This is a genomic window from Microbacterium sp. EST19A (assembly GCF_019969685.1).
GTDB lineage: Bacteria > Actinomycetota > Actinomycetes > Actinomycetales > Microbacteriaceae > Microbacterium.
This window is the reverse complement of the sequence record NZ_JAHXYZ010000001.1, coordinates 54,031-167,582: the sequence shown is the minus strand read 5'-3', so window position 1 is coordinate 167,582 and position 113,552 is coordinate 54,031. Positions and strand designations below refer to the sequence as shown.

Here is a 113,552-nt window from a genome sequence, read left to right as displayed (position 1 = left end):
CCGCCGGTGTCGTCAACGTCGTGCAGACGTCGAAGTCGAGCGCCCTGTCGGCTCCGATCATCGCCGACCCGCGGCTGCGCAAGCTCTCGTTCACGGGTTCGACCGAGGTCGGCCGCAAGCTCATCGCCCAGGCGGCCGAGGGCGTGCTGCGCGTGTCGATGGAGCTCGGCGGCAACGCCCCGTTCGTCGTGTTCGAGGACGCCGATCTGGACAAGGCCGTGGAGGGCGCCCTGCTGGCGAAGTTCCGCAACATCGGCCAGGCGTGCACGGCGGCCAACCGCTTCATCGTGCAGGCATCCGTCGCCGAGGAGTTCGCACGCAAGGTCACCGAGCGCGTGAACGCCATGAAGATCGGCCGCGGCACCGAGGAGGACGTCGCGATCGGACCGCTCATCGATGAGGATGCCGTCGCCAAGGCGGGCGAGCTCGTCGGCGACGCGGTCGACCGCGGAGCGAAGCTGCTCGCCGGCGGCAAGGCCGTCGAGGGCACGGGCACCTTCTACGAGCCCACCGTGCTCACCGACGTCGTGCCGGGATCCGCGATCCTCCGTGAAGAGATCTTCGGACCGGTGCTGGCGATCGCGACCTTCGACACCGAGGACGAGGCCGTGCACCTCGCGAACGACACCGAGTACGGGCTCGTCTCGTACGTCTTCACCGAGAACCTGCAGCGCGGCCAGCGCATGATCGACAAGCTCGAGACCGGCATGATGGGCCTCAACGTGGGTGTCGTGTCGAACGCGGCCGCACCCTTCGGCGGCGTCAAGCAGTCCGGCGTCGGCCGCGAGGGCGGTTTCGAGGGCATCCACGAATACCTGTCCACCAAGTACACGCTGATCCCCGTCTCCTGACCGGCATCCGAACGAGAGGACGAATCATGACCGATTACGCCGTCATCAACCCCGCCACCGGAGAGACGCTGGCGTCCTTCGACACCTTCACGGACGCGCAGATCGACGAGGCGGTCGCGGCCGCCGACGAGGCGCACCGCGAGTGGTCGCGCTCGTCGACCGTCGCGGAGCGCTCCGCACTCCTGCGCCGCGCGGCCGAGCTGCACCGCGAGCGCCGCGAGGAGCTCGCCGACGTGTTCGTGCGCGAGATGGGCAAGCCGCGCGAGGCGGCCCTCGGCGAGGTGGACTTCGCCGCCGACATCGCGGAGTACTACGCCGACCAGGCCGACGCCATCATGGCCGACCAGCCGATCTCGATCCTCGGAGACGGCTCGGCGATCATCCGCCGGTCGTCTCTCGGGCCGCTGATCGGGATCATGCCGTGGAACTTCCCGGCGTACCAGATCGTGCGCTTCGCCGCCCCGAACCTCATCGTGGGCAACACGATCCTCCTCAAGCCGGCGCCGCAGTGCCCCGAGTCGTCGACCGCCCTCGAGGCGATCTACCACGACGCCGGATTCCCGAAGGGCGCATACCAGAGCGTGCTCGCCACCAACGAGCAGATCGCGACGATGATCGCCGACCCGCGCGTGCAGGGCGTCTCGCTCACGGGCTCCGAGCGGGCGGGTGCGGCTGTCGCCGAGGTCGCCGGACGCAACCTCAAGAAGGTCGCGCTCGAGCTCGGCGGCTCCGACCCGTTCATCGTGCTGTCCACGGACGACCTGGACGCGACCGTGCAGGCGGGCGTCGACGCGCGCCTCGACAACAACGGTCAGGCGTGCAACGGCGCCAAGCGCTTCATCATCGTCGACGCCCTGTACGACGACTTCGTGGAGAAGTTCACGGCGTCGATGGCCGCGGTCGAGGCGACGGATCCCATGCTCGACGACACCGTGCTCGGCCCCGTGTCGTCGGAGACCGCGGCGGAGAACCTGCAGAAGCAGATCGACCAGGCCGTCGAGCAGGGGGCGACGCTCCTCACCGGCGGCACCCGCGAAGGCGCGTTCTTCGCACCGACCGTGCTCGCCGACGTGACCCCGTCGATGAACGTCTACCGCGAAGAGCTCTTCGGCCCCGCGGCGGTCGTCTACCGCGTCGCCGACGAGGACGCGGCGGTCGCGCTGGCGAACGACACGACCTTCGGTCTCGGCTCGTACGTCTTCACGACGGATGCCGAGCAGGCCGAACGCGTCGCCGACAAGATCGAGGCCGGCATGGTCTACGTCAACCTGGTGCTCGCCGACAGCCCCGAGCTGCCGTTCGGCGGCATCAAGCGCAGTGGCACCGCGCGTGAGCTCGGCCACCTCGCCGCGGATGAGTTCGTCAACAAGAAGCTCATCCGCATCGGCTGATCCGGCCGGAAACGTGCGAGGCGGCATCCCTTCGGGGGTGCCGCCTCGCATGCTGTCGCCCCGGGGCGGTCAGTACGATGGCCTGGTGGATGATGCAGACGGAGCCCGTGGGCTCACGCGAGGCGGCCGGCTGCTTGAGCTGCGCAAGCGGAGTGCGGCGCTGACCGCGCAGTTCCTCCGGGACAACGGTCCGGTCGTGCTCACGGATGTCGCGGCGGCCACGGGGCTGTCGCGTCCCACGGTGATGGACCGTGTCGGAGAGCTCGTCGAGCTCGGCGCGGCCGACGTCGCCGGCAAGCGGGTGGCGACCTCCAAGGAGTCGGGGCGCCCTGCCATGCGGTATCGCTTCCGGGGCGAGATCGGTTACGTCGCCGCCGTCGAGATCGGCAAGCGGTCCACGCACCTGCTCGTGAGCGACCTCGCGGGCACGGTGGTGGCGGCGCGGCGATGGGTCGACGAGCGGATCGATCCGGATGCACCGGCTTCCGGCGAGGTCGTCGACGCGCGTCTCGAGGAGGTGTGGTCCGCGATCGCGGCACTCGTGCCGCGCCCCGAACGCAGCGCTGGCCTGCTGGGGGTGGGCGTCTGCCTTCAGGGGCTGCTCGGCGCGGACGGCGTCGTCACACGCTCCACGGACTTCCCGGGTCTCATCGGCGTCGATGTCGCCGGGCGCACGCGGGAGAAGCTCGGCGTCCCGGCGCGCGTGGACCACGATCTGGCGGCAGCCGGAGTCGCGGAGCACCGGCTCGGCGCGGCTCAGGGGCTCGCATCCTTCGTGCTGGCGACGGCATGGCCGACGGTCGCCGCGTCCCTGATGATCGACGGGGTGCCGTACGGCGGCGCCGAGAACCGCGCCGGGGTGATGTACCGGATGGACCTGTCGTCGCTGCTGCCGAACCCGTACGCCGGAGACGACGCCGGCCTCCTGCGGGACCTGACGGATCATCGGGCGGGTGCGCCGCTGTCGACCGGCCTGCGTGCGGTCGACGACCTGATCGCGGTCCAGCTGGCGGCGGCAGGTGCGACCCTCGACCCTCAGGCCGTCCTGCTCCTCGGGCCCGCGGTCGAGGCCGACCCCGGGGTGATCGATCGGCTCGCCGAGCGACTGCCCGCCTTCGTCTCGGCCGACTTCCCGATCGAGCTGCGGCGGGCGGTGCTCGGTCCGATCGCCCCGGTCGTCGGCACTCTCCTGCGCACTCTCGACGAGGCGAGCAGCCGGTTCTTCGAGGACAGGATGTCGCCGATTCCCCGGCTCACGCGTGCGGCGAAGGTGACGGATGCCTGGCTCGAGGGCATCCGTCCCGAGGAGTCGCAGCGGGCGTAGGGTCAAATCATGACCAATGTCGCCGAGAACATCGTCAGGACTCTGCGGGTCAACGGGATCGACCGTGTCTACGGCCTTCCCGGGGACTCCCTCAACGGCTTCACGGATGCGCTCCGCAAGGACGGCACGATCCGCTGGGTGCACGTGCGCCACGAGGAGGCCGCGGCCTTCGCCGCCGCTGCGGATGCCGCCACCACGGGTGAGCTCGCCGTCGTCGCGGGCTCCTGCGGTCCCGGCAACCTGCACCTGATCAACGGCCTCTACGACGCGAACCGGTCGCGTGTTCCCGTGCTCGCCATCGCCGCGCACATCCCGACGACGGAGATCGGCACGGGCTACTTCCAGGAGACGCATCCGCAGGAGCTCTTCCGCGAGTGCAGCGTCTACGTCGAGTACGTCGCCGACGCGGCGCAGATGCCCCGGCTGATGGAGATCGCGATGCGCGCCGCCATCGAGCAGCGCGGTGTCGCGGTGCTGGTGATCCCCGGCGACGTCGCCCTCGCCGACATCGCCGACGACCGGGCCGTGGTCATCGAGCGGGCACGCCCGGTGATCACCCCGAGCGGTGCCGAGCTCGACAGGGCCGCGACGCTGCTGAACGCGGCGAAGAAGGTCACGATCCTCGCCGGTGCCGGTGTGGAGGGCGCGCATGACGAGGTCGTCGCCCTCGCCGACCGGCTGGCCGCGCCGATCGTGCACGCGCTCCGCGGCAAGGAGTTCATCGAGTACGACAACCCCTTCGACGTCGGCATGACCGGGCTGCTCGGCTTCGCGTCCGGGTTCCGGGCCATGGAGGCCGCCGATGCCCTGCTGGTGCTGGGCAGCGATTTCCCCTACGAGCAGTTCTACCCCGAGCACGCCACGACCATCCAGGTCGACATCCGCGGATCGCAGCTCGGCAAGCGGCATCCGCTGGATCTGGGTCTCGTGGGCGACGTACGCGCCACGGCGGAGGCGCTCCTGCCGCGCCTTGCCACACGCGACGACCGCGGTCACCTCGACGATGCGACCGCCCACTACCGGAAGACGCGGACGAAGCTCGACGAGCTGGCCGTTCCCGCGAAGGGCAAGCGCCCGATCCACCCGCAGTATCTCGCGAGGCTCCTCGACGAGTATGCCGAGGACGACGCGATCTTCACGGCCGACGTGGGCTCGCCGACCGTGTGGGCGGCGCGGTATCTCACGATGACGAAGGAACGTCGCCTCATCGGCTCGTTCACGCACGGCTCCATGGCGAACGCGCTCATGCACGGCATCGGCGCGCAGGTCGCTCACCCGCACCGGCAGGTCGTCGCGCTCGCCGGAGACGGCGGGCTCTCGATGATGCTCGGCGAGCTCCTCACCCTCACCCAGAACAAGCTGCCGGTGAAGACGATCGTCGTGAACAACTCCTCGCTGAACTTCGTGGAGCTGGAGATGAAGGCCGCCGGATTCGTCACGTACGGGACGGGACTCGAGAACCCCAGTTTCGCCGCGATCGCCGAGGCGATGGGGATCTTCGCGCGTCGCGTGGAACGCAGCGAGGATCTTCCCGCTGCCGTCCGCGAGGTGCTCGACCACGACGGACCCGCCCTGCTCGACGTCGTCACCGAGCGGCAGGAGCTGTCGATGCCGCCGGCGATCGAGGCCGCACAGGTCAAGGGCTTCGCGCTCTACGCGATCCGCACGGTCATGTCGGGACGCGGCGACGAGCTCCTCGACCTCGCCAAGGCCAACTGGCGGCAGCTCTTCTGAGCCGCGCCTCAGCTCTCGGCCAGCGTGCGCACCTCGGCGGCCTCGCCGTGCCGTCCGAGCGCCTCGAGCACGTCGCCGAGCTCGAGAGCCGCGACCTGACGCAGCGGCGGGTGATCGGCGCCGTGCTCGAGGGCGCTGCGGTACACGGGCACGGCGTCGGCAGGGCGCTCGTTGCCGGCGAGCACCCGGGCCGCGAACAGCTCGGATCCTCCGGCCATTCCGGTGTCGCCGAGTGCCGCGAATCCATCGGCGGCGGTGAGAGCTGCGGCCACCGCCTCGTCGACCCGCCCGATCTCGGCGAGGGCACGCCCGCGGGAGTCGGTCACATCCGCCAGCAGCCAGCCGGCCTCGTGCTCCTGGGCGAGGGCGGCGACCTCGTCGAAGAGCCCGAACGCGCGCTCGTCGCCGCGCCCGCCATAGGCCTGGCCGAGGCTGTGCAGCACCTCCGCGACCGCTCCGACTGAGTCCTCCGCCTTCCGCACGATCTCGACGGCCGATTCCAGGAGGGCGATCGCGTCGTCGTTCTCGTCGAAGCGGGCGAGGATCTTGGCCTGCTCGGTCATCGCCATGGCCTGGTCGGCATGCTCCTCGGCCTCGCCGAACAGGTCGGACGCGTACCCGTGGGCCCCCACCGCCTGGCCGAACTCGCCGGAGGCGCTCAGCGCGCGGGCGAGCATCGACGCGGTCACCGCGCGGGAGCCGGGGGAGACCTCGGCCTGCTCCTCCTGCTGCAGCACCTCGCCGAACAGCTCGGCGGCCTCCACGGCGTCGCCGGCGCGGAGCATGGCGCGTGCCATGCGGAAGTTCGTCGCGGTGGCATCGCCTCCTGCTTCGCTGCCGATGCGGGCCGCGACCCGGTAACGCGACACGGCCTTCTCCGGCTCGTCGGCGTCCTCCCAGAGTGCGCCGGCCAGCAGATGCGCCTCCGCCAGCGCACGGGTCGCACCGAGTTCGGCGAGCAGACGGCAAGACTCATCGGCGTCGCCCGCTCCGTCGACGTAGTCGCCGTTGCCGCCGCGCACGCGGGCCCTGGTCTGATGCGCCTGAGCACGGTGCCCCGCGCTGACGTCGTCCTGATCGAGGAAGCGGTCGAGCACGGATGTGGCCGACTCGATGTCGCCCTTGTTCAGCAGGGCCGAGATCGCCACCAGCGTGGTCGTGTTCGACAGGCGGGTGTCGTCGGCCTCGGCGAACGCCCGGGCCGCCACCTCGGCGTGGTCGAGCGCGGCATCCGCCTCATCCGCCTGCAGATGCAGGGCCGCACGGCTGAGAGCGAGGTCGCCCCGTGACCAGGCCGGCAGCGTGGCGGACGCGGCGATCTCTTCTTCGAGTCCGGCTGCAGCCTCGTCCGTGCTCGCCCCGAACGTCGCGAGCCCGAGCCGCTCTTCGAGGTCGGCCTGCTCGTTCCTGCCCGCGGCGCGGAGAGCCGCGATCCGCTCCGGAAGCAGGTCGGCGGCCTCATCGGCGCGATCGAGAGCGATGAGGATGCCGAGACGCATCGACTGCAGCTGTGCCAGCTTCGCGGGGTCGTCGACCTCCAGTGCGCGCGGCAGGGCCTCGAGCATCTCGTGCTCCGCGCCGTACTGCGCGAGCTGCATCGCGCGCTCGTACCAGCCGTCGGCATCGACCGGGGTCACCGACGGGGTCGGCGCCGCGAAGGCGTCGGACCGGATCGGCACGTCGTACTGCTCGGTCTCGAGCGCCCGCATGCGTGCCAGCATCCTTGCATGGCCGTCGGTGCCGTCACGCCGGTCGAACTCCGCGCCGATCCGCTCGGCGGCGGCCCACGCGTTCGCGGCGAGGTCGGCGGCGCTCCAGGTGCCGTCGTGCGCGCCGAACAGCTCGATGAGGGAGGCGGCGTCGGCTCCGCGCACGGGGGTGTCGCCGTGCCCGGTCGCGACCACCCGGTCGAGGGCCACGGCGAACGCGGCGAGGGCGGCGAAGTGCGCGTCGACGTTCAGTCCGTCGTGCGCCAGCCAGCCGATGTGCCGTTCGACCATCGCGAGCGCACGTGCTTCGTTGCCGGTGAGGGCTGCGAACACGATGTTGTTGGCGACGATGCGGAGGTTGTCGGGGTTGTCCTTCGCCAGCCGGTAGCTGCGCAGATGCGCCGTCTTCGCCTCGTCGAGGCGTCCGGCGCGCAGGTAGGGGATCAGCACGCGCGACAGGGCGTGCTCGGGCTCCTCGCCGCACGAGAAGCCGCCCTCGATCATCTCCTCCACCAGGCGGATGGCGTCGGCGTCGCGATCGGTCTCCGCGAAGAAGCCCGCGAACTGGCTGCGACCGCACGCGTCGCAGTGGCTGTGGTCGTCGCGGGGTGTCGCCTCGAGCTGCACGCGCAGCCGCTCGGCGTCGTCGAAGCGCCCGGCGTCCCAGGCGTCCTCGAACCGCGCCGTGAGCACACCGCTGGCGCCCAGCCCCGCCGCGCGGTAGTGGGTCTCCATGTCGTCGAGCACGGCGGCGATCTGCTCCTGCGAGAAGGCAGGGGACGAGCGCAGCGACGAAGCCATCCACTTGAACTGCCACATGAGGTCGGCGCCGCCGTTGTCGAGATCGGCGGGGAAGCGCTGCGGGTCGGCGTCGTGATGCGCCAGGCACCACGCGAACGAGTTCAGCATGACGTCGGTCGCCCCGCCCATGTTCGCCGATGCCGTCTGCCGCATCCGGGCCTCGTACTCGAGACGCTCGTCGCCCATCTCGACGGCCAGGGCCACGGCCTCGTTGACCAGAGCCTGCTCGGCCGGACCCCACGGCGTGCGGTCGATCTCCTCGATGAGCTGCTGGAAGCGCTTCTTCGGACGTGCCATGGACGGAACCCTTCGGTGAGGTGTCAGTGGGCGTCGTCGAAGGGGATCGAGTCCCCTTCGAGGCCGGCCGAGAGCGAGACGAGGTCGGAGAGCGCGGTGGTCATGAGCGCGCGGTCGGAGTCGCTGAGCGGGTGGTGCCCGGCGAGCAGCGCCTGGATGTAGAGCAGCTGCACGGTGCGGGCGAACACCGCGTCGTCCTGCACCCGCACGAGAGCGCGCACCACGCGGTTCGACCAGTTCAGGCACAGACGCGCACGGAGGTCGTCCTCCCGCGCCGCGGACAGCGTGCGGTCGATGCGGTCGAGAACCCCGCCCCACAGCGCGCCGGTGACGCCCTTGGTGCGTCCGCGATCGATCGCGCGCAGCACCTCGGGGTCGGCGACGTAGAGGCCGGCGAGGTCGGGCCGGTCGATCGAGCGGACGACGACCGAGCAGTCGGATGCCGCGAGCACGGCGCCCGCGCGCGTCTCGAGCGCCACCGCCGCGTCGCGGTCGTCGAGAGGAGGCGGGTCGAGCCGGTCGAGCTCGCCGGTGACGTCGACCTGCTCGACCGAGACGTGCGGATGCAGCTCCGGCAGCATCCGGATCAGGTCGGCGTCGTAGAGGTAGCCGCCGTTCACGAGCACCTCGTCGGCGGGGGCGATGCCGGCCACCTGACGGAACTCGTCGACGCTCTGCGCGTAGCGGATATGGGGGTAGCGCTCGACGAGGTCGCCGACGCGCATCGTGCCGTGCGTCGTCTCGACCGTGAGCCAGCGCGTGATGAACCGCGCGAGCTCCTCGTCGTGCCGCACGAGCGACTTGAGCCCGACCTCGTGCACCGCGACGAACTGCGCGAGACGGTGCGGCTCGCGCAGCCCCAGCTCGAGCACCCAGCGGCGGATGCCGGCGCCGAGCTGTTCGCGCACCCGCTCCAGCGCGGCATCCTCCACCAGCGATTCCCGGCTGGCGGTGGGCGCGAGCCCGGTGGAGTCGATGACGGCCCGGACGAAGAACGCCCAGTCCGGCAGCACGTCGTCGACGCGCTCGGCGAGCAGCATCCGCCCGAGGTACATCCGCGTCGCCTGGCGCGCGCCGGGCGGGGGAGCGTAGGGGAGCACGTACGCGAGACCGCGGGTTCCGGTGGCGGGCTCCGAGAGCTCGATCACGTCGAGGGGAGCGGCGCCGAGGAGATCGCGGCCGTACTCGACGGCGGCCGCGAGGTCGCGCGCCGGGTCGAGGAACGGCGCATCCCGCGTGATGTCGATGCCGCCGGCGGCCGTGTCGACGGTCACCCGCACCGGGAGGAACTCGCCGAACGTCGTCGCCAGCTCGCGCACGGCGGTGGGGCGCAGCAGCTCGTCCGCGTCGAACCGGGGCACGAGGTGCACGCTGGTGCCGATCGGCAGCTCCTCGTCGATCTCGGCCACCTGGAAGGTGCCGTCGGCGCTGCCGGTCCACTCCACCGACGCGCCGCCCTTGGCGCTGCGGGAGCGGATCACGATCGTGTCGGCCACCATGAAGCAGCTGAGCAGTCCGATGCCGAACTGACCGAGGTAGTCGCTGCGGGGCAGGTCGAAGATGTCGCGCTTGGAGCTGCGCCCGACGGTCGCGAGCAGGTCGGCGACCTCGGCGGCGGTGAGGCCGATGCCGTCGTCGCGTAGGACGAACTCGCCGTTCTCGGCGGTCAGCGGGGAGATGCGGATGCTGCCGCCCCCGCCGTCCACCTCGCGGCGTGCCGTGATCGCGTCGCGGGCGTTCTGCAGGAGCTCCCGCAGATACACCCGAGGACTGGAGTAGATGTGCCTGCTGAGCAGGTCGACGACTCCGCGCAGGTCCACCTGGAACTGCTGTACCTCAGCGCTCACCGGCGCTCCCTCCCACTGCATCCGCTCGCCGAGCCTAACAACAACCGGGCCTCGGCCCGGTTCGGCTTCCCTCGGAGGATGCCGTATGCTGGTGGAGCAGTTGTTGTCTGCATTCTTTCGCCGTGCCTGGGATCTCCCGATCACAGTTCGGTGGCAGGGTGAAGAGAACACCCCGAGGCCTCGGAGCCTCTAGGGCGGTAGCTCAATTGGCAGAGCAGCGGTCTCCAAAACCGCAGGTTGCAGGTTCGATTCCTGTCCGCCCTGCGCGTCAGCGCAACGCTGACACACGAAAGGTACATTCAGGATGGATCAGGAAGAACCGCGCGGCGAGCTGGTCGCGGCTGGCGCCACCCGCGAGAAGAAGTCCGGCTTCTTCGGCAGGTTCTTCGGGGGAATCGCCCTGTTCATCCGTCAGGTCATCTCCGAACTGCGCAAGGTCGTCACCCCGACGCGCAAGGAGCTGTTCAAGTTCACCGGTGTGGTGCTCGTCTTCGTTCTGATCGTCATGGGCATCGTCTACGGCTTGGACACTCTGTTCGCGTACGTGACGCACTGGGTGTTCGGAATCCCCGGCTGATGACGCCCGCGGCTCACGCCGCAGCTATGGAGAAGAAACAACGTGTCTGAACGATATTCCGACGACGCCGACTGGGCGACCGCCGCAGAGCAGTCCAGCGAGGAGGACGAGGCCCAGGAGGGCAACGTCCTCGCCGCGGAGGAGCTCTCGGTGACCTCGGCCGAGCACGTCGCCGTGCACGTCGAAGACGAAGACGGCGAAGAAGACGACACCGACAACGATGGTGACATCGAGGTCGACGACCCGGAGGCGGATGCGATCGTGAACGACGCTCTCAACCTGGACGAAGCGGCTGAGTCTGAGGCTGCCGCTGAGGTCCTCAATGATTCTGTGGCCGAGGAGTCCGCCGAGCAGGAAGCTGCGGCGGCCGACGAGGTCACCCCCTACGACGGCCCCGACGTGAACGGCGAAGAGGACCGTCCGTCCATCGAGGACTCCGACGACCCCGTCGCATCGGTCGTCGAGGCCGAAGACGCCGACGAGGACGCATCCGACGAGGATGAGGACGCCGAGGAGGACCCGTACGAGGCCTTCCGCATGGACCTCCGCATGCTCCCGGGCAAGTGGTACGTCATCCACTCCTACGCCGGCTTCGAGCGCAAGGTCAAGGCGAACATCGAGCAGCGCAAGTCGACGCTCGAGGTCGAGGACGAGATCTACCAGATCGAGGTCCCGATGGAGGACGTCGTCGAGATCAAGAACGGCCAGCGCAAGATGGTCACCCGCGTGCGCATCCCGGGCTACGTGCTCGTGCGCATGGAGCTGACCGAAGACACCTGGTCGGTCGTCCGTCACACGCCGGGCGTCACCGGCTTCGTGGGCAACGCCCACAACCCGACGCCGCTGCGCTTCGAAGAGGCCTTCAACATGCTGAAGGCCCTCGTCGAGGTCAAGGACGTCCCGACCGCCAAGAACATCGCGTCGAAGGGCGGCGTCGCCGTCGCTCGTCCGCTGCCGGCCGAGGTCGACTTCGAGGTCGGCGAGACCATCACGATCAAGGAAGGCTCGTTCGCGGGTCTTCCCGGTTCGATCAGCGAGATCAAGCCGGAGAGCGGCAAGCTCACCGTCCTCGTCTCGCTCTTCGAGCGTGAGACCCCGGTCGAGCTGTCGTTCGACCAGGTCACGAAGATGGTCTGACACCCAGACGTACGAGAACGGCCGTCCCCTTCGGGGGGCGGCCGTTCTCGCGTCTGCCGTCGTTCAGCCGGCGTGCTGGGCCGCCCAGTGCGGGCTCTGGATGAGACCGACCAGGTTGCCGAACGGATCGCTGACGGATGCCGACCACCAGCCCTCTCCGCGCTGGGTCACCGGGTCGAAGGCCGTCGCGCCGAGTTCGATGAGCCGGTCGTACGTGGAGCGGACGTCGTCGACGTGGATGCTGATGAGCGCGCCGCCGGGCTGGGACAGGGCGGGCCGGAAGCGGGCGTCCATGAGGGCGAACTCGTCGTCGTCGTCGCCGAACCGCCACTCGGCGTACTGGACGGGGCCCTCTTCGGGACGGACGAAGTAGGGCGCGGAGTCGAAGACCTCGGCGTACCAGGCCACGGCTGCGGTCATGTCTTCGGCGACGAGGTTGAGATTGGCGAGACCACGGAACATGATTTTCTCCTTCTGAGTGGGTTGTTCCCTCTATGCTTTCGGGTGAAGTGATCACCGAATGATCACTTCTGAAAAGAGGTTCGAAGATTCGCGCCGACCGTCTCATCCAGGCTCTGCTGCTGCTGCAGGGGCGCCCGCAGATCACTGCGGCCGACCTGGCCCGTGAGCTCGAGGTCTCGGTGCCGACCGCGCGCCGCGACCTCGAGGCGCTCGCCATGTCCGGGGTGCCGATCTATCCATCGCGTGGACGAGGCGGCGGGTGGCGGCTGATCGGCGGGGCGCGCACCGATCTCACCGGTCTCACCCAGGGCGAGGTGAGCTCTCTGCTCGTCGCTCTCGCCCAGAGCGGAGCCGCGACGCCGGAGCGGATCGCGGCGATGCGAAAGCTCGTGCGCGCGGTGCCGGAGCCGTTCCGCGAAGGGGCGCAGCGGGTGGCCGAGTCGACCGTGCGCGATGCGCCCTGGGGGATCACCGAGCACGACACCCCACCGGCCGTGGTCGCGGAGCTGCAGCGGGCGATCGCCGGATCCCTGCGGGTCGCGCTGCAGTACGAGGGCTCGTCCGGTCGGAGCGCGGCGGAGGTCGTGCCGCTGATGGTCGGCAGCCGCGGGCCGCGCTGGTACCTCCTCGCGGCGCCGGTCGCCGAAGGGACGGATGCCGCCGACGAGACCCGGCTCCGCACCTACCGGGCGGATCGGATCGCGGACGCGCGGGTGCTCACCGCTCGGGGGACCGCGCCGGCCGGCTTCGATCGCGCACAGGCGTGGGCGGAGATGGTGGAGCGGGTCGAGAGCTTCCGTGGGACAGCCCGGGCGGTCGTACACGTCGAGCCCTGGGCGGTGAAGGCGCTGATCGACCGGTTCGGCGCGCAGGCACGAATGCTCGACGAGGCGCCCGACGGTGCCGGACGGGTGCGGATGGAGGTGAGCGCGCATCGCGTGGATGCCCTGGCCGAGCAGCTGGCCGGGTGGACCGGTGCCGCCGAAGTGGTGGAGCCGACCGAGGTGCGCGTCGCCCTCCGTGAGCTGGGCGAGCGGATGGTGTCGGTCTACCGCGACCCTGATGCCTCGCTGCCGCAGGCGTGACTCAGACGCGCCGCCGATCAGGTAGACTTGTGTGGTTTGTGTGCCGCTTCGGCGTGCGCAGAGACGACCGCAGCCCGGAGATGCCGGGTTCGCGGGAGAAACGGATGCGACTCGCATCCGATTCGATGAAAGGAAAGAGAATGGCACCGAAGAAGAAGGTGACCGGCCTGATCAAGCTTCAGATCAACGCCGGTGCAGCCAACCCGGCGCCGCCGATCGGCCCCGCGCTCGGTCAGCATGGCGTCAACATCATGGAGTTCTGCAAGGCGTACAACGCCGCGACCGAGTCGCAGCGCGGCAACGTCATCCCCGTCGAGATCACCGTCTACGAGGACCGCAGCTTCACGTTCATCCTGAAGACCCCGCCTGCTGCGGAGCTCATCAAGAAGGCCGCGGGCATCCCCAAGGGATCCGCGACCCCGCACACGGTCAAGGTCGCGAAGATCACCAAGGACCAGGTCCGTCAGATCGCTGAGACCAAGCAGGCCGACCTGAACGCGAACGACATCGAGGCCGCCTCGAAGATCATCGCCGGCACCGCCCGTTCCATGGGCATCACGGTCGAGGGCTGAGGAGAATAATCATGGCTAAGTCCAAGGCTTACAACGCTGCTGCCGAGAAGATCGAGGCAGACCGTTTCTACACCCCGTCCGAGGCCGTCGCCCTCGCGAAGGAGACCGGCTCCGCGAAGTTCGACTCGACCGTCGAGGTCGCGCTGAAGCTCGCCGTCGACCCTCGCAAGGCCGACCAGATGGTGCGTGGCACCGTCATCCTTCCGCACGGCACCGGCAAGACCGCCCGCGTCATCGTGTTCGCGACGGGACCGGCCGCTGAGGCCGCGATCGCCGCCGGCGCCGACGAGGTCGGTGGCGCCGAGCTGATCCAGAAGGTCGCCGACGGCTGGACCAACTTCGACGCCGCGGTCTCCACCCCGGAGCTCATGGGCCAGGTCGGTCGTCTCGGAAAGGTCCTGGGTCCGCGTGGCCTGATGCCGAACCCGAAGACCGGCACCGTGACCCCGAACACGGCCAAGGCCGTCGAGGAGATCAAGGGCGGAAAGATCGAGTTCCGCGTCGACAAGCACGCCAACGTGCACTTCGTCGTCGGCAAGGCCTCCTTCACCGCCGAGCAGCTGAACGAGAACATCGACGCAGCGCTCGAGGAGATCGTGCGCCTCAAGCCGTCGAGCTCGAAGGGCCGTTACATCCAGAAGGGTGCGGTGTCGACCACGTTCGGCCCCGGCATCCCGCTGGACGTCAACGCCATCTGACGCTGAGTCACCGAAACGCCCCCGGGTTCCGCCCGGGGGCGTTTCTGCGTCCGCCCCCGGTCGCCGACATCTGGAGTCATCGGATGCAGGCGGTCGCCGCATCGGCGCGTACTGTGGATGGGTTCCATCACTGCGCCACAGCACTGCGCACACCGCACCCCAGGAGGGTCTCATGTCTCGTCGTCTCATCGCCGTCACGGCACTCGTTCTCACCGCCGCAGCACTCACCGCCTGCAGCGGCTCGAGCGCACCGGAGCAGTCGGGCGCGGGCGACGACGCCGGCTCGGCATCCGACTTCGGTCTCGTGAACGACGGCGTGCTGACGGTCGCGACCGAGGGAACCTATCGTCCCTTCAGCTTCCACGGCGACAACGGCGCCGGCGACCTGACGGGCTTCGACGTCGAGATCATCCAGGCCGTCGCCGACAAGCTCGACCTCGAGGTGAAGTTCGAGGAGACCCAGTGGGATGCGATCTTCGCCGGTCTCGACGCCGACCGCTTCGACGTGATCGCCAACCAGGTCACGATCAACGACGAGCGCACGGCGAAGTACCTCTTCAGTGAGGCGTACACGGTCTCGCCGGGCGTGATCGTGGTGGCCGAGGACGACGACTCGATCTCTTCGTTCGACGACCTCGACGGCAAGACGACCGCGCAGTCGCTCACGAGCAACTGGTACGAGCTGGCGACCGAGTCCGGTGCCCAGGTCGAGGGCGTCGAAGGCTGGGCGCAGGCCGTCGAGCTGCTGCGTCAGGGCCGCGTCGACGCGACCATCAACGACAAGCTCACGTTCCTCGACTACGAGACGACGAACAGCCCCTCGGGTCTGAAGATCGCCGCCGAGACCGACGAGGCGGGCGAGCAGGCCTTCGTGTTCACGAAGGACAAGAAGTCCCTGGTCGAGGCCGTCGACGCCGCGCTCGACGAGCTGCGGGCCGACGGCACCCTCGCCGAGATCAGCGACAAGTACTTCGGCGAAGACGTCACCCAGTAGCCCATGGATTCGACGTCGCTCTGGCAGCTGTTCCTCGACTCGCTCGGGCCCATCGCCCTGGCGGGTCTGACGGCGACGGTGCCGCTGGCGCTGGCGTCGTTCGCCCTGGGGCTCGTGATCGCGATCGGCATCGCGCTGATGCGGATCTCGGTCAACCCGCTCGTCTCGGGCATCGCGCGGTTCTACATCTCGATCATCCGCGGAACGCCGATGATCGTGCAGCTGTTCGTGATCTTCTACGGCCTCGGGTCGATCGGACTCAAGATCGACCCGTGGCCGAGCGCGATCATCGCGCTGTCGCTGAACGTGGGCGGCTACGGTGCCGAGGTGGTGCGCGCCGCCATCCTCTCGGTGCCGAAGGGCCAGTGGGAGGCCGCGTACACGGTCGGCATGAACCGCACGCGCACGCTCACCCGGGTCATCCTGCCGCAGGCCGCGCGCGTCTCCGTGCCGCCGCTGTCGAACACGTTCATCTCGCTCGTGAAGGACACCTCGCTCGCGTCGCTGATCCTCGTGACGGAGCTGTTCAAGGTGGCGCAGCAGATCGCGTCGGCCACGCTGGAGTTCATGGTGCTGTATCTCGCGGCGGCGCTCGTCTACTGGGTGCTCTGCCTGGCGCTGTCGTTCGGGCAGAGCGCACTCGAGAGGAGACTGGACCGCCATGTCGCACACTGATCCCGCAGCCGCGACCGCTGCGGAGCCCCTCCTCACCGCACGAGGGATCCGCAAGAGCTTCGGCGACAACGAGGTGCTCCGCGGCATCGATCTGACGCTGCACCGCGGCGAGGTCGTCGTGCTCATCGGCCCGAGCGGTTCCGGCAAGACGACCGTGCTGCGTGCGCTCAACGGCCTCGAGACGCCGGATGCCGGCACGATCGAGGTCGCCGGCGGACCGGACATCGACTTCGGAGCGTCGGGTGTGAGCGCGCGGGACCGGAAGCAGCAGCGACTCGCGCTGCGCGACCGCTCGGCCATGGTGTTCCAGCACCACAACCTCTTCCCGCACTTCACCGTGCTGCAGAACGTGATCGAGGGGCCCTGGCGGGTGCAGGGGCGGCCGAAGGACGAGGTCGTCGCCGAAGGGCTGGCGCTGCTCGAGCGGGTCGGCCTGAGCGACAAGGCGGATGCTCGTCCGCACCAGCTCTCGGGTGGTCAGCAGCAGCGCGTCGGCATCGTCCGCGCCCTCGCGCTGAAGCCCGACCTGCTGCTGTTCGACGAGCCGACCAGCGCTCTCGACCCCGAGCTCGTCGGTGACGTGCTCGTCGTCATCAAGGAGCTCGCCGACGAGGGATGGACCATGGCCGTGGTCACCCACGAGCTGAGCTTCGCCCGGGAGGCGGCGGATCACGTGCTGTTCATGGACGGCGGCGTCGTCGTCGAGCAGGGGGCGCCGCAGCAGCTTTTCACGGCCCCGCAGCACGAGCGCACGCAGCGGTTCCTGACCCGCATCATGCGCCCGCTCGACGGCGCCTGACCGGCGGGACGAGTATCGAGGTGGCAGGATGCCGGGATGGGCACCATCGACGACTATGTGGCCGACCTCGATCAGGCCGATCGTGACAGCATCCAGCGCGTGTACGCCGTCGCGAAGACGCTCGCCCCGGAGGCGGAGCAGGGCAAGGGCTACGGAATGCCGGCGCTCGTCTATCGCGGGAAGTCATTGCTCTCCGTGATGCGCGCGAAGAAGCACATCGGCGTCTATCCGTTCAGTCCTGCGGCCGTGGCCGAGGTCGCTGACCTGCTCGCGGACCATCCAGGTGTCAGCGTGGACAAGGGCACGATCCGGTTCCAGCCGGAGCATCCGCTGCCCGTGAGCGCGATCACCGCACTCGTGCGCGCGCGCATGGCGCAGATCGACGGCTAGACGCGGCTCAGCCGGCGAGGACCGGGAGCACGAGGCTCACGGCGATCGTGATCATCACGACGGCGATCACGGCGTCGAGGATGCGCCACGACAGCGGCGTGCGCAGCCAGCGTCCCACGTAGCGAGCGCCGAACCCCAGGGCGGTGAACCACAGGATGCTGGCCGCGACCGCGCCGACGGCGAACAGCCAGCGCTCCTCGCCGTGCGTGGCCGCGATCGAGCCGAGCATCAGGACCGTGTCGAGGTAGACGTGCGGGTTCAGCCAGGTGAGCGCGAGGACGGTCAGGATCACCGGGGCGAGACGCGTGCGGGTCATCGTGGATGTGCTGCCCGTGCCGGTGGGGGAGGATGCCGCGTCTGCGGTATCGGCATCCAGGCCCGCCTCGCCGCCCCGCCAGGCGCGGCGGGCGGCGAGCAGGCCGTAGGTCAGCAGGAAGAGCGCTCCGGCCCAACGGGCGACGACGACCAGCCACGGGGCGGCCGCCACGACGAAGCCGAGCCCGGCGACGCCCGCGATGATCAGCACCGCGTCGGAGACCGCGCAGATCACGACGACGGCGAGCACGTGCTCGCGCCGGATCCCCTGCCGCAGCACGAAGACGTTCTGCGCGCCGATGGCGACGATGAGCGAGAGGCCGAGACCGAGGCCGGCGAGGACGGAGAGCATGATCTCAGACTAGGAAGTCCAGATCAACAGCACCAGCGAAGATTCCTACTGAACCATTAGCCTGGCTTACGTGAGGATCGACCCGGAACTTGCGGCCACCGTCGCCGCCGTCGCGGACGAGGGCACGCTGGACGCCGCGTCCCGGCGACTCAGCATCACCCCGTCCGCGGTGAGCCAGAGGCTCAAGACGCTCGAACAGCAGCTGGGCCGCGTCCTCGTGGTGCGCACGAAGCCCGCGACGCTCACGGAGGCGGGGGAGGCGGTCGTGCGGCTCGCGCGGCAGATCGCGCTGCTCGAGCACGACGCACTCGCCGGCGTGGGTGTGGATGACGGCGCGGGGGCTCGACGCGCCGGCATCCCGCTGGCAGTGAACGCCGACTCGATGGCGACCTGGTTCCTGGCGCCGCTCGCGCGGCTGTCCGCGATGCACGACATCGATTTCGACCTGCACCGCGACGATCAGAACTTCACGGCACGCCTTCTCGAGTCCGGCACGGTGATGGCCGCGGTGACGAGCGAGGAGAACCCCGTGGCCGGATGCTCGGTCGCGCCGCTGGGCATGATCGAGTACCAGGCCGTGGCCGCTCCCGCGTTCGCCGCACGCTGGTTCGCCGACGGCGTCGACGCCGCGGCGCTGGCCGTCGCACCGTTCGTCGACTTCGATCGGCGCGACACCCTGCAGCACGAGTGGCTGCGGGCGCAGGGGGTGTCGCAGCAGGGAGTCCCGCGGCACTATGTCCCGGCATCGCACGATTACGCGCTGGCGGTGGAACTCGGTCTCGGGTGGGGCATGCTTCCGAAGCTGCAGGAGTCGCCGGGGCTCATCCCGCTGGGCGGGCCGACCCTGCGCGTGAAGCTGTACTGGCAGCAGTGGAACCTGCGCTCCGACCTGCTCGACACCATCGCCGCCGAGATCGCCGGAGAGGCGCGGCGCGTCCTGCAGAGGTGACGCCCGCCGGTATGGTCAGGCGGCGGCGTCCGGGCTGACACCGGAGGCAAGGGCGTGCAGCAGTCGGGAGAGGTTCCCGATGTCGGCGATGCTCCAGTCCTGCAGCGTCTGCAGCAGCATCCCCTCCTGGGGGAGGCGTGCGGCCGTGAGACGCTCGGCGCCGACGTCCGTCAGACGCAGCAGGGAGGAGCGTCCGTCGTGGGGATCCGGGGACCGCTCGACGAGCCCGAGGTCCTCGAGCTCACGGACCGAACGGCTCACCTGACCCTTGTCCATCAGCATCCGCTCCGCCAGCGTCGACGACGTCACCTGCTCGCACCGGGCGATCGTCGTGAGCGTCTTGTACGCGCCGGGGAGCATGCCGGGGCTGACCCGGTTCGCGTTCTCCATGATGAGCCGCCGGAAGTGCGTGATCAGCTCGCTGAACTCCGCCTCGAGGGCGCGGACCGCGTCGGCCCGCGCCTCGGGGGATTCGGGGAGCTGCTCAGCGACGGTCATCGGATGCCGCATCATCACGTCGGTCGTTCGACCCCGTGACGACGGTGACCGTGCCGGTCGTCGCCCCGGAGAGGGCGGTCGCGTCGGCGATCGCGACGTCGGCCGCGTCGTCGACCGGCGAGCCGGTCTTCGCGGCATCCGCGTGGGCGCGTTCGCTGGTCGTCATCGTCGTGAGCGGACGGTTCGGCAGGAACAGGATCGCGATGAGGCTGATCACCGCGAGCGGGATGCCGATCAGGAAGGCGTGCGAGATCGCCTGGGCGTAGAAGTCCTCGATGATTCCGCGGACGGGCTCGGGCAGGAGGCGCACCTCGGGGAGCGTCCCGCTGGAGAGCTGCGCTGCGACCTCGGCACCCTTGTCGCCGAGCTTGGCGATCGCCTCGCCGATGCGCTCCTTGCCGTCGCTGAAGAGACCGGTGAGGCTGTTCGCGAGCACCGCACCCATGACCGAGACGCCGACGGTGCCGCCGAGGCTGCGGAAGAACGTGACTCCCGAGCTCGCGACGCCCATCTCGCTGGGCTTCGCGACGTTTTGCACGATGAGCACGAGGTTCTGCATCGTCATGCCGACACCGGCGCCCATGGCGAACATGTAGAGCGAGACGAGGAAGAAGTTCGTGTCGTAGTGCAGGGTCGACAGCGTCACGGAGCCGACGATCAGCAGCACGGAGCCGAGGATCAGGTAGCCCTTCCACTTGCCGAAGCGGGTGACCAGCTGTCCGACGACCATCGAGGCAATGAGGAGCCCCGCCATCATCGGCAGCGTCATCAGGCCCGCCTCCGTCGGCGTCGCGCCACGCGAGAGCTGCATGTACTGCGCGAGGTAGACCGAGGTGCCGAACATCGCGACGCCGATCGAGATCGACGCGAGCACCGAGAGGGTGAAGGTGCGGCCCTTGAACAGCGAGAGCGGGATCAGCGGCTCGCGCACCTTGAGCTCGACGATCACGAACGCGACCGCGGCGACGATCGCGCCGCCGACCATGAGCATCGTCTCGATGCCCCACCAGTCGAAGGTCGATCCGGCGTTGGTGATCCAGATGAGGATCAGCGAGACGGCGGCGGAGAGCAGCACGATGCCGGTGTAGTCGATCGACGCCTTACGGGTGCGCGCCGTGCTGATGTGCAGGGTCTTCTGCAGGATGATGAGCGCGGCGATCGCGAACGGCAGGGCGACGAAGAAGTTCCAGCGCCAGTTGGCCGCATCCGTGATCCAGCCGCCGAGGAGCGGACCGCCGACGGTGGCGACGGCCATGACCGCGCCGAAGAGCCCCATGTAGCGACCGCGCTCGCGCGGGCTGATGATGTCGGCCATGATGACCTGGCTGAGGGCGGCGAGCCCACCGCCGCCGATGCCCTGGAGGGCGCGGAAGGCGATGAGGGTGTTGGTGTCCTGCGCGAAGCCGGCAGCGGCCGTCGCACCGACGAAGATGACGATCGCGAGCTGGATGAGCAGCTTGCGGTTGAACAGGTCGGCGAGCTTGCCCCAGATCGGGGTGGAGATCGCCGTGGTCAGCAGGGTGGCCGTGATCACCCAGGTGTAGGCGGCCTGGTCGCCGCCGAGGTCGTGCACGATGACGGGCATCGAGGTGGAGACGACCGTCGTGGCGATCATCGAGACGAACATGCCGAGCAGGAGGCCGGTGAGGGCTTCCAGCACCTGGCGGTGCGTCATCTTGACGGGGGAATCCGTGGTCATTGCCGGGCACCTTTCGGGTGGTCGCGGGTGGATGCTGCGACAGCTCTGGCGCGCACGAGATAGTTGAACTTCGTCAACTATACGCACATCGTTGACAATCGTCAACCATTCCCGGCGAGAGGTGGCGATTCCGCGACGAGAGCAGGGGTCGCCTGCGCGCGATGTGCGTTCTTCGTGCGCGGAAACTGCTTGTCACCTGGGATTTGCCTGAAAGACTGAAACCGGCGGAATGAGAGGTCTCGGAGGAGGCCCGTGTTCCTGCCGGCGACCGATCCTGAGGGGGAACGAGACATGGCAAAGACAGACACCAGGCGGAAGGTGGCCGCGGTTCTCGCGGGCGGGCTCGTGCTCGGGGTCGGCGCAGCGGTGACGCTCGCCGCGTGGAACGACTCCGAATTCGCCACCGGCACCTTCACCGCGGGATCGTTCACGTTCACCGGATCGACCGACGGGACTACATTCGCGGAGCATCCGACGAGCCCGGGCGCGACCTTGAGCTTCGCGCTCAACCCCACCAACCTCAGCCCCGACGACGTGGTGTACGCGCCCTACGCGCTCCGACTCGGCGGCACCTACGACGCGACGCTCGACTCGGTCGCTCCTGTGGGAACGGGTGACTTCGTCACCGCGGGAAAGCTGGGCTACGCCGTCGTGTCGACGGGGGCGACGTTCGGCTGTGATGCGGCCGCGTTCGCCGCCGGCACCGCCGTGCCCACCACGATGACACCCGGTACCGATGTGAACCTGTGCATCCAGGTCACGGCGGAGGATGGCGCGGGAGGCATCGAGCAGGGCGACACGGGGACCGTCACATGGCAGTGGAACGCGACCTCGGTGCAGTGAGTCCCTCCCGTCGCGAGCGACGGACAGCCGGGCGGCGCCCCGCGCGCGCCTTCCGGCGGGTGCGAGCGCTGCTCGCCGGCGGACTCGTCCTCGGCGTGGGGGCGACCATGACGATCGCGGCGTGGACGGATCAGGAGATCGCGACGTCCGCGGTCAGCGCGGGAACCTTCTCGATCGTGTCCCGATCGGACACCGCGACGGCCTTCGCGTCGCACGGACCCACCGAGACGGTGCTGACGGTGCCGCTGAACGCCGGGGGACTCTGGCCGGGGCAGACGCGAGCCGCCTACGTGCAGGTCCAAGCGTCCGGAACCCTCCCGGGAACCGTGAACCTGACCGGAGTGGCGGTGACCAACAACGCGAACGGCACTCCGACCGGAGCCGATCTCGCTCTGCAGGACGCGCTGCGAGTGGGCATCTCGGTGGTCGCCGCACCGGCGAACTGCACGACGGCGCTGCCGGCGACCGGCGCGCTCACGGCGGTCCCCGCACTCACCGCTCAGGCGCTCACGGTCGGCCCGGTGAACACCATCACCTACTGCATCGTGCTCACCCTGCCCACGGACGCCGCGACCACCGCACAAGGGGGAGCCGTCAAACCCACGTGGACCTTCACCGGAACCACGAACTGAGTCGCCCCGTGGACACGATCGCTCGCGGGGCGCGGACCGTCGGTCGCGGTGTGCGCGAGGCGCTCCTCACTCTCGCCGCACTCGGCGGCGTGGTCTGCATCGTGCTCGTCATCATGGCGTACACCGGCGGCTACTCGTTGATCATGTTCAAGACCGGGTCGATGTCGCCGACCATTCCGGCCGGCTCCGTGGCGCTGGTGCAGAAGATCCCGGCATCCGAGGTCGTCGTGGGCGACGTCGTGACGGTCGATCGGGCAGATGCTCTGCCGATCACGCACCGCGTGATCGCCGTCGAGGCCGCAGGCGATGATGGGGCACGGACCATCCGGATGCGAGGCGACGCGAACGATGTCGAGGATCCCGATCCCTACCTCGTCGAGGAGGTCAGGATCGTGCGCGGCTCGGTGCCCGGCCTCGCCTACGTCGTGGTGTGGTTCGGCAGCCCGTGGGTGCTCGGCGGGGTGACTCTCGGGGCCACCGCGCTCGTCGTCTGGGCGTTCTGGCCCCGGAAGGAGCGCGCCTCACCTCCGGCATCCGAAGCTCCGGCGGAGGCGTCCCCCGTGTCCTCCGTCGGACCATCCGTCGTCGAGGTCCCCGACGACGGACTCGCGGCCGGCGGAGCACTCCGGAGGGACAGGCGCTCATGAACCGCCGGTCGATCACCCGTGCCGGTGCGAGTGCCGTCGTCGCGCTTGCGCTCGTCGCCTCCGCCTCACCCGCATGGGCGGCGCCCACGACCGAGGTGATCCAGGGGCAGGTCCTGAGGCTCGTGTCCGTCGCCGATTGGGACGCGGCCGGCACCCTGCTGCCCGACCAGCCCGTGCAGTGGGACGTGGCCGTGAGCGCCGATGCCCCCGACCCCGGCACGGTGACGATCGGTGTCAGCGCCACCGGCGATGCTCCACTGCTCCTGGACGCCTCGCTCTGCGGAGAGGAATGGGAGGCCGACGGATGCCCGGGAGGAGAGATCGTGCTGCGGTCGGGGTGGGACATCCCGCGCGACGGCAGCGAAGTGAGGCTCGCCGAGATGGCCGACACCGACATCGCGCACCTTCGGCTCAGCATCGCGATCCGCGGTGACGCGGAGTCCGGCTCCACGAATGTGCGGGTCCACGCCAGCGGCGAAGGCGAGACCGTCGTCGCCGGACCGGACGGCGGGCTGGCGACCACCGGTCCGTCGTCCCCCGTGCCCTGGATCCTCACGGGCGGCGCGGTGCTCGTCCTGGGCGCGGGGCTGTTCGTCCTGGCGCGCCGCCGAGCTGCCCCCGATGCGGACCCCCTGGGTCTGAGCCGAGGCTCCCGATGACCCGCGGGATGCGACGGCGGGTGACCGCTGCCGTTCTCGGACTGTCGGTTCTCGTCGGGGTCGCGGCTGCTCCCTCTGCCGGTCTCACGGAGGCGGCATGGACCGACGCCGAGTTGACGACGGCGCCGGCCTCCGCGCTGACGCTGTCGACGCCGACGATCACGGGCTGCACCATCCAGAACCTCTCCGTGATCGGTGTCGGTCTGGTCTTCCAGAGCGTGACGATCACGTGGACGTCGGCGTATCCGCTCGCCAATGTGCGGATGACGGCGACATCCGGCTCCAACACGGGCACGGTACCGGCGGCGAACATCGCTTCCAGCGGCCCGGTGGGCGGCCTCTACACGTACTCGACCACGCTCAACCAGGCGCTGCTGACGAGCCTGGTCGTGAACCTCCTCGGGAGCACGACCACTCTGACCGCGACGAACGTCATGGGGAGCAACTGGGTGTCCGCCGGAGCATCGAGGAGACTGGCCATCGGGTTGCTCGGGTTGGGCGCGACCTGCACGGTCTGAGACGTGCGGAGTCCGGCGGGTCAGTCCGCCAAGGCCAGGGCGCGGAACGCGTCGCGATCACGCAGCTGCTCGCGGCGACTGGCGGCCACGTCGGCGATGCGCGTGGGCGGCTGCTGCCCCGTGGTGCGGCGGTAGAGCTCGTCGATGAGGTCGGTCGCGAGGCTCACGAGCTTCGCGATCTCGCGGTCGTCGCGGTCGATCCACACGCACTTCGGCTCGTCGTGGATGGGGGAGAAGTCCTCGTGCTGCTCCCAGACGAACAGCGTGCGCTCGGCACCCAGCACGTGCTGCTGCCACCACATCTGGCGGAGGTACGTGCGGGGGATGCCGTTCCACGGCTTGTTCGTGGTCTTGATCTCGGCGAGCTTCACGCGCCCCGCCGCATCGACGGCGATGCCGTCGGGGGTCGCGAGGTGCCGGTGCTCCACCTCGGCGCGGAAGAGCGCCGAGGACGGGAGGATGCCGTGGGTCGCGGCGACCCAGGCGGCGATCTCCGGCTCGCGACGACGACCGTGGTCGGTGTACGCGTTGCCGCCGAACCGCGGTCCGCCGCCGAGCTTGGCATCGGCAGCGCGGGAGATCGACTTCTCACTGGTGAGCCCGGCGACGTCGGTCGCGGTGATGCCGCGGGATCTAGCCCGCATCCACGCCACGCGATCGCGGGAGTCCGCGACGATGCGAGCGGCGAGTTCGGGGTTCACTCCTCGACCCTAACCCCGCGCACCGACGTCTTCGTCCGTACACGCCGCGCTCCGGCATCCGCCCTCCCGGCATCGCGGAGCGGTCAGCGCACGTCGGGCCACCCCTCGGGGCCGGCGGTGCCGGCGGCGTACTCCTCGAGCGGCACGGCGCCTTCGCGCCACGCCTTCAGGATCGGATCGACGATCCGCCAGCACTGCTCGGCGGCATCGCCGCGGACGGCCAGCAGAGGGTCGCCGTCGAGCACACCTGAGAGCACCTCGGCATAGGCCTTCAGCGCCCCTTCTCCCAGCTCGGCCGAGAGCGTCGCGCGCTCCAGCTCGAACGGGTCCTCCGCGGCGTTGAGGTTCAGTTCGAGCGACATGCGGTCCGGGCCGAGCGAGAAGCGCAGGATCGCGCCGTCCGACGATCCGGTGAGACCGGCCGGGATGTGCCGGACGGGGCGGAAGCGCACCACGATCTCGGTCGCGGGCTCGCCGAGAGCCTTGCCCGAGCGGAGCCGGAAGGGCACCCCCGCCCAGCGGGCGTTGCGCACCTCGAACGTCGCCTCGGCGAGCGTCTCGGTCTCGCGGGACGGGTCCACTCCGGGCTCGTCGACGTACGAGGGCTTGTCCACGCCGTCGACGCTCCCCGCTGTGTACCGCGCGCGGCGCGTCGACGCCACCGGATCGTCGTCCCACACCGATGTCGCCCGCAGCACCGCCCCGGTCGCCGCACGGAAGTCGACCTCGTCGAGCGTCGCGGGCTCCTCCATGGCGAGCACGGCCAGCACCTGGAGCAGGTGGCTCTGGATCATGTCGACCAGTGCGCCGGCCGAGTCGTAGTACCCGGCGCGTCCCTCGAGCGCCAGCCGCTCGTCGTAGACGATGCCGACCGATTCGATGCTCTCCGCCGACCAGAGCGGTTCGAGGATGCGGTTGGCGAAGCGCGCGCCGAGCAGGTTCAGCGTCGTGGACCGGCCGAGGAAGTGATCGACGCGGAACACCTGGCTCTCCGGCACGAGCGCCGTGAGCGTCCGGTTCAGTTCCCTGGCGCTGGCCTCGTCGGTACCGAACGGCTTCTCCATGACCAGCATCGCGCCGGCGGGCAGCATCTCGGGCGTCATGGCGTCGACCGACGCCGCAGCGATCGAGGGCGGTACGGCGAAGTACAGGGCGACCTGCCCCGTGCACTCCTCCAGCAGCGCGCGCAGGTCGTCGGGCCGGGTGATGTCGGTCTTGCGATAGGTCACCTCGACGCGGGATGCCGCCTCTTCGGCCTTCATCGTCGCGAACGACTTCCGGACCACTGCTTCGAGGTCGGCATCCGTCCAGTCCTCGCGGTCGGCGCCGACGACGTGGACCACACGCGAAGGCTCGCGAAGGAGCAGCTGTCCCAGAGCCGGAAGCAGGAGGCGGGCGGCGAGATCGCCACCGGCCCCGAAGATCACCAGCGTCGTCGCATCGGTCATGGTCCCACCGTAACCGCTCCACAGCCGGGCATGTCAGACTCAGCGGATGCCCGCTCCGATCGAGGACTACGCCCTGCTCAGCGACTGCCGCACCGGCGCCCTCGTGTCCCGCGAGGGAAGCATCGACTGGCTCTGTCTTCCCCGGTTCGACGCGCCGTCGCTGTTCGGCGCCCTGCTCGGCGAACCGCGCAACGGATGCTGGAGCCTCCGTCCCACCGACGACACGGCGACCTCGCACCGGCACTACATCTCCGACACGTTCATCCTTGTGACCCGCTGGGAGACCGCCGGCGGCATCGCGGAGGTGCAGGAGTTCCTCCCGTACCAGCCGGTGCGCACCGACGTCGTGCGTCGGATCGTGGGCATCTCGGGCGAGGTCGAGTTCACCACCGAGCTGCGGCTGCACTTCGACTACTCCCGCCGGCTGCCGTGGGTGCGCCAGGTCGGCACGCCTCGGGAACCGGCACTGCGCGCGACGGCGGGCCCCGAGGCGGTGATCGTGCGCGGCGTGCAGCTCGTCGCCGACGATCACGTGCACCGCGGGACCCTGACGGTCGGCGCCGACGAGCACCGCGATCTGGTGCTCAGCTGGTTCCCCTCTCACGAGCATCAGCCGAAACCCCTCGACGTCGACGAGGCCCTCGCGGCGACCCGGTCCTGGTGGCAGGGCTGGGCCAGCGGGATCGCGCACGAAGGCCCGCACCGCGACGAGGTCGTGCGGTCGCTGCTGGTGCTGCGGGGACTCACGAACAAGGACACGGGTGGCATCGTCGCGGCGGCGACGACCTCTCTTCCCGAGCAGTTCGGCGGCGCGCGCAACTGGGACTACCGCTTCGTCTGGCTGCGGGATGCCGCGCTGACGCTCGAGGCCCTGATCGCGCACGGCTTCCTCGAAGAGGCGCATCAATGGCGGCGCTGGCTGCTGCGCGCCGTGGCCGGTGAACCGGGCGAGGTGCAGATCATGTACGGGATCGCGGGGGAGCGCGACCTGATGGAGCGGGAGATGCCGAGCCTGCCGGGGTACGACGGCGCGGCGCCGGTGCGCATCGGCAACGGCGCGGTCGATCAGTACCAGGGCGACGTCGTCGGCGAGGTGCTCGTCGCGCTGGAGGCGGCCAGGATCGCCGGACTCGAGGAGGGCGATTTCTCCTGGCCGTTGCAGCGTGCCCTCATCGAGCATGTGGTCGCCTCGCTCGATCGACCCGACAACGGCATCTGGGAGGTCCGCGGCGAACCCCGGTGGTTCACGCATTCGCGCGTCATGATGTGGGCCGCGATGGACCGAGGCGTCCGGGCGGTGCGTGAGCACGGGCTCCGCGGCGATGCCGAGCGCTGGGAGCGGACCCGAGACGCTCTGCGTCGCGAGATCGACGAGCGCGGAGTGCACGCCGAGGGCTTCTTCGTGCAGCACTACGAATCGGCGGATGTCGACGCGTCGCTGCTGATCCTTCCGCAGGTCGGGTACTGCGCCCCCGACGACCCTCGGATGCTGCGGACCGTGGATCAGCTGGAGAGCACGCTGCTCCACGACGGGCTGCTGCTGCGCTACCGCACGGAGTCCGGGGTCGACGGGCTCGCCGGGCGTGAGCATCCGTTCCTCGCCTGCAGCTTCTGGCTCGTCGAGCAGTACGCGGCGACCGGCCGGGTCGACGAGGCCGCCGCCTTGATGGAGCGACTCGTCGCGATGGCGAACGACCTCGGACTCCTGTCCGAGGAGTACGACGTCGAGGGCGATCGCCAGGCGGGCAACACCCCGCAGGCGCTGTCGCACCTGAGCCTCATCCGTGCAGCCGATGCGCTCGCCGGACACGTCGGCCGGGCCGCCGATCGGCGCTGATTTGGGGGACGGCTCCGGGTGAGGTAACCTGGACACAACCGAAGACCGCTGGTCATCGTCGTGCGTGCGAACGCGAGGCGATCGAAGCTCTGCACAGCAGGGGCCCGCGCAGGACACGAACTTCTCGAAGCTCCGTGCGCTTGCGCCGGAGCTTCTTTCTTTTGCAGGTGGTCCGAGGCCGGCGCCCCACCACCGTGCGGCGCCACGTACACACCAAGGAGTGACCATGGCGCAGAAGGATGCATCGGTCGCCGAGCTCACGAAGTCATTCGAGAACTCGAACGCCGTCCTGCTGACCGAGTACCGCGGTCTGACGGTTGCCCAGCTCAAGGAGCTGCGCAACAGCATCCGTCAGGACGCCGAGTACGCCGTGGTGAAGAACACGCTGACCAAGATCGCGGCCAACAAGGCCGGGATCACTGCGCTGGATGACGACCTCAAGGGTCCGTCGGCCGTCGCTTTCGTGCACGGTGACTTCGTCGCCACCGCCAAGGCTCTTCGTGACTTCGCCAAGGCCAACCCGCTTCTCGTGATCAAGTCCGGCGTCTTCGAGGGCAACGCCCTCACCGCCGACGAGGTCAACAAGTACGCCGCGCTGGAGAGCCGTGAGGTTCTGCTGGCGAAGGCTGCGGGCATGATGAAGGCGACGATGGGCAAGGCTGCCGCCACCATCGACGCGCTTCGCGAAAAGCTGGAGACCGCACAGGCCGCGTGAGCGACCGGCGATCTCTTCACACAAACCCCATTAATTAGGAGATACATCATGGCGAAGCTTTCCACCGAGGAGCTGCTGGAGCAGTTCGCTGGCCTGACCCTCGTTGAGCTCAACGACTTCGTGAAGGCGTTCGAGGAGAAGTTCGAGGTCACCGCTGCTGCACCCGTCGCCGTTGCCGGCGCTGCGGGCGCGGGTGGCGCTGCCGAGGCCGAGGAGGAGAAGGACTCGTTCGACGTCATCCTCGAGGCTGCCGGCGACAAGAAGATCCAGGTCATCAAGACCGTCCGCGAGCTCACCTCGCTGGGCCTCGGCGAGGCCAAGGCTGTCGTCGACGGCGCTCCGAAGGCCGTGCTCGAGGGCGCGAACAAGGAAGCCGCCGAGAAGGCCAAGGCCGCTCTCGAAGAGGCTGGCGCCACGGTTACCCTCAAGTAATCACCGCGTCTCAGCGTTTCATCGAAGGCCCCGGGTTCTCCCGGGGCCTTCGTGCGTCCCCGGTGCGTGCGCGATGCGTTCAGCGCGGCGGGGCCGTGGAGCTGCGGATCACGAGAGCGGATGTCGCGGCGACGTGCTCGAGCGGATCCTCGGGATGGGTCATCCGCTGGGTGAGCAGTCGTACCGCCTCATGCCCCTGCTCTCTGGGCGACTGCCCGATGGTCGTCAGGGAGAACATCTCCGCGTGCTCGTGGTCGTCGATGCCGACGACGCTCAGTTCGGTCGGCACGGCGATCCCGAGGCGGCGTGCCGCGATCACCGCACCGATCGCCGCCTCGTCGCAGACGCCGACGATCGCGGTCGGCCGGTCCCGCCGATCTCCGAGCAGCCCCGCCGCGGCGGCGTACCCGCCCGGCATGGTCGGGGTGGCCCCGACGATGCGGGCGTGCGCGGCGAGTCCGGCGGCCTGCAGGGCGACCTGATAGCCGTCGAGGCGGCGGGCGTCGCCGAAGCTCAGCTCCGCGGCATCCGTCGATCCGCCGACGAACGCGATGGCGGTGTGACCGAGCTGGATGAGGTGTTCGGTGGCGATGCGCGCGGCGGCGGTGTCGTCGATCGACACGGCGCTCGAACCCTGGTTGTAGGGACCCACGCTCACGAGCGGCCGGCCGGTGCGCTGCAGCCGCTCCAGCTCGCGCGCGCTCGGCTGGATGCCGATGGCGATGATGCCGTCGAACCGGCGGCGGGGGAGCACGTGCTCGAACAGCCTCTCCCGGGTCTGCGACCCTTCGGGCACGCCGTAGAGCGAGAGGTCGTAGTCGAGCGCGAACAGCGACTCCTGGATGCCGGCGAGCAGCTCGGCGAAGAACCAGCGGTCGACAGGCGGCATCACGACCCCGACGGTCTGCGTGCGGCCGGTGGCGAGGCTGGTGGCCGAAGAATGCGCGACGTACGACAGTTCGCGCGCGGCATCCGTCACCCGCTGACGCGTGTCGTCCGAGACGTAGCCGTGGCCGGTGAGGGCACGGCTCGCCGTGGCCTTCGACACGCCGGCACGAGCGGCGACGTCCGCGATCGTGCTCATCGGTCCTCCTCGACCAGGCCACGCGGATGCGTGAGAGGCGACACGCCGAGGCGCTCGCCGGTCGTTAGCGTAGTCGCTCGGCGCGGGAAAAGGAACCGGTTCCATATACCGGTTGAGGGAGCGCTCCCATCCGCGTGGACGAGCGGGCGCGAAAGGTTGTCAGCTTGTGACCCTTGCTTATTGTGCGGGGGAGCCGAAGCCCAGTAGGTTGGCCTGGAATCGGTTCCCGAACGACGCCGGGGGTGGCGTCTGTCGAAGCGGGACCCTGTACTCGAAGAGGAGAATTCACATGGCTCTGTCACAGCGTTCACGGCGGCTGGTGCCGCTCGCCCTGCTGGGGGTCGCGGGCGTCGCGCTCGCCGGATGCGGGGCTCCCGGCGGTGCCCCCTCAGGCGGCGGAGGCGGTGGAGGCGGAGACAACACCGTCACGATCTACGGCACGATCGTCGAAGGAGAGGCCGAACTCCTCGCGCAGTCCTGGGCGGACTTCGAGAAGGAGAACGACATCACCATCAAGTACGAGGGCAGCCAGGACTTCGAGACCCAGCTCGGCACCCGCGCACAGGGTGGCAACCCGCCCGACATCGCGATCTTCCCGCAGCCGGGTCTGTTCGCCGACTACGCGTCGCGCGACCTGCTGAAGCCCGCTCCGGATGCCGTCAAGAAGAACGCCGAAGAGGGCTGGACCCAGGGCTGGATCGACTTCGGCACCTACGACGGCACCTTCTACGGCGCGCCGCTGATGGCGAGCGTCAAGGGATGGATCTGGTACTCGCCGACCAAGTTCGCCGAGTGGGGCGTCGAAGAGCCCACGACGTGGGACGAGCTGCTGACGCTCACCCAGACGATCAAGGAGAAGAGCGGCGCGGCCCCGTGGTGCGCCGGCTTCGAGTCGGGCGTCGCGACCGGGTGGCCGGGCACGGACTGGATCGAGGACCTCGTGCTCCGCAACGCGGGCCCCGACGTCTACGACCAGTGGGTCAAGAACGAGATCCCGTTCACCGACCCGCAGATCAAGGAAGCGTTCGACGCGACCGGCGAGATCCTGCTCAACCCGGAGTACGTCAACGCCAGCTTCGGTGACGTGCGCTCGATCAACTCGACCGCGTTCGGCGATGTGGCAGGCAAGGTCGCCAGCGGCGAGTGCGCGCTGACGCACCAGGCCTCGTTCCTCTCGGGCTTCTTCCCCGAGGGCACGAACTTCGCCGAGGACGGCGACGTGTGGGCGTTCCTGACTCCGAGCTCGAGCCCGGACGAGACGCTCATCACCGGTGGTGGCGAGATCGTCGGCGCGTTCAGCGACGACGAGGCGACGCAGAAGGTGCTGGAGTACCTGTCCAGCCCCGAGTGGGCGAACAGCCGCCTCGCTCTCGGCGGCGTGACCTCGGCCAACAAGGGCGTGGACCTCGACGTGGTCGAGGACCCGATCCTGCAGGAGTCGATCAAGCTCCTCCAGGACGACGAGGTGACGTTCCGCTTCGACGGATCCGACCAGATGCCGGGTGCGGTCGGTTCGGGCACGTTCTGGAAGGGCATCGTGGCCTGGGTGAACGGCACCTCCACCGACGAGGTGCTGACGCAGATCCAGACCGGCTGGCCCTCCAGCTGATCGCATGAGGAGGGCCGCCCGGGTGGGCGGCCCTCCTTCTCACACCCGGTCCGCGCAACGTCGCTCGGGCCGCTGATCAGCTCCGTCTCATGAAGGGGAATCCGTGAACGCGACTGTGTTCTTCCAATGGATCGGGGCGCTGCCGCCGATCCTCCAGGCCGTCGCCGTGGTCATCGCATTCGCGGTGGTCGTGGTGGTGATCCTGCTTCTCGTCGACATCGCGCCGCGCAAGGGTGCGGTCTACACCGTCATCCGCCTCGCGATGTGCCTGCTCATCCCGCTCGCGGTGATGTGGTTCTTCAACTCCTACTACTGGGCGATGGGAGTGGCCGTCGCCGTCGGCGCACTGTTCTTCTTCCTCGACTACCGCTCCCGCGACGGCGCGGGATACCTGATCCAGCTGGTCGCCTTCATGGCGCCGGCGATGCTGCTGCTCCTGGCCGGCCTGATCCTGCCGTCGATCCAGACCGTGTACGCGTCGTTCTGGAACTCGACGGGGCAGAACTTCGTCGGCTTCTCGAACTACCTCTGGATCTTCACGCAGTCCGACGGTGTCAGCTCGGTCGTCAACACGATCGTGTGGGTGCTGCTCGTGCCGACGCTCTCGACGCTGATCGGCCTCGCCTACGCCGTGTTCATCGACAAGACCCGCGGCGAGAAGGTCTACAAGCTCCTGGTGTTCATGCCGATGGCGATCTCGTTCGTCGGCGCCAGCATCATCTGGCGGTTCGTGTACGCGTATCGCGGTGGTGAGTTCGAGCAGATCGGCCTGCTCAACCAGATCCTGGTCTGGTTCGGCGGGCAGCCGCAGCAGTTCCTGCTGAACGGCCCGTGGAACAACCTCGCCCTCATCGTGGTGCTGATCTGGGTGCAGACCGGTTTCGCCATGGTCGTGCTCTCGGCATCCATCAAGGGCGTGCCGGCCGAGCTCCTCGAAGCGGCCGAACTCGACGGCGCCAACGCCTGGGAGCGCTTCTGGTCGGTGACGATCCCGTCGATCCGACCGGCACTCATCGTCGTGCTGACCACGATCTCGATCGCCTCGCTGAAGGTCTTCGACATCGTGCGCACGATGACCGGCGGCAACTACGGCACATCGGTGCTCGCGAACGAGATGTACACGCAGTTCTCGAAGTTCGAGGCGGGACGCAGTGCTGCGCTCTCCGTCATCCTGTTCATCCTGGTGCTGCCGATCGTCATCTACAACGCGCGCCAGATCAAGAAGCAGCGGGAGATCCGATGACCGACACCGTGAAGTCAGAGACCCCGGCCAGCACGAGAGCGATCACGACCGGCAGCAGGTTCGAAGCCTCCGCCGGGCGTGCGCGCAAGCGTCTCAGCCGGCCGTGGGCGACCGTCGCGTCGATCGTCATCGCCGTGCTGTGGACGATCCCGACGGTCGGGCTGTTCGTCTCGTCGTTCCGCGAGCGGGACGCGATCGAGACGACCGGCTGGTGGACGTTCTTCACCAACCCGCAGCTGACGCTGGACAACTACGCGGCCGTGCTGCAGTCCGGCACGACCCAGCTGACGATCCTCGAGTCGTTCTTCAACTCGATCGTGATCACGATCCCGGCCACGATCATCCCCCTGATGATCGCGGCGATGGCCGCATACGCCTTCTCGTGGATCGAGTTCAAGGGACGCAACGCGCTGTTCATCTTCGTGTTCGCGCTGCAGATCGTGCCCATCCAGATGGCCCTGGTGCCGCTGCTGTCGTCGTTCTCCCGAGGGATCAACCTCTTCGGGGTGCAGGTGACCCTGGGGCTCGACGTCGCGGGTGGCTATGCGCAGGTCTGGTTCGCCCACACCATGTTCGCGCTGCCGCTGGCGATCTACCTGCTGCACAACTTCATGTCGGAGATCCCGGGAGAGATCATCGAGGCCGCGCGCGTCGACGGCGCCTCGCGCGGGCAGATCTTCTTCCGCGTGGTGCTGCCGTTGACGATGCCGGCGATCGCGTCGGTCGCGATCTTCCAGTTCCTGTGGGTGTGGAACGACCTGATCGTCGCGCTGGTGTTCGCCGACGGCGCCGCCTCGCCGATCACGAAGGTGCTCGCCGAGATCACGGGCCGCGGAGAAGGCTGGTACCTGCTCACGGCCGGTGCGTTCGTGTCGATCATCGTTCCGCTGATCGTGTTCTTCTCGCTGCAGAGGTTCTTCGTCCGAGGGCTCCTGGCGGGTTCCACGAAGGGCTGAGGGACGGATGCCGCGGGTGGTGCAACACAGCACCACCCGCGGCATCCGTCCCCGTACCCTGAAGTCATGAAGTACGCAGACTCGATCGTCGACCTCGTCGGCGACACGCCCCTCGTGAAGCTCCAGCACGTCACCGAGGGCGTCGCGTGCACGGTGCTGGTCAAGCTCGAGTACATGAACCCCGGCGGTTCGTCCAAAGACCGCATCGCTTCGCGCATCATCGACGCGGCCGAGGCCGCGGGCGACCTGAAGCCGGGTGGCACGATCGTCGAGCCGACCAGCGGGAACACCGGTGTCGGGCTCGCGCTCGTCGCGCAGCAGCGTGGGTACAAGTGCGTGTTCGTGCTGCCCGACAAGGTCGGCGACGACAAGATCGACGTGCTGCGGGCCTATGGAGCCGAGGTCGTGGTGACGCCGACCTCGGTGGCACCCGACAGCCCCGAGTCGTACTACAGCGTGAGCGACCGGCTCACCCGCGAGATCCCCGGCGCCTTCAAGCCGAACCAGTACGAGAACCCGAACGGTCCGCGCAGCCACTACGAGACCACCGGACCCGAGATCTGGCGCGACACCGACGGGAAGGTCACGCACTTCGTGGCCGGCGTCGGCACGGGCGGCACGATCACCGGGACCGGGCGATTCCTCCGCGAGGTGTCCGACGAGCGGGTGCGCATCGTCGGCGTCGACCCGGAGGGCAGCGTCTACAGCGGCGGCACCGGACGCCCGTACCTCGTCGAGGGCGTGGGCGAGGACATCTGGCCCGGCTCGTACGATCCGACCGTGCCGCACGAGATCGTGGCGGTGAGCGACGCCGAGTCGTTCTCGATGACGCGCCGTCTCGCACGCGAAGAGGGCATCCTCGTCGGCGGGTCCAGCGGCATGGCGGTCGTCGGCGCCCTGCGCATCGCGCGCGACCTGCCCGCGGACACCGTGATGGTGGTGCTCCTGCCGGACGGCGGCCGCGGCTACCTCGCCAAGATCTTCAACGACGGATGGATGCGCTCCTACGGCTTCAGCGAGGTGGAGGAGGGGGAGACCGTCGCCGACGTGCTCGCCGCCCGCACTCAGCGCCAGGCGCAGGGTCCGAGCGCCGGCATCCCCGACCTCGTGCACGCCCACCCGACCGACACCGTGCTCGAGGCGATCGGGATGATGACCGAGTACGACGTCTCGCAGCTCGTCGTGCTCAGCGCCGAGCCCCCCGTGATGATGGGCGAGGTCGTCGGCACCGTCGACGAGAAGGGACTGCTCGACCTGCTGTTCCGGGGCGAGGCGCAGCCGACCGATGCACTCGGCGCGCACGTGGGGGAGCGGCTGCCGCTCGTCGGCATCCACACGTCGGTGGCGCAGGCGCGCGCCGCGCTCGCGGATGCCGATGCGCTGCTCGTGACCGAAGACGGCAAGCCGCACACGGTGCTCACCCGTCAGGATCTGCTCTCGTACCTGTCGCGCTGACGCGCGGCGTAACAGGCCCGGCCGCCCCCGGGAGGCGGGACGTAGGCTGAGGTAATGCCCGAGCACTCCTTCGCCACCCGAGCCATCCACGCCGGTCAGGCGCCCGACCCGACCACGGGTGCGATCATCCCGCCGATCTACCAGGCCTCCACGCACGTGCAGGACGGCGTGGGAGGACTGCGCCAGGGGTTCGAGTACAACCGCTCCGGCAACCCCACGCGCTCGTCGCTCGAGACGCAGGTCGCCGCTCTCGAGGGCGGCACCGCCGCGCTGTCGTTCGCCTCGGGGCTCTCCGCGGAGGACGCGCTGCTGCGCGGCATCCTGAAGCCGGGTGACCATGTGGTGCTGGGCAACGACGTCTATGGCGGCACCTACCGCCTGCTCACCAAGGTGCTGGCGCCCTGGGGCATCGAGACGAGCACCATCGAGCTCGCCGACGTCGATGCTCTCCGCGCGGCCATCCGCCCCGAGACGAAGATCGTCTGGCTGGAGACGCCGAGCAACCCGCTGCTGAAGGTCGTGGACATCGCGCTGATCGCCGAGATCGCGCACGAGGCGGGCCTCCTCCTGGTCGTGGACAACACGTTCGCGTCCCCGGCTCTGCAGCTGCCCCTTTCTCTCGGTGCCGACTTCGTGGTGCACTCCACCACGAAGTACCTCGGCGGACACTCCGACGTGCTCGGCGGCGCGGTGGTGTTCGGCGACGACCGCTACTTCGACCAGATCAAGTTCCAGCAGTTCGCCGTCGGCGCGGTCTCGGCCCCGCTCGACGCCTGGCTGACGACCCGCGGCATCAAGACGCTCGCGGTGCGGATGCGCCAGCACTCCGAGAACGCGCAGGCGATCGCGGAGTGGGCGACCGATCGTCCGGAGTTCACCGAGGTGTTCTACCCCGGCCTCGCCTCGCACCCGGGGCACGACATCGCCGCGAAGCAGATGAGCGGGTTCGGCGGCATGCTGTCGCTCGGCCTCGCCGCCGGCGGCGACGCGGCCCGCGCCTTCGCCGAGAGCACCTCGCTGTTCGCGCTCGCCGAATCGCTCGGCGGCGTGGAATCGCTGATCGGCTACCCCTCCGACATGACCCATGCATCGGTGCGCGGCACGCCGCTCGCGGTGCCGGAGAACGTGGTGCGTCTCTCGGTCGGCATCGAGGATGCGAGCGACCTGATCGCGGACCTCGAGCAGGGGCTCGCGAGCATCGGTCGCTGACCCTTCGGGACGCCTCTTCGGCGATCTCGGCGGTGCGGACGGAGACGTCCTCCGATAGCATGGGTGCTTCCCCGGTCGAATCGTTTCGATCTCGCGCGCCCCACGCCTGACCTCCGGAAGGACCGTCGTGTCCGACGCTCCACGCACTGACTCCATCCCGACGACCCCGCAGCCCGAGCCCACTGAGACCGGCAGCATCCGCACCTCGACCGGCAGCATCCGCACCGTGACGGGCAGCATCCGCACGTCCACGGCCACCGGCGCGATCCGCACGCTCGGGAGCAACCCGGCGACCGCGCCGATCATGCTGCACCCGGGCGACGCCATCTCGCATGGTCGCCGCACCCTGTACATCATCCTTCTCGGTGCCCTCACGGCGCTCGGGCCGTTCACGATCGACCTGTACCTGCCGGCGTTCCCGGTGTTGGAGCAGGACTTCCAGACCACGTCCGCCGCGATCCAGCTGACGCTCACCGGCACGATGATCGGCTTCGCGGTCGGCCAGCTCGTGGTCGGTCCGCTCAGCGACAAGGTCGGGCGACGCGTGCCGCTGATCACCGTCACCGCGCTGCACGTGCTCGCCAGCCTCGCGGCCGCGTTCGCGCCGGACCTCGGTCTGCTCAGCGCCGCCCGCGTGCTGATGGGCATCGGCGCCGCGGCCGGCGGCGTCGTGGCCATGGCCATCGTGCGCGACCTGTTCGGCGGACGACGTCTGGTCGTGATGCTGTCGCGGCTCGCGCTGGTGTCGGGCGTGGCCCCGGTGATCGCGCCGCTGATCGGCTCGTGGCTGCTGACGCTCATGCCGTGGCGGGGCATCTTCGGTGTGCTCGCGGCCTACGGAGTGATCATGCTGCTGTCGGCGATCATCTTCGTGCCCGAGACTCTGCCCGTCGCGCGTCGTCAGGGCGGACGCGGTGGTGCGACGATGCTGCAGCGCTACAAGTCGGTGCTCACGGACCGCGTGTTCATCGGTGTGCTGATCATCGGCGGCATGAGCTTCTCCGGGCTGTTCTCCTACCTCTCGGCCTCGCCGTTCCTGTTCCAGGAGACGCACGGACTCGACGCGCAGCAGTACGGCCTGCTGTTCGCGGTCAACTCGCTCGGCGTGGTCACGGGTGTGCAGGTCGCGTCCCGCCTCGCCGCGCGCTTCGGGCCGCAGTGGGTGCTGGCCTTCTCGACGGCGGTGCTGCTGACGGCGGGTGTCGCGATCATCGTCACCGACCAGCTCGGTCTCGGCCTCTGGGGAACGGTCATCCCGCTCTTCGTGTTCATGACCGCGTGCGGGTTCACCTTCCCGAACGTGCAGGTGCTGGCACTCGACCGGCACGGCAAGGCGGCAGGAACCGCCGCATCGATCCTCGGGGCGACGAACTTCGGTGTCGCCGGACTCATCTCGCCGGTCGTCGGCTGGATCTCGCGGGATGCCGGGATCACGGCGACCACCATGGCCTCGGTCATGGTCGGCTGTGCCACGATCGGGATCCTTTCGCTGTGGCTGATCGTGCGGCCACGCACCGTCGGGATGCTCACTCCCTGAGTCCACAGGGTTCGTCGGCCATGATGGAACGATGAACAGACGGATGCTGCTGTGGTGGGGCGTCGCGTGCCTCGTGCTCGCTACGGCTCTCGGCGCCTTCGTGGTGTACGCGTACACCGAGACTCCCGGGTTCGACCGCTGGTGGAACGAGCTCATCGAGAGCATCCGCAGTGACGGGATGTACTCGTTCGCCCTGGTCCTGAACTGGATCGGCGGCGGATGGGTGGCCATCCTCGGGATACCGCTCCTCGCGATCGTCGCCCTGCTGCTCGCACGGCGCTGGCGAAGCGCCGTGTTCGCGGCCGTCTGTTTCGCGCTGAGCGCCGGCGCCGTGCAGCTGCTCAAAGAGATCTTCGGCAGGGCGCGACCCGAAGACATGCTGGTCGTGAGCGACTACGGATCGTTCCCGTCCGGGCACACCGCGAACGCCGCGACCATCGCACTCGTGCTGTGGGTGCTCTTCCCCCGGGTCTGGACGGCCATCGTCGGCGTTCTCTGGATCCTTGCGATGGCGCTCTCGCGCACCTTCCTGTCGGTGCACTGGGCGAGCGACACGCTCGGCGGCGCTCTCGTGGGCGCCGGCGTCGTGCTGGTGCTCGCCGCCTGGCTGCTGCCGTGGGTGCGGCAGCGTCGCGAGCAGGCCATCGAGGCGCCGATAGGCTGAGACTTCCGATTCATCGAGGAGTCTCCGTGTCGCACATCCGCCCGTATCGCCCTTCGGATCGCCCCGCGCTCTCCGAGATCTGCGTGAAGACGGCGGATGCCGGGGCCGATGCATCCGGCATCCTCTCGGACGACGATCTCTGGGGCGACCTCTTCGCGGTGCCCTATGTCGAACGGCATCCGGACCTCGCCTGGGTAGTGGAGACCGACGACGGACGCACGATCGGCTATATCGTGGCGACCGACGACACCGACGCCTTCTACACCTGGTTCCGCGACGAGTGGTGGCCGCCGCTCCGGGAGCGCTTCCCGCGCGTGGAAGAGCCCGCGACCCGCGAAGAGAAGATGATCGAGTACGGCTACGAGCGGATGCCGGGGATCGAGCCGAACGCGGCCGAGTATCCCGCGCACCTGCACATCGACCTGCTCCCTGAGACGCAGGGGCAGGGGCTCGGCCGCCGCCTCATGGAGACACTGTTCGCCGAGCTCACCCGTCGGGGAGTGCGTGGACTGCACCTCGGCATCGACCCGAACAACACCGGTGCGGCCGCCTTCTACGAGCGCCTCGGCATGGTGCGGCTTCCCGGCTCCGGGCACATGTACGGCGTGAAGTTCGACGAGGCCGGCTGAACCGGAACGAAACGCCCATCACGACATGCCCCGGGTGAGCAGCGACTACTTCTCGTCTCCGGCGGCTTCCAGCATCGCCCGCACCTCGCCCAGTTCTCGACGCAGTGCTTCGACTTGATCCGCGGTCGCCGTTGCCGCGGTGGAGGAGTCGAGCGAGACGCGTTCCACGATCCAGGAGGCGAGTGTCGCGGTGACGACTCCGATCAACGCGATCCCGCCGACCATGAGGCCCGCGGCGACCACCCGCCCGGTGAAGGTGACAGGGAAGTAGTCGCCGTAGCCGACCGTCGTCATGGTGACGAATGCCCACCAGAGGGCTTCGCCGAAGGTGTCGATGTTGCCTGCGCCCTGCTCGGCGTCGAGCACGGCGAGGGCGGCGATGACGATGATCAGAAGGGCAGCGCCGATCGTATAGATCGCGACTCGACCCCGCAGGACATTGCCGGCGGAACGCTGCACGAGGGCGACGACGGTGAGGAATCGCATCAGGCGCAACGGCCGGAGCATGGGAAGAGCCACGATGGCGAGGTCGAGGAGGTGCCGGTAGAACCACCGCCATCTGTGCTCCGTGATCGTGAGCCGCACCAGATAGTCGACGAGGAACATCCCCCAGGTGATCCAGATCGTCGCTTCCGCAACCGCTCCCCACGCGCCCTCGGGGCTTGTGATGATCTGACTCGCATACGCGACGAAGAATACGAGCGCGGAAATCGTCAGGGGCCATTCAACGGCTTTGGACCATCGCTCAAGTCGCTCCCCATACATCCGCCCAGATTAGCGTCGCGGCCGAACTCCTACGAGAATCGGTCGGAATGCGGCGAACGCCGGTCGAGGGAACGAAGAAGGCCCCGGTTCTCAAGAGAATCAGGGCCTTCGGTCGTGGCGGTGACGGCGGGATTCGAACCCGCGGTTGCTTGCACAACACACGCTTTCCAAGCGTGCTCCTTCGGCCGCTCGGACACGTCACCAGGAACAACCTGTTCATCTTATCCGATCGGCCGGGTGCCGCGTGACCGGGTCAGGCGGCGGGGATCTCCTGGACGCTCCGATACACGGGCAGACCGCGCTCGCGTGCGATCGCGACGTCCGTGTCGGCGCCGGCCGATTCGCCCGGCAGTCGCAGGACGGCATCGCAGTGCTGCAGGAGGCGGGCGGCCGTCTCGTACATCACGTCGTTGTCCGCGGTCTCGGTGTCGTCGAGCCCGCGGAGTGTCGGCAGCGCGACCCATTCGCCGATCATGGGCACGTGGCCGAGCCGGTGGATGGGCGCCGCGGCGGTCTCGAGGCGCTCGAGGTTGCGGCCGATCGCGGCGGGGTCGCCGCCCGTCCCGGAGCGGTAGGGGCCGGCGATCAGGATCAGGAGTGGTTTCTTCATGCGAGACACAGTAGCGTTAACCATGCAACAACGTGCAATAACAGGAAGAAGTGTGAATGCTGAGTGTGCAGCGCAAGGACCATCTCCGTGGGATCCTCTCGGCGGAGGGTCGCGTCGTCGCAAAGGCGGTCGCCGCCGAACTGGGCGTGTCGGAGGACTCGATCCGTCGCGATCTGCGCGAACTCGCTGAGGCCGGCCTGTGCATCCGCGTGTACGGCGGCGCGCTGCCCGTGCCGGCCGCCGACGCTCCTGTCGAGCAGCGACTGAGCGTGGCGACCGAAAGCAAGGAGAGGGTCGCCCGAGCGGCCGTCTCGATGATCCATCCCGGGTCGACGATCATCCTGGATGCCGGGACGACCACATTGGCGATGGCGCGGATGCTGCCGCACGGCGCCGACCTGACCGTCATCACCCCGAGTCCCGCCGTCGCGCTGACCACCCTGGAGCACTCCTCCGCCCGAGTCCTGATGATCGGCGGCGAGCTCAGCAGGCATTCCTCCGTGTCGGGAGGAGCGCTGGCGCAGGAGGCGATCGCCCGACTCGCCGCGGATGTGTTCTTCCTCGGTGCGACCGGGGTCGACCCCGTGCACGGACTGACGACCGGAGATCTCGATGATGCGGTGACGAAGCGCGCACTCGCGGCACGCAGCGCCGATGTCTTCGTCCTGGCCAGTGCGGAGAAGGTCGGCGCCGTCTCGCGATTCCCGGTGCTCGGCCTCGACGAGATCTCGGGCGTGATCTTCGATCCTCACGGCCCGCGATTCCGCGCGAGCTGAGATCTCCGCGGCGCCCGCTTCCTCCACCGCGGCGCTGCGGCTGAAATATTGCACTCGATGGATGAAATCTCTATCCTCAGGTGAGGACGTAAAGTCCTCGCATGGGGATGCGAAAGAGTCGACCGGATGATGTCTTCGCTGTCCCGGCGCGTCTTCTGGGGGACGAATCGACATGAGATCAGCGACGTCGGCGAGACGGGTTCACCACGCGGGGACCGCTGTCGCGCAGCACCGGGGCGGCCGGCCGCCGGCAGAGCGGCCTCAGGTCGCGAGGCCTGCCGACTTCGTCACCGCACCGTCAACGTCGAGAACTCCTCCGGTCGACTCCATCCCTCACGCGAGCGGGGCGCCGCCGATGACGGGCGACGGTGCCCGCCGGAAGTCCGACGACGCGAACCAGCGGGAAGTCGCGTGATGCGAGACGGCGGACGGTCAACTGAATCAGAGCAGGTCGGAGCGCGGGCGATACGCGAATGGATCACCGGACAGCGCGAAGAGTACTCCCGGGTATTCCTCGTGGAGAGCGGAGCCCCGACAGAGGGCATCCGCGAAGTGGCCGGCCGCGATGACGTGGTCCTTCTGCCGGAGACCAGCGGCCGGTACGAAGGGCCTGCTCGCGCGGTCCGCTACCGCGGCGCGTTGGATGAGATCGGCGACGAGCTGTTCCTCGGGGAGACGTCCGTCGAGGTGCAGGACTACGTCGCTGCGGTGTTCGTTCAGATCGTCGGCCCGACAGCGGTGTGCCTGCTCGACGCCGCCGGGTGGTACGCCTTCCTGACGGATGCCGAGATCGCTCGTGACACGGGCGTGTTCCCGTCGGCCCTGATCGACCCGCGGGTGCTCCTCGCAGATCGCGCCGCTCTGATGAACCCGCGTGAGCGCCTGACTCCGAGCGCCATCAGGGTTCGCTCCGACGGAAGGGTCAGCGTCGGCATGCGAGGCGAAGTCATCGGTACCTTCGAGGAATTGCCGACCGTGCTCGCCGCCCCTCTCCCCGGTGTCGCGGCGTGGGGAGACATGGCGACGCGAGAGGAGCTCGCCGCCGATCTCGAGACCCGCGAATCGATCGGGCGGTACCTCTTCGCGACGGACCTCATGAAGATGCTCCGGCTCTCGGCCGTCAAGATCTCGGGCTTCGGCTGGTCGCCTGTCGACGATCGCCTCGCAGACGCCGCACCGCTGACCACGGACCCTTTCCTGCTCGAGACGGCGGACGGATTCTTGCTCGCTGACACCGGGACTCCGCGCCGCCGGCTGCTGTCGCCGATCACTGCAACGGTGGTGGCCGTTGTCCAGACCTCGAGCACGCTCGAGGTGGCGGCCGCGCGGGTGGCTCGACAGCTCTCCGTTTCCCCGTCTGACGCACGCGGGTTGTGTCGTGAAGCTGCCGCCACGCTCAACATCCACTGCGGCACGCGACGCCGCCCTCACACGACAACCGCGACGTGAAGGAGCAGTTCCGCGGTGTTCGGGTCGGCGGAGGAAGACCGCGTAAAATCGCCGGGTGGCAACCCCGAAGATCGTCCTGTTCTACGCCTTCACCCCGCTCGCCGACCCGGAGGCCATCCGGCTCTGGCAACGCGACCTCGGCGAGGCGCTCGGTCTGCGCGGGCGCGTGCTCATCTCGAAGGACGGCATCAACGGCACGCTCGGCGGTGATGTGCGCGCGGTGAAGAAGTGGGCGCGATCCTTCCGCTCGTACGCGCCCTTCGCGGACGCCGACATCAAGTGGAGCGAGGGCACCGGGCTGGATGCCGACGAGCGCAGCCTCGACTTCCCCAAGCTCAGCGTCAAGGTGCGCGACGAGATCGTGTCGTTCGGCGCTCCCGGTGAACTGCAGGTCGACGAGAACGGCGTCGTCGGGGGTGGCACGAGACTCACGCCCGAGGCGTTGCACGAACTCATGGACGAGCGCGGCGACGACGTCGTGTTCTTCGACGGGCGCAACGCGCTCGAGGCGCAGATCGGGCGGTTCCGCGGCGCGGTGGTGCCCGACACCGAGACCACCAGGGACTTCGTGCAGCTCCTCGACTCCGGGGAGTACGACGACCTCAAGGGCAAGCCGGTCGTCACGTACTGCACCGGCGGCATCCGCTGCGAAGTGCTCTCGAGCCTGATGACCGCGCGCGGCTTCGGTGAGGTCTATCAACTCGAGGGCGGGATCGTCCGCTACGGCGAGAAGTACGGCGACGACGGCCTGTGGGAGGGGTCCCTCTACGTGTTCGACGGGCGCGGCTCGGTCGACTTCTCCGACCACGCGCAGGTCGTCGGAGAATGCGTCGGCTGCGGCGCGGCGACGAAGCGCACCGCCAACTGCCCCGACCCGTCCTGTCGCGCGCAGTTCGTCGTGTGCGACGACTGCGAGTCCGTGCCCTGCGCCGCGCACGCGGCCTGAACGTCGCTCAGGCCGTCGCGGCGGTGCCGGGGTTCCGGGTCGCGAACAGCGAGCGGGGCAGGAGCACGGCGCGCACCTGCATCGGGCGATCGACGCTGCGGCGCAGACGCGTGAGCACCGTGCTCAGCGGTGCGGCGAGATCGACGGGCTCTGCGTCCGAGCGCGCATAGTTCGCCCGCTCGACGGCATCCGTCAGCTCTTTCATCGCCGCAGCGTCCACGTCGTTCTGCCGCACCAGCTCCGCCGCCCTCATCCGCGGGGTGTCCGCATCGGACATCGGCAGCTGCAGATCGAGCAGAGTGTCGCGCAGCTCGGCCCACACCGCCGCGGGGTCTCCGCGCCGGGCGCGGCGCAGACGCAACCCGCGCTCGGTTCGCCGGATCAGGGCGGGCAGCAGCAGCAGGATGAGCACACCGGCGACCGTGAGCACCACGGGCATCGGGTCGAGGCTGCGCAGCTCTCCGGTCGCCCCGGGATCCGCTCCGGCGTCGCCGCGGTCGATCTCGGGACCTTGAGTCTCCTCGGTCTGCGGGGCCGCGGTCGGTGCCGGAGTCGCAGATCCGCCGGTTCCGCTGCCGTCGACCGTTCCCGCGCGGAACGCGGTCGGTACGCCGAGCGATGCGGTCGGCTCGAACGGGATCCAGCCGACCCCGGGGAACAGCACCTCGGGCCAGGAGTGCAGCTGGTCGCTCGACACCGAGAACACGGATTCCTCGCCGCGTTTCTCATCGGTCAGCGAACCGGGGAGGTAGCCGACGACGATGCGCGTCTGCATCCCGAGGCTCTCCGCCATCAGCGCGAACGCGCCCGCGAAGTGCACGCAGTAGCCGGACCGCTCATCGAGGAACTGCGCGACGGCTTCCGCGCCGGTGCCGTCGAAGCCCTCTTCCACCGGGGTCTCCAGCGAGTACTGGAACTCTGAGCGGAACCAGGTCTGCAGGGCGACGAGACGGTCGTAGTCGGTGCCGGAGTCCGCCGTGACCTCAGCAGCGAGCGAGGCGATGATGCCGGGCAGTTCCACCGGCTCCTCGTCGGGATCGGCGACGGGCTCCGCCGCGTCGAGGGCACGGATCTGCTCGAGGGTCGGGATGACCCGCGAGGAGCTGACGGTGTAGTCGTTGCCGGCGGCGTCCGCACTGCGCGAGACGAGCGTGCGGTTGTCGACCGCCACCCGCCAGGTGCCGCCCACGCCCTGCACGTCCGTCGCCGGATACGGCACCGGAAGCCAGGAGCTCGACATGCGGAGGATGCGGATCGATGTCGTCTGCTCCTCGGTCGCGATGTCCGCGCCCCACTCCGGCTCGCCGAAGCCGTCGCGCTGCGACTGCAGGTCGCCGCGGTCCGGCTGCCAGACGCGACCGTCGAAGCGCGACAGTGTGGTGAGGCGCAGGTACGGGGCGATGTCTCCCTTCGCCGCGACGGTCAGCACCTCGACCGGATTCGGCTGGCGCAGGTCGTCGCCGAGGCGCAGCGACGCGTCGACGGTGACCCCGACACCGGTGCCGGCGAGATTCGCGGCCACAGGGAGCGCCGGGGCGATCGCGACCGTCGCCGCGAGCGCCGCCGCGCCGACGGCGACGGCGATCGAGGTGGCGGATCGTCGAGGGGAGAGCGGATGCCGTCGCGCGGTGAAACGGAACAGGACGAGCACGAGCACGCCGAACATCGCGAACCAGACGACGTTGACATCACCGAGGGTGACGATCATCGGGATCGCGCCGATCGACCCGGTCAGCAGGGCGGCGATGACGGCGGAGCGGTGCGCCACGAGATGATCGAGGAGGATCGCGACGACGGCGAATCCGGCTCCCATGAGTGCCGCCAGCCCGGGCGAGGAGTCGAGGGGAGCGGTGCCGAAGACGATCTGCTCTCCGGCCGATGCTCCGAGCGCCGCGAAGACCGACACCGTCGCCGACGTGGGGAAGAGGCCGAGGAACGCGGTGTCGCCGGCGATGAGCTGCGTCACCACGGCGACCGCGACCACGATCTGCACGGCGAACGTCGCCAGGTCGCGCAGCCACGGACGCTGCCGCCGCAGCAGCCACCGCATCAGCATCCCGGATCCCACCGTCGTGACGACGACGAGCACGACGGTGAGCGACCACTCGCCCGCCTCGATGACGGAGGTGAACGGCCACATCGCCACGAAGGCCGCCACGGCGGCCAGCGCGCCCGGCGCGACGACACCCGACGGGTCGTCGCGGTCACGGTGCCAGCGAGGCGGCGTGCGAGGCGGCGCGCCCGCCGTCGCGCGTGCGCTCTCAGCCCGGAACATCGCCGACTCCGATCCGCGCGGAGACCGCGTCCTCCCACGCTTCGGCGACGTCCGCGCCGAGGGGCGACACGGTCCAGCCGTGCTGCCTCGCCGCGTCCGCGGCCCCGGGGAGCAGCTCGGTGCTGAACAGCATGGGCGCGGCCGCACCGGACGGGCGCAGCAGCGCCGCGTCCTCCTCGTCGAGACGGCCCGTGATGTACACGAGCGGTCCGGGCGGCGTTCCGCCGATGAGCGTCGCGAGATCACGGCTGTCACCGCGGGGACCGACCGTGGCGAGGGCGACGAGCAGCCCGTCGCGGTCGTCCTCATGGCCGCGCAGCGTGCCCAGGAGCCCGCCGGCACTGTCCATCACGTCGACGCTGTATCCCTCGGACGCCAGGTGGACGGCGGACGAGGCGCACAGCGACACCGCTGCCTCGAAGGCGGGATCGGCATCGGCGCCCGGAAGGTCCCAGTGCCGGCTGCTGCGATCGATCACGACCACGGCGTCGGGACTGGACTCCTCTTCCTCCTGCCGCACCATCAGCTGCCCGCGATGGGCCGTCGCCCGCCAGTGGATGCGGCGCATGGAGTCGCCGGGGATGTAACCGCGCGGGGACAGGTTGTCGCTGCCCTGGCCGAGTCTGCTGGACGAGGTGTGGGCCGTGCCGCCCGCAGCGCCCACTCGGACCGCGAGGGGAGCGAGCGTGAAGATCTCGGGGACCACCGTGATGCTCCGGGTGTCGCCGAAGGACTGCTCGCGCTGGGCGAGGCCGAACGGATCGACGGTGCGGAGCATGAGAGGGCCGAGGGGCCAGATCCCGCGGCGCACTCCGGTGATGAGATAGCTGAGCTGCCCGTTCTCGGGCGGATACTCTCCGCCCGAGTCTCCCGACACGGCATCCGGCAGCACGTCGTGCCAGAGTCCGTGCGGCACGCGCAGGGCCCGGAGCGTGAACCTCACCGTGACCCGCGAGGCCTCAGAGACCGTGAGCAGATCGGTGGAGATGCGCCGCGTGACCGTGCCGGACCGACGCGGCACGCGCACGGCGACGACGCAGAACAGCGTCAGCAAGGCGAGCAGCAGACCGATGTACAGCAGGATGCGGCTGCCGGCGAGGTTGGCCGCGATCATGCACCCGAGAGCCGCGACGAGCGCGCCCGTTCCGCGAAGGGTGAGGGTTCGGCGTCGGCGCATGAGCGGATCCGTGTCAGGAGCGGGTCGCGACGGGGACGCGCACCCGTTCCACGATCTGGGTGAGTGCGGCCTCGACCGGCTGCGCGCCGGCACGATGCGCACCGCGCGCCGGAAGCAGCCGGTGCGCGAGCACCGGGATCAGCAGCGCGGTGATGTCATCCGGGATCACGAAGTCGCGACCGTCGAGCGCCGCCCACACCTTCGCGGATCGGACGAGCTGCAGCGTCGCGCGCGGACTCGCACCGAGGTGGAGGTTCGGATCGGAGCGGGTGGCCTGGGCGAGCGACACCGCGTACTCCTCGAGCGCCGGAGCCACGTGCACCGAACGCGCCCAGGCGATGAGCTGCGCGATGGATGCCGCGTTCGCCACGGGGGAGACCGCGGCGAGGGGATTCACGACGTCGCGCTGGCGGAGCATGAGAGCCTCGGCGGCGGCATCCGGGTACCCCATCGAGATGCGCATCATGAACCGGTCCCGCTGGGCTTCGGGGAGTGCGTACGTCCCCTCCATCTCGAGCGGATTCTGCGTCGCGACGACGAGGAACGGCTTCGGGAGAAGGTGCGTGGCGCCGTCGACCGTGACCTGCCCCTCTTCCATCGCCTCGAGGAGCGCGGACTGGGTCTTGGGTGAGGAGCGGTTGATCTCGTCGGCGATCACGATGTGGGCGAAGATCGCACCGCGCTTGAACTCGAACTCGCGGTCGACCGGGTTGTAGACCGAGACGCCGGTGACGTCGCCGGGGAGCAGGTCGGGCGTGAACTGGATGCGACGCACCGTCGCATCGACGCTTGCCGCGAGAGCACGGGCGAGCATGGTCTTGCCGACCCCCGGGACGTCTTCGATCAGGAGGTGCCCCTCCGCCAGGAGGCAGACGAGCGCGCTGCGCACGGCATCCGGCTTTCCGTCGATCACCTGTCCGATCGAGGACAGGATCGCCGACGTCTGCGCGGCGAACTGGTCAGCGTCGATCATCACCGGGATCCGGGGGGAGTTGTCTGGCATGCGTTCCCTCTCGCGTCGGCGCTGCGATGCGCGTTACTCGATCGTAACCCTGTGCGGGGTGCACCGCTCTGGCAGGTTCCCCTGAGGATGCGGGCGCCGACACCGCACCCGATTCGAGTCATCGCGCGGGTCGGGCTAGGATGGGTGTCGGCTCTCCGCGTGGCGGCATCCAGGCCAATTCCCCCAGGGCGGAAACGCAGCAAGGGTAACCGGGCTCTGCTGGGTGCGCGGAGGGTCATTTTCTTTGCCCTCGCGCAGGATCTCCCCTCGGATGCCCATGCTCAGTCGTCTCCGGGGAACGCCTGCGACAATCAGCAGGTGACCGTCACGCCGCCCCGCAACACGTCGAATGCTTCCCACGCGCTCGGGCGCTTCGCGTCGCCGGTCGTGCTGCTCGCGCTGATGTGGCTCGTGCAGCTGCTGGACGCGATCCTGCCCGGCTCCTTCACCGGTTTCGGCCTGCGGTCGTGGGACGTCACCGGCCTCGGCGGCATCGTGCTCGGCCCGCTGCTGCACGCGAACTGGGGACATCTCATCGCGAACTCCGTGCCGTTCCTCGCGCTCGGCTGCCTCGTCGCCGTCGAGGGTGCACGACGATTCTGGGCGGTCACCGCGATCGTCGCGATCATCGGCGGGGTCGGCACCTGGCTCGTGAACGCGCCCGGCACCCTCACCGTCGGCGCCTCCGGGCTCGTGTTCGGCTACTTCGGCTACGTCGTTCTGCGCGTCTTCATGCCCGGCCGGGTCGCGCACCGCATCCTGTACGCCGTGATCGCGCTCATCGTCATCGCCCTGTACGGCGGATCGATGCTCGCCGGCGTCTTCGGAGCGGCCGAGGGCGTGTCGTGGCAGGGCCACCTCTTCGGGGCGATCGGCGGAGGAGTCGCCGCGCTCGCCGGCCGTCGGCGCCGACCGGACCGCGCCCCTCTCTCCGCATGAGCGCCCAGCGCGTCACACGGAAGGCGGCGAAGCGCCCCACCAGGAAGAAGAAGGCCGCGACGCGACGCCGGAAGCCCGGGGCCCGGCGTCACGCCGCGATCCGCCTGCGGCGCCGGCGGATATGGCGCCGGATCCTCGTGAGCGCCGGAGCCGTGGCGGTCGGGGTCGCTCTCCTCGTGCTCATCCCGCTGGGACTCGCGCGCGATCCTCAGGCCGTCTGCCTGGACGACCCGACGACGTTTCCCGAAGCGGGCATCGAGGGCTGGAGCGGCGAACAGCTCGACAATGCCGCGACCATCATCCGCACGGCATCCGCTCTGGGGTTCGCCCGCGACGGGCAGATCCTCGGCGTGATGACGGCGATGGGGGAGAGCAGCCTCCGCAACATCGACTACGGCGACTGGGAGACCAGCGGCTTCACCAACCCCGACGGCACGCGCACGACCAGCATCGGCCTCTTCCAGCAGCAGGAGTGGTGGGGCAGCGTCGAGCAGCGGATGGATCCCGCGTCCGCGGCGACGATGTTCTACGAGCGGTTGGGCCGGTTGCCCGACTGGCAGGCGCTGGAGCCGTCGCACGCGATCCACCGGGTGCAGATCAACACCGACCGCGACTACTACGCACGCTTCCAGGCGGACGCCACCGCGATCGTCGATACCCTGTCCGCTTCCTGCACAGCGGACCCCGCCTAAGCTGAACCCGTGGCGCGGAGCATCTACGTAACCTCGGCCGAAGGCCATTCCGGAAAATCCACGATCGCCCTCGGGGCGCTCGACGCCTTGATGCGCGTCTCTCCGCGGGTGGGGGTGTTCCGTCCCATCGCCCGCTCGGTCACCGAACGCGACGAGATCCTCGATCTGATGCTCGCGCACGACGGCGTGCATCTCGATTACGACGACTGCATCGGCGTCACCTACGACGACGTCCGCCGCGATCCCGATGCGGCCCTGTCGACCATCGTCGCCCGCTTCAAGGCCGTCGAGGCGCAGTGCGATTCTGTCGTGATCATCGGCAGCGACTACACCGATGTCGCGAGTCCGGCCGAGCTCGGCTACAACGCCCGCATCGCTGCGAACCTCGGCGCCCCCGTGCTGCTCGTGCTCAGCGGACGCGACCAGCAGCGCCAGGCCGAGCAGCTGGGCACCACGACGGCGCGCACCGGGTCGGCCGTCAGCCAGATCGCCGCGCTCGCCCTGTCGGAGCTCGCGGCCGAGCGCGCCGAGCTGTTCGCCGTCGTCGTCAACCGGGCGGATCCCGCAGCCCTCGACGACATCATCGCCGAGGTCTCCGGAGCCCTACCCGAGGCCGGGACGCCGGTGTGGGCGATCCCCGAGGACCGTGCGCTGGTGGCGCCCTCGATCCGCAGCATCCTCGCCGCCGTCGACGGAAAGCTCCTCAAGGGCGACGACGACAGGCTCGGCCGCGAGGCGCTGACGATCGTCGTCGCCGGCATGTCGATGGTGAACGTGCTTCCGCGGCTCACCGAGGAGGCGGTCGTGGTGATCCCCGCCGACCGCACCGAGGTGCTGCTCGCCGCCCTGCTCGCCGACTCCTCGGGCACGTTCCCGCGCATCGCGGGCATCATCCTCAACGGCCCCTTCCCGCTGCCGGAGCCGATCGTGCGCCTTCTCGACGGCTTCTCGTCGTCGGTGCCGATCATCACCACCGATCTGGGCACGTACGACACCGCGGTGCGGGTCATGGGCACGCGCGGCCGCATCTCGCCGGATTCCCGCGCGCGCTACGACCGCGCGCTGGGGCTGTTCCAGACGCACGTCGACATCGCCGAGCTCACCACGCAGCTGGGGCTGGCGGAGTCGCGTGTCGTGACTCCGCTGATGTTCGAGTACGGGCTCATCGAGCGCGCCAGGGCCGACCGGCGACGGATCGTCCTCCCCGAGGGCGACGACGACCGCATCCTCCGCGCCGCCGCCACCCTGCTCGCGCGGGAGGTCGCCGACCTGACCATCCTCGGCGAGGAGTCGTCGGTGCGGGCGCGGGCCATCGAGCTCGGCGTCGACATCACGGCGGCGCAGGTGCTCAGCACGACCGATCCCGAGATGGTCGAGCGCTTCGCGGCCGAATACGCGAGGCTGCGGGCACACAAGGGCATCACGCTCGCGCAGGCGGCCGACACCGTGACCGACGTGTCGTACTTCGGCACGATGATGGTGCACCTCGGCCTCGCCGACGGCATGGTCTCGGGCGCCGCCCACACCACGGCGCACACGATTCGCCCGTCGTTCGAGATCATCAAGACGAAGCCCGGGGTGAACGTCGTCTCCAGCGTCTTCCTGATGGCGCTGGCCGACCGGGTGCTGGTCTACGGCGACTGCGCCGTGATCCCCGATCCGACCAGCGAGCAGCTCGCCGACATCGCGATCTCCTCCGCGGCGACGGCCACCCAGTTCGGCATCGATCCGCGCATCGCGATGCTCTCGTACTCGACGGGGGAGTCCGGATCGGGCGCCGACGTCGACAAGGTGCGCGCGGCGACCGCGCTGGTGCGCGAGCGGGCGCCCGAGCTGCTGGTGGAGGGGCCGATCCAGTACGACGCGGCCGCCGATGCCGCCGTCGCGAAGGCCAAGCTCCCGGACTCGGCTGTGGCCGGGCGGGCGACCGTGTTCGTGTTCCCCGACCTCAACACCGGCAACAACACCTACAAGGCGGTGCAGCGCTCCGCGGGCGCCGTCGCCATCGGACCGGTGCTGCAGGGGCTGAACAAGCCGATCAACGACCTCTCCCGAGGCGCGCTCGTCGACGACATCGTGAACACCGTCGCGATCACGGCGATCCAGGCGCAGAGCACCGAGGGCGGCGCGGCATGAGCGCGATCCTCGTCATCAACAGCGGATCCTCGTCGCTGAAGTACAGCCTGATCGACGTCGACAGTGAGAACGAGCTCGCCGGCGGACTCATCGAGCGGATCGGTCAGGACCTGAGCCCCGTCGCGCACACGGTGCGCCCGGAGACGCGAGCGGATGCCGTGCCGACGATGCTCGACGCGACCTACCGCAGCGAACGGCCCGTCGCCGACCATCATGACGCGTTCGCCGTGATGCTCGAGCAGTTCTCGGCCCACGGTCCGTCGCTGGAGGAGCGCCCACCGGTCGCCGTCGGGCACCGGGTCGTGCACGGTGGCGCCCGCTTCTTCGCACCGACGCGCATCGACGCCGACGTCGAGCGGCAGATCGATGAGCTCGCCGTGCTCGCGCCACTGCACAATCCTGCGAACCTGGCCGGCATCCGCGCCGCGAAGGCCGTGTTCACGGACGTGCCGCACGTCGCCGTGTTCGACACCGCTTTCCACCAGACGCTGCCGCCTGCCGCCTACACCTACGCGATCGACGCCGCGCTGGCCGTGGAGCACCGGGTGCGTCGCTACGGCTTCCACGGCACGAGCCACCAGTACGTGAGCGAGAAGGCCGCCGCGTTCCTCGGACGCGACCTCGCCGACCTCCGTCAGATCGTCTTCCACCTGGGGAACGGCGCCTCCGTCACGGCGATCGACGGAGGCCGCTCGGTCGAGACGTCGATGGGTCTCACCCCCCTCGAAGGCCTCGTCATGGGCACGCGCTCCGGGGACCTCGACCCCGCCGCCCTCGTGCACCTGTCCCGTCGCGCCGGGCTCTCGATCGACGACCTCGACACGTTGCTCAACAGTCGCAGCGGACTTCTCGGCCTCGCCGGGCGCAGCGACATGCGCGACATCCTCACCGGCGTCGACGAGGGGGAGGAGGCGGCGACTCTCGCCTTCGAGGTGTACATCCACCGACTGCGCGCCTATGCCGGCGCCTACATCGCCCAGCTCGGCGGCGTCGACGTCATCTCCTTCACCGCGGGCGTCGGCGAGAACGCCGCGCGCGTGCGAGCCGGCGCACTGGCGACCCTCGGATTCGCCGGTGTGGAGGTCGATCCGCAGCGCAACGAGGCACGTGATCGCGGCGTCCGTCGGATCTCCACCGACGCGTCACGCGTGACCGTTCTTGTGGTCCCGACGAACGAGGAACTGCAGATCGCCCGTCAGACCGCCGTGCTGCTCTGATCGGATGACGCGCGGGGGTTACCCGACCGCGCCGCGCGCCATTACGCTTGCACAGTGGCACGGAGAGGTGCCGGACAACCATCGCTCTTCTCCTGGAGGCTCCTGTGCCAGAAGCCCTGCCCGATCTGCTCCACGCCGACGGTGTGCTCTTCGACCTCGACGGCGTGCTCACGCCGACGGCCGAGGTGCACATGCGGGCGTGGAAAGTCGTCTTCGACGACGTCTTCGAGCGGTGGGGCATCACGCCTCCCTACACGGATGCCGACTACTACGACTTCGTCGACGGCAAGAAGCGCTACGACGGTGTCGCCAGCCTGATGCAGAGCCGCAACGTCGAGGTGCCCTGGGGCGACGTGGACGACGACCCCGAGGCCGAGACGATCTGCGGCATCGGCAATCGCAAGAACGCGGCGTTCGCGGCGTCGCTGCGCGCTGAGGGGATCGAACCGTACTCGGGTTCACTCGCGGTCGTCGAGCAGCTGCACGCGGCCGGCGTACCTCTCGGCGTGGTGTCGAGCTCGAAGAACGCCGAAGAGGTGCTCGGCGCCTCCGGCATCCGCTCGTTCTTCCGGATCGTGGTGGACGGCGTCGTCGCCGAGCGCGACGGCCTCGCCTCCAAGCCCGCCGCCGACATGTTCGCCGTCGGTGCAGCGGCCCTCGGCGTCGACCCCGCCCGCTCCGTCGCCGTCGAAGACGCGACGTCGGGTGCCGCATCCGCCGCCGCAGCCGGCTTCGCGATCGTCGTCGGCGTCGACCGCGGCACGGGCGCTGAAGCCCTGCGCGATGCCGGAGCCACCGTCGTCGTGGACGATCTCGACGCCTTCCTTCCCGTCACCCGCACCAGCACCCCGGAGACCGCATGATCGACCGCGACCGCTTCCCCGTCGACCCATGGCGTCTCATCGAGACGAGCTACTCCGAGGAGGGCGTGGGCGAGACGCTGTTCTCCGTCGGCAACGGCTACCTCGGCCTGCGCGGCAACCACATCGAAGGCCGCGGTGCGCATGAGCACGGCACCTTCATCAACGGTCTTCACGAGACGTGGCCGATCCGTCATGCCGAGCAGGCCTACGGCTTCGCCGAGGTCGGCCAGACCATCGTCAACGCCCCCGACGCGAAGATCATGCGCGTCTACGTCGACGACGAGCCGATGTCCTTCGACGAGGCGGACGTGCGCGAGTACCAGCGCACCCTCGACATGCGCACCGGCGTGCTGGAGCGGCTCGTGGTGTGGGAGACGCCGTCCGGCAAGCGCGTCCGCATCCGCGACGAGCGCATCGTCAGCTTCGAGGAGCGGCACCTCGCGATCCTCCGCCTCGAGGTCACGGTCGAGAACTCCGACGCCCCGGTGACGATCAGCTGCCAGCTGCTCAACCGTCAGGACGGCGGCAACGTCTACGCCGGCACGCCCGTCCCGGCGCAGAAGAAGAAGGCCGCCTTCGACCCCCGGAAGGCCGAGAAGATCGCCGACCGCGTGCTCGAGCCCGCCGAGTACTGGCAGGACGGTCTCCGTGCCACGCTGTCGTACCAGGTCGCGGACTCCGGCATGACGGTCGCCGTGGTCGCCGATCACATCATCGAGACCGAGAACGAGTACAGCGCTCGGCAGCTCGTCGAGCCCGACATCGCCAAGAACGTGTTCCGCGTGCAGGCGAAGGCCGGTGTCCCGATCCGCATCACCAAGCTCGTGAGCTACCACACCTCCCGCGGCGTCCCCCCGCGCGAGCTCGTCGACCGCTGCCGCCGCTCACTCGACCGCGTCGCGGTGGAGGGCGTCGAGACGCAGTTCCGGCAGCAGGAGAAGTGGCTCGACGCGTTCTGGGAGCGCAGCGACGTGCAGATCGGCGGCCGCGACGACGTGCAGCAGGCGACCCGCTGGTGCCTGTTCCAGCTCGCACAGGCGTCGGCCCGCGCCGACGGCACCGGCGTCCCGGCGAAGGGCGTCTCCGGCTCGGGATACAGCGGACACTACTTCTGGGACACCGAGATCTACGTGCTCCCGTTCCTCACGTACACGTCGCCGCAGTGGGCGCGCAACGCGCTGCGCGCGCGCGTGCAGATGCTCCCGGCGGCGCGCCGACGCGCCGCGCAGCTCAACGAGGCCGGAGCGCTGTTCCCATGGCGCACCATCAACGGCGAAGAGGCCTCGGCCTACTACGCCGCCGGCACCGCGCAGTACCACATCAACGCCGACGTCAGCTTCGCGCTCGGCAAGTACGTGCGGGCGACGGGCGACGAGGACTTCCTGCGGCGCGAAGGCGCCGACATCGCCATCGAGACCGCGCGCCTGTGGGCGACCCTCGGCTTCTGGCGCGGTTCGCGCCTCGTGGAGGAGCCCGGCGCCGGAGACGGCATCGAGACCTTCCACATCCACGGCGTCACCGGCCCCGACGAGTACACGACGGTCGTCAACGACAACCTGTACACGAACGTGATGGCGCGATACAACCTGCGTTACGCGGCGCGGATCGTCCGCGAGATCCAGGAGACCTACCCCGAGGACTACACGCGGCTCGTCGAGCGCACGGGCCTCGGATCGGGTGAGGCGGAGGCCTGGGATCGTGCCGCGGAGGCCATGTTCATCCCGTACAGCGAGAGCCTCGGCATCCACCCGCAGGACTCGCTGTTCCTCGAGCGCGAGGTCTGGGACCTCGTGCAGACGCCTGCCGATCAGCGGCCGCTGCTGCTGCACTTCCACCCGCTGGTGATCTATCGGTTCCAGGTTCTCAAGCAGGCCGACGTCGTGCTGGCCCTGTTCCTGCAGGGCAACCACTTCACGCCCGAGGAGAAGCGGGCCGACTTCGACTACTACGACCCGCTGACCACGGGAGACTCGACGCTGTCCGCCGTCGTGCAGTCGATCCTCGCGGCCGAGGTCGGGTATCAGGACCTCGCCCAGCGGTACTTCGAGCAGTCCCTGTTCGTCGACCTCCACGACCTGCACCACAACGCGGCCGACGGCGTGCACGTCGCGTCGGCCGGCGGCGTCTGGACGGCTCTCGTCTGCGGTTTCGGCGGTATGCGCGACTATGCCGGGGAGCTCAGCTTCGACCCGCGCCTTCCGGCGGAATGGCCCTCGCTGTCGTTCCCGCTGCAGTGGCAGGGATCGGTCGTGCAGGTCACCGTGACGAAGGACGAGCTGCAGCTGCGGGTGCGCAGCGGGGCGCCGGTGCCGTTCACGGTGCGCGACGTCGCGTACATCGCGACGGTCGACGAGGCCGTCGTGGTGCCGCTCGCGGACCAGGGCCCGCTGATCCCCGGACGACCCACGCTGCGGCAGTTCGCCGACGCTCTGCGGGAGGACGGCACGAGGCTCTCGGCATCGGTTCCGGTCATCACCACGGCGATCCCGATCATCGAGCCGATCGACTGATCGGGTGACCCGCCGAACGTCGGTGGCACGCCGTAGGCTGTTGAGGTGACCACAGCCCTCTATCGCCGCTACCGGCCCGAGACGTTCGGCGAGATGATCGGGCAGTCGCAGGTGACCGACCCGCTGATGACCGCGCTGCGCGGAGACCGCGTCGGGCACGCCTACCTGTTCTCCGGGCCGCGCGGCTGCGGCAAGACGACGTCCGCGCGCATCCTCGCCCGCTGCCTGAACTGCGCGGCCGGGCCGACCGACACGCCCTGCGGCACCTGCGACAGCTGCGTCGAGCTGTCCCGCGCGGGTGGAGGATCGCTCGACGTCGTCGAGATCGACGCCGCGAGCCACAACGGCGTCGACGACGCGCGCGACCTGCGCGAGCGGGCGACGTTCGCGCCGAGCCGCGACCGGTACAAGATCTTCATCCTCGACGAGGCGCACATGGTGACCCCGCAGGGCTTCAACGCCCTGCTGAAGCTCGTCGAAGAGCCGCCCGAGCACGTGAAGTTCATCTTCGCGACCACCGAGCCCGAGAAGGTGCTCGGCACCATCCGCTCGCGCACCCATCACTACCCGTTCCGGCTCGTGCCGCCCGCGGCGATGCTCGAGTACGTCGCGAAGCTCTGCGGCGAAGAGGGGGTCATCGTCGAGCAGGGCGTGCTGCCGCTCGTCGTACGGGCCGGCGGAGGCTCGCCCCGCGACACGCTGTCGCTGCTCGACCAGCTCATCGCGGGGTCCGACGCCCCGGCCGGCTCCGACACCGTGACGGTCGGCTACGCGCGCGCCGTCTCACTGCTCGGGTACACGCACGGCGCGCTGCTCGACGAGATCGTCGACGCGCTCGCCGCGGGCGACGCCGCTGCGGCCTTCCCCGCCATCGACCGCGTCGTGCAGACCGGACAGGATCCGCGCCGCTTCGTCGATGACCTGCTCGAGCGCCTCCGCGACCTCATCGTGATCGCGGCGGTGGGCGCCGGTGCATCCGCCGTGCTGCGCGGCATCGCGGAAGACGATCTCGAGCGCATGCGCGGTCAGGCGGCCGCCTTCGGTTCCGCGCGACTGTCGCGCACGGCCGACGTCGTCAGCGCGGCTCTCGACGATATGACCGGCGCGACCTCGCCGCGTCTGCACCTCGAACTGATGGTGGCCCGCGTGCTCGCCGCAGCGACGGATGCCGGGGCTCCGGCCGCCGCGCCGGCCGCAGCCCCTGCGCGCGCGGTGGCTCCTGCCGCCGGGCGCGCTCCCGCTGCTCCGGCTCCTGCCGCCCGCGAGCAGGCACCTGTCGCGGCACCGGCGCCTGCCGCGGCGTCGCCCGCTGCGCCCGAGCCGGTCGCGGCTGTCGAGCCGCCTGCGGCCGAATCCGCCGAGCAGCCCGCGGTCGTCGAAGCCGCGGCAGCGACCGAGACCCCCGCTGCCGCCGCCCAGGCCGCAGCTCCCGCGGAACCCGCTCCCACGGGTCCGGTGACCTTCGAGTCGATCACCGCGGCCTGGCCCGCCGTGCTCGGGCGTCTCGAGGGAATCAGCCGCACATCGTGGCTGCTCGCGACCGCGGTCCAGCCGCTCGCGTACGTCACCGAGAACGATGTGCTGACGCTCGGCTTCACCAGCCAGCACGACGTGGCGAAGTTCAAGGGCACGACGCCGGGGTCCGGTCCGTCCGATCACCTGCGCACCGCGATCGAGCACGAGCTCGGCGTGCGGGTGAAGTACGTGCCGGCGCCCATGCCGTCCGGCGGCGCACCCCGGCAGCCGGCAGCGTCCGCTCCGCCTGCGGCCGCCGATTCCGCACCCGCATCGGAGCCTGCGTCAGCGGGTTCCTCCCGCCCGCAGTCCCGCGGCGCAGCGGCATCCTCCGTCACTGAGTGGGCCGTCGCCTCCATCCCGACGGCCGCCGAGCCGCCGAGCGAAGCGGCCGCACAGGCGTCCCCGCTGCCCGTCGACGACGAGCCGGAAGAGGTGGAGGCCGCGGCATCCGCACCGCTCCCGCCGGCGGACGGCGCCGTCGATCGCGATGAGCCGCCCCTGCCCGGCGACGACGAGGCGCCGTTCGACGACGAGCCGCCGTACGACCCGTCCTACGAGCCGCCCGCAGCACGCCAGGCGGCCCCGGCAGCTCACGCGTCGACGCCCGCATCGGCACCCGCTGCTCCGCGTGCGCAGCGTGCGGCGTCTGCTGCTCCCGTGGTCACCGAACGCGCGCCCTCCGTCGGGGGAGTGCAGCGCTACGGTGAGGCCGTGATCCGCCAGGTGCTCGGCGCGACGTTCGTGCGCGAAGAGCCCTACGAGCCCCCGACGAGGTTCTCCTGATGTACGACGGCATCGTTCAGGAACTGATCGACGAATTCGGTCGGCTCCCCGGCATCGGGCCGAAGTCGGCTCAGCGCATCACGTTCCACATCCTGCAGACGCCCACGTTCGACGTGGCCCGCCTCGCCGAGCTCCTCTCCGAGATCCGCACCCGCGTGCGCTTCTGCGAGGTGTGCGGCAACGTCGCCGAACAGGAGCGCTGTGCGATCTGCCGCGATCCGCGACGCAGCCAGGCGCTGATCTGCGTCGTCGAAGACGCGAAAGACGTCGCCGCCATCGAGCGCACGCGCGAGTTCCGCGGGCTGTACCACGTGCTCGGCGGAGTGATCAGCCCGATCGCCGGCATCGGCCCCGACGACCTGCGCATCGCCCAGCTGATGACGCGCCTCGCCGACGGCAGCGTGCAGGAGGTCATCCTCGCGACCAACCCCAACCTCGAGGGCGAGGCCACGGCGAGCTACCTCAGCCGACTGCTGACCACGATGCAGATCACCGTCTCGCGGCTGGCGTCCGGCCTGCCCGTCGGCGGCGACCTCGAGTACGCCGACGAGGTCACGCTCGGTCGCGCCTTCGAGGGCCGGCGGGTCCTGTGAACCCGCAAGGGGGCTTCACTCGTCGCGGATGGCTGCTCTTCGGAGCGATGGCGCTGCTGTGGGGCGTGCCGTACCTGTTCATCAGCATCGCGGTCGAGTCGCTCTCGCCTCCCGCGATCGTGGCCGGTCGCACGCTCATCGCGGCACTCCTGCTGCTGCCGTTCGCGCTCCGCGGGGGAGCGCTGCGCGCCGCCTGGAAGCACTGGCCCTGGGTGCTCGCCTTCGGCCTCGTCGAGATGGCGGGTCCGTTCGTCCTGCTGGGGCACGCCGAGATGACGCTGCCCTCGGGCATGACCGGACTGCTCGTCGCCACGGTGCCGCTGTTCGCCGCGCTCATCGCCCTCGGCGGCGGCGACCGCGGTGTGCTGCGCCCCACGCGCGGGATCGGCCTGCTCGTCGGCTTCATCGGCGTCGCGATCGTGGTCGCCGGCCCCGGGCTGTTCGGCGGCGACATCAGCCTCCTCGCCGCCGGCGAGGTGCTGCTCGTCGCGATCCTCTACGCCATCGCGCCCTTCATCGTCGCTCGCAAGCTCGGCGATGTGCCCTCTCTCGGCACCATCACGCTGTCGCTGCTGATGATCGGCATCATCTACCTCCCGATCGGTCTGCTCACCCAGCACGAGGTGCCGACCCTGCCGTCACTCGGAGCCCTTCTCGCGCTGGCCGTGATCTGCACCGCGGTGGCCTTCCTCGCGTTCTTCGCCCTGATCCGCGAGGTCGGTCCCGTGCGCGCGCCGCTCTTCACCTACGTCAACCCCGTCGTCGCGATCGTCCTCGGCGCGATCGTCCTCGCCGAGCCCCTGACGCCGGGCCTGCTCATCGGCTTCCCGCTGATCATCGTCGGATGCTGGTTCGCCGCGACGGGCGGTCGGCTGCGGCCGGCGGCAGCCGATGGTGCGCGCGCGTCCGCCGAGCTTCCCTCCACCACCCTGCCGCCCGCTCCCTGAGTGCTCCGGCCCGACACATGCGCGGCGCGGTATACGGGCCGATCGTAGAATGAGCGGTGGGCGGATCCGCCCGACATCCCAGGGAGTGAACGTGGCCCTCATCGTGCAGAAGTACGGCGGCTCGTCCGTCGCCGACGCAGAGAGCATCAAGCGCGTCGCCAAGCGCGTCGTCGACACGAGGCGTGCCGGGCACGACGTCGTGGTCGCCGTCAGCGCGATGGGCGACACGACCGATGAGCTCCTCGACCTCGCGAACGAGGTGGCGCCGATCCCGGCTCCGCGCGAACTCGACATGCTCCTCTCCAGCGGTGAGCGCATCTCGATGGCGCTGCTCGCGATGGCGATCCACTCGATGGGGTTCGAGGCCCGCTCGTTCACCGGCAGCCAGGCCGGCATGATCACCGACTCCCAGCACGGCGCCGCCCGCATCGTCGATGTGACCCCCGTGCGACTGCGGGAGGCCCTCGACGAGGGAGCGATCGTCATCGTCGCCGGCTTCCAGGGCTTCAACCGCGACACGCGTGACATCACGACCCTCGGCCGCGGCGGCTCCGACACCACGGCCGTCGCCCTCGCGGCAGCACTCGACGCCGACGTCTGCGAGATCTACAGCGACGTCGACGGCATCTACACGGCCGACCCCCGCGTCATCCCGAAGGCGCAGAAGCTCGACCACGTCTCGACCGAGGAGATGCTCGAGCTCGCCGCCAACGGCGCCAAGGTGCTCTACATCCGCGCCGTCGAATACGCACGCCGTCACGGCGTTCTCATCCACTCCCGGTCGACGTTCTCGTCGGCCGAGGGCACGTACGTTCTGGGCGAGGGTATGAAGAACCCCCGCGAAGCCGAGGGAGCAGTCATGGAAGAACCGATCGTCGCAGGTGTGGCCACCGATTTCAGCCATGCCAAGATCACCGTCGCCGGCGTGCCCGACGTGCCGGGCAAGGCTGCCGAGATCTTCAAGATCGTGGCGCGGTCCGGCGCGAACGTCGACATGATCGTGCAGAACGTCTCGGCGACCGGCCGTACCGACATCTCGTTCACCGTCCCCAAGGCGGATGCCGCGGCGGCACTGAAGTCGCTCGCCGCCGAGCAGAACGAGGTCGGCTTCCAGAATCTCGTGCACGACGACCAGATCGGCAAGCTGTCGGTCGTCGGCGCGGGTATGCGCACGCACTCGGGCGTCTCGGCGACCCTGTTCGAGGCGCTCTCGGCCGGCGGCATCAACATCGAGATGATCTCCACGTCCGAGATCCGCATCTCGGTCGTGCTCCGCGGCGACGACCTCGCCGAGGCGGCGCGCACCGTGCACACGGCCTACGGCCTCGACGGCGACTCCGACGTCACGGTCCACGCCGGCACCGGCCGCTGACCCGCACCGCCCTCGTCTCCGCGAGGGCACGGTAGACTCGCCGCAACCCTGACATCGGCGCCAGGCGCGGCATCCGCACCCCTGACGCTGCGCCCGACGCCTCGTACGCAGCATCCGCACGACGCCAAGGAACATCATGACCCGCATCTCCGATTCAGGACTCTCCGTCGCCATCGTCGGCGCCACCGGCCAGGTGGGCACCGTCATGCGCGAGATTCTCGCCGAGCGGTCGTTCCCGATCCGCGAGCTGCGTCTGTTCTCGTCGTCGCGCTCCGCCGGAACCGCGATCGAGTACGGCGGCGCGACCGTGATCGTCGAAGACGTCGAGACGGCGGATGCCGGGGGCATCGACATCGCGCTCTTCTCGGCCGGAGCCACCGCCAGCCGCGCCTACGCCCCGCTCTTCGCGGCGGCCGGCGCCGTGGTCGTCGACAACTCCAGCGCCTGGCGCAACGACCCCGAGGTGCCTCTCGTGGTCAGCGAGGTCAACCCGCACGCCATCGACGACCGCCCCAAGGGCATCATCGCGAACCCGAACTGCACCACCATGGCCGCGATGCCGGTGCTGAAGGTGCTGCACGCCGAGGCCGGCCTCGAGCGCCTGATCGTCTCGACGTACCAGGCCGTCTCCGGCTCCGGTCTCGCCGGGGCCCAGGAGCTGCTCGGCCAGGTCGAGGGCGTCCTCGCCCAGGGCGATACGCTCCGCCTGGTGCACGACGGATCCGCCGTCGACTTCCCCCAGCCCGAGAAGTACGTCGCGCCGATCGCCTTCGACGTCATCCCGTTCGCCGGCAACCTCGTCGACGACGGCGAGAACGAGACCGACGAGGAGAAGAAGCTCCGCAACGAGAGCCGCAAGATCCTCGAGCTCCCCGAACTCCGTGTCGCCGGCACCTGCGTCCGTGTGCCGGTGTTCACCGGTCACTCGCTGTCGATCCACGCGGAGTTCGCGAAGGACATCACCCCGGAACGCGCGACCGAGATCCTCGGTGCTGCTCCGGGAGTCGCCCTCGAAGAGATCCCGACCCCGCTGCAGGCCGCCGGCAAGGACCCGAGCTTCGTCGGGCGCATCCGCGCCGATCAGTCCGCCCCCGAGGGCAAGGGTCTCGTGCTGTTCATCAGCAACGACAACCTGCGCAAGGGTGCCGCGCTCAACGCGGTGCAGATCGCCGAGGTGCTCGCCGAGCGTCTGGCCGTCATAGCCTGACCGCATCACCGCGATGCGGATCCGGTCTCACCGGAGAGTCCGCGAGGCCGCCGACTGGCTCTGGCGTCGGCGCAGTCGAACTAGACTGATCTGGTGACTGAAAACGTCGATGTCGTCCTGATCGGCGGTGGCATCATGAGCGCCACCCTGGGTACTCTGCTGCACGAGCTGCAGCCGGAGTGGAAGATCGTCGCCTTCGAGCGACTCTCCGACGTGGGGCAGGAGAGCTCGAATCCCTGGAACAACGCCGGTACCGGTCACGCCGCCCTGTGCGAGCTGAACTACATGCCGCAGCAGGGTGACGCGCCGCTCGACCCCGCCAAGGCCGTCTCGATCAACGAGCAGTTCCAGCAGAGCCGCCAGTTCTGGTCGTCGCTGGTCGAGAAGGGCGTGCTCGACTCGCCGTCGACCTTCATCAACGCGACCCCGCACATGACGTTCGTCCGTGGCGAGAAGGATGTGGCGTACCTCAAGGACCGCTACGAGGTGCTCAAGAAGCAGCCGCTGTTCGCGGGCATCGAGTACAGCGAGGACTCGCGCGTCATCAACAAGTGGGCGCCGCTCCTCATGCAGCAGCGCCGCAAGGGCGAGCCGTTCGCCGCCACACGTGTCCCCGCCGGCACCGACGTCGACTTCGGCGCGCTCACCCACCAGCTCTTCGACCACCTCACCGATTCGGGTGTCGTGCTGCGCACGAACCACGAGGTGCGCAGCCTCAAGAAGCAGAAGGACGGCGGCTGGCTGGTCAAGTACCGCACCACCATCGGGCGCACTCCGAACGAGATGAAGGCGCGCTTCGTCTTCGTCGGCGCCGGCGGCTGGGCTCTCAAACTTCTGCAGAATTCCGGCATCCCGGAGATCAAGGGCTACGGCGTCTTTCCGATCGGCGGACAGTTCCTCAAGACCACGAACCCGAAGGTCGTCGCGCAGCACAAGGCGAAGGTGTACTCGCAGGCCTCGGTCGGTGCGCCGCCCATGTCGGTGCCGCACCTCGACACGCGTGTGGTCGGCGGTGAGGCCTCGCTGATGTTCGGCCCGTTCGCGACGTTCAGCCCGAAGTTCCTGAAGAACGGGTCGATGCTCGACATCGTCTCGCAAGTGCGTCCGCACAACCTGGTGCCGATGCTGCAGGTCGCGGTAAAGAACCCCGACCTCATCACGTACCTCGTGGGCGAGCTGCTGAAGAACCACGCCAAGAAGGTCGACAGCCTGCGCACCTTCATGCCGACCGCGAAGGACGAGGACTGGACGCTCATCGACGCCGGTCAGCGCGCGCAGGTGATGAAGAAGGACCCGAAGAAGGGCGGCATCCTGCAGTTCGGCACCGAGGTCGTCGCTTCGGCCGACGGCTCGATCGCCGGTCTGCTCGGCGCCTCGCCCGGTGCGTCGACGGCCGTCCCGATCATGCTCGACCTGCTGAAGAAGTGCTTCCCCGCGGAGTACCCGAGCTGGGAGCCCGAGCTGCGCGAGCTCATCCCGACGTTCGGCGAGAAGCTGAACACGGACGCCGCGCTCGCAGAGGAGTCCACCGCCGCGACCGCGGCCACCCTCGGCATCAGCGCCTGAGTCGGCACCGTGGCGAAGCTCTACTTCCGCTACGGCGCGATGAACTCGGGGAAGTCGACCTCGCTGCTGCAGGCTGCGTACAACTACGAGGAGCGCGGTCAGCACGTGCTGCTCGCCAAGCCCGCCATCGACACGAAGGGCGCGTCCGAGATCGCCAGCCGTCTCGGCGTCACCCGCGAGGTCGATTTCCTCATCGGCCCCGGTGACGACGCGCGGACGCTGTTCGCCGAGCACCGTGACCGTGTGCGGCGGTCGGTCGAGCAGGAGCTGATCCCCAGCGGACCGGTCGACGTGGCCTGCCTGCTCATCGACGAGGCGCAGTTCCTCACTCCGGCGCAGGTCGATGACCTCTTCCGGATCGCGATCGAAGACGGCATCCCGGTGATGGCGTACGGCATCCGCAACGACTTCCTGACCCACGCGTTCCCGGGTTCCGCCCGGCTGCTGGCGATCGCGCACTCGCTGGAGGAGCTCAAGACGATCTGCCGCTGCGGACGCAAGGCCGTCTTCAACGGTCGCGTCGTCGGTGGGCGCTTCGTGTTCGACGGCGACCAGGTCGCGATCGACGAGGGCGCCGACGGTTCCGCGGCGCCCGAGCTGACGACGTACGAGTCGCTGTGCGGCACCTGTTACCTCGAGGAGTCCGGCGGACGCCTGGGCTGACCGCCCGCCTCGCGCCCGTTTGCGTGGTCTGACCACACGCGCTACTGTGGTCGGACCACACCGACAGCGCCGCACGCACACGCCAGCAAGGAGGACGGATGCCGGAGCAGCAGCCCGCCCGCGCCTGGCGCCTCGTCCTCGAGCACATCGAGCGCGACCTCCTCGACGGCCGCCTCGGTCCCGGAGACAGGTTGGCTTCGGAGCGCGATCTGGCGAGCGAACTCGGCGTCGGGCGCTCCAGTGTGCGTGAGGCGTTCCGCGTCCTCGAGGTGATGGGGCTGATCCGCACGGCCACCGGCTCCGGACCGCAGTCGGGTGCGATCGTCATCGCGACGCCGACCGGTGGGATGTCCGCACTGCTGCGCCTGCAGGTCGCGGCGCAGGGCTTCCCGCTCACCGATGTCGTGCAGACCCGTCTCGTGCTCGAAGACGCGGTCGTCGGCGCCATGGCCGAAGCCGACGAGCGCGACACCGTGCGGGCGCACGAACTGCTCGAGGCGATGGATGCGGCGGACCTGACGCCGGAGGAGTTCCTCGCCCTCGACGCGCAGCTGCACCTCTCGCTCGCGGAGGGGAGCGGCAACACCGTGATCGCGGCGATGATGGCCGGCCTCCGCTCGTCGATCGAGTCGTACGTGCAGGGCGGCGTCGCCGCGATCTCCGATTGGGGGACGATGGCCGCGCGCCTGAGGGGCGAGCACCACGCGCTCGTCGCCGCGATCGATGCGGGCGATGCCGATGTCGCGCGCTCTCTCGTCCGCTCCCACATCACCGGCTATTACACCCAGATCCTGACCCCCTGACCCGCACCGAGAGGCACACCATGGTCCAGCGCCAGCTTCCCAATCCCGTCGAGCTTCTCGAACTGATGAAGTTCAAGAAGCCCGAGCTCGACGGCCGCAAGCGCCGCCTCGACGGCGCGCTCACGATCGACGACCTCCGCACGATCGCGAAGCGCCGCACCCCGAAGGCGGCCTTCGACTACACCGACGGCGCGGCCGAGGGCGAGCTCTCGCTCACGCGTGCACGCCAGGCGTTCCAGGACGTCGAGTTTCACCCCGGCATCCTGCGGCCGGCGCCCACGGTCGACACGTCCGTCGAGATCCTCGGCGGACCGTCGGCGCTGCCGTTCGGCATCGCGCCGACCGGATTCACGCGGCTCATGCAGACCGAGGGCGAGGTCGCCGGTGCGGGCGCCGCCGCAGCGGCAGGCATTCCGTTCACCCTGTCGACTCTCGGCACGACCTCGATCGAGGGCGTCAAGGCCGCCAACCCGCACGGCCGCAACTGGTTCCAGCTCTACGTCATGCGCGACCGTGAGATCTCCTACGAGCTCACCCGTCGCGCCGCCACCGCCGGCTTCGACACGCTGCAGTTCACGGTCGACACCCCGGTCGCCGGTGCCCGCCTGCGGGACAAGCGCAACGGGTTCAGCATCCCTCCCCAGCTCACGCTCGGCACGATCATCAACGCGATCCCGCGGCCGTGGTGGTGGTACGACTTCCTCACCACCCCGAAGCTCGAGTTCGCCTCGCTCAGCACGACCGGCGGCACCGTCGGGGAGCTGCTGGACGCCGCCATGGACCCGACCATCAGCTACGACGACCTCGCTGTGATCCGCGACATCTGGCCCGGGAAGATCGTCATCAAGGGCGTGCAGAACGTCGAGGACTCGGTGCGGCTGCGTGACGAAGGCGTCGACGGCATCGTGCTGTCCAACCATGGCGGTCGTCAGCTCGATCGGGCGCCGATCCCGTTCCACCTGCTGCCCGAGGTGCGCAAGGCCGTCGGCGACGACTTCACGGTGATGATCGACACCGGCATCATGAACGGTGCGGATGTCGTGGCCGCGGTCGCGCTCGGTGCCGACTTCACGCTCATCGGCCGCGCGTACCTCTACGGACTGATGGCGGGCGGGCGCCAGGGTGTCGACCGCACGATCGCGATCCTCCGCAGCGAGATCGAGCGCACCATGCGGCTGCTCGGTGTCTCGTCGCTCGCGGAGCTCGAGCCCGGCCATGTCACGCAGCTCACCCGGCTGGTGCCGGTGTCGCGCGCGGTGAGCGAGGCCGTCGTCCGCTGAGCGAGTTCGTCGTCGTCTGAGCCCGGCCGCCGGTCAGGACTGCGTCACCGCGGTGCGAGCGCGCGGCGGCCAGGGCACGAGCATCGATGTGGTGCGCCGGTACTCGGCGTAGGCGGGATACTTGCCCGCCGTGATGGACTCGGTGAAGATGGTCGATCCGATGAAGAGCACGGTGAGCAGCGCCGGTCCGACGATCGTCGGATTCAGTGCTCCGCCCAGGACGCCCGCGCCTCCGGCCACCGCGGCGGTCGCGCCGATCGCGTAGAACGCCCACCACTGCGCCTGCTCGAAGAAGAAGTTCGGGTGGCGACTGAACCGGAACAGGCCACCCGTTGCGAAGCCCGGTGCCAGCGTGCCGCCGGCGGCCTTCTTGCGCTGGTGAAAGCGCCACTGCTGCTGGTCGGCGACCGTCTCGCCGAAGAGGAAGCCGAGGAAGGCGACCACGAAGAGCGCGTCCCAGCCGGTCAGCGCAGCCGGATTCTGCGCGGCGACGGCGGCGGGGAGGGTGATCAGCACGAGCAGGGTCATCTGGTACGCGATGATGAACAGCACGTTGAAGATCTGGAACTGCCAGGGCTTCATCCGCTTCCGGAGGATCGCCCAGCGGTAGTCCTCCATGCCGGTGTAGCCGCCCTTGCGTGCGAAGTTGAAGGTGAGGCGTGCACCCCACAGGGTCGCGAGCACGCCCATGATCACGACGCGCACGGAGCCGTCGCCCTGGGCGAAAGCTCCGGCGACGAAGATCCACACGTAGACGATCGGCACGATCGACCACGCGCGATCGACCCAGGAGGTGTCGCGGGTGATGAGCGAGAGCAGCCAGCAGGCGAGGCTGGCGATCGCGGCCGTGATGATGACGATCAGCAGGGCATCCATGACGCCATGCTAGAGCCCTGCTGTCGGTCCGCGCCGATTCAGAGGGTCGGCAGGAGTGCGTCGAGCTTGTCGGCGGTGTCTTCCCAGCCCTCGACCGCGACCGAGGGCACGCCGATCGCGAGCACGGGGTAGTCGTTCCCGCCCTCATCGAGGCGGTCGCCGTAGAAGAGCATCGCGGAGAGAGGGATGCCGGTGTGCTCGGCGAGCCGCCGCATGCCGAAGGCCTTGTCGATGCCGGCCTGCGTGATGTCGATCGAGGTCGAGCCGCCGGAGCGCACCTCGAGCCCGGGGAGCCGTGCGCCGACCGCGTCACGGAGCAGGCCGCGCTTCGCGCCCGTCGGGTCCCATGCGTGCTTGGCCTCGCGGGGAGCGCGCTGGCCGAGCGCCGAGAAGGTGATCTGCGAGCCGCGGTCCTCGAGGATCTCGCCCCAGGGTTCGGGCTCCCACAGTCCGAGACGCTCGGCCTCTTCGCGCAGTGCGGTCAGGGCGGCGGTCTTCTCCGCATCGCTCAGGTCGTGGGCGTACACGGGAGCGAAATCCGTGCCGTCATGGCGCAGGTACCGGGTGCCGCAGGTGGGCAGCAGGTGCAGGCGCGCGAGGTCCGCGGCATCCGCACCGCCGAGCCGAGCGATCACCTGCGTACGGAACTGCTCCTCGTTGCCTCCCGAGATGATGGCCACGTCGACCGACCGCAGCAGGGCACGCAGCAGATCGGCGATGCGCTGATCGATCAGGCCCTTCGACGGGGCGAGCGTGTCGTCGAGGTCGAAGGCGACGAGAGCAGGAGAGGTCATGATGCTTCCAGCCTAGGAGATCGTCGCGGTGCAGCGCGCACGGCGAAGAAGAGCGTGCACAGCACGGCGAACACGACTCCTGCCGTGGCGCCGGACGAGTTGGCGATCACATCGGTCACCGTCGCGGCGCGATGGGGAAGGGCGATGCGCTGTGCGGCCTCGATCGAGAGGGACAGCAGCGGCCCGACCAGCAGCGACAGCATCCAGACCCGGCGGGGGAGCAGGACGAAGGCGAGGATGCCCACGGGGATGAAGACCAGGACGTTCGCGAGGACCTCGAGGCGCGTGAAGTCGAGCGAGGCCCAGCCGAGGCGGTGGGCTATCGAGAGCACGAGATCCAGCAGGTTCGGCATCGATTCCTCGACCCGCGACGGTGTCAGCGTCAGCAGGGCGAGACCCGCGAGGAACGGGATGCCGAGGGCGAGCGCCCACACGCGGGTGCGACGGCGCGGCGCGGGGAGCAGAGAGCCCATGAGTCCCTTTCGTGCGCAGTCCCTGTACAGAGAAGGCCGCCCCTGAGGGCGGCCTTCCGGTGTCACTGGTCGGGGTGACAGGATTTGAACCTGCGACCTCTTCGTCCCGAACGAAGCGCGCTACCAAGCTGCGCCACACCCCGTTTTGCAACCCTCCGAGTCTACAGGGAAATGTCCCGCGCACCGAATCGAACGGGCGATCAGGCCCGGGCGGTCAGCGTGAGCAGCGTCGCCTCCGGGCGGCAGGCGAAACGCACCGGCGCGTAGATGGAGTGACCGCAGCCGGCGCTGACGTTCAGCGGCACGGTGCGGCCGTCGCGCGCCCAGGTGCTGAGGCCCTTCGCCTGCTTGAGGGGGATGTCGCAATTCGCCACCAGTGCGCCGTAGCCGGGGAGGCAGACCTGGCCGCCGTGGGTGTGACCGCCGAAGATGGCGTCGGCGCCGAGGTCGATGAATCCATTGAGCACCCGCTGGTAGGGCGCGTGCGTGACGCCGAGCCGCGTGGTGCCGGCATCCGCGCGCCCGAGGGCGTCGATCGCCGCAGGAAGGACGTCCAGGCGATCCCAGTCGCGGTGCGCGTCGTTCACGCCGAACAGGTCCACGGGGTTGCCGGCGATGGTCATCCGGGTCGCCGCGTTGTCGAGCTCGGTCCAGCCGAGTTCCTCGGTGAAGTAGCGGTCCATCGCGTCGGTGTCGAGCGCCTCGGGCTCGTGCTGCTTCTTCGACGGGCCGAGGAAGTACCGCAGCGGGTTGCGCGGCGACGGACCGACGACGTCGTTCGAGCCGTGCACGAAGACTCCGGGGATGCCGGCGAACGGATCGAAGGAGCGCCGGATGCCCTGGAGTCCGTCACGATGGCCGAGGTTGTCGCCCGTGTTCACGATGAGGTCGGGCTTCAGCTGCGCGAGAGATGCCAGCCAGTCCTGCTTGCGGTGCTGCCACGGTGCCATGTGCGCATCAGAGATGTGCAGCACGCGGATCGGTGCCGACCCCGGGGCGAGAGCGGATGCCGTGGGCTCGCGCACCGTGAACAGGTAGCGCTCGATCCCGATGCCCCACACCGCCGCCGCGACACCCACGGCCCCCACCGCGCCGAGCGCGATGAGGGCCGGGTGTGCGGATCGGGGTTCGCCTACTGGCATGTGAACGAGACCGGGGTGCTCTTGCTCGCCGCGGTCCCGGGAGCGGGATCAGAGCTTGTGACGACCGCAGATCCTGGATTGCAGGATGGGTCGGGAGAGATCGTCGTGAACCCGGCAGCGATCAACGCGGCTTGTGCCTGGGCTTTCGACATCCCCGCCAGGTTGGCGGGGACCGTCGTGCCCTGCCCGTTGCTGGTCGACACGGTGATTGTCGCTCCCGCAGGAGCCTGACCGCTGGGGTCCTGGAGGGCGACGAGACCGGGAGCCAGGTCGCTGTTCACCTCGCCGCTCTGCGAGAACACGAACCCGGCGCCCTCGAGGGTCGCCTTGGCAGCGTCGATTGTCATTCCGACCACGCTCGGCACCTGCGTCAGCACTACCTTGATCAGGTCCTGCGAGGGGGGCGGGAACGCGTCGCCGCCGTAGGCCGCGTTCGCGGCTCGCTGCGTGATCTCGGCCAACGGGTAGCGCATCAGGTTGAGCTCGCGTCCGTTGTACCGCTGACGGTAGATGTTCTCCTGGCCCTGCGAACGGCCGACCCAGACTGCGGTCGCGACCTGGGTGCTCGATTCGATCATCATCGTCCCGTACGTGTTGTGCGTACCGGTCTTGCCGATCAACGGGGTGCCGTCATTGGGGTTCGCGTCGCGACCGGTCCCGCCCGACGCCATGACGCCTTGGAGGGCATAGGCCGCGGTCGCCGCCACCTCCGGGCTGATGACGCCGGCGGTGCAGGACGCCGCCGGGAGTTCCCGATCCTTGCCGTCGGCGCCGACGACCTTGTCGATGGCGCGCGGCGTGCAGTACGTGCCGCCGCTCGCGACGGTCGCGTACGCATTCGCCATCGCCAGAGGCGAGATGTTCTTCGACCCGAGCACGTTGAAGGGCACGTTGTCCTCGTAGGTCTTCTCACCGGTGGCGAGCGTGACACCCATGCGGTCGGCGACCTTGTTGATGTCGCAGAGATCGAGCTTCGAGGCCATCGCGAAGAACCCGCTGTTCAGCGACTGGGCGGTGAAGTTCATCACCGTTCCCGTGTAGCCGTTCTGGCTGTTGAAGTTGCCGATCTCCTTGGTGTTGGCGGTCATGGTTCCGCCGCCGCAGGCCGCGGCGGTGAACTTCATGTTCGTCGACAGTGCGCCATTGACGCGCTCATTCACCGAGTGGCCCTTCTCGAGCCAGTCGATCAGCGTGAAGAGCTTGTACGTCGAACCGACCGGGAACCCGACCGAGTCGCCGTGCTTCTTGTCGCCGGCGAACACGAGTGAGGTGTAATCCGGATTGTCGGTGACCGTCTCGCTGAACAGCGTGTTCTGCGTCATCGACAGGATGCGGCCGGTGCCGACCTGGATCGAGGTGCCGGCCGCGCCGAAGTACGCCCCGTAGCTCGTCGGAGCGATGTCGGCCATCGCCTGCGTCGCCGGGTCCTGGATACGGAAGTCCAGCGTCGTGTAGATCTTGAGGCCGCCTCGGCGGAGCAGGTCGCGGCGGTCCTGGAGGGTCTCGCCGAACGACTCGTCGGTCTCGATGATCGACTTCACGTACTGGCAGAAGTACGCGTTGCGTCCGGCGGCCGCGCAACCCTGCGTCGGCGGGTTGATCAGGGGCTCGATGACGGAGGCTTTCGCCTCGTCGTACTGCGCCTGCGTGATCTTGCCGTCGGCGAGCATGCGGCCGAGCACGTAATTGCGTCGGTCCGCCGTCTCCGCGTAGCCGTCGGCAGCGGTGTTGGTCGCCACGCCCTCCGCGTTGGTGCCGGTGCCCGCCTCCGGCTTGTCGATGCGGAAGGTGTTCGGGTTCTGCACGATGCCGGCGAGCGTCGCCGCCTGCGCCACCGTCAGGTTGGCTGCCGTGGTCGAGAAGTAGTAATTGGCTGCGGACTCGATGCCGTAGACCGTGCCGCCGAAGTTGGCGATGTTCAGGTAGCCGAGCAGGATGTCGTTCTTCGAGAAGTCCTTCTCGATCTGGATCGCGTAGCGCATCTCCTGCAGTTTGCGCTCGATGCCCTTGCTGCCCACGGCGTTCGTGGCGTCGAGCCAACACTGCTGCAGCTCTTCGGAGTACGTCTCGGAGGTCGTGTCGACATCCTGCTCGCACTGCTGGATCAGCACGTTCTTGACGAACTGCTGGCTGATCGTCGACGCGCCGCGGCTGGAGGTGCCACGGACGTTGTCGACCAGCGCTTTCACGGTGGCTCCGACGTTGACGCCGCCGTGACTGTAGAAGTTCTTGTCCTCACTGGAGAGGATCGCGTCGTACAGAACCGGTGCAACCTGGTCGTACTTCACAGGGACGCGGTTCTGCTCGTAGAAGGAGGCGAGTTCGACCGCGGTGCCGTCCGGGGCGGTGGCGTAGATGGTCGACTGCTCCATCGGGGTGCCGGGGTTGAGGTTCTCCGGCAGGTTGTCGAACAGGGTCAGTGCCTGCGTGCCGGCGACACCGGTCATCGCGAGGACCGGGGTGACGCTCGCGGTGACCAGGAGACCGGCGACGGCGCTCAGACCGACGAGCCCGACGAGACCGCCGAGCACGCCTCTCACCGTGCGATTCTTCTTTTGGGGCATACGCTTGATCGTAGGGGAGTTCCCTGAATACCGCCTTTGACGAGCCTGAACCTCATCCGACCGGGTCCTGAGCCCCTCCGTCGGGGTGCAGAGCCCGAATCGACAGGAGTGCCATGACCACGTGGGAGTACCTCACCACCCCGCTGCTGATCCACAACACGGCCGCGATCCTCAATAACTGGGGCAAGCAGGGCTGGGAGCTCGTCCAGGTCGTGCAGGGTCCCGAGGGTGGCCTCGTCGCCTACCTCAAGCGCCCCGTGACCTCCGATGCCTCCGCCAATGCCGGCCTCGCCGCCGCTGCCGAGGCGTCGCGCCAGTTCGAGGGAGGAGCAGCATGAGCGTCTCCGCGCGCCTCGCCGAGCTCGGCATCGAGCTGCCCGCCGTCGCGGCGCCCGTCGCCGCGTACGTCCCCGCCGTCGTCCACGCCGGCCTGGTCCACACGTCCGGCCAACTGCCCTTCACGGCCGGTGCCCTCCCCGCGACCGGCAAGCTCGGTGCCGAGATCACGGCGGAAGACGCCAAGGGCTATGCCCGCACCTGCGCACTGAACGCGCTCGCCGCGGCAGCGGATGCCGCAGGAGGCGTCGACCGCATCGCCGGTGTGCTGCGCGTCGGCGGCTTCGTCGCATCCGTTCCCGAGTTCTCCGGCCAGCCCGGCGTGATCAACGGTGCCAGCGAAGTGCTCGGCGAGATCTTCGGCGACGCAGGGCGGCATGCCCGCGCGGCTGTCGGCGTGCCCGTGCTCCCGCTCGACAGCCCGGTCGAGGTCGAGGTCACGTTCATCCTCGCCTGACGCTGCGGCGCAGCATCCGAACGAAGAACGCCCCCTCGCGGAAACGCAAGGGGGCGTTCTTGCTGATGTCCTACTTGACCTGCGCCGAGATGATGCTCATGACGGCCGTGTCGGCCAGTGTCGTGGTGTCGCCGACCTCGCGGCCTTCCGCGACGTCGCGCAGCAGGCGGCGCATGATCTTGCCGGAGCGCGTCTTCGGCAGCTCGCCGACGATGTACACGTCGCGCGGCCGGGCGATCGCACCGATCTGCTCGCCGACCCACAGCCGCAGCTGCTGGGCGAGGCCGGCCGGATCGTGCGCGGCGAGGTAGCTCTCCTTGATGATCACGAAGGCGACGACGGCCTGACCGGTGGTCTCGTCCGAGGCGCCCACGACGGCCGCCTCGGCGGTGGCCTCGTGCGCCACCAGCGACGATTCGATCTCGGCGGTCGACAGGCGGTGGCCGGACACGTTCATGACGTCGTCGACCCGGCCGAGCAGCCAGAGGTCGCCGTCCGCGTCGAGGCGCGCGCCGTCGCCGGCGAAGTAGTAGCCCTGCTTCTCGAACTTCTCCCAGTAGGTCTCGCGGAAGCGCTCCGGGTCGCCCCAGATGCCGCGTAGCATGCTCGGCCAGGGCTCGGTGACGACGAGCAGTCCGCCGCTGCCGTTGCCGACCTCGACGCCCTTCTCGTCGACGACGTCGATCGAGATGCCCGGGAGGGGCACCTGCGCGGACCCGGGCTTCGTCTCGGTGACGCCGGGGAGGGCCGACACCATGATCGCTCCGGTCTCGGTCTGCCACCAGGTGTCCACGATCGGGGCCTTGCTGGCTCCGATGACCTCGCGGTACCACATCCATGCTTCAGGGTTGATCGGCTCTCCGACCGAGCCGAGGAGCCGCAGCGACGAGAGGTCGAACTTCGCGGGGATGCTGCGGCCGATCTTCATGAACGAGCGGATCGCCGTGGGGGCTGTGTAGAAGATCGAGACCTTGTACTTCTCGATGATCTCCCACCAGCGACCGGGGTGCGGAGCATCCGGCGTCCCCTCGTAGAGCACCTGGGTCGCGCCGTTGGCGAGGGGACCGTAGGCGACGTACGAGTGCCCGGTCACCCAGCCAATGTCGGCCGTGCACCAGTAGACATCGGACTCCGGGTGCAGGTCGAACACGTACTTGTGCGAGTACGCCGCCTGGGTGAGGTATCCGCCGGAGGTGTGCAGGATGCCCTTCGGCTTCCCGGTGGTGCCGGAGGTGTAAAGGATGTAGAGCGGGTTCTCGGCCGGGAAGGCCTCGGCCGTGTGCTCGGCGGATGCCGCGGGCACGGCGTCGTGCCACCAGACGTCACGGCCCTCGACCCAGTCGACGTCGTTGCCGCCGCGCTTGACGACGAGCACGTGCTCGACGGTCTGCTGCTCGCCCTCGCCGCGGTCGCCGAGAGCCTGGTCGACCGCGGGCTTCAGGGCCGAGACCTTGCCCTTGCGGTAGCCGCCGTCGGCCGTGATGACGAGCTTGGCTCCGGCATCGTCGATCCGGGAGCGGAGACTGTCGGCGCTGAAACCGCCGAAGACGACCGAGTGGATGGCGCCGAGTCGGGCCACCGCGAGCATGGAGGCGATGGCCTCGGGGATCATCGGCAGGTAGATGGCGACGCGGTCGCCCTGTCCGATGCCGAGGTCGGCGAGCACGTTCGCGGTGCGCTTGACCTCTTCGGTGAGTTCCGCGTAGGTGATGCTGCGGGAGTCTCCCGGCTCGCCTTCCCAGTGCAGGGCGACCCGGTCGCCGTTGCCTGCCTCCACATGCCGGTCGAGGCAGTTGTAGGCGACGTTGAGCTCTCCGTCGTCGAACCATTTCGCGAAGGGCGGGTTGGTCCAGTCGAGAACGCGGGTGAAGGGCGTGTGCCAGTGCAGGAGCTCGCGGGACTGCTCGCCCCAGAACGCCTCGCGGTCTGCGGAGGCGCGCTCATAGAGCTCGGGCGACGACACGGTCTGGGCGACGAACTCCTCCGACGGCGGGAACTTCCGGGTCTCATCGAGAAGGTGGTCGATCTGGCTGCTCATCGGCAGGCGCTCCTTTGCGGCATCACGGGTCATGCGGGCACGGTCGTGGCGCTGCCACCACCGTGTCAGGGCGAATCTATCCTCGGCGTCCGACGTCGCATACTGCCGAAAGTCGGTAGTGCAGCGGGTTTTGTCAGGACGGTCGCCTTGCGTACACTCGACGTCAGCCGAATTCTCATTCGTGCCTTGGTGCGCCCGATTCCCCCGATCGCGGCCCACCGTGGGCGGCATCTCATTCCCCCCGTGAGATGCCGCCCATCTCTTTTGGGAGCGCTCCCTGCTTCCCCTCGGCAGCGGTTCTGCACGGATGCCGGATTTCGCGGCTTCTGCACATCGGGCGGGGTTCGCCTCGAGGACTCGACCGGCGGGTGGGCGGGTCGGCTTAGCGTCTCGACATGGCCGATTCCTTCGTCATCCAGCCCCGCGGAACAGCGCGGACGGGGCCCTCCGCGCGCACCGCCGTGGAGCCGCTCCGTCTGGATCCGGCGTTCGGTCCCCTCGCCGAGCACTGCCTCGACGAAGCCGTCACCGACGTGTTCCTCAACGGCGGGGACGGCCTGTTCGTCGACCGGGGGAGCGGCACGGAGCCCGTGCCGGGGTGGAGGGCGTCGGAACGCGAGGTCCGTGACCTCGCGGTCGCTCTGGTCGGCCTCGGAGGTCGGCACCTCGACGACCAGGCGCCGTGCGTCGACGTGCGCCTCGATTCCGGCATCCGCGTCCACGCCGTGCTGGCGCCGGTCTCGACGACGGGAACAGCCCTGTCCATCCGCATACCCCGGGTTCGGGCCGCAGATCTCGATGCGCTCGGAGCGCTCGGATCCTTCGACGCCCGTCAGCAGAGCTGGCTCGCCGGGCTGGTCGCCGAGCGCGCCAACATCCTCATCACCGGCGGGACCGGTACGGGCAAGACCACTCTCCTCTCGGCGTTGCTGTCCGAGGTGTCGTCGGCCGAGCGCATCGTCACGATCGAAGACGTCGCCGAGCTCCGGCCGCGGCATCCGCACCACGTCGCGCTCGAGGCGCGACAGGCCAACCTCGAGGGCGCGGGCGGGATCAGCCTCGCCCGGCTGGTGCGGGAGTCGCTCCGGATGCGGCCCGACCGTCTCGTCGTCGGCGAGTGCCGCGGCGAGGAGGTCCGTGAGCTGCTGACCGCACTCAACACCGGGCATGACGGCGGTGCCGGCACGCTGCACGCGAGCGGTCTGCGAGACGTCCCGGCCCGCCTCGAGGCGCTCGGCGCTCTCGCCGGCATGGATGCCACCGCCCTCGCGCGGCAGGCCGTGAGCGCGTTCACGATGGTGCTGCACCTCGAGCGCGCGCCCGACGGCGCGCGGCGCATCGGTCAGGCCGGACGATTCGTCCTCCGCGCGGATCGTCTCGACATCGAGGAGGTGCGGCCGTGGTGATCCGGTTCGGGCGACCTGCGGCGGGCGATCCCGACGGAGGGGCGGATGCTGCGACCTCGGTGCAGACGCTCGCCGTGCTATTGCAGGCCGGAGCGGTCCCGCTCGTCGCCTGGCGGCACCTCGCCGAGACGGGGGATCCGCACGCTGCGGCGATCGTGGAGCGCGTCGGATCCGGGATGCCGCTGCTCACGGCGATCGAAGCAGAAGGCGGAGCCTGGGCCGACCTCGCCGCCGCGTGGGAGGTCGCGACGACGGTCGGCGCCCCGCTCGCAGAGGTGCTGCGCATGATCGCCGAGACACTGCGCGACGCGGCGTCGGCGGCCGACGACGTGCGCATCGCGCTCGCGGAGCCGGCGGGTACGGCACGCCTGCTGCTCTGGATGCCGTTCGCCGGGCTGTTGCTCGGCTTCGCGCTCGGTTTCGACACGCTCGGCGTGATCATCGGCAATCCGCTCGGCACCGCGTGCGTCGTCGCGGGGCTGCTGCTCGTCCTGGCCGCGCGTCAGTGGACCCGCCGCCTGCTGAGACGGGCGCGCCCCGCGCCGGGCACGCCGGGGATGCGGCCGGAGCTCGTCGCCGTCGCGCTCTCCGGAGGCGCCTCCATCGATCGCGCGCTGCGGCTCGTCGCGGAGAGCTCGGTGTCAGGAGCCCGCGAGGAGGAGCGCATCCGCACCGTGCTGGATCTGTCCCGCGCGGCCGGCGTTCCGGCGGGCGAGCTGCTCCGCGCCTCGGCCGCGCAGGATCGGCACGCCGCACGGGTGCAGGGCCGCCTCCGCGCGGCGAGGCTCTCCACGCGTCTCCTCATCCCGCTCGGCGTCTGCACGCTGCCGGCGTTCCTCCTGCTCGGGGTCGCGCCGCTGCTGCTCAGCGTGCTCGCGTCGACTCCGCTGCCCCTATGACCCCCGCTGCCCATGAACCACAGAGAAGAAGCACCACAGAGAAAGAGGAACACCATGAAGACGATGAACGCGATCCCCACGCTGACCCGGCGCCGCGCGGCTGTCCTGTTCGGCGATGACACGGGTGCGGCGACAGCGGAGTACGCGATCACGACGATGGCGGCCGTCGCCTTCGCGGGGCTGCTGGTCGTCATCATGCGGTCCGACGAGGTGCGGGGCATCCTGACGGACCTCGTCCGCCGGGCGCTGTCGGTGTCGTGAAGCGTTCGACGCGCGGCGGGCCGCGCTTCGGCGAGGAGCGCGGATCGGTCGCCGCCGAGCTCGCGCTCGCCCTCCCGGCTGTCGTGCTCGCGCTGCTCCTGGGTGCCGGTGCGCTGAGCACCGCCTCCCGACAGGTCTCCCTGCAGGACGCGACCGCGGACGCCGCGCGCCTGCTCGGTCGCGGCGAAGGCGGTGGTGCCGCGGCCGGTGTGGTGAGTCGAGCCGTTCCGGGGGCCGCGGTCTCCTCCTCGGGTTCCGGCGACCTCGTGTGCGTCACGGCATCGATCGATGTCTCGCTCGGCGCGCTGATCCGCATTCCGCTGCGGGCGTCGAGCTGCGCGCTCGCCGGAGGTCTCTGATGGCCGGGTCCGCCCTCGCTGCAGGTCTCCTCTCCGTCGCGGCGGCGCTCTCCCTCGGGCTCGCCGCCGTGGCCGGTGCGGCCGTCACAGCTCAACGCGCTGCCGGTGCGGCGGACGCCGCCGCGCTGGCCGCGTCGGACGCGGCCAGCGGTGCGGTGGCGTCCGCGGAAGAGCCGTGCGCGCTCGCGGCGAGGGTCGCCGCAGCGTCCGGCGCCACCCTCACCGGATGCACGATCCAGGCGTTCGTGGCGACCGTGGAGGTGCAGGCGGCGTACGCTGGTCTGGCTGCCGTCTCCCGCGCCCGTGCCGGGCCACCCGAGGGTCATTGACGGCGGCGCGACCTCACTCACTGTGAATGACCCCACACAGTGGTGTGTATGGTGTGCTTCGAAGAAAGGACGCCCCCTTGGCTGAAGGCAAGAAGCTCGTCATCGTCGAGTCCCCGACGAAGATGCGGTCTATTCAGGGATACCTCGGCGACGGCTATGAGGTGCTCAGTTCCGTCGGCCACATCCGCGACCTCGCCGACAAGAAGGACATCCCGGCCGCCGACAAAGAGGCCTACGGGAAGTACTCGATCGACATCGACAACGGCTTCGACCCCTATTACGTCGTCTCCGATCGCAAGACGAAGACGGTCGCCGAGCTCAAGCGCGCGCTAAAGACCGCCGACGAACTCCTGCTCGCCACTGATGAGGACCGCGAGGGCGAGGCGATCGCCTGGCACCTGCTGGAGACGCTGAAGCCCAAGGTGCCCGTGAAGCGCATGGTCTTCCACGAGATCACCAAAGACGCCATCCAAGCGGCGGTGGGCAACACCCGCGAACTCGACCATGACCTCGTCGACGCGCAGGAGACCCGTCGCATCCTCGACCGTCTCTACGGGTGGGATGTCTCGCCCGTGCTCTGGTACAAGGTCAAGACCGGCATCTCCGCGGGCCGCGTGCAGTCCGCCGCAACCCGTCTGATCGTCGACCGGGAGCGCGAGCGCATGGCGTTCACCTCTGCCGAGTACTGGGACGTCGACGCCGACGCCGCGGCGACCGGCACCTCGTTCAAGATCCGGCTCGTCCGCGTCGACGGCGGGCAGCTCGCCCGCGGCACCGACTTCGACGACACCGGAAAGCTCAAGAAGGCCGTCGTCATCCTCGACGAGGCCGCCGCCGCCGCGCTCGCCCAGGCCGTCGACGCCGTCGGCGCCGGCAAGGTCACCAAGGTCGAGGCCAAGCCCGGAACCCGCAGCCCGTACGCCCCGTTCACGACCTCGACGATGCAGCAGGAGGCCGGTCGCAAGCTCTCCATGGGAGCGAAGCAGGCGATGGGCGTCGCGCAGCGTCTGTACGAGAAGGGCTACATCACCTATATGCGCACCGACTCCACGTCGCTGAGCACCCAGGCGGTGCAGGCGGCGCGGAGCCAGGCTGTGGCTCTCTACGGCGACGCGGCCGTGCCGCTGAAGCCGCGTGTCTACAAGTCCAAGAGCAAGAACGCCCAGGAGGCGCACGAGGCGATCCGTCCCTCGGGTGACAACTTCCGCACGCCGGCGTCGCTCTCCGGTGAGCTCGACCGCGACGAGCAGCGCCTCTACGACCTCATCTGGAAGCGCACGGTCGCCAGCCAGATGGCTGACGCGAAGTACGAGACGACGACCGTCACGATCGCGGTCGACACCTCGTCCGAGCTCAAGGGCGCGGGCGCTGCCAAGCTCGCCGAGTTCACGGCATCCGGCACCGTCTACACCTTCAAGGGCTTCCTCGAAGCGTACGAAGAAGGACGTGACGAGAAGCGAGGAGACGCCGACGCGGCCGAGAACCAGTCGCTCCCGGCCGTCGCCGTGGGCGACGAGCTCGCCGTCTCGGATGCCGAGGCCAAGGGGCACCGCACCACGCCGAAGCCCCGCTACACCGAGGCGTCGCTGGTGAAGGTGCTCGAGGAGAAGGGCATCGGCCGTCCCTCGACCTTCGCCTCGATCCCCGAGACGATCCTCGACCGCGGCTATGCCGTCAAGCGCGGCCAGGCGCTCGTGCCGACGTGGCTCGCGTTCAGCGTGGTCCGTCTGCTCGAGGAGCATTTCGCCGACCTCGTCGACTACGACTTCACCGCGGCGCTCGAGGATGACCTCGACACCATCGCCCGTGGCGAGCAGAACCGTGTCGAGTGGTTGAAGTCCTTCTACTTCGGCTCCGACTCGCGCACAGGGCTGCGTCAGGTGGTCGACAACCTCGGCGAGATCGACGCCCGCGCGCTGAACTCCACGCGCATCACCGACACCGCCACCCTCCGCTTCGGCAAGTACGGCCCGTACCTCGAGATCACCGACCCGGAGAACCCCGAGGCCAAGCCGCGCATCGTCAACGTGCCGGAGGACCTCGCGCCGGACGAGCTCACGCAGGCCAAGGCCCAGGAGCTCATCGACGCTCCCGTCGCCGGCGACCGCGTGTTGGGGGAGAACCCCGAGAACGGCAAGATCGTCGTCGTGAAGGACGGCCGGTTCGGCCCTTACGTGCAGGAGAACGACCCGGTGTCCGAAGACGCCGCGGTCGACGAGACCACCGGTGAGGTCGTCGAGGCTCCCAAGCCGAAACGCGGCGCGAAGAAGGACACGGCGCCCAAGCCCCGCACCGGATCCCTGTTCCGCTCGATGTCGGTCGACTCGATCGACCTCGAGACCGCCCTGCAGCTGCTGAGCCTCCCGCGCATCGTCGGGACCGATCCGGAATCGGGCGACGAGATCACGGCGCAGAACGGCCGGTTCGGTCCGTACCTGAAGAAGGGCACCGACTCCCGATCGCTGGAGAGCGAATCGCAGATCTTCGACGTCACCCTCGAGCAGGCGCTCGAGATCTACGCGCAGCCGAAGTACGGCGCAGGACGCCGTGCGTCCAGCGCGCTCGCCGAGTTCGAGGCCGACCCGGTCAGCGGCAAGCCGATCCGCATCCGAGACGGCCGGTTCGGCGCCTACGTGACCGACAGCGAGACGAACGTGACGATCCCGCGCGGGCAGAAGGTCGAGGACATCACGTTCGAGATCGCCGTGCAGATGCTGGCCGACAAGCGCGCCAAGGGACCCGCTCCCAAGCGCGGCGCCCGCTCGACGGCGGCCAAGAAGGCCCCCGCGAAGAAGGCTCCTGCGAAGAAGGCTCCGGCGAAGAAGGCTCCCGCGAAGAAGCCGGCGACGAAGACCGCCGCGGCGAAGAAGACGGATGCCGCGACCTCCGCAGCGCGCTCCGCCGCAGCCAAGAAGGCAGCGGCGACCCGTGCGGCGAACGCGGCGGCGAAGGCGGACTCGTGACCCCAGGTCACGGTGTGTGGATCACGCTCGAAGGCGGTGACGGCTCGGGCAAGACCACGCAGTCGAACCTGCTCGCGTCGTGGCTGACGGATGCCGGTCGCACCGTGCTCCGAACCCGCGAGCCCGGCGGGTCCGAGGTCGGGCAGCTCATCCGCGACATCGTGCTGCACCACCGGGGCGACATCGCGCCGCGAGCGGAGGCCCTGCTGTACGCGGCCGACCGGGCGCATCATGTCTCGACGGTGGTCCGACCCGCGCTCGCGCGCGGCGAGGTCGTGCTGCAGGATCGGTATCTCGATTCCTCGGTCGCCTACCAGGGCGCCGGCCGCGTGCTCGACGCGACCGAGATCCGCGACCTTTCGCTCTGGGCCGCCGAGGGTGCGCTCCCGGACATGACGATCCTGCTCGACCTCGATCCGAGCGCCGCTCGTGTGCGCCTCGACTCGGCCGACAAGCCGTTCGACCGGCTCGAGGCGGAGAAGGCGGAGTTCCACGGCAGGGTCCGCGATGCGTATCTGGCTCTCGCCGACGCAGAACCGGAGCGCTTCCTGGTGGTCGATGCCGCGGCATCCGCCGACGAGATCGCCGCCGTGATCCGTGCCCGCGTCGACAGTCTGCTCGCCTCCGACTGAGTCACCACCGCCTGGCCGCGCACTCGGTGCGGCGGGCGTCGGTGCTCCCGATTAGGCTGAGCACATGCCCCAGACCGTCGCCGCTCCCTTCCCGTGGGCCGATGTGTGGGGTCAGGATGCGGCTGTCGAGACTCTGCGCGACGCGGCATCCGATCCGTCCGCGCTGTCGCACGCCTGGCTGATCACCGGCCCGCCCGGATCAGGGCGATCGACGCTCGCGCACGCTTTCGCCGCCGCCCTGATCGCCGACCATCCCGATGACGAGGCGAAGATGCGCCAGGTCCTCGCCGGCACTCATCCCGACGTCACGGCGCTGCGCACCGACAAGGTCATCATCACGATCGCCGAGGCCCGCGCGCTCGTGGAGCGCTCGTATTTCGCGCCGTCCGCCGGTCGCTACCGGGTCATCATCGTCGAAGACGCCGACCGCATGGTCGAGCGCACATCGAACGTCCTGCTCAAGGCACTCGAAGAGCCGCCGGAGCAGACGGTGTGGATCCTGTGCGCCCCGAGTGAGGCAGACCTGCTTCCGACGATCCGCTCCCGCGTGCGCTCGCTGCGGCTCCGCGAACCCGACGTGGCCGACGTCGCCCGCCTCATCAGCCTGCGCACCGGTGTCGACGAGGTCATCGCCGAGCAGGCCGCACGGCACGCGCAGCGCCACATCGGCATGGCGCAGCGTCTCGCGACCGACGACTCCGCCCGCCGCCGGCGCGACGAGACGCTGCGCTCCGTCCTCGGCGTGCGGGGAGTCGGCGACGCCGTCGAGGTGGCCGGCCGCATCATCCAGGCCGCCACCGAGGATGCGAAGGCCCTCACTGCTGAGCGCGACGCGACCGAGCGCGCCTCGATGCTCCGCACCGTCGGGATCGCAGAGGGCCAGTCCGTGCCGCCGGCGCTCCGCGCGCAGCTCTCCGCTCTCGAAGACGATCAGAAGAAGCGCGCGACCCGGAGCCTCCGGGATGGCATCGATCGCGTTCTCACCGATCTGCAGTCACTGTTCCGCGACGTCGTCATGCTGCAGTTCGGCAGAGGCGACGACCTGATCAACAGCGAGCTGCACACCGAGCTGAGCGCCCTCGCATCCGCCTGGGCCGAGACACGTACTCTTGTCGTACTTGACCACCTTGCCGAGACGCGGCAGTCGCTGGAGCGCAACGTCGCCCCGCTGCTCGCCCTGGAGAGCTTGCTCGTGACGATCACGAGCGGGAGGAAACCGTGAACAATCGATCGACTTCCCGCTTCCGCCGCGCTGCCGCGATCATCGCGGGACTGGCCGCGGCGACGGTCGCCCTGTCCGGGTGTCTGTACGCGATGATCCCCGAGCAGTCGGCTCCGCGCCCCTCGTCGACCAATGCCCCCGACACCGAGGGCGTCGCCGAAGACCTGCTGCCGTTCTACTCCCAGACGCTGACGTGGACCGAGTGCGGCACCGGCTTCGACTGCACCGATGTGCGGGCGCCGCTCGACTGGGAGAACCCGGGCGAGGGTGAGATCACGCTCTCCGTCGTCCGCCACCAGGCCGAGGGCACCGCGATCGGGTCGCTGCTCACCAACCCCGGGGGTCCCGGTGCGAGCGGTGTCGATCTGATCCAGAACAGCCTCGACTTCGCGGTCGGCGCCGACCTCATCGAGAACTACGACGTGATCGGCTTCGACCCTCGCGGCGTCGGCGCATCGACCGCCGTCACCTGCTTCGATGCCGCGGCGATGGACGACTACCTCTACAGCATCCCCGCCGCGCCGCGCGGCACGCCCGAGTGGGAGGCGGAGCTGCTCGACTCGCACAAGGCCTTCGCCGACGCGTGCGACGCCAACAGCGGCGGCATCCTGCCGTACATCACCACGATCAACGCCGCGCACGACATGGATCTGATCCGCGCGGTGCTCGGAGACAAGCAGCTGAACTACCTCGGCTACTCCTACGGCACCTTCCTCGGGGCGACCTACGCGAAGCTCTACCCCGAGAAGGCGGGTCGGCTCGTGCTCGACGGCGCCATCGACCCTGCCGTACCGGGCCTCGAGGTCGGCGCGACGCAGGCTCTGGGCTTCGAATCGGCGCTGCGCGCCTACATGCAGAGCTGCCTCGATTCGGGCAGCTGCCCGTTCAACGGGTCGGTCGACGACGCGATGGCCGACCTCGGAGCGCTGCTCGCGAGTGCCGACCGCACCCCGCTGGCGAGCGGTGACGGACGCATGCTGGGAGCGGACTCGCTGATGACCGGCATCATCGCGGCGCTCTACTCGGAGGACAACTGGAGCATCCTCACCCAGGCTCTCGACGAAGCGCTGCAGGGCGACCCGACGACGGCGTTCCTGCTGGCCGACTTCTACAACGGCCGCGAGAACGGCGCCTACACCGACAACTCCTCCGAGGCGTTCCGCGCCTACAACTGCATGGACTATCCGGTGGAAGACGATCCCGACGCCGAGGCCGCGATCGAGAAGAAGATCGCCGAGGGCGCCCCGACGATCGCCCCGTACTGGAACGGACCCGACTCCTGCTCGGTGTGGCCGTACCCGCCCACGGGCACGCGCGGCGAGATCACCGCCGAGGGCGCAGGTCCGATCGTCGTCGTCGGAACGACCAACGACCCGGCGACCCCGTACGAGTGGTCGGAGTCGCTCGCCGATCAGCTGGAAGAGGGTGTCCTGATCACCCGCGTCGGCGAGGGGCACACCGGATACAACAAGGGCAACTCGTGCGTCGACGACGCCGTCGAAGCCTTCCTCATCGACGACGTGGTGCCCGAAGACGGCCTGCGCTGCGAATGACGCGTGCTCGATTCGCGACCGCGAGCGAGACAGGGTAATATCGGTGATCGTGCCGCTCACGCGTCACACGCCGCCTTAGCTCAGTCGGCAGAGCATCTCACTCGTAATGAGAAGGTCGTCAGTTCGATTCTGACAGGCGGCTCCGAAGGCCCCGTGGTGCGAAGAACATCACGGGGCCTTTCCCTTTCCTCACGGCGTACCCTCGAACCATGAGCAGAGCACTCCTCATCGTCGATGTGCAGAACGACTTCACCGAAGGTGGCGCCCTCGCCGTCGAGGGAGGCAATGCGGTGGCCTCCGCGGTGTCGGCCTTCCTCGCCGCGCATGCCGCGGAGTACGCGGTGATCATCGCGTCGCGCGACTGGCATCACGCCGAAGGTGACAACGGCGGACACTTCCACGAGAGCCCCGATTTCGTGGCGACCTGGCCGGTGCACTGCGTCGCCGGCACGGAGGGCGCCGAGTACGACCCGCTTCTCGCGACGGACGCCGTGACGCATCACGTGCACAAGGGCCAGGGGATCCCCGCCTATTCGATGTTCGAGGGCGTGACGGAGAGCGGATCCACCGTGGGCGCGGTGCTGACGGATGCCGGCGTCGTCACGGCCGATGTCGTGGGCATCGCGACAGACCACTGCGTGCGCGCGTCCGCGCTCGACGCGATCGCGCACGGCGTCCGGGTTCGCGTGTTCACGGATCTCGTGGCCGGCGTCGGCGTGGAGTCGAGCGAGGCAGCGCTGGCGGAACTCGCGCACGCGGGCGCAGAGCTCGCCGAGAGCACCGACGCGTGAGCCGCAGCGTTCTGCTGCTACGGGCGGTGAACGTCAGCGGCCGCAACAAGGTGCCGATGGCACGCCTGAGGGAGGTGCTGGAAGCGGAGACCGACCTGACCGACGTGTCGACGTACATCGCCAGCGGGAACATCATCTGCGCGACGCCGAAGAAGCCTGCAGCCGCGTGCAAGGCCGTGCGCGCGGCGATCGTGGCGGAGTTCGGCGTCGATACCCCGGTGATCCATCGCACTCGTGCGCAGCTCGTCGCCTCCGAGAAGGCTCAACCCTTTCCTGAGGGTGAGGAGAAGTTCGTGCACGCCATGTTCCTGGAGGGCTCGAGCAAGGCCGGTGCCGTCGCGGCACTGGAGGATCGACTTCTTCCCGAGGAGCGGATCGAGCTGATCGGCGACGACCTCTGGATCGACTACGGGAGCGGCGGCGTGCACTCGACCAAGCTCACCGGAGCGGTGCTGGATCGTGCGCTCGGCGTCGCGGGGACGGCACGGAACCTGCGCACCGTCCGCAAGCTCATCGAGCTGACCGCGTGAGCGCGGGGGATGCCGTCGAGCTGGCGCTCCCCTTCACCGGGCGGTGGCTGGTGCAGAACAGTCCGGCATCCCGAACGCCGAGCCACGGCACCGAGCTCTTCGGTACCTCCCACGCGATCGATTTCGTGCCGGTGGGCGAAGACGGACGCAGCGCGCCCCGCACGCTGGCGAGCCTGTTCGCCACCGAGCGTCCCGAGGTGTTCGTCGGCTTCGGTCGGACGATCCTCGCGCCGGTGGCCGGCGAGGTCGTCGCCCTGCTCGACGGGGAACGGGATCATGTTGCCCGTCGCTCCGTGTTCGCACTCATCGGCTACGCGCTCACGCAGTCGTCCCGCATCCGGCGCGGCGCGGCCGCGATCGCCGGCAATCACGTCGTGATCCGCGCGGGCGATGCGCTGGTGCTGGTGGCGCATCTGCGTCAGGGGAGCGTCCGCGTGCGGACCGGCCAGCACATCGCGCAGGGCGAGCCGGTAGGCGAATGCGGCAACTCCGGGAACAGCACCGAACCGCACGTGCACGTGCAGGTGTCCACGTCCGTCGAGCGGGACGCCCGCGGCATCCCGCTCGTCTTCACGAACCCGGCCGGAGGTCGCTGGGTGCCCCGCAACGGCGAGATGGTCACCGCCTGAGGGCGGCGCTCACGACTGCGGGGAGGAGATCCCGATGCTGACGGCGGCGGGCGGCATGTGCGTATGCGCCTGCACGTCGACTCGACGCATCGCGCACTCGACGCACCGCACGTAGAGCACGACACCTTCGCTGGTCGGATGCCGCGACTCGACGAGCCACGCGTGCTCGTGCGTCGTCGTCGGCTGCGGAATGCGGGGGATGGGGAGGGTGTGCAGTGCGCTCATGTACCCAGCGTGATGTAATGCTGTTATGCATCTCAACCCTTACGGCGAGTATGCCGTCCTGCTGGCGGCATCCCTCGCCAACGACTGGCCGGAAACCCGCGCCGGGATCGAGGAGCGCACGCTGGAACTCGGGATGACGCAGACCTTCCCCGCGGCGCCCGACGATCACGCGAGGATCAGGGTGATCGTCGACGACTGGCTGAAGATCGTGGACGAGCCGGATGCCGATGCACGCGCCGAACTGCTCAACGCAGAGCTCGCCGCCGCGGCCGCCTACCCGCGGCTGACGAACCACGACGGCGAAGGATGGCACCTGCATTACCGTGACGATGTGCAGTCGCTGCCGTACGTGGTGCGGGCCATCATCAATCTCGGCACCTCGCTGCACCTCGTCACGCGGGGGATGAGTCGGCTGGGCCGCTGCCAGGCGCCCCCGTGCACGAACGTGGTGGCGGATGTGACGCGCAACGGGCGTCAGCGCTTCTGCTCCGTGCGCTGCGCGAACCGGGCCGCCGTCCGACGGCACCGGGCGCGCGTCGCCTGAGGAGGCCGCTCAGGCCGTCTGGCCGGCGTGCGTGCCCTCGCCGATCTCCTCGACGACCTTCGCGTTGAACGCGGGGAGGTCATCCGGGGTGCGGCTCGAGACCAGGCCCTCGTCGACCACGACCTCTTCGTCGACCCAGGTCGCCCCGGCATTGCGGAGGTCGGTCTGCAGGCTCGGGTAGCTCGTGAGAGTGCGCCCGTCGACGACGCCGGCCTCGATCAGGATCCAGGCGCCGTGGCAGATCACTCCCACCGGCTTGTGCTGCTCGAAGAACGCGCGGGCCAGCGCGATCGATGGCTTGTCCATGCGCAGGTGATCCGCGTTCATGACGCCGCCGGGCAGCACGAGCGCGTCGAACTGATCGGCAGTGGCATCCGTCGCCGCGAGGTCGACCGACTGCTCGTGTCCGTTCTTGCCGGTGATCCTGCCGCTTTCGGGTGCGATCAGGGTCGCACTGGCGCCCTCGGCGGTCACCGCATCCCACGGGCTCGTCAGCTCGCTGTCCTCGAATCCGTCCGTCGCCAGGAATGCCACTCGGCTGCCGGTGAGAGTCATCGTTCGTCCTTTCGTGGGGAGTCGTGTCCGCGGGGATCACGGGGACACGACTCGACCCTCTCGCGGAGTGCCGAGATGGTGAAGGGGGTGGTCGAACGCCGACGGCGGTGCTACGAGCGAGCCGCTGCGGGAGCGGCTCAGGCCAGGTATCGCCGGAGCGCCTCGAGCAGGCCTCGGGTGCCCTGCTCTCGCCCGAGCCCGCCCTCCCAGAACTGGTCGAAGAAGACGCCGTGCTCGATGTGCGTGAACCGGGTGCCCTCCTCGATCGGCTCGAACTCCAGGGACGCCACGGAGGTCGACATGTGCACGCCGTCGATCCACATGTCGTAGGTCGTCACGATGCGGACGTGCTCGACGATGTCGGTGTACGTGGCCTCGTAGCGCGAGATGGGGCGGTCATGGAACGCGCTCTCGGCGATGTCGCGCCCGCCCACCCGGAAGTCGAACGCCCATTCGCGGGCCTCCATCGATGGTCCGGAACCCCACCAGCGGAGCTTCTCCTCCTCGACGGCGAAAGCATCCCAGACGCGCTCGACGGGGGCGGGGTAATCACGAGTGAGATCGAAGCCGGAGCGGGCGAGCCGGCGCTCTGTCGTCATCGGTGCGTCCTATCGCGTCAGGGTGACGTGGATCTCGCCGCTCTCGGCGACCTCCGTCGTCACGGTGTGGGTGAGGTCGAAGCCGCGCAGATCGTCCCACAGCCGGTTGCCGCGACCGAGGAAGATCGGCGCGACCATGAGGTGCAGGTCGTCCACGAGGCCGGCGCGCAGGAAGTCCCGCGCCGTGCTGTATCCGCCGCCGATGCGCACGTCCAGATCGCCTGCAGCCTCCGTCGCCTCGGCGAGCACGTCTGCGATCGGCGCGTCACGGAAGTGGAAGGTCGTGCCGCCGTCCATCGGGATCGGCGGGCGAGGGGCCCCGTGAGTGAGCACGTAGACCGGAGTGCCGAAGGGAGGGGTGTCGCCCCACCACCCCTTCCAGTCCGCATCGTCGGGGAACGTGTGGAAGCCGAACATGCCCGCGCCCATGATCTCGGCGCCGATGCCGTCGAAGAATGCGGAAGCGTACCTGTCGTCGACGCCGGTCGTGCCGGCGCCGCTGGTGTCGCCGAAGATCTTCTCGCGGAAGGTGCGGGTCGCCGCGTACGCGGCGGTGATGCGCCCCCAGTCCTCGCCCATCGGGTTCTCGGGCGTCGGTGTCGGGTCGGCGGGCGTGTAGCCGTCGAGCGACGTGAACAGGTCCATGCGAACGCGGGTCATGTCAGTGCTCCTTCGGGGTCGTGAGGGTGAGATGGATGCCGAGGCGATCGGCGTGGTGCTCCGCGGGGGTCCGCTGCTCGCCGAGCCACAGGTGCAGCACGTCGAGAGCGCCGGGTCGAAGGGTCACGGTGCGGACGCGCCCGTGCTTCTCCGAAGTGATGACGCCCGCGTCCTCGAGCACTCGGAGGTGCTGCATGAGCGACGGAAGCGCCATCGTGAACGGGGCCGCGAGGTCGGACACGACCGCGGGCGATGCCGCCAGCCGCTCCACGACGGCGCGACGCGTCGGATCCGCGAGGGCACGGAGCACGGCGTCGACGTCATCGTGATAGTTAGGCATTTGCCTAACTGTACGACGAAGCGTCGACGGAGACAAGAGCCGATCGCGGTCGCCATGAGACGGCGACCGAAGGGACCAGCAGAGAAGCCGGTGATGACCGCGGTCCGGAGACGACGTTGCGGTGGGCCCCGTGGGGCTCGAACCCACGACCCGCGGATTAAAAGTCCGATGCTCTGCCAACTGAGCTAGAGGCCCCTGGGTTCAAGTCTAGTGCGCACAGAAGGGGCCGCCGGTGAACACAGTCACCGGCGGCCCCTTCTCCTTCTCACGTTCCTCCCCCGAGACGAGAGAAGGTCGCTTGCCGGGAAAACCCCACCCGGCAGGATGTGTCCCTGATTACATCGGGGGCATCAGAACCGTGTCGATGAGGTACACGGTCGCGTTGGCGGTCTGGACGCCACCGCAGATGACGGTGGAGGTTCCGTTGACCATCAGGTCGTCTCCGCTGCCGGTGACTTCGAGGTCAGCACCCTGAACGGTGGGGTGCGTGCCGACGATCTCGTCCGGTGCGATCTGGCCGGGAACCACGTGGTACGTCAGGATCGAGCTCAGCAGTGCGCTGTCGGTCTTGAGCGTCTCGATGGTGGCCGGGTCGATCTTCGCGAAGGCGTCGTCCACCGGTGCGAAGACGGTGAACTCGTCACCGTTCAGGGTGTCGACGAGGTCGACGTCCGGGTTGAGCTGACCGCTCACCGCGGCGACGAGCGTCTTCAGGAGCGGGTTGTTGGAGGCGGCCACGGCGACCGGGTCCTTCGACATGCCCTCGACGGAGCCTGCGCCGTCCGGAACAGCCTCGGCGTATGCGGCGCAGCCGGAGCCGACCAGGTTCGCGGCCGGGTCCATCGCCTCTTCGCTGGGCGCTGCCGACTCGGAAGTCATCGGCTCCGACGACTCCTCTTCAGCCGGGGTGCTTCCCATCGAACAGGCGGAGAGCAGGAATGCGCTCGCCAGCGTGAGAGTGATTGCCGCGGTGACCTTCTTCTTGGTGCTGAACATCTCGAGCTCCTTCAGATTGAGCCACGGCCTCTCCGTGGCGTCGAGATGTGTTCGGAGCCCCGTCGCGATCGGATGGGAGAAATCTGGAAATCTGTTTTTTCGTCACCGATCCGTGATGTTGGCGCCACAGGGAGAAGTCCTTTCGCCAATAGGGGAGTATTCGCTCACGATCGGGTGACGCTGCACGAGATCGGGGACGGGATGCGGCATGCTTGTAGGGATGGTCATCGATGGAATGGAAGTGCCCGAGGACGGGACGGCGAACGATGCCGTCGCCACCCTCCTCGTCCGCACCGCCGCCGGTGATCAGCAGGCCTTCGCAGAGCTCTACGACTCGCTCTCGTCCCGCGTTTTCGGCCTCATCCTGCGCGTGCTCGTGAACCGTTCGCAGAGCGAGGAGGTGCTGCAGGAAGTTTTCCTCGAGATCTGGCAATCCGCTTCGCGCTTCGCTCCGAACAGAGGTCAAGGACGAGCATGGGTGATGACAATCGCACATCGTCGGGCCGTGGATCGGGTGCGTGCATCCCAATCCAGTGCGGACCGTGATGTGCGGGCGGGTCTGAGGGACATCGGCGTGGCGCACGACAGTGTCGCCGAGCAGGTCGAACTCGGGATCGACGGCGAGAAGGTCGTCGAAGCACTCACAGGGCTGCCGGAGGCGCAGCGAGAAGCGCTCGTGCTCGCGTATTACGGCGGTTACAGTCAGAACGAGATTTCGGTGCTCGTGGGAGCACCGTTGGGGACGATCAAGACACGAATGCGAGACGGGCTCACCCGTCTTCGAGCAGCCATGGGGGTGACAGCATGAACGAGCAGGAGTTCGCAGAACTCGCGGCAGGAGCCGCCATGAACGCACTGACGCCCGACGACGAGCGTCGCTTCCGCGATGCCCTCGTCGCCCACCCCGAGTGGCGCGCCATCGCCGAAGCCGACATCGAGACCGCCGAGATGCTCTCCTTGTCCACTGTTCCGGAGACCCCGCCGGCCGGCATCCGCGCTGCGCTGCTCGCTCAGATCGCGGTGACCCCGCAGGGCGAGGTCCCTGCTGCACCCGCCGCACCCGCCCAGGAGCTGCCGCGTGTCGACCCCGTGTCGTCCATCTCGGCTCCGCGCCGCTGGAGCCGCGCCGTGTTCGCGCTCGCCGCGTGCCTCGCCGTGCTCGTGGGCGTCGGAATCGGCGCCGTCGCACTCAACCAGCAGCTGAACCGTCCGACATCCGTGGTCGCGCTTCAGGAGATCCAGTCGGCCCCCGATGCGCAGAAGGCCACGGTCGAGCTCGCCGACGGCGGAACGGCCACGGCGCACTGGTCCGCGTCGGCCGGAGCCGCGGTGCTCGTCACCGACGGCATCCCCGCACCTGCCGACGGCAAGAGCTACGAGCTGTGGTTCGTCCGCGGCGAGACCGCTGTTCCCGCCGGTGTCTTCGCGGTCGAGGACGGTCGCGCCACTGCAGCCCTCGAAGGCGACATGCACGCCGGCGACGTGATCGCGGTCACCGTGGAGCAGGCAGGCGGCTCTCCCACGGGTACGCCGACCAGCGACCCGTTCATCGTCATCCCCACGGCCTGATCCGCTCGGAACGCGGGTAGCCTGGTTCGATGCCCGAGCAGCATCGCCGTCCCATCCGTCGACCGACCAGTGCCTTCGACAACATCGTCGGCGCGCACGATCCCGCCGAGGAGACACGGGTCGCGCACGCGACGGCCTCCGCTCTGCTGACCCGCGTGCGCGCGGACGAGAGCGGGGCGAGCGCCGAGCGGCTGGTCGCTTTCACCGCAGAGCACGGTATCGACGAGATCGCAGAGCTCTGGTCCCAGGCGCCGTCGCGCACGCTGCCGGGTGCGCTGTGGCGGCTCTACGTGCTGCAGCTGGCGATCCACGGCGACCCGCACACGGCAGCACTGCTCTACGAAAGAGGCCGGGTCGAGCTGCATTCGGCAGACGTGGTGATCGCGGGTGCACCGGCGCCGGCCGAACCGGACGAACTCGTCGCCCTCATCGACACGATCCTCCGCGGAGCGTTCCGTGGAGACTTCGCCGTCGCACTCGATCGCGCCGCCGCGTTCTGCCGCGTGCAGGCATCAGGCGCGACCCACACGGCCGACGACTACGAGCCGACCGAGCCGGCACGCGCGAGCGAGCTCACGACGAGGGCCCTGCGTCTCAGCAGCTACGGCCAGGATCTCTCGGCCGCCGCCGTGCTCTGGCGCCAGGGCTCCCTGGCCTGACCGCGGCCGGACAGAGCCTGACCGCCGCCGGACAGAGCCTGAACCCCTCCGGACAGAGAAAGACCGGGCCGCAAGAACGCCTCTCGGCGGAAGGCCGCTCAAAGCGGCAAAAAATGGAGCCCGGGGTTATGCGGCCCGGCCATTCGATTATAACGCGAGACCCCGATCGGTATTCCCTGACCGTAGGCTCGGAGCATGAACCGGCGCTTCGCACTCATGATCGATCCCGTCGCGGCCGACGAGGACCGCTCCGACTTCGGCGACACCTTCACCACGGTGGATGCCGCGGCTCCCGCACTGAGCGTCGGGGAGCTCAGCACCCAGCGCGGCGACGGCGTCTTCGAGTCCATCGGGGTCATCGACGGACACGCGCAGGAGGTCGTGCCGCATCTCGAGCGGCTCGCGCACTCGGCGCGACTGTGCGATCTCCCGGCACCGCATCTGCCGCAGTGGCGACAAGCGATCGGTGAGGCCGCCCGCCAGTGCGGGGAGGGGGAGGCGGTCATCAAACTGATCCTCAGCCGCGGCGTCGAGCACGGACCGACCCCGACCGCCTGGGTCACCGCCGCGCCGGCAGCCGACTTCTCCCGCGTGCGCGCCGAGGGCGTGCGGGTCGTGACCCTGGATCGCGGGTACGACCTGGGAGCGGCAGAGCGGGCACCGTGGCTGCTGCTCGGCGCCAAGACGCTGTCGTACGCCGTCAACATGGCGGCGCTGCGAGAGGCGCACCGCCGCGACGCGGACGACGCGATCTTCCTGTCCAGCGACGGCTTCGTGCTCGAGGCCCCGACCGCGTCGCTCATCCTGCGCTTCGGAGACCGCTTCGTGACGCCGGCCCCGAACGGCGGCATCCTGCACGGCACGACGCAGCTGAGCGTCTACGAGCACCTGTCCGCGCGTGGGTTCGAGGTGGGCTACGACCGCATCCCGGCATCCGATCTTCCCCGGGCGGATGCCGCCTGGCTCGTGTCGAGCGTGCGTCTCGCGGCCGCGATCACCGCCGTCGACGGGGTGTCGCTGCCCGTCGACCAGGCGCTCACCGACGAGCTGAACGCCTACCTGCTTTCGCCGCGCGACTGACGCACGAAGGGCCCGGAGCCGAAGCTCCGAGCCCTTCCGTGGCGGTTCTCAGCTCATCCGAAGCGACCCGAGACGTAGTCCTCGGTGGCCTGCACGGACGGGGTCGTGAAGATCGACGTGGTGTCGTCGTATTCGATCAGCTTGCCGGGCTTGCCGGTGCCGGCGATGTTGAAGAACGCCGTCTTGTCGGAGACGCGGCTCGCCTGCTGCATGTTGTGCGTCACGATGACGATCGTGAACTCGTTCTTCAGCTCGCCGATCAGCTCCTCGATCGCGTAGGTCGAGATCGGGTCGAGGGCGGAGCAGGGCTCGTCCATCAGGAGCACCTCGGGCGACACGGCGATCGCGCGCGCGATGCACAGACGCTGCTGCTGGCCGCCGGAGAGGCCGGATCCCGGGCGGTCGAGACGGTCCTTGACCTCGTTCCACAGGTTCGCACCCGTCAGCGACTTCTCGACCAGGGCATCCTGGTCGCTCTTCGACATGCGGCTGTTGTTGAGCTTCACGCCCGCGAGCACGTTCTCTTTGATGGACATCGTGGGGAACGGGTTCGGCCGCTGGAACACCATGCCGACCTGCCGGCGCACGAGCACCGGGTCGACGCCGGGGCCGTAGAGGTCCTTGCCGTCGAGCAGCACCTCGCCCTCGACGCGCGCGCCGGGGATGACCTCGTGCATGCGGTTCAGCGTGCGGAGGAAGGTGGACTTGCCGCAGCCGGAGGGTCCGATGAAGGCGGTCACGCTGCGGGGCTGGATGTCGAGCGACACCCCTTCGACCGCGAGGAAGCTGCTGTAGTAGACGTTGAGGTCGTTGACTTCGATGCTCTTGGACACGTGGGTTCCTGTTCTGAGTGGTCGGGCGCTCAGCGGCCGGACATCTTCGGGGCGAACAGCTTCGCGATGAGACGCGCGAGCAGGTTCAGCACCATGACGATGAGGATGAGGGTGAGGGCGGCGGCCCAGGCGCGGGCGACTGCCGCATCCGGGTTCGTGCCCTGGTTCATGTACTGGTTGTAGGCGAACACCGGCAGGGTCATCATCTGGCCGTTGAAGATGTTCGTGTTGAGGCTCTGGGTGAAGCCGGCGGTGAGCAGCAGCGGGGCCGTCTCTCCGATGACGCGCGAGATGGCGAGCATGATCGACGTCGTGATGCCGGCGATGGATGTCGGCAGCACCACCTTCAGGATGGTCAGCCACTTCGGCACGCCCAGTGCGTACGACGCCTCGCGGAGTTCGTTCGGAACGATTTTCAGCAGCTCCTCGCTGCCTCGCACGACGACCGGGGTCATCAGCACCGCGAGGGCGAGGGCGCCCATGAAGCCCATCGAGATGCCGGGCTTGAACAGAAGCGCGAACACCGCGTAGATGAACAGACCGGCGACGATCGACGGGATGCCGGTCATCACGTCGACGAAGAACGTGATCGCCTTCGCGATCCGGCCGCGGCCGTACTCGACGAGGTAGATGGAGGTCATGAGCCCGATCGGCACCGAGATGATCGTCGCGGTCAGCGTGATCAGGACCGTTCCCCAGATCGCGTGCACGATGCCGCCGCCGTCTCCGACGACGTTGCGCATCGAGAAGCTGAAGAACTCCGCGTCGAACCTTTCGATGCCGTTGGCGACGACGGTCCACAGCAGCGAGATGAGCGGCAGCAGGGCGATGAGGAACGCGGTGGCGACCAGTGCGGTCATCAGGCGGTCGACGGCCTTGCGGCGGCTCTCGACGATCGAGGAGATCACGGTGATGATCACCATGTACAGCAGGATGCCGACGATCACGGTGCCGGCGATGTTGAAGTCGGCCAGGTCGGCACCGGCGGCGGCGACGCCGAAGACGGCGGCGGAGATGACGAAGGATCCGCCGAGGAGCGCCCAGGGCGCCCACTTCGGCAGCTTGCCGGATGTGAGGGCGGCCGCGTGCGGCGTGACGGGAGCGGCGGTGAGGGTGGTCATGTCAGTTCGCTCCCGAGAACTCGGCGCGGCGCGCGACGATCCAGCGCGCCAGCGCATTGACCGCGAAGGTCACGACGAAGAGGATGAGGCCGGTGGCGATCAGCGTGTTGACGCCGGTGCCGTGCGCCTCGGGGAAGGCCAGCGCGATGTTCGCCGGGATGGGCGTCGGGTTGGTCGCGGTCAGCACGAGGAAGCTGACGACCGCTGAGGGGGAGAGCACCATGGTCACGGCCATGGTCTCGCCGAGTGCGCGGCCGAGGGCCAGCATCGCGGCCGAGACCATTCCGCCGCGAGCGAAGGGGAGCACGGCCATCCGCACCATCTCCCAGCGCGTGGAGCCGAGCGCGAGCGCCGCCTCCTCGTGGAGCTTCGGCGTCTGCAGGAAGACCTCGCGGCAGATCGCGGTCATGATCGGGATGCACATCACCGAGAGCACCAGGGCTGCGGTGAGGATCGTCTTGCCGGTCGACGACACCTGGCCCTGGAAGAACGGCACCCAGGAGGCGTTGGTGTTCAGCCAGGCGTAGATGGGCTGCAGCAGCGGGGCGAGCACCAGGCCGCCCCAGAGGCCGAAGACGACCGACGGCACGGCGGCCAGCAGGTCGATGATGTACCCGAGGAAGGCGGCGAGGCGCCGGTGGGCGTAGTGCGAGATGAAGAGGGCGATGCCGATGGCGATCGGTGCCGCGATGAGCAGGGCGATGAACGAGGCCCAGAGCGTGCCGAAGACGAGTGGCCACACGTACACCCAGAACGATTCGCCCTTGAGGATGTGGTTGCCGGTCGTGTCGAGTTCGAAGGCCGGGATGCTCTGGATGACGAGGAACGCGGCGACGAGCGCGAGGACGATGAGGATGATGATCCCCGCCCCGAGCGCCGTACCGGAGAAGACCCGGTCGCCGAGCCGCTGCTTGGCCTTGATCGGTGCGGGCGGCGCCTTGGTCGGTGCCGGTGTCGGCGCCTGCGCGGTCGTGCTCATGATCTCCCTGTTTCGGGCCGGGTCGAGGTGGAGCGGGTGGTGACCTGGCGGAGCCCCCGCGTCCGGTCGGGACGCGGGGGCACCGCCGTCAGTCGGTGGGCGGGATCAGCCGACCTGGATCAGGTCGATCGCGGCCTGGACCTGCTCGCGCAGGCTGTCCGAGATCGGGGCGCTGCCGGCGTTGTCCGCGGCGGCGTCCTGGCCCTCGGCGCTCGCGATGTAGGAGAAGTACTCCTTCACGAGCTCCGCGACGTTGGTGTCCTCGTACTGCTCGCAGCCGATGAGGTAGCTGACCAGCGCGATCGGGTAGGCGCCGTCCGCGGCGGAGGCCGGGTCGACATCGAAGACGAGGTCGCCCTCGCCGCGGCCCTCGGCCAGCGGCGAGCTCTCGACGAGCTTCGCGGCCGCCTCGGCGGAGTAGGCGACGAAGTCCTCGCCGACGCCCACGTGGACCTGGCCGAGGTCTCCGACCTGCGATGCGTCGGCGAAGCCGATCGCACCGTTGCCGGCGCCGATGGCCTGGACGACACCGGAGGTGCCCTGCGCGGCCTCGCCACCCTCGATCGGCCACACGTCGGCCGGCTCGTAGGTCCAGACGTCACCCGCGGTGGCGCTGAGGTACTTGGTGAAGGTCTCCTGCGTGCCCGAGGGGTCCGAGCGGTGGACCGGCGAGATCGCCAGGTCGGGAAGCTCGACGCCGTCGTTCAGGGCGGCGATCTCCGGAGCGTTCCAGTTGGTGATCGTGCCGGCGAAGATGCCCGCGATGGTGGCGGCATCCAGGTTCAGCGTGTCGACGCCCTCGAGGTTGAAGGCGACGGCGACCGGCGAGATGTAGAGCGGGACCTCGACGATGTCGTCGGTCGTGCAGGCGCCGAAGCCGCCGGCGGCGATCTCCTCGTCGTTGAAGGCGCGGTCGGAGCCGATGAAGTTGCTGCCGCCTTCGAGGAAGTTCTCGCGACCCGTTCCGGAACCGGTGGGCTCGTAGTTGACGGTGACGTCGGGGTTGGCCGTCTGGAAGGCGGCGACCCAGGCCTCCTGGGCTGCGGTCTGCGACGACGCGCCGGTGGCGTCGATGGTGCCGGAGAGCGTGGACTCCGAGGGCTCTTCGCTGGAGCCGCCGGTGCCGCCTTCGTTCGCGGCGCAGCCGGCGAGTGCGAGAGCAGCGACGGCGCCGATGGCGCCGATGCGAGCGATTCGGGAGATCTTCACTGTGGATCCGTTCGATCAGGGAAAGGGTGAGGCCCGGTGCAGGGCACACAGTGACGCTATGGCGGGCGGTTAACGAGACTCTCCCGCACAGGTGAACGGCAGGTGAACGACGAGCGACTCTCTGGGGTGGACCGAGGCGGTTGCGGGGGACGCGAACGCGTCAGACCTTGGGGATGTGCGTCTCGATCGAGATGATGCCGGAGCCGGGATTGGTCGCCGACAGGTGCACGACCGAGAACGCCCCGGGCTCGAGGTCGGCGGCGCTGCTGAGGTACGACCCCTGGATGGTGCCGGTCGCGAGGGCGATCTCGGACAGCAGGCCGGGCAGGACCGGTCCGTGACTGCAGAGCACGGCGGGCTTGCCCGCGCGGACGCGTCGTCCGACGACGGCACGGAGGTCGGAGGTGCCGTCCTCCCAGGCGTCCTGACTGATCTTCTCGGTCTTCACGATCTTGCGGTCGAGTTCCCGGGCGAGGGGCTTCACGGTCTCGACGCAGCGCACGGCGTCGCTGGTGACGATCTTGCGCGCGCCGAACGCGCGCAGAGGACCGACGATCGACTTCGCCTGCGTCCGCCCGCGCTCGGCCAGCGGGCGCGCGGCATCCGCACCGTCCCATTCCGAGCGGGAGAGGGCCTTCGCGTGCCGCAGCACGACGACGGGGAAGGTGCGCAGCACGCCGTCGTCGACGAGGTTCGTGAAGAAGTCGAGGATCTCGAGATCGACCGGGTAGCTGAGGCGCTCCCGCGCCTTCTTGGCGCTCACCCATTCGACCGCGGCGATCTCTCGGTTCGGCACGAACGTGGACGCGCGGATGGCGTCGTCGGTCGCCTCGGCGGCCCAGTAGTGCACGACCTTCTGCTTCTGCGAGGCGAGGTGGTACCGGCTCACGCCGACGGGCACGCCCAGCGACACCCGGATGCCGGTCTCCTCGTGCACTTCGCGCACGGCGGTCTCGGCGAGCATCTCGCCCGGGTCGACCTTGCCCTTGGGCAGCGTGACGTCCCGGTACTTCGTGCGGTGGATCAGCAGGATCCGGAGCTTCCCGTCGACGAGGCGCCAGACGACGGCCCCCGCGGCGTAGACCGCCTTGTCGGTCCACTTCGAGGCGGGCGGCGGTGTGCGCGCCGCCCGGGCCTGCTGCTCCTGCCGGACCGTCATCGCACCGCCCGCGCGCGACGGCGCCGCTGGATCAACCCCATGGTCTTATCCTGCAGGTCGACGAGCGGCTTGCCCTCGGCATCCTCGGCGTGCCGCGTCCACACGCCGTCGGTGCCGAGATGCCACGAGGTGGTGCCGGCGTCCATGGCGAGGTCGAAGAACGACAGGAGCTCCTTCAGGTGATCGGGGTCGGTCACGCGCACCAGCGCCTCGACACGGCGGTCGAGGTTGCGGTGCATCATGTCGGCGCTGCCGATGTACACCTGCGGGTCGCCGTCGTTCTCGAACGCGAAGATGCGGGAGTGCTCGAGGTAGCGTCCGAGGATGCTGCGCACCGTGATGTTGTCGCTGATGCCGTCGAGGTCGGTCCGCAGGCTGCAGATGCCGCGCACCCACACCTCGACCTTCACGCCGGCGGCACTGGCGCGGTAGAGCGCGTCGATGATCTCCTCATCGACCATCGAGTTGACCTTGATGCGGATGTGCGCGGGCTTGCCGGCCTCGGCGTTCTTGCGCTCGGCGTCGATCTGGCGCACCAGACCCTTGCGGAGGTGCAGCGGTGCGACGAGCAGGCGCTTGAACTTCTTCTCGATCGCGTAGCCGCTGAGCTCGTTGAACAGACGCGTGAGGTCCTTGCCGACCTGCGCGTCGGCGGTGAACAGCCCGAAGTCCTCGTAGATGCGGCTGGTCTTCGGGTTGTAGTTGCCCGTGCCGACATGCGAATAGTGCTGGAGCTTGCCGTCTTCCTCGCGGATGACGAGGGCGAGCTTGCAGTGCGTCTTCAGTCCGACCAGGCCGTACACGACGTGCACGCCGGCCTTCTCGAGCTTGCGTGCCCAGACGATGTTGTTCGCCTCGTCGAATCGCGCCTTCACCTCGACCAGCGCGAGCACCTGCTTGCCGGACTCGGCGGCGTCGATGAGGGCCTGCACGATCGGGCTGTCGCCGGACGTGCGATACAGGGTCTGCTTGATCGCCAGCACGTGCGGGTCGCGCGCGGCCTGCTCGAGGAACGCCTGCACGCTCGTCGTGAACGACTCGTACGGGTGGTGCACGAGCACGTCGGACTTGCGGATCGCCTTGAAGATGTCGGCGCGGGTGTTCGATCCCGTCGGCTGGAAGGCGACCGCGGTGGTCGGCAGGTGCGGCGGGTAGCGCAGGTCGGGCCGATCGATGCGGGAGAGGTCGAACAGGCCGCGCAGATCGAGCAGACCCGGGAGCCGGTACACCTCCAGGTCGGTGATGTCGAGCTCGCGCACGAGCAGGTCCATCGTGACCTCGTCCATGTCGTCGGTGATCTCGAGGCGGATCGGCGGACCGAACCGACGCCGCAGGAGCTCGGCCTCGAGCGCCTGGATGAGGTTCTCGCTCTCGTCCTCCTCGATCTCGACGTCTTCGTTGCGGGTGAGCCGGAACGCATGGTGGTCGAGCACCTCCATGCCGGGGAACAGGTCGCCGAGGTGGTTGGCGATCAGCTCTTCCAGGCGCAGGAACCGCTTGATCTCGCTGTTGCCGGGCACTTCGACGAACCGCGGAAGCATCGGCGGCACCTTGAGGCGCGCGAACTCCTGGCGACCGGTGCGGGCGTTGCGGATGCGGATCGCGAGGTTCAGCGACAGGCCGGAGATGTACGGGAAGGGGTGAGCCGGGTCGACGGCCAGCGGCATCAGCACGGGGAAGACCTGGGCGCCGAAGTAATCCGACAGCGCGGAGTGCTCCTCTTCGGTGAGCTCGGACCAGTCGGTGATCTCGATGCCGGCATCCGCGAGGGCGGGACGGACGAGATCGGTCCAGGCGGCCGCGTGACGCAGCTGCAGGGCGTGCGCCTCGCGCGAGATGTCGGCGAGGGCGTCGACGGGGGAGCGGCCGATGTTCGTGGGCACGGCGAGGCCGGTCATGATGCGGCGCTTCAGGCCGGCGACGCGGACCATGAAGAACTCGTCGAGGTTGCTCGCGAAGATCGCCAGGAAGTTCGCGCGCTCGAGCTCGGGCAGCGACGGATCCTCGGCCAGCTCCAGGACACGCTGGTTGAACGCCAGCCAGCTCAGCTCGCGATCCAGGTAGCGGTGGTCGGGGAGCTGGGCATCGGGGGCCTCGATGGCATCGAAGTCGTCGTCTTCGGCATCACCGAGACCAGCGTCGGTGAGAGCGGGATCGATCATGGCTACATCTAAGCACCGCGAGGTGACGCGCGTGTGAACGGACCCGATCCGTTATCGCGCTGCGGCCGTCGCCGACACGCTCTCGTCCTCGTAGACGTTGAACCGATAGCCGACGTTGCGGACGGTGCCGATGATCTGCTCCTGGTCGCCCAGCTTCGCCCGCAGCCTCCGCACGTGCACGTCGACCGTGCGGGTGCCGCCGAAGTAGTCGTAGCCCCACACCTCGCTGAGGAGCTGCTCGCGGGTGAAAACGCGCGAGGGGTGCGTCGCGAGGAAGTGCAGCAGCTGGAACTCCTTATACGTGAGATCCAGGGGCTTGCCGCGCAGCTTGGCGGAGTAGGACTGCTCGTCGATCGTGACGCCGGACGCCTGCACCCGCGAGGGCTCGGCGACCTCGTCGCGACGGGCGAGCCCGAGGCGGACGCGCGCGTCGATCTCGGCCGGTCCCGCCGTGGAGAGCAGGACGTCGTCGATCCCCCAGTCTCCGGAGAGCGCGCTCATACCGCCCTCGGTGACGACGAGGAGGAGCGGCGCATCCTGCCCGGTCGCCCGCAGAAGCCGGCACAGCGACTTCGCCCCGACCAGGTCGTGGCGGCCGTCGACGACCACGACGTCGTAATCCGGGGCGCTGACGAGCTGCGCGGGTTCCGCCGGGATCTGACGGACGCGATGGCTCAGCAGCTCGAACGCGGGAAGCACCTGCTCCGAGAGCGGAGCGTTGGTCAGAACCAGCACCAGGGCCACGCGCACTCCTCACCGGCGCGGAAGTCGACGCCGTGCCGCCATGATACCGGCAGCGGATGCGCAACAATGGTGTCATGTCCGAACCAGCACTCGCACCGCGTAATGCCTTCGTCGGCGTGATCGTCGTGTGGGCCACGGCCTTCATCGCGACCGTGGCCGTCGGCATCTTCGTGCCCGAGGAGTGGCGGGTGCCCTGGATGCTGGTCGCCTTCGGGGGTGTCGTGCTCCTCTCGTTCACCGTGCAGCTCTGGTACGGCCGGACCCAGGGGTTCATCTTCCGTGTGGCGGGCAGCATCGTCGGATCGCTGATGCTGATGGGTCTGATCTCCATCGGATTCGGCATCGCCGCCCTGCTCCCGTCCTGAGCCGGAGCGCCGCCCGGCGCGGTAAGGTGGAGGGCATGGACCTCATGGCGCTCGAAATCTTCTTCATCGGCCTGCTGGGCCTCGCGAGCCTCGCTATCGTCTTCGTCTCGGCGGTGGTTCTGCGCAACCTCTTCCGCGGCCAGCGCTGACGCATCGTGATCGAACTGCCCACAGACCTCCCCGCCGAGCTCGTTCCGCTCTCGTGGCTGATCGGCGTGTGGGAGGGGACCGGTGTCATCGACTACCCCGTCGATGAAGAACGGCTGCAGGGCGAGTTCACGCAACGGGTGAGCTTCAGCCACGACGGCGGTCCGTTCCTCAACTACTCCTCCACCGCGACGTTCACGGGTGACGACCACGCGGTGTCGATCCCGCTGACGGCCGAGATCGGGTTCTGGCGTCTCGCGCGTCCGGCGACAGCGGCGGATGCCGGGCCGGGGCTGCTGCCCCCGCAGGGTCCGGTCGTCACGCGCACGGTCGACGACGTCGAGAGCCTGCGCGGAGAGAACGGGGCGTTCCCGATCGAAGTCTCGCTCGCCCACTCCGACGGCATGCTCGAGTTCTACCTCGGCGAGATCAACGGCCCGCGCGTCGACATCGCCTCGGACGCCGTGATCCGGGCCGCCGGCGCCAAGGAGTACGGCGCGGCGTCGCGCATGTACGGCCTGGTCGACAACCACCTGCTGTGGGCGTGGGACATCGCGGCCCTCGGCACACCGTTGCGTGCGCATGCCTCCGCGCGCCTGGCCAAGGTCTGAGACGGGCGGCATCCGACATGGGCATGTTCGAGAGCCTTCCCGGAGCCGTTGCCGGCGAGCACGGCATCGCTCACTTCGGCGCCCCCTTCCGCGAGCAGCGCCGTCTCGCCGCCGGTGACGCCGTCGTCGCGCTCGACGACCGCACGGTCATCGAGGTCGCCGGTCCCGAGCGGCTCGGCTGGCTCGACTCGATCACCTCGCAGTCCGTCGGCCGCCTGAGCGCCGGAGACAGCACAGAACTCCTGGTGCTCGATCCGCAGGGCCGCGTCGAGCACGCCGCGGGCGTCGTCGACGACGGCAGCTCGACCTGGCTGATCGCCGATGCGGCGGATGCCGAGGCGCTCGCGACCTGGCTGACGCGGATGAAGTTCCGCACGCAGGCCACCGTCGATGTGCGCCCCGAGCTGGTGCTCGTCGGCTTCGTCGACGGGGGCGCCGCCGCGCGGTCCGTGCATGCCGCGGCCGCCGCAGACGACCGCGTCCCGCTGGTGTGGGAAGACCCCTGGCAGCACGTCGCGCTCGGCGGGCATCAGTACGCCGAGATCCTCGACCACCCCGGTGCCGCTCTTGCCTGGCGCGTCGCCATCCTGTCGCCGGAAGCCGCGGACGCGCTCGCCGCAGGCCTCGACCCGGAAGCCGCCGCAGGTCTCCTGGCGGCCGAGGCGCTCCGCATCGCGGCCTGGCGTCCCCGATGGGCGGCAGAGGTGGACGACAGGTCTCTTCCGCACGAGTCCGACTGGATCCGCACCGCCGTGCACCTGAGCAAGGGGTGCTACCGGGGCCAGGAGACCGTGGCCAAGGTGCACAACCTCGGGCATCCGCCGCGCCGGCTCGCCGCCCTCCAGCTCGACGGCAGCGACGCCGTGCTGCCGGAGCCCGGTGCTCCGGTGTTCGCCGGCGACGACGAGATCGGCCACGTGACCTCGGCCGCGCGTCACCATGAGGACGGACCGATCGCACTCGCGATCCTCGCGCGGCGGGCACCCATCGGCGATCTCCTCGTGCGAGCCGACGGGATCGACATCGCCGCCTCGCAGCAGGTGATCGTGCCGGCCGACGCCGGTGCCACCGCCGACATCCCGCGACTCACGCGGCTGTCGCGTCGTCCTTCCGCGCCCGACCCCCGCAGCGCCTAGACCCTTCGCCGGTTCCGGAGCGAGCGGAGCGAGACGAAGGGTGCTCAGCGATCCGTGGCGGGAGCGACCGACTCCCACGGCAGCGTGAGCTCGCCGAGGCGCCAGCGCGTGCGCCCGCCGCGCACCGGCCAGCCCTGATCGCGCAGAGCCGTGACCGTCGCCAGGAAGCGCTGCGTGGCCCCGAAGGTCGCCAGCGCTGCCGCGCGATCCCACTCGCGGTCGAGGTCGATCAGCAGCGCGTGGATCCGCTCGCCCGGCACGTTGCGGTGGATCAGTGCCTTGGGCAGCCGCTCGGCGACGATGCTCGGGTGCTCCAACCCGGCCAGGCGCAGCGAGATCGTGAACCGCACCGGCGCACCGTCCGGCCGCACATCGACCCAGCTCGCCACGCGCCCGATCTCGTCGCAGGTGCCCTCGACGAGCAGGCCGTCGGGTGCCAGCCTCGCGGCCATCCTGCGCCAGGCCGCCGACACGTCCTCCTCGTCGTACTGCCGCAGCACGTTCATCGCCCGGATCACCGCCGGATGCCGCCCGTCGAGGAGCGGGACCTCGAAGCCCCCTCGGGCGAAGGAGACCCGGAGGTCGCGGGGGAAACCGGTACGACCCGCCCGCAGTTCGGCCAGCTGGGCGTCGGCGGTCGCGACCCGGACGGGGTCGATCTCGAGGCCGCGCACCTCGGCATCCGATCGGGTGCGGCGCAGCCGTGCGGCCAGCTCGAAAGCCGTGACACCGCTCGCTCCGTAGCCGAGGTCGACCACGAGCGGGTCGTCGGCTCGGCGGAACGCCGGACTCGCCGCGATCCATCGGTCGTTGCGGCGCAGCCGGTTCGTCCCGGTCGTGCCACGCGTGGGCCGGCCGAGGGGAGATGACGCCATGCGTCAATCCTCTCGCCTCGATGCGTCTCGGGATCAATCCGGAGCGGTCGGCGCGGATAAACTGGCGGCATGACTGCGACCCGCACTTTGATCCTGCTCCGCCACGGCCAGAGCGAGTGGAACGAACTGAACCTCTTCACCGGCTGGGTGGACGTCCGCCTGACCGAGCAGGGCAAGGGCGAGGCCCGCCGCGGCGGCGAGCTGCTCGCCGAGGCCGGCATCCTCCCCGATGTCCTGCACACGTCGCTGCTGAGCCGTGCGATCCAGACGGCCGACATCGCGCTCGACGCCGCCGATCGCCTGTGGATCCCGGTGACCCGGTCGTGGCGGCTGAACGAGCGCCATTACGGTGCGCTGCAGGGCAAGGACAAGGCGCAGACGCTCGAAGAGTTCGGTCCCGAGCAGTTCCAGCTGTGGCGCCGCTCCTTCGACGTGCCGCCGCCCCCGCTCGATGACGCGAGCGAGTTCAGCCAGGTCGGCGACGCCCGCTACGCCGGCATCGACGGCGAGGTGCCGCGCACCGAGTCGCTCAAGCTCGTGATCGACCGCCTGCTGCCGTACTGGGACAGCGCGATCGTCCCCGACCTCGAGGCCGGCAAGACCGTGCTCGTCACGGCGCATGGCAACTCGCTGCGCGGGCTCGTGAAGCACCTGGAGGGCATCGGCGACGACGACATCGCCGAGCTGAACATCCCGACCGGCATCCCACTGGTCTACGAGCTCGACGAGAACAACGTCCCGACCGGCCCGGGCCGCTACCTCGACCCCGAGGCCGCTGCCGCCGGCGCCGCCGCGGTCGCCGCGCAGGGCAAGAAGTAGGCCTTCAGGCCGACACGAGAAGGGGCGGATGCTGACAGCATCCGCCCCTTCTCGTGTGTGCAGGGATTAGGCGTGCCCGAGCTCCTGCTGCTGCTCGACGGCGAGGGCGATCTCGGCCTCGGAGACCTGCCAGTCGCCGGTCGCGAGGTAGACCATCTTCTTGGCGATCGCGACCGCGTGGTCGGCGAAGCGCTCGTGGTACCGGCTGGCGAGCGTGGCGTCGACCGTGGCGGTCGTCTCACCCTTCCAGTTGTCGCTGAGCACCTTCTCGAACACGTTGGCGTGCAGCTCGTCGACGTCGTCGTCCGCGTTGCGGATCGTGTCGGCGAAGCGCAGGTCGCCTGTGCGCAGCAGCTCGGAGAGCGTGCGGGAGATCTCGACATCCAGCTCGCCCATCTTCACGAACGTGCCCTTGAGGCCCTTCGGGATGGCGCGCTCGGGGAAGCGGAGACGCGCGAGCTGGGAGATGTGCTCGGCCATGTCGCCCATGCGCTCCAGCGACGCGCTCACACGCAGCGCGGTCACGACGATGCGCAGGTCGCGCGCGACCGGCTGCTGGCGGGCGAGGATCTCGATGGCCTGCTCGTCGAGCGTGACGGCCAACGCGTCGATCTTGGCGTCGTCGGCGATGACCTCTTCGGCCAGGGCGACATCGCTGGTGGCGAAGGAGCGCGTGGCTTTGTCGATCGCGATCGTGACGAGGTCGGCGATCTCCACGAGCTGGGACTGCAGGTCCTCGAGGGACTGGTGGAAGACTTCGCGCATGGTGGGGCGCACCCTTTCATTCGGATCTCGGCTGTGTGCACGGCGCGAGACGGCGGTTCGTCCGCACGGGAGCGGGTCTGCACTCCCGCACAGGCCCGAAGAGATTGTGTGCTCCGAAGGTTAACGAACGGTGCCCAGCACGTGAATAGTACTTCTCGCGTTGCCGCCAGGGCGCAGAAACCCGCCGGATGGGCGGTGAACGCACTCTACGCTGGTGTCATGACCTTGCCGCAGCTCGCGCTGTCTTCGCTCGCCATCGGGCTGGTGATCGGCATCGGCCTCTCCCTCCTGGTGGTGTGGGCGTACCGGGCACGCGCCAGGGCCGAGGAGGAGACCTCGCTCGAGATCCCGGCCGGCATCAACGACGTCCTCGGCAGCATGGACGACGCGGCGTGCGTCGTGGATTCCTCCGGGCTGGTCCTCGCGGCATCCCAGGCCGCGACACGCTTCGGCATCGAGGTGGGATCGACCCTCGACAACCCGGAGCTGCGTCAGCTGGTGCGAGGGGTGAAGGCGGCCGGCGGCTCTCGGACTGATTCCTTCCGCATCACCCGCGGGGGTCTGAGCCTGGACCCGCGGCTCGTCTCGGCCCGCGCGAGCGTGATCGCCGCACGGCTGGTGCTGCTGATCATCCGCGACGTCACCGAGCAGGAGCGCCTCGACCAGATGCGCCGCGACTTCGTGGCGAACACCAGTCATGAGCTGAAGACGCCGGTGGGCGCGGTCAGCCTCCTCGCCGAGGCCATCGAATCCGCCGCCGACGATCCCGCGCAGGTGCGCATCTTCGCCGCGCGGATCTCCGCTGAAGCAGGACGACTCGGGCAACTCACCGGCCGCATCATGAGCCTGTCGCGGCTGCAGGCCGAAGACGGACTCACCGAGGTCGCCCCTCTCGCCATCGACGAGGTGATCGCCTCTTCGATCGAGGCGCACGTGGTGCAGGCCGACTCCGCCGGGGTCGAGCTCGCCCGCGGAGGCGATCGCGGCATCTGGGTACGCGGAGACGCGCAGATCCTCGTCGAGGCGGTCGGCAACCTCATCGCCAACGCCATCGTGTACTCGCCTCGCGGTTCGCGTGTGGGCGTGGGGGTCAAGGCCGACGGAGAGATCGTCGAGATCGCCGTGTCCGATCAGGGCATCGGCATCTCCGAAGCGGACCGGGAGCGCATCTTCGAACGGTTCTACCGTGCCGACGAGGCCCGTTCACGACGCACCGGCGGCACCGGCCTCGGGCTGTCGATCGTCAAGCACGCCACGCAGCGACACGGCGGCGAAGTCCGTCTGTGGTCCCGTCCGGGGCGCGGCTCCACCTTCACCATCCGGCTTCCCCGGATCGAGACTCCCGGGCACGTCGACTCGGACAAGAAGAGCAAGAAGAAGCGCGCGCGGAAGGCGGCCAAAGCCGCAGCATCCGCCCGCGTTCGAAACGGAGAGAGAGCATGACCCGCATCCTTCTGGTCGAAGACGAGCCCGACCTCGCCGACCCGCTCGCCTACCTGCTCCGCCGTGAGGGGTACGACGTGGAGATCTCGGAGGACGGACCAGGCGCTCTCACGGCGTTCCGCGAGCGCGGCGCCGACATCATCCTGCTCGATCTGATGCTGCCCGGCATGCCGGGCACCGAGGTGTGCCGTCAGATCCGGTCCACATCGGCCGTGCCGATCATCATGCTCACGGCCAAGGACTCCGAGGTCGACATCGTGGTGGGGCTCGAGTTGGGCGCCGACGACTACATCACCAAGCCGTATTCCTCGCGCGAGCTGCTCGCCCGGATGCGGGCCGTGCTCCGTCGCGTCGTCCAGGCCGAGAGCGAGCTGGACGAGCGGGTGCTCGACGGCGGACGCGTCTCACTCGACATCGACCGTCACACCGTCGCGGTCGCCGGCGCCCAGATCAACATGCCGCTCAAGGAATTCGAGCTGCTCGAGGTGCTGATGCGCAACTCAGGCCGCGTCCTGACCCGCGGGCAGCTCATCGACCGGGTGTGGGGGAGCGACTACTTCGGCGACACGAAGACGCTCGACGTGCACATCAAGCGCATCCGCTCGCGCATCGAGGAGAATCCGAGCGAGCCGGTGATGCTCGTCACCGTGCGCGGCCTGGGCTACCGCTTCGAGGGCTGAGCCCGAGCGGACCCGCAGCACGACGAGAGAGGCCGGCACCCCCAGGGGTACCGGCCTCTCTCTGCGTCTCCGTCAGCGACGGATCACTCCGCGGGTGCGGGTGCGGCGGTGTCGGTCGGCGTCGGCTCCGGAGTCGGCTGCGATGCGCGCTCGCTGACGTCGGGGACAAGGTCCGCGTAGTAGGGAAGGGAGCCGTCGAGGACGGGCACCTCGGTCTTGACGCCGGTGGAATCGCCCGACTGGAAGTGCACCTCGATGGTCGCGCCCGGCTTCGTGTCGAGGTCGACGACACGCAGCGGGTCGGCGTTGGCTCCGAGGCTCACGGTCTCGCCGGCCGGAACGGTGACCGTGAACGGATCGATCCCCACAAGCGTGATGGTGAGGGTGGCCTTCTCGTCGGTCGGGTTCACGATCGCGGCGATGAAGTTGCCCACCGAGCCGTCCTCCGTGGCGACGATGAACGCGTTGCGGACGTCGAGCGGACCGTCGGCGTCGGAGACGTTCACGCCGTCGGACGCGGGGTACTCGATCTGCGTCGACTGCGGGGTGATGAACGTGCACCCGGTCGCACCGAGCAGAACGAGCGCGCTGAGGGCGGCAGACGCAACAAGGCGCGATTTCACGGGTCCTCCTGAGGTCCGGCGGGGTATCCGCCAACCATTCTACGGGTAAGCGGCGACGGCCTCCGAGCGGCTGAGGCGCGAACCTTAGCGCATATTCCCTGTGGTATCCTTGAGGTTGCCGAAAGGACACGTTTTTATGCTTTTTGAGGTTGGCGAGACAGTCGTCTATCCGCACCATGGCGCCGCGACCATCATCGAGGTCAAGGAACGCATCATCAAGGGTGAGGCGAAGAAATATCTGAAGCTCAACGTCACGCAGGGTGATCTCATCATCGAGGTCCCGGCTGAGAATGTCGACCTCGTCGGCGTTCGCGACGTGATCGGCAAGGAGGGCCTCGACCACGTGTTCGAGGTGCTGCGCGCGCCGTTCACGGAGGAGCCGACCAACTGGTCGCGTCGTTACAAGGCGAACCTCGAGAAGCTCGCCTCCGGCGATGTGATCAAGGTGAGCGAGGTCGTCCGCGACCTGTGGCGTCGTGATCAGGACCGTGGCCTCTCCGCAGGAGAGAAGCGGATGCTGGCCAAGGCGCGTCAGATCCTCATCTCGGAGCTCGCGCTCGCGGAGAAGACCGACGAAGACAAGGCGGGCGCTCTGCTCGACGAGGTCCTCGCGTCCTGAGTGCTTTTCACGAAAGGGGCGGATGCGGCTCGCATCCGCCCCTTCGTCGTCCCCGCCCACGCGGTAGCGTGAGACGGTGACTCTGCTCCCCGTTCCCGACACCGCGATCATCGTCGTCGCTGCGGGCTCCGGCACCCGTCTGGACGCCGGGGCGCCGAAGGCGCTGGTCGGCATCGACGTGCACTCGATCCTCCGGCATGCGCTCGACGGCGTCTTCGCCGCGGCGCCTGCCCAGGTGATTGTCGTCGCACCCGCCGGGCACGAGGGCGACGCGGAGGCCGAGCTCGAAGCGGCCGCGGGCGACCGCCGCGATCTCGGCCGCGTCGTCACCGGGGGCTCGACCCGCCAGCAGTCGGTCGCCGCCGGACTCGCTGCGCTGTGGGGCGACGTGACGACCGTGCTCGTGCACGACGCCGCCCGCGCGCTCACGCCGCCGACTCAGATCGACGCCGTCGTCGCCGCCGTGACGACCGAGACCGGCGTCATCCCGGCTCTTCCTGTGGTCGACACCCTCAAGCGGGTCGAGGCCGATGCAGTCGTCGGACCCGTGGACCGCGCGGAGCTCGCGGCGGCGCAGACTCCGCAGGGATTCCCCCGGGCTCTCCTCGAGAAGGCGTATGCGGCGGCGTTCGCCTCCGGCATCGAGTACACCGACGACGCGGCGCTGTTCGCAGCTTCCGGGCATCCCGTGCGTCATGTCGACGGTTCCGAGCTCGCGTTCAAGATCACGACGCCCGCCGACCTCGAGCGCGCACGCCACCTGCTGGCGGCAGCCGCGGGTCCGGCTGTCGCGACGTCCGCACGGCGGCCCTCCGTCATCGGCCTGCCTCGTGTCGGCCTCGGAACGGATGTGCACGCCTTCGGCGGCGAGGGCGACCTGTGGCTCGCCGGGCTGGAGTGGCCGGGGGAGCAGCCGCTGTCCGGGCACTCCGACGGCGACGCGGTCGCGCATGCGATCGTCGACGCGCTGCTCGGCGCTGCGGGCCTCGGCGACATCGGAGAGCACTTCGGCACCGCGCATCCGGAGTACGCCGGCGCGCACGCCGACGTCTTCCTCGCCCGCACCCACGAGCTGCTGGCGGAGGCCGGCTATGTGATCGGCAACGTCTCGGCGCAGTTCCAGGGGAACCGGCCGCGATTCAGCGGCCGCCGGGCCGAGGCCGAGGCGGTGCTGTCCGCAGCCCTCGGAGGTGCTCCGGTGACAGTGACGGCCACGACGACGGATGGGCTCGGGTTCCCTGGGCGCGGGGAAGGCATCTCCGTCACGGCGATCGCCCTCGTCGTCCCCGACGTTTCGCGGAGAGTGTGACGTTTCGCGGATCCTTTCCCTCGATCCGTCCGCGATTCGTCACATCGTCCGCGAAACGTGGCTGGGCGGCGGGCGTTCAGCCGTGCCCGAGTAGGCTTGAGCGGTGACACTCCGCCTCTATGACACCCGCGCTGCGGAACTGCGCGACTTCGTGCCTCTCGACCCCGAGAACGTCACGATGTACGTCTGCGGACCGACGGTGCAGTCCGGCCCGCACATCGGACACGTCCGGGCGGCCCTGAGCTTCGACCTGCTGCGCCGCTGGCTCACGCACCGGTACGGCCGGGTGACCTTCGTGCGCAACGTCACCGATATCGATGACAAGGTCCTCGCCAACGCGACGGATGCCGAGCCGTGGTGGGCTCTGGCCTACCGGATGGAGCAGGAGTTCACGGCCGCGTATGCCGG

Annotated in this window: 112 protein-coding genes, 5 tRNA genes and 1 other RNA gene (2 of these 118 only partly in view); 79 read left to right on the top strand and 39 right to left on the bottom strand. The window is 69.3% G+C overall.

The window, feature by feature from the left end:
- From LC452_RS00885 to poxB, 4 genes are all read left to right on the top strand, one after another.
- On the top strand, positions 1-851 hold the 3' portion of the coding sequence (locus tag LC452_RS00885; RefSeq protein ID WP_223622155.1) for an NAD-dependent succinate-semialdehyde dehydrogenase. The gene continues 616 nt to the left of window position 1, outside the view; only the last 851 of its 1,467 coding nucleotides appear in the window; the start codon falls outside the window, past its left edge; it ends in the stop codon at positions 849-851.
- Positions 852-877: 26 nt separating this feature from the next.
- Positions 878-2,242 (top strand): NAD-dependent succinate-semialdehyde dehydrogenase, encoded by a 1,365-nt coding sequence (locus LC452_RS00880; RefSeq protein ID WP_223622154.1) that lies wholly within the window; start codon positions 878-880, stop codon positions 2,240-2,242.
- 85 nt (positions 2,243-2,327) lie between these two features.
- On the top strand, positions 2,328-3,566 hold the full coding sequence (locus tag LC452_RS00875; RefSeq protein ID WP_223622153.1) for an ROK family transcriptional regulator: 1,239 nt from the start codon (positions 2,328-2,330) through the stop codon (positions 3,564-3,566).
- 9 nt (positions 3,567-3,575) lie between these two features.
- Positions 3,576-5,300, top strand: a complete 1,725-nt coding sequence (poxB, locus tag LC452_RS00870; protein ID WP_223622152.1) for a ubiquinone-dependent pyruvate dehydrogenase — start codon at positions 3,576-3,578, stop codon at positions 5,298-5,300.
- Positions 5,301-5,308: 8 nt separating this feature from the next.
- Here poxB and LC452_RS00865 read toward each other — a convergent pair whose 3' ends face one another.
- Together LC452_RS00865 and LC452_RS00860 are read right to left on the bottom strand one after the other, a co-directional pair.
- Positions 5,309-8,107 carry a hypothetical protein gene (locus LC452_RS00865; protein WP_223622151.1) on the bottom strand — a complete coding sequence of 933 codons (2,799 nt, stop codon included), beginning with the start codon at positions 8,105-8,107 and terminating at the stop codon, positions 5,309-5,311.
- Between the two features lie 23 nt (positions 8,108-8,130).
- Positions 8,131-9,975 (bottom strand): HSP90 family protein, encoded by a 1,845-nt coding sequence (locus tag LC452_RS00860; RefSeq protein ID WP_223622150.1) that lies wholly within the window; start codon positions 9,973-9,975, stop codon positions 8,131-8,133.
- Positions 9,976-10,145: 170 nt separating this feature from the next.
- Here LC452_RS00860 and LC452_RS00855 point away from each other — a divergent pair.
- From LC452_RS00855 to nusG, 3 genes are all read left to right on the top strand, one after another.
- A tRNA-Trp gene (locus tag LC452_RS00855) sits at positions 10,146-10,218 on the top strand.
- A 40-nt stretch (positions 10,219-10,258) separates the two neighbouring features.
- On the top strand, positions 10,259-10,531 hold the full coding sequence (gene secE, locus LC452_RS00850) for a preprotein translocase subunit SecE (RefSeq protein WP_223622149.1): 273 nt from the start codon (positions 10,259-10,261) through the stop codon (positions 10,529-10,531).
- Between the two features lie 42 nt (positions 10,532-10,573).
- Complete coding sequence (gene nusG / locus LC452_RS00845; protein ID WP_223622148.1) at positions 10,574-11,668, top strand: transcription termination/antitermination protein NusG; 1,095 nt, start codon at positions 10,574-10,576, stop codon at positions 11,666-11,668.
- Positions 11,669-11,731: 63 nt separating this feature from the next.
- On the opposite strand, the gene LC452_RS00840 is transcribed toward nusG, so the two are convergent.
- Positions 11,732-12,130, bottom strand: coding sequence for a VOC family protein (locus LC452_RS00840; RefSeq protein ID WP_223622147.1), 399 nt, complete (start codon positions 12,128-12,130; stop codon positions 11,732-11,734).
- A 68-nt stretch (positions 12,131-12,198) separates the two neighbouring features.
- Here LC452_RS00840 and LC452_RS00835 point away from each other — a divergent pair, with 68 nt between their 5' ends.
- From LC452_RS00835 to LC452_RS00805, 7 genes are all read left to right on the top strand, one after another.
- Entirely contained in the window at positions 12,199-13,215 is a 1,017-nt protein-coding gene (locus LC452_RS00835) for a YafY family protein (protein ID WP_263293821.1), read from the top strand.
- 140 nt (positions 13,216-13,355) lie between these two features.
- Complete coding sequence (rplK, locus tag LC452_RS00830) at positions 13,356-13,787, top strand: 50S ribosomal protein L11 (RefSeq protein ID WP_223622146.1); 432 nt, start codon at positions 13,356-13,358, stop codon at positions 13,785-13,787.
- Positions 13,788-13,798: 11 nt separating this feature from the next.
- Positions 13,799-14,485, top strand: coding sequence for a 50S ribosomal protein L1 (gene rplA / locus LC452_RS00825; protein WP_116635728.1), 687 nt, complete (start codon positions 13,799-13,801; stop codon positions 14,483-14,485).
- A gap of 172 nt (positions 14,486-14,657) precedes the next feature.
- Positions 14,658-15,479: a transporter substrate-binding domain-containing protein gene (locus tag LC452_RS00820; protein WP_223622145.1), complete on the top strand. Its 822-nt coding sequence runs from the start codon at positions 14,658-14,660 to the stop codon at positions 15,477-15,479.
- A gap of 3 nt (positions 15,480-15,482) precedes the next feature.
- The gene (locus tag LC452_RS00815; RefSeq protein ID WP_223622144.1) at positions 15,483-16,154 is read left to right on the top strand and encodes an amino acid ABC transporter permease; all 672 of its coding nucleotides are present in this window, start codon (positions 15,483-15,485) and stop codon (positions 16,152-16,154) included.
- Positions 16,141-16,953, top strand: a complete 813-nt coding sequence (locus LC452_RS00810; RefSeq protein WP_223622143.1) for an amino acid ABC transporter ATP-binding protein — start codon at positions 16,141-16,143, stop codon at positions 16,951-16,953. Before LC452_RS00815 ends, LC452_RS00810 begins: the two co-directional genes overlap by 14 nt.
- Before the next feature lie 36 nt (positions 16,954-16,989).
- Entirely contained in the window at positions 16,990-17,343 is a 354-nt protein-coding gene (locus LC452_RS00805) for an iron chaperone (protein ID WP_223622142.1), read from the top strand.
- Positions 17,344-17,350: 7 nt separating this feature from the next.
- Here LC452_RS00805 and LC452_RS00800 read toward each other — a convergent pair whose 3' ends face one another.
- The gene (locus LC452_RS00800) at positions 17,351-18,010 is read right to left on the bottom strand and encodes a LysE/ArgO family amino acid transporter (RefSeq protein ID WP_223622141.1); all 660 of its coding nucleotides are present in this window, start codon (positions 18,008-18,010) and stop codon (positions 17,351-17,353) included.
- A 70-nt stretch (positions 18,011-18,080) separates the two neighbouring features.
- Here LC452_RS00800 and LC452_RS00795 point away from each other — a divergent pair, with 70 nt between their 5' ends.
- Positions 18,081-18,959 carry a LysR family transcriptional regulator ArgP gene (locus LC452_RS00795; RefSeq protein ID WP_223622140.1) on the top strand — a complete coding sequence of 293 codons (879 nt, stop codon included), beginning with the start codon at positions 18,081-18,083 and terminating at the stop codon, positions 18,957-18,959.
- 15 nt (positions 18,960-18,974) lie between these two features.
- On the opposite strand, the gene LC452_RS00790 is transcribed toward LC452_RS00795, so the two are convergent.
- Both LC452_RS00790 and LC452_RS00785 read right to left on the bottom strand, forming a co-directional pair.
- On the bottom strand, positions 18,975-19,457 hold the full coding sequence (locus LC452_RS00790; RefSeq protein ID WP_223622139.1) for a MarR family winged helix-turn-helix transcriptional regulator: 483 nt from the start codon (positions 19,455-19,457) through the stop codon (positions 18,975-18,977).
- On the bottom strand, positions 19,444-21,156 hold the full coding sequence (locus tag LC452_RS00785; protein ID WP_223622138.1) for a DHA2 family efflux MFS transporter permease subunit: 1,713 nt from the start codon (positions 21,154-21,156) through the stop codon (positions 19,444-19,446). The genes LC452_RS00790 and LC452_RS00785 overlap by 14 nt, the downstream gene beginning before the upstream one ends.
- Positions 21,157-21,447: 291 nt before the next feature.
- On the opposite strand from LC452_RS00785, the gene LC452_RS00780 reads away from it, so the two are divergent.
- From LC452_RS00780 to LC452_RS00760, 5 genes are read left to right on the top strand one after another with little or no spacing between them, the layout of a single operon-like run.
- Positions 21,448-21,999, top strand: a complete 552-nt coding sequence (locus LC452_RS00780) for a SipW-dependent-type signal peptide-containing protein (RefSeq protein ID WP_223622137.1) — start codon at positions 21,448-21,450, stop codon at positions 21,997-21,999.
- Positions 21,969-22,631 carry a SipW-dependent-type signal peptide-containing protein gene (locus tag LC452_RS00775; RefSeq protein WP_223622136.1) on the top strand — a complete coding sequence of 221 codons (663 nt, stop codon included), beginning with the start codon at positions 21,969-21,971 and terminating at the stop codon, positions 22,629-22,631. The genes LC452_RS00780 and LC452_RS00775 overlap by 31 nt, the downstream gene beginning before the upstream one ends.
- An 8-nt stretch (positions 22,632-22,639) precedes the next feature.
- Positions 22,640-23,278, top strand: a complete 639-nt coding sequence (locus LC452_RS00770) for a signal peptidase I (protein WP_223622135.1) — start codon at positions 22,640-22,642, stop codon at positions 23,276-23,278.
- Positions 23,275-23,937 carry an LPXTG cell wall anchor domain-containing protein gene (locus tag LC452_RS00765; RefSeq protein WP_223622134.1) on the top strand — a complete coding sequence of 221 codons (663 nt, stop codon included), beginning with the start codon at positions 23,275-23,277 and terminating at the stop codon, positions 23,935-23,937. The genes LC452_RS00770 and LC452_RS00765 overlap by 4 nt, the downstream gene beginning before the upstream one ends.
- Complete coding sequence (locus LC452_RS00760) at positions 23,934-24,455, top strand: hypothetical protein (protein ID WP_223622133.1); 522 nt, start codon at positions 23,934-23,936, stop codon at positions 24,453-24,455. Before LC452_RS00765 ends, LC452_RS00760 begins: the two co-directional genes overlap by 4 nt.
- 20 nt (positions 24,456-24,475) lie before the next feature.
- Here the strand turns inward: LC452_RS00760 and LC452_RS00755 are convergent, their stop codons facing one another.
- Both LC452_RS00755 and LC452_RS00750 read right to left on the bottom strand, forming a co-directional pair.
- Entirely contained in the window at positions 24,476-25,156 is a 681-nt protein-coding gene (locus LC452_RS00755) for a YqaJ viral recombinase family protein (RefSeq protein ID WP_223622132.1), read from the bottom strand.
- 83 nt (positions 25,157-25,239) lie between these two features.
- Positions 25,240-26,604, bottom strand: a complete 1,365-nt coding sequence (locus LC452_RS00750; protein WP_223622131.1) for a glucose-6-phosphate dehydrogenase — start codon at positions 26,602-26,604, stop codon at positions 25,240-25,242.
- A 46-nt stretch (positions 26,605-26,650) separates the two neighbouring features.
- Between LC452_RS00750 and LC452_RS00745 the strand changes: the two genes are divergently transcribed.
- The 3 genes from LC452_RS00745 to rplL all read left to right on the top strand — a co-directional run bounded on the left by LC452_RS00745 (position 26,651) and on the right by rplL (position 29,588).
- Positions 26,651-28,441, top strand: a complete 1,791-nt coding sequence (locus LC452_RS00745) for a glycoside hydrolase family 15 protein (protein ID WP_223622130.1) — start codon at positions 26,651-26,653, stop codon at positions 28,439-28,441.
- A gap of 226 nt (positions 28,442-28,667) precedes the next feature.
- Positions 28,668-29,156: a 50S ribosomal protein L10 gene (gene rplJ / locus LC452_RS00740; RefSeq protein ID WP_136055260.1), complete on the top strand. Its 489-nt coding sequence runs from the start codon at positions 28,668-28,670 to the stop codon at positions 29,154-29,156.
- 48 nt (positions 29,157-29,204) lie between these two features.
- The gene (rplL, locus tag LC452_RS00735; RefSeq protein ID WP_116635741.1) at positions 29,205-29,588 is read left to right on the top strand and encodes a 50S ribosomal protein L7/L12; all 384 of its coding nucleotides are present in this window, start codon (positions 29,205-29,207) and stop codon (positions 29,586-29,588) included.
- Positions 29,589-29,667: 79 nt separating this feature from the next.
- Here the strand turns inward: rplL and LC452_RS00730 are convergent, their stop codons facing one another.
- Positions 29,668-30,672: a LacI family DNA-binding transcriptional regulator gene (locus LC452_RS00730; RefSeq protein ID WP_223622129.1), complete on the bottom strand. Its 1,005-nt coding sequence runs from the start codon at positions 30,670-30,672 to the stop codon at positions 29,668-29,670.
- A 289-nt stretch (positions 30,673-30,961) separates the two neighbouring features.
- Between LC452_RS00730 and LC452_RS00725 the strand changes: the two genes are divergently transcribed.
- The 8 genes from LC452_RS00725 (at position 30,962) to LC452_RS00690 (ending at position 39,974) form a co-directional block, all read left to right on the top strand.
- Positions 30,962-32,281, top strand: a complete 1,320-nt coding sequence (locus tag LC452_RS00725; protein ID WP_223622128.1) for an ABC transporter substrate-binding protein — start codon at positions 30,962-30,964, stop codon at positions 32,279-32,281.
- 103 nt (positions 32,282-32,384) lie between these two features.
- Positions 32,385-33,524, top strand: a complete 1,140-nt coding sequence (locus tag LC452_RS00720) for a carbohydrate ABC transporter permease (protein WP_136055417.1) — start codon at positions 32,385-32,387, stop codon at positions 33,522-33,524.
- Positions 33,521-34,480 (top strand): carbohydrate ABC transporter permease, encoded by a 960-nt coding sequence (locus LC452_RS00715; protein WP_223622127.1) that lies wholly within the window; start codon positions 33,521-33,523, stop codon positions 34,478-34,480. Before LC452_RS00720 ends, LC452_RS00715 begins: the two co-directional genes overlap by 4 nt.
- 66 nt (positions 34,481-34,546) lie before the next feature.
- Positions 34,547-35,935, top strand: a complete 1,389-nt coding sequence (locus tag LC452_RS00710; protein WP_223622126.1) for a cystathionine beta-synthase — start codon at positions 34,547-34,549, stop codon at positions 35,933-35,935.
- A 54-nt stretch (positions 35,936-35,989) separates the two neighbouring features.
- Complete coding sequence (locus LC452_RS00705) at positions 35,990-37,144, top strand: cystathionine gamma-synthase (protein WP_223622125.1); 1,155 nt, start codon at positions 35,990-35,992, stop codon at positions 37,142-37,144.
- A 127-nt stretch (positions 37,145-37,271) separates the two neighbouring features.
- Entirely contained in the window at positions 37,272-38,681 is a 1,410-nt protein-coding gene (locus LC452_RS00700) for a multidrug effflux MFS transporter (protein WP_374197750.1), read from the top strand.
- 31 nt (positions 38,682-38,712) lie between these two features.
- Positions 38,713-39,345: a phosphatase PAP2 family protein gene (locus LC452_RS00695; RefSeq protein WP_223622124.1), complete on the top strand. Its 633-nt coding sequence runs from the start codon at positions 38,713-38,715 to the stop codon at positions 39,343-39,345.
- A gap of 26 nt (positions 39,346-39,371) precedes the next feature.
- The gene (locus LC452_RS00690; RefSeq protein ID WP_223622123.1) at positions 39,372-39,974 is read left to right on the top strand and encodes a GNAT family N-acetyltransferase; all 603 of its coding nucleotides are present in this window, start codon (positions 39,372-39,374) and stop codon (positions 39,972-39,974) included.
- A gap of 45 nt (positions 39,975-40,019) precedes the next feature.
- On the opposite strand, the gene LC452_RS00685 is transcribed toward LC452_RS00690, so the two are convergent.
- From LC452_RS00685 to LC452_RS00675, 3 genes are all read right to left on the bottom strand, one after another.
- On the bottom strand, positions 40,020-40,739 hold the full coding sequence (locus LC452_RS00685; protein WP_223622122.1) for a potassium channel family protein: 720 nt from the start codon (positions 40,737-40,739) through the stop codon (positions 40,020-40,022).
- A gap of 115 nt (positions 40,740-40,854) precedes the next feature.
- Positions 40,855-40,942, bottom strand: a tRNA-Ser gene (locus LC452_RS00680).
- 50 nt (positions 40,943-40,992) lie between these two features.
- Positions 40,993-41,349 (bottom strand): DUF4406 domain-containing protein, encoded by a 357-nt coding sequence (locus LC452_RS00675; RefSeq protein WP_223622121.1) that lies wholly within the window; start codon positions 41,347-41,349, stop codon positions 40,993-40,995.
- Positions 41,350-41,405: 56 nt separating this feature from the next.
- Here LC452_RS00675 and LC452_RS00670 point away from each other — a divergent pair, with 56 nt between their 5' ends.
- The 3 genes from LC452_RS00670 to LC452_RS00660 all read left to right on the top strand — a co-directional run bounded on the left by LC452_RS00670 (position 41,406) and on the right by LC452_RS00660 (position 44,520).
- The gene (locus LC452_RS00670) at positions 41,406-42,125 is read left to right on the top strand and encodes a DeoR/GlpR family DNA-binding transcription regulator (protein WP_223622120.1); all 720 of its coding nucleotides are present in this window, start codon (positions 41,406-41,408) and stop codon (positions 42,123-42,125) included.
- Between the two features lie 414 nt (positions 42,126-42,539).
- The gene (gene mpaB, locus LC452_RS00665) at positions 42,540-43,574 is read left to right on the top strand and encodes a daptide biosynthesis RiPP recognition protein (protein WP_263293769.1); all 1,035 of its coding nucleotides are present in this window, start codon (positions 42,540-42,542) and stop codon (positions 43,572-43,574) included.
- A 55-nt stretch (positions 43,575-43,629) separates the two neighbouring features.
- A complete protein-coding gene (locus tag LC452_RS00660) occupies positions 43,630-44,520 on the top strand; it encodes a rhodanese-related sulfurtransferase (protein ID WP_223622118.1) in 891 nt (296 codons plus the stop codon).
- A gap of 7 nt (positions 44,521-44,527) precedes the next feature.
- On the opposite strand, the gene LC452_RS00655 is transcribed toward LC452_RS00660, so the two are convergent.
- From LC452_RS00655 to LC452_RS00645, 3 genes are read right to left on the bottom strand one after another with little or no spacing between them, the layout of a single operon-like run.
- On the bottom strand, positions 44,528-46,795 hold the full coding sequence (locus tag LC452_RS00655) for a DUF3488 and transglutaminase-like domain-containing protein (protein WP_223622117.1): 2,268 nt from the start codon (positions 46,793-46,795) through the stop codon (positions 44,528-44,530).
- On the bottom strand, positions 46,782-47,972 hold the full coding sequence (locus tag LC452_RS00650; protein ID WP_223622116.1) for a DUF58 domain-containing protein: 1,191 nt from the start codon (positions 47,970-47,972) through the stop codon (positions 46,782-46,784). The genes LC452_RS00655 and LC452_RS00650 overlap by 14 nt, the downstream gene beginning before the upstream one ends.
- Positions 47,973-47,985: 13 nt before the next feature.
- Positions 47,986-48,975 (bottom strand): MoxR family ATPase, encoded by a 990-nt coding sequence (locus tag LC452_RS00645; RefSeq protein ID WP_223622115.1) that lies wholly within the window; start codon positions 48,973-48,975, stop codon positions 47,986-47,988.
- Positions 48,976-49,121: 146 nt separating this feature from the next.
- On the opposite strand from LC452_RS00645, the gene ffs reads away from it, so the two are divergent.
- From ffs to LC452_RS00565, 16 genes are all read left to right on the top strand, one after another.
- Positions 49,122-49,218: signal recognition particle sRNA small type (gene ffs / locus LC452_RS00640), an RNA gene on the top strand.
- Positions 49,219-49,293: 75 nt separating this feature from the next.
- On the top strand, positions 49,294-49,914 hold the full coding sequence (locus LC452_RS00635; protein ID WP_223622114.1) for a rhomboid family intramembrane serine protease: 621 nt from the start codon (positions 49,294-49,296) through the stop codon (positions 49,912-49,914).
- Positions 49,911-50,606: a hypothetical protein gene (locus LC452_RS00630; protein ID WP_223622113.1), complete on the top strand. Its 696-nt coding sequence runs from the start codon at positions 49,911-49,913 to the stop codon at positions 50,604-50,606. Before LC452_RS00635 ends, LC452_RS00630 begins: the two co-directional genes overlap by 4 nt.
- 9 nt (positions 50,607-50,615) lie before the next feature.
- Complete coding sequence (pta, locus tag LC452_RS00625; RefSeq protein ID WP_223622112.1) at positions 50,616-52,742, top strand: phosphate acetyltransferase; 2,127 nt, start codon at positions 50,616-50,618, stop codon at positions 52,740-52,742.
- Positions 52,739-53,959, top strand: a complete 1,221-nt coding sequence (locus tag LC452_RS00620; protein WP_223622111.1) for an acetate/propionate family kinase — start codon at positions 52,739-52,741, stop codon at positions 53,957-53,959. The genes pta and LC452_RS00620 overlap by 4 nt, the downstream gene beginning before the upstream one ends.
- A gap of 104 nt (positions 53,960-54,063) precedes the next feature.
- Positions 54,064-54,822: an HAD family phosphatase gene (locus LC452_RS00615; protein ID WP_223622110.1), complete on the top strand. Its 759-nt coding sequence runs from the start codon at positions 54,064-54,066 to the stop codon at positions 54,820-54,822.
- Positions 54,819-57,332: a glycoside hydrolase family 65 protein gene (locus tag LC452_RS00610; RefSeq protein WP_223622109.1), complete on the top strand. Its 2,514-nt coding sequence runs from the start codon at positions 54,819-54,821 to the stop codon at positions 57,330-57,332. Before LC452_RS00615 ends, LC452_RS00610 begins: the two co-directional genes overlap by 4 nt.
- 45 nt (positions 57,333-57,377) lie before the next feature.
- On the top strand, positions 57,378-59,633 hold the full coding sequence (locus LC452_RS00605; protein ID WP_223622108.1) for a DNA polymerase III subunit gamma and tau: 2,256 nt from the start codon (positions 57,378-57,380) through the stop codon (positions 59,631-59,633).
- Positions 59,633-60,226, top strand: a complete 594-nt coding sequence (recR, locus tag LC452_RS00600; RefSeq protein WP_223622107.1) for a recombination mediator RecR — start codon at positions 59,633-59,635, stop codon at positions 60,224-60,226. Before LC452_RS00605 ends, recR begins: the two co-directional genes overlap by 1 nt.
- Entirely contained in the window at positions 60,223-61,173 is a 951-nt protein-coding gene (locus tag LC452_RS00595; RefSeq protein ID WP_223622106.1) for a DMT family transporter, read from the top strand. The genes recR and LC452_RS00595 overlap by 4 nt, the downstream gene beginning before the upstream one ends.
- Before the next feature lie 91 nt (positions 61,174-61,264).
- Positions 61,265-62,545 carry an aspartate kinase gene (locus LC452_RS00590; protein ID WP_223622105.1) on the top strand — a complete coding sequence of 427 codons (1,281 nt, stop codon included), beginning with the start codon at positions 61,265-61,267 and terminating at the stop codon, positions 62,543-62,545.
- A gap of 136 nt (positions 62,546-62,681) precedes the next feature.
- Positions 62,682-63,752, top strand: a complete 1,071-nt coding sequence (locus LC452_RS00585; protein ID WP_223622104.1) for an aspartate-semialdehyde dehydrogenase — start codon at positions 62,682-62,684, stop codon at positions 63,750-63,752.
- Between the two features lie 93 nt (positions 63,753-63,845).
- Complete coding sequence (locus LC452_RS00580) at positions 63,846-65,318, top strand: malate:quinone oxidoreductase (protein WP_223622103.1); 1,473 nt, start codon at positions 63,846-63,848, stop codon at positions 65,316-65,318.
- Positions 65,319-65,327: 9 nt separating this feature from the next.
- Positions 65,328-65,981 carry a thymidine kinase gene (locus LC452_RS00575; RefSeq protein ID WP_223622102.1) on the top strand — a complete coding sequence of 218 codons (654 nt, stop codon included), beginning with the start codon at positions 65,328-65,330 and terminating at the stop codon, positions 65,979-65,981.
- A gap of 98 nt (positions 65,982-66,079) precedes the next feature.
- Positions 66,080-66,784, top strand: coding sequence for a FadR/GntR family transcriptional regulator (locus LC452_RS00570; RefSeq protein ID WP_223622101.1), 705 nt, complete (start codon positions 66,080-66,082; stop codon positions 66,782-66,784).
- A 20-nt stretch (positions 66,785-66,804) separates the two neighbouring features.
- Positions 66,805-68,064 carry an alpha-hydroxy acid oxidase gene (locus LC452_RS00565; protein ID WP_223622100.1) on the top strand — a complete coding sequence of 420 codons (1,260 nt, stop codon included), beginning with the start codon at positions 66,805-66,807 and terminating at the stop codon, positions 68,062-68,064.
- 33 nt (positions 68,065-68,097) lie between these two features.
- Here the strand turns inward: LC452_RS00565 and LC452_RS00560 are convergent, their stop codons facing one another.
- The 6 genes from LC452_RS00560 to LC452_RS00535 all read right to left on the bottom strand — a co-directional run bounded on the left by LC452_RS00560 (position 68,098) and on the right by LC452_RS00535 (position 73,889).
- Positions 68,098-68,940, bottom strand: coding sequence for a DUF1295 domain-containing protein (locus LC452_RS00560; protein ID WP_223622099.1), 843 nt, complete (start codon positions 68,938-68,940; stop codon positions 68,098-68,100).
- Positions 68,941-68,978: 38 nt separating this feature from the next.
- Positions 68,979-69,734, bottom strand: coding sequence for an HAD-IIB family hydrolase (locus LC452_RS00555; RefSeq protein ID WP_223622098.1), 756 nt, complete (start codon positions 69,732-69,734; stop codon positions 68,979-68,981).
- Positions 69,731-70,207: a VanZ family protein gene (locus LC452_RS00550; RefSeq protein ID WP_223622097.1), complete on the bottom strand. Its 477-nt coding sequence runs from the start codon at positions 70,205-70,207 to the stop codon at positions 69,731-69,733. Before LC452_RS00550 ends, LC452_RS00555 begins: the two co-directional genes overlap by 4 nt.
- A 66-nt stretch (positions 70,208-70,273) precedes the next feature.
- Positions 70,274-70,350, bottom strand: a tRNA-Pro gene (locus LC452_RS00545).
- 57 nt (positions 70,351-70,407) lie between these two features.
- A complete protein-coding gene (locus LC452_RS00540) occupies positions 70,408-71,349 on the bottom strand; it encodes a metallophosphoesterase (RefSeq protein ID WP_223622096.1) in 942 nt (313 codons plus the stop codon).
- The gene (locus LC452_RS00535; protein ID WP_223622095.1) at positions 71,340-73,889 is read right to left on the bottom strand and encodes a transglycosylase domain-containing protein; all 2,550 of its coding nucleotides are present in this window, start codon (positions 73,887-73,889) and stop codon (positions 71,340-71,342) included. Before LC452_RS00535 ends, LC452_RS00540 begins: the two co-directional genes overlap by 10 nt.
- A 137-nt stretch (positions 73,890-74,026) precedes the next feature.
- Here LC452_RS00535 and LC452_RS00530 point away from each other — a divergent pair, with 137 nt between their 5' ends.
- Entirely contained in the window at positions 74,027-74,251 is a 225-nt protein-coding gene (locus LC452_RS00530) for a DUF4177 domain-containing protein (protein ID WP_223622094.1), read from the top strand.
- Positions 74,248-74,706, top strand: coding sequence for a RidA family protein (locus LC452_RS00525; RefSeq protein ID WP_223622093.1), 459 nt, complete (start codon positions 74,248-74,250; stop codon positions 74,704-74,706). The genes LC452_RS00530 and LC452_RS00525 overlap by 4 nt, the downstream gene beginning before the upstream one ends.
- Before the next feature lie 70 nt (positions 74,707-74,776).
- On the opposite strand, the gene acs is transcribed toward LC452_RS00525, so the two are convergent.
- Entirely contained in the window at positions 74,777-76,744 is a 1,968-nt protein-coding gene (gene acs, locus LC452_RS00520) for an acetate--CoA ligase (protein WP_223624663.1), read from the bottom strand.
- 395 nt (positions 76,745-77,139) lie between these two features.
- On the opposite strand from acs, the gene LC452_RS00515 reads away from it, so the two are divergent.
- The 13 genes from LC452_RS00515 to LC452_RS00455 all read left to right on the top strand — a co-directional run bounded on the left by LC452_RS00515 (position 77,140) and on the right by LC452_RS00455 (position 88,318).
- Positions 77,140-78,150 (top strand): TadA family conjugal transfer-associated ATPase, encoded by a 1,011-nt coding sequence (locus tag LC452_RS00515; protein WP_223622092.1) that lies wholly within the window; start codon positions 77,140-77,142, stop codon positions 78,148-78,150.
- Positions 78,144-79,049 carry a type II secretion system F family protein gene (locus LC452_RS00510; protein ID WP_223622091.1) on the top strand — a complete coding sequence of 302 codons (906 nt, stop codon included), beginning with the start codon at positions 78,144-78,146 and terminating at the stop codon, positions 79,047-79,049. Before LC452_RS00515 ends, LC452_RS00510 begins: the two co-directional genes overlap by 7 nt.
- Before the next feature lie 63 nt (positions 79,050-79,112).
- On the top strand, positions 79,113-79,310 hold the full coding sequence (locus LC452_RS00505; RefSeq protein ID WP_223624661.1) for a DUF4244 domain-containing protein: 198 nt from the start codon (positions 79,113-79,115) through the stop codon (positions 79,308-79,310).
- Positions 79,307-79,669 (top strand): TadE family type IV pilus minor pilin, encoded by a 363-nt coding sequence (locus LC452_RS00500; protein ID WP_223622090.1) that lies wholly within the window; start codon positions 79,307-79,309, stop codon positions 79,667-79,669. The genes LC452_RS00505 and LC452_RS00500 overlap by 4 nt, the downstream gene beginning before the upstream one ends.
- On the top strand, positions 79,669-79,998 hold the full coding sequence (locus tag LC452_RS00495) for a helicase (RefSeq protein WP_223622089.1): 330 nt from the start codon (positions 79,669-79,671) through the stop codon (positions 79,996-79,998). Before LC452_RS00500 ends, LC452_RS00495 begins: the two co-directional genes overlap by 1 nt.
- 77 nt (positions 79,999-80,075) lie before the next feature.
- Complete coding sequence (gene topA / locus LC452_RS00490; protein WP_223622088.1) at positions 80,076-82,961, top strand: type I DNA topoisomerase; 2,886 nt, start codon at positions 80,076-80,078, stop codon at positions 82,959-82,961.
- Positions 82,958-83,593, top strand: coding sequence for a dTMP kinase (gene tmk / locus LC452_RS00485; protein WP_223622087.1), 636 nt, complete (start codon positions 82,958-82,960; stop codon positions 83,591-83,593). The genes topA and tmk overlap by 4 nt, the downstream gene beginning before the upstream one ends.
- Positions 83,594-83,657: 64 nt before the next feature.
- Positions 83,658-84,815: a DNA polymerase III subunit delta' gene (locus LC452_RS00480; protein WP_223622086.1), complete on the top strand. Its 1,158-nt coding sequence runs from the start codon at positions 83,658-83,660 to the stop codon at positions 84,813-84,815.
- Positions 84,812-86,368, top strand: coding sequence for an alpha/beta hydrolase (locus LC452_RS00475; RefSeq protein ID WP_223622085.1), 1,557 nt, complete (start codon positions 84,812-84,814; stop codon positions 86,366-86,368). The genes LC452_RS00480 and LC452_RS00475 overlap by 4 nt, the downstream gene beginning before the upstream one ends.
- Before the next feature lie 69 nt (positions 86,369-86,437).
- Positions 86,438-86,510 (top strand) — tRNA-Thr (locus LC452_RS00470).
- A gap of 67 nt (positions 86,511-86,577) precedes the next feature.
- Positions 86,578-87,159 carry an isochorismatase family protein gene (locus LC452_RS00465; protein WP_223622084.1) on the top strand — a complete coding sequence of 194 codons (582 nt, stop codon included), beginning with the start codon at positions 86,578-86,580 and terminating at the stop codon, positions 87,157-87,159.
- Positions 87,156-87,689 (top strand): DUF1697 domain-containing protein, encoded by a 534-nt coding sequence (locus tag LC452_RS00460; protein ID WP_223622083.1) that lies wholly within the window; start codon positions 87,156-87,158, stop codon positions 87,687-87,689. Before LC452_RS00465 ends, LC452_RS00460 begins: the two co-directional genes overlap by 4 nt.
- Positions 87,686-88,318, top strand: coding sequence for a M23 family metallopeptidase (locus tag LC452_RS00455; protein ID WP_223622082.1), 633 nt, complete (start codon positions 87,686-87,688; stop codon positions 88,316-88,318). Before LC452_RS00460 ends, LC452_RS00455 begins: the two co-directional genes overlap by 4 nt.
- Before the next feature lie 9 nt (positions 88,319-88,327).
- Here the strand turns inward: LC452_RS00455 and LC452_RS00450 are convergent, their stop codons facing one another.
- Positions 88,328-88,543 carry a hypothetical protein gene (locus tag LC452_RS00450; RefSeq protein ID WP_223622081.1) on the bottom strand — a complete coding sequence of 72 codons (216 nt, stop codon included), beginning with the start codon at positions 88,541-88,543 and terminating at the stop codon, positions 88,328-88,330.
- Positions 88,544-88,568: 25 nt separating this feature from the next.
- On the opposite strand from LC452_RS00450, the gene LC452_RS00445 reads away from it, so the two are divergent.
- A complete protein-coding gene (locus LC452_RS00445) occupies positions 88,569-89,087 on the top strand; it encodes a CGNR zinc finger domain-containing protein (protein ID WP_223622080.1) in 519 nt (172 codons plus the stop codon).
- A gap of 9 nt (positions 89,088-89,096) precedes the next feature.
- Here LC452_RS00445 and LC452_RS00440 read toward each other — a convergent pair whose 3' ends face one another.
- The 6 genes from LC452_RS00440 to LC452_RS00415 form a co-directional block, all read right to left on the bottom strand.
- Entirely contained in the window at positions 89,097-89,642 is a 546-nt protein-coding gene (locus LC452_RS00440) for a type 1 glutamine amidotransferase domain-containing protein (protein ID WP_223622079.1), read from the bottom strand.
- Positions 89,643-89,779: 137 nt separating this feature from the next.
- Positions 89,780-90,241 carry an SRPBCC domain-containing protein gene (locus tag LC452_RS00435; protein ID WP_223622078.1) on the bottom strand — a complete coding sequence of 154 codons (462 nt, stop codon included), beginning with the start codon at positions 90,239-90,241 and terminating at the stop codon, positions 89,780-89,782.
- A 9-nt stretch (positions 90,242-90,250) separates the two neighbouring features.
- Entirely contained in the window at positions 90,251-90,901 is a 651-nt protein-coding gene (locus LC452_RS00430; protein WP_223622077.1) for a dihydrofolate reductase family protein, read from the bottom strand.
- A 1-nt stretch (position 90,902) separates the two neighbouring features.
- Complete coding sequence (locus LC452_RS00425; RefSeq protein WP_223622076.1) at positions 90,903-91,241, bottom strand: helix-turn-helix transcriptional regulator; 339 nt, start codon at positions 91,239-91,241, stop codon at positions 90,903-90,905.
- 122 nt (positions 91,242-91,363) lie between these two features.
- Positions 91,364-91,436, bottom strand: a tRNA-Lys gene (locus LC452_RS00420).
- A 141-nt stretch (positions 91,437-91,577) separates the two neighbouring features.
- A complete protein-coding gene (locus LC452_RS00415; protein ID WP_223622075.1) occupies positions 91,578-92,237 on the bottom strand; it encodes a fasciclin domain-containing protein in 660 nt (219 codons plus the stop codon).
- Positions 92,238-92,445: 208 nt separating this feature from the next.
- On the opposite strand from LC452_RS00415, the gene sigK reads away from it, so the two are divergent.
- From sigK to LC452_RS00395, 4 genes are all read left to right on the top strand, one after another.
- Entirely contained in the window at positions 92,446-93,045 is a 600-nt protein-coding gene (gene sigK / locus LC452_RS00410; RefSeq protein ID WP_223622074.1) for an ECF RNA polymerase sigma factor SigK, read from the top strand.
- On the top strand, positions 93,042-93,806 hold the full coding sequence (locus LC452_RS00405) for an anti-sigma factor domain-containing protein (RefSeq protein WP_223622073.1): 765 nt from the start codon (positions 93,042-93,044) through the stop codon (positions 93,804-93,806). The genes sigK and LC452_RS00405 overlap by 4 nt, the downstream gene beginning before the upstream one ends.
- 29 nt (positions 93,807-93,835) lie before the next feature.
- Positions 93,836-94,465, top strand: coding sequence for a DNA-directed RNA polymerase subunit beta (locus LC452_RS00400; RefSeq protein WP_223622072.1), 630 nt, complete (start codon positions 93,836-93,838; stop codon positions 94,463-94,465).
- A 195-nt stretch (positions 94,466-94,660) separates the two neighbouring features.
- Positions 94,661-95,545, top strand: coding sequence for an aminodeoxychorismate lyase (locus tag LC452_RS00395; protein ID WP_223622071.1), 885 nt, complete (start codon positions 94,661-94,663; stop codon positions 95,543-95,545).
- Positions 95,546-95,598: 53 nt separating this feature from the next.
- Here the strand turns inward: LC452_RS00395 and pstB are convergent, their stop codons facing one another.
- The 7 genes from pstB to LC452_RS00360 all read right to left on the bottom strand — a co-directional run bounded on the left by pstB (position 95,599) and on the right by LC452_RS00360 (position 103,752).
- A complete protein-coding gene (gene pstB, locus LC452_RS00390; protein WP_116635803.1) occupies positions 95,599-96,378 on the bottom strand; it encodes a phosphate ABC transporter ATP-binding protein PstB in 780 nt (259 codons plus the stop codon).
- Between the two features lie 29 nt (positions 96,379-96,407).
- Positions 96,408-97,499 carry a phosphate ABC transporter permease PstA gene (pstA, locus tag LC452_RS00385; protein WP_223622070.1) on the bottom strand — a complete coding sequence of 364 codons (1,092 nt, stop codon included), beginning with the start codon at positions 97,497-97,499 and terminating at the stop codon, positions 96,408-96,410.
- Between the two features lies 1 nt (position 97,500).
- Positions 97,501-98,478 (bottom strand): phosphate ABC transporter permease subunit PstC, encoded by a 978-nt coding sequence (pstC, locus tag LC452_RS00380; protein WP_223622069.1) that lies wholly within the window; start codon positions 98,476-98,478, stop codon positions 97,501-97,503.
- Positions 98,479-98,583: 105 nt separating this feature from the next.
- Positions 98,584-99,687, bottom strand: a complete 1,104-nt coding sequence (locus LC452_RS00375) for a phosphate ABC transporter substrate-binding protein PstS (RefSeq protein ID WP_223622068.1) — start codon at positions 99,685-99,687, stop codon at positions 98,584-98,586.
- Positions 99,688-99,847: 160 nt separating this feature from the next.
- On the bottom strand, positions 99,848-100,846 hold the full coding sequence (locus tag LC452_RS00370; protein WP_223622067.1) for an NUDIX domain-containing protein: 999 nt from the start codon (positions 100,844-100,846) through the stop codon (positions 99,848-99,850).
- Positions 100,843-103,008 carry an RNA degradosome polyphosphate kinase gene (locus tag LC452_RS00365; protein ID WP_223622066.1) on the bottom strand — a complete coding sequence of 722 codons (2,166 nt, stop codon included), beginning with the start codon at positions 103,006-103,008 and terminating at the stop codon, positions 100,843-100,845. The genes LC452_RS00370 and LC452_RS00365 overlap by 4 nt, the downstream gene beginning before the upstream one ends.
- 51 nt (positions 103,009-103,059) lie before the next feature.
- Entirely contained in the window at positions 103,060-103,752 is a 693-nt protein-coding gene (locus LC452_RS00360; RefSeq protein ID WP_223622065.1) for a response regulator transcription factor, read from the bottom strand.
- A gap of 74 nt (positions 103,753-103,826) precedes the next feature.
- Between LC452_RS00360 and LC452_RS00355 the strand changes: the two genes are divergently transcribed.
- The 3 genes from LC452_RS00355 to LC452_RS00345 all read left to right on the top strand — a co-directional run bounded on the left by LC452_RS00355 (position 103,827) and on the right by LC452_RS00345 (position 106,011).
- The gene (locus LC452_RS00355) at positions 103,827-104,117 is read left to right on the top strand and encodes a hypothetical protein (protein ID WP_223622064.1); all 291 of its coding nucleotides are present in this window, start codon (positions 103,827-103,829) and stop codon (positions 104,115-104,117) included.
- Between the two features lie 155 nt (positions 104,118-104,272).
- Positions 104,273-104,875, top strand: a complete 603-nt coding sequence (locus tag LC452_RS00350) for an FABP family protein (protein WP_223622063.1) — start codon at positions 104,273-104,275, stop codon at positions 104,873-104,875.
- Between the two features lie 17 nt (positions 104,876-104,892).
- Positions 104,893-106,011, top strand: a complete 1,119-nt coding sequence (locus LC452_RS00345) for a folate-binding protein YgfZ (protein WP_223622062.1) — start codon at positions 104,893-104,895, stop codon at positions 106,009-106,011.
- Between the two features lie 44 nt (positions 106,012-106,055).
- Here the strand turns inward: LC452_RS00345 and LC452_RS00340 are convergent, their stop codons facing one another.
- On the bottom strand, positions 106,056-106,886 hold the full coding sequence (locus tag LC452_RS00340) for a class I SAM-dependent methyltransferase (protein WP_223622061.1): 831 nt from the start codon (positions 106,884-106,886) through the stop codon (positions 106,056-106,058).
- A gap of 69 nt (positions 106,887-106,955) precedes the next feature.
- Here LC452_RS00340 and LC452_RS00335 point away from each other — a divergent pair, with 69 nt between their 5' ends.
- Complete coding sequence (locus LC452_RS00335) at positions 106,956-107,705, top strand: phosphoglyceromutase (RefSeq protein ID WP_223622060.1); 750 nt, start codon at positions 106,956-106,958, stop codon at positions 107,703-107,705.
- Between the two features lie 66 nt (positions 107,706-107,771).
- Here LC452_RS00335 and phoU read toward each other — a convergent pair whose 3' ends face one another.
- On the bottom strand, positions 107,772-108,470 hold the full coding sequence (phoU, locus tag LC452_RS00330) for a phosphate signaling complex protein PhoU (protein ID WP_223622059.1): 699 nt from the start codon (positions 108,468-108,470) through the stop codon (positions 107,772-107,774).
- Between the two features lie 219 nt (positions 108,471-108,689).
- Here phoU and LC452_RS00325 point away from each other — a divergent pair, with 219 nt between their 5' ends.
- Positions 108,690-109,913: a cell wall metabolism sensor histidine kinase WalK gene (locus LC452_RS00325; RefSeq protein WP_223622058.1), complete on the top strand. Its 1,224-nt coding sequence runs from the start codon at positions 108,690-108,692 to the stop codon at positions 109,911-109,913.
- The gene (locus tag LC452_RS00320) at positions 109,910-110,593 is read left to right on the top strand and encodes a response regulator transcription factor (protein WP_223622057.1); all 684 of its coding nucleotides are present in this window, start codon (positions 109,910-109,912) and stop codon (positions 110,591-110,593) included. The genes LC452_RS00325 and LC452_RS00320 overlap by 4 nt, the downstream gene beginning before the upstream one ends.
- Before the next feature lie 83 nt (positions 110,594-110,676).
- On the opposite strand, the gene LC452_RS00315 is transcribed toward LC452_RS00320, so the two are convergent.
- The gene (locus LC452_RS00315; protein WP_223622056.1) at positions 110,677-111,216 is read right to left on the bottom strand and encodes a DNA modification methylase; all 540 of its coding nucleotides are present in this window, start codon (positions 111,214-111,216) and stop codon (positions 110,677-110,679) included.
- 136 nt (positions 111,217-111,352) lie between these two features.
- Between LC452_RS00315 and LC452_RS00310 the strand changes: the two genes are divergently transcribed.
- From LC452_RS00310 to cysS, 3 genes are all read left to right on the top strand, one after another.
- Complete coding sequence (locus LC452_RS00310; protein ID WP_017201416.1) at positions 111,353-111,835, top strand: CarD family transcriptional regulator; 483 nt, start codon at positions 111,353-111,355, stop codon at positions 111,833-111,835.
- A 76-nt stretch (positions 111,836-111,911) separates the two neighbouring features.
- Entirely contained in the window at positions 111,912-113,144 is a 1,233-nt protein-coding gene (gene ispD, locus LC452_RS00305) for a 2-C-methyl-D-erythritol 4-phosphate cytidylyltransferase (RefSeq protein WP_223622055.1), read from the top strand.
- A gap of 103 nt (positions 113,145-113,247) precedes the next feature.
- A protein-coding gene (gene cysS, locus LC452_RS00300; RefSeq protein WP_223622054.1) for a cysteine--tRNA ligase crosses the window boundary here: on the top strand, positions 113,248-113,552 show its 5' portion. It continues 1,105 nt past the right edge of the window; only the first 305 of its 1,410 coding nucleotides appear in the window; the start codon lies at positions 113,248-113,250; its stop codon lies beyond the right edge, outside the window.

Coding starts and splice junctions, on each gene's coding strand:
- LC452_RS00465 (WP_223622084.1), top strand. CDS start 86,578: ATGAGCAGAGCACTCCTCATCGTCGATGTGCAGAACGACTTCACCGAA.
- LC452_RS00515 (WP_223622092.1), top strand. CDS start 77,140: ATGGCCGATTCCTTCGTCATCCAGCCCCGCGGAACAGCGCGGACGGGG.
- LC452_RS00750 (WP_223622131.1), bottom strand. CDS start 26,604: ATGACCGATGCGACGACGCTGGTGATCTTCGGGGCCGGTGGCGATCTC.
- LC452_RS00480 (WP_223622086.1), top strand. CDS start 83,658: ATGCCCCAGACCGTCGCCGCTCCCTTCCCGTGGGCCGATGTGTGGGGT.
- acs (WP_223624663.1), bottom strand. CDS start 76,744: ATGAGCAGCCAGATCGACCACCTTCTCGATGAGACCCGGAAGTTCCCG.
- LC452_RS00450 (WP_223622081.1), bottom strand. CDS start 88,543: ATGAGCGCACTGCACACCCTCCCCATCCCCCGCATTCCGCAGCCGACG.
- LC452_RS00495 (WP_223622089.1), top strand. CDS start 79,669: ATGGCCGGGTCCGCCCTCGCTGCAGGTCTCCTCTCCGTCGCGGCGGCG.
- rplJ (WP_136055260.1), top strand. CDS start 28,668: ATGGCGCAGAAGGATGCATCGGTCGCCGAGCTCACGAAGTCATTCGAG.
- LC452_RS00620 (WP_223622111.1), top strand. CDS start 52,739: ATGAGCGCGATCCTCGTCATCAACAGCGGATCCTCGTCGCTGAAGTAC.
- LC452_RS00765 (WP_223622134.1), top strand. CDS start 23,275: ATGAACCGCCGGTCGATCACCCGTGCCGGTGCGAGTGCCGTCGTCGCG.
- LC452_RS00505 (WP_223624661.1), top strand. CDS start 79,113: ATGAACGCGATCCCCACGCTGACCCGGCGCCGCGCGGCTGTCCTGTTC.
- LC452_RS00435 (WP_223622078.1), bottom strand. CDS start 90,241: ATGACGACAGAGCGCCGGCTCGCCCGCTCCGGCTTCGATCTCACTCGT.
- LC452_RS00415 (WP_223622075.1), bottom strand. CDS start 92,237: ATGTTCAGCACCAAGAAGAAGGTCACCGCGGCAATCACTCTCACGCTG.
- LC452_RS00530 (WP_223622094.1), top strand. CDS start 74,027: ATGACCACGTGGGAGTACCTCACCACCCCGCTGCTGATCCACAACACG.
- LC452_RS00555 (WP_223622098.1), bottom strand. CDS start 69,734: ATGACCTCTCCTGCTCTCGTCGCCTTCGACCTCGACGACACGCTCGCC.
- LC452_RS00585 (WP_223622104.1), top strand. CDS start 62,682: ATGACCCGCATCTCCGATTCAGGACTCTCCGTCGCCATCGTCGGCGCC.
- pstC (WP_223622069.1), bottom strand. CDS start 98,478: ATGAGCACGACCGCGCAGGCGCCGACACCGGCACCGACCAAGGCGCCG.
- LC452_RS00685 (WP_223622122.1), bottom strand. CDS start 40,739: ATGTATGGGGAGCGACTTGAGCGATGGTCCAAAGCCGTTGAATGGCCC.
- LC452_RS00705 (WP_223622125.1), top strand. CDS start 35,990: ATGCCCGAGCACTCCTTCGCCACCCGAGCCATCCACGCCGGTCAGGCG.
- LC452_RS00650 (WP_223622116.1), bottom strand. CDS start 47,972: ATGCGCCGACGCCGAACCCTCACCCTTCGCGGAACGGGCGCGCTCGTC.
- LC452_RS00730 (WP_223622129.1), bottom strand. CDS start 30,672: ATGAGCACGATCGCGGACGTCGCCGCTCGTGCCGGCGTGTCGAAGGCC.
- LC452_RS00570 (WP_223622101.1), top strand. CDS start 66,080: ATGCCGGAGCAGCAGCCCGCCCGCGCCTGGCGCCTCGTCCTCGAGCAC.
- LC452_RS00550 (WP_223622097.1), bottom strand. CDS start 70,207: ATGGGCTCTCTGCTCCCCGCGCCGCGCCGTCGCACCCGCGTGTGGGCG.
- LC452_RS00790 (WP_223622139.1), bottom strand. CDS start 19,457: ATGACCGTCGCTGAGCAGCTCCCCGAATCCCCCGAGGCGCGGGCCGAC.
- LC452_RS00865 (WP_223622151.1), bottom strand. CDS start 8,107: ATGGCACGTCCGAAGAAGCGCTTCCAGCAGCTCATCGAGGAGATCGAC.
- LC452_RS00880 (WP_223622154.1), top strand. CDS start 878: ATGACCGATTACGCCGTCATCAACCCCGCCACCGGAGAGACGCTGGCG.
- LC452_RS00400 (WP_223622072.1), top strand. CDS start 93,836: ATGCCCGAGCAGCATCGCCGTCCCATCCGTCGACCGACCAGTGCCTTC.
- LC452_RS00760 (WP_223622133.1), top strand. CDS start 23,934: ATGACCCGCGGGATGCGACGGCGGGTGACCGCTGCCGTTCTCGGACTG.
- LC452_RS00340 (WP_223622061.1), bottom strand. CDS start 106,886: ATGGCGTCATCTCCCCTCGGCCGGCCCACGCGTGGCACGACCGGGACG.
- LC452_RS00630 (WP_223622113.1), top strand. CDS start 49,911: ATGAGCGCCCAGCGCGTCACACGGAAGGCGGCGAAGCGCCCCACCAGG.
- LC452_RS00445 (WP_223622080.1), top strand. CDS start 88,569: ATGCATCTCAACCCTTACGGCGAGTATGCCGTCCTGCTGGCGGCATCC.
- LC452_RS00715 (WP_223622127.1), top strand. CDS start 33,521: ATGACCGACACCGTGAAGTCAGAGACCCCGGCCAGCACGAGAGCGATC.
- LC452_RS00405 (WP_223622073.1), top strand. CDS start 93,042: ATGAACGAGCAGGAGTTCGCAGAACTCGCGGCAGGAGCCGCCATGAAC.
- LC452_RS00345 (WP_223622062.1), top strand. CDS start 104,893: ATGGGCATGTTCGAGAGCCTTCCCGGAGCCGTTGCCGGCGAGCACGGC.
- LC452_RS00395 (WP_223622071.1), top strand. CDS start 94,661: ATGAACCGGCGCTTCGCACTCATGATCGATCCCGTCGCGGCCGACGAG.
- secE (WP_223622149.1), top strand. CDS start 10,259: ATGGATCAGGAAGAACCGCGCGGCGAGCTGGTCGCGGCTGGCGCCACC.
- LC452_RS00565 (WP_223622100.1), top strand. CDS start 66,805: ATGGTCCAGCGCCAGCTTCCCAATCCCGTCGAGCTTCTCGAACTGATG.
- LC452_RS00840 (WP_223622147.1), bottom strand. CDS start 12,130: ATGTTCCGTGGTCTCGCCAATCTCAACCTCGTCGCCGAAGACATGACC.
- LC452_RS00670 (WP_223622120.1), top strand. CDS start 41,406: ATGCTGAGTGTGCAGCGCAAGGACCATCTCCGTGGGATCCTCTCGGCG.
- LC452_RS00655 (WP_223622117.1), bottom strand. CDS start 46,795: ATGTTCCGGGCTGAGAGCGCACGCGCGACGGCGGGCGCGCCGCCTCGC.
- LC452_RS00815 (WP_223622144.1), top strand. CDS start 15,483: ATGGATTCGACGTCGCTCTGGCAGCTGTTCCTCGACTCGCTCGGGCCC.
- LC452_RS00560 (WP_223622099.1), bottom strand. CDS start 68,940: ATGGATGCCCTGCTGATCGTCATCATCACGGCCGCGATCGCCAGCCTC.
- LC452_RS00440 (WP_223622079.1), bottom strand. CDS start 89,642: ATGACTCTCACCGGCAGCCGAGTGGCATTCCTGGCGACGGACGGATTC.
- LC452_RS00800 (WP_223622141.1), bottom strand. CDS start 18,010: ATGCTCTCCGTCCTCGCCGGCCTCGGTCTCGGCCTCTCGCTCATCGTC.
- poxB (WP_223622152.1), top strand. CDS start 3,576: ATGACCAATGTCGCCGAGAACATCGTCAGGACTCTGCGGGTCAACGGG.
- LC452_RS00775 (WP_223622136.1), top strand. CDS start 21,969: ATGGCAGTGGAACGCGACCTCGGTGCAGTGAGTCCCTCCCGTCGCGAG.
- LC452_RS00645 (WP_223622115.1), bottom strand. CDS start 48,975: ATGCCAGACAACTCCCCCCGGATCCCGGTGATGATCGACGCTGACCAG.
- LC452_RS00325 (WP_223622058.1), top strand. CDS start 108,690: ATGACCTTGCCGCAGCTCGCGCTGTCTTCGCTCGCCATCGGGCTGGTG.
- LC452_RS00710 (WP_223622126.1), top strand. CDS start 34,547: ATGAAGTACGCAGACTCGATCGTCGACCTCGTCGGCGACACGCCCCTC.
- rplA (WP_116635728.1), top strand. CDS start 13,799: ATGGCTAAGTCCAAGGCTTACAACGCTGCTGCCGAGAAGATCGAGGCA.
- rplL (WP_116635741.1), top strand. CDS start 29,205: ATGGCGAAGCTTTCCACCGAGGAGCTGCTGGAGCAGTTCGCTGGCCTG.
- mpaB (WP_263293769.1), top strand. CDS start 42,540: ATGCGAGACGGCGGACGGTCAACTGAATCAGAGCAGGTCGGAGCGCGG.
- LC452_RS00540 (WP_223622096.1), bottom strand. CDS start 71,349: ATGCCAGTAGGCGAACCCCGATCCGCACACCCGGCCCTCATCGCGCTC.
- rplK (WP_223622146.1), top strand. CDS start 13,356: ATGGCACCGAAGAAGAAGGTGACCGGCCTGATCAAGCTTCAGATCAAC.
- LC452_RS00430 (WP_223622077.1), bottom strand. CDS start 90,901: ATGACCCGCGTTCGCATGGACCTGTTCACGTCGCTCGACGGCTACACG.
- LC452_RS00310 (WP_017201416.1), top strand. CDS start 111,353: ATGCTTTTTGAGGTTGGCGAGACAGTCGTCTATCCGCACCATGGCGCC.
- LC452_RS00860 (WP_223622150.1), bottom strand. CDS start 9,975: ATGCAGTGGGAGGGAGCGCCGGTGAGCGCTGAGGTACAGCAGTTCCAG.
- LC452_RS00820 (WP_223622145.1), top strand. CDS start 14,658: ATGTCTCGTCGTCTCATCGCCGTCACGGCACTCGTTCTCACCGCCGCA.
- LC452_RS00785 (WP_223622138.1), bottom strand. CDS start 21,156: ATGACCACGGATTCCCCCGTCAAGATGACGCACCGCCAGGTGCTGGAA.
- LC452_RS00355 (WP_223622064.1), top strand. CDS start 103,827: ATGTCCGAACCAGCACTCGCACCGCGTAATGCCTTCGTCGGCGTGATC.
- LC452_RS00805 (WP_223622142.1), top strand. CDS start 16,990: ATGGGCACCATCGACGACTATGTGGCCGACCTCGATCAGGCCGATCGT.
- LC452_RS00675 (WP_223622121.1), bottom strand. CDS start 41,349: ATGAAGAAACCACTCCTGATCCTGATCGCCGGCCCCTACCGCTCCGGG.
- pstA (WP_223622070.1), bottom strand. CDS start 97,499: ATGACCACCCTCACCGCCGCTCCCGTCACGCCGCACGCGGCCGCCCTC.
- LC452_RS00610 (WP_223622109.1), top strand. CDS start 54,819: ATGATCGACCGCGACCGCTTCCCCGTCGACCCATGGCGTCTCATCGAG.
- LC452_RS00725 (WP_223622128.1), top strand. CDS start 30,962: ATGGCTCTGTCACAGCGTTCACGGCGGCTGGTGCCGCTCGCCCTGCTG.
- LC452_RS00780 (WP_223622137.1), top strand. CDS start 21,448: ATGGCAAAGACAGACACCAGGCGGAAGGTGGCCGCGGTTCTCGCGGGC.
- LC452_RS00365 (WP_223622066.1), bottom strand. CDS start 103,008: ATGATCGATCCCGCTCTCACCGACGCTGGTCTCGGTGATGCCGAAGAC.
- recR (WP_223622107.1), top strand. CDS start 59,633: ATGTACGACGGCATCGTTCAGGAACTGATCGACGAATTCGGTCGGCTC.
- LC452_RS00370 (WP_223622067.1), bottom strand. CDS start 100,846: ATGACGGTCCGGCAGGAGCAGCAGGCCCGGGCGGCGCGCACACCGCCG.
- LC452_RS00425 (WP_223622076.1), bottom strand. CDS start 91,241: ATGCCTAACTATCACGATGACGTCGACGCCGTGCTCCGTGCCCTCGCG.
- LC452_RS00695 (WP_223622124.1), top strand. CDS start 38,713: ATGAACAGACGGATGCTGCTGTGGTGGGGCGTCGCGTGCCTCGTGCTC.
- LC452_RS00525 (WP_223622093.1), top strand. CDS start 74,248: ATGAGCGTCTCCGCGCGCCTCGCCGAGCTCGGCATCGAGCTGCCCGCC.
- LC452_RS00745 (WP_223622130.1), top strand. CDS start 26,651: ATGCCCGCTCCGATCGAGGACTACGCCCTGCTCAGCGACTGCCGCACC.
- LC452_RS00335 (WP_223622060.1), top strand. CDS start 106,956: ATGACTGCGACCCGCACTTTGATCCTGCTCCGCCACGGCCAGAGCGAG.
- sigK (WP_223622074.1), top strand. CDS start 92,446: ATGCTTGTAGGGATGGTCATCGATGGAATGGAAGTGCCCGAGGACGGG.
- phoU (WP_223622059.1), bottom strand. CDS start 108,470: ATGCGCGAAGTCTTCCACCAGTCCCTCGAGGACCTGCAGTCCCAGCTC.
- LC452_RS00320 (WP_223622057.1), top strand. CDS start 109,910: ATGACCCGCATCCTTCTGGTCGAAGACGAGCCCGACCTCGCCGACCCG.
- LC452_RS00810 (WP_223622143.1), top strand. CDS start 16,141: ATGTCGCACACTGATCCCGCAGCCGCGACCGCTGCGGAGCCCCTCCTC.